86 protein-coding genes and 2 tRNA genes are annotated in these 115,343 nt (G+C 49.0%); 51 read left to right on the top strand and 37 right to left on the bottom strand.

Annotated features, from left to right (window positions below):
• Positions 1-64: 64 nt before the first annotated feature.
• A complete protein-coding gene (locus DUW71_RS02100; RefSeq protein WP_119393584.1) occupies positions 65-742 on the bottom strand; it encodes an outer membrane beta-barrel protein in 678 nt (225 codons plus the stop codon).
• Between the two features lie 171 nt (positions 743-913).
• Between DUW71_RS02100 and DUW71_RS02095 the strand changes: the two genes are divergently transcribed.
• Both DUW71_RS02095 and DUW71_RS02090 read left to right on the top strand, forming a co-directional pair.
• Positions 914-1,696, top strand: a complete 783-nt coding sequence (locus DUW71_RS02095; RefSeq protein ID WP_119393583.1) for a hypothetical protein — start codon at positions 914-916, stop codon at positions 1,694-1,696.
• Positions 1,697-1,769: 73 nt separating this feature from the next.
• Positions 1,770-2,168, top strand: a complete 399-nt coding sequence (locus DUW71_RS02090; protein ID WP_119393582.1) for an META domain-containing protein — start codon at positions 1,770-1,772, stop codon at positions 2,166-2,168.
• A gap of 4 nt (positions 2,169-2,172) precedes the next feature.
• Here DUW71_RS02090 and DUW71_RS17660 read toward each other — a convergent pair whose 3' ends face one another.
• Complete coding sequence (locus tag DUW71_RS17660; protein ID WP_199671129.1) at positions 2,173-4,131, bottom strand: chitinase; 1,959 nt, start codon at positions 4,129-4,131, stop codon at positions 2,173-2,175.
• Positions 4,132-4,637: 506 nt separating this feature from the next.
• Positions 4,638-5,450 carry an inositol monophosphatase family protein gene (locus DUW71_RS02080; RefSeq protein WP_119393581.1) on the bottom strand — a complete coding sequence of 271 codons (813 nt, stop codon included), beginning with the start codon at positions 5,448-5,450 and terminating at the stop codon, positions 4,638-4,640.
• Positions 5,451-5,713: 263 nt separating this feature from the next.
• Between DUW71_RS02080 and carA the strand changes: the two genes are divergently transcribed.
• From carA to DUW71_RS02055, 5 genes are all read left to right on the top strand, one after another.
• A complete protein-coding gene (gene carA, locus DUW71_RS02075) occupies positions 5,714-6,847 on the top strand; it encodes a glutamine-hydrolyzing carbamoyl-phosphate synthase small subunit (protein ID WP_119393580.1) in 1,134 nt (377 codons plus the stop codon).
• Positions 6,848-6,850: 3 nt separating this feature from the next.
• Positions 6,851-10,075 carry a carbamoyl-phosphate synthase large subunit gene (gene carB / locus DUW71_RS02070; RefSeq protein ID WP_119393579.1) on the top strand — a complete coding sequence of 1,075 codons (3,225 nt, stop codon included), beginning with the start codon at positions 6,851-6,853 and terminating at the stop codon, positions 10,073-10,075.
• Positions 10,072-10,551, top strand: coding sequence for a transcription elongation factor GreA (greA, locus tag DUW71_RS02065; RefSeq protein ID WP_119393578.1), 480 nt, complete (start codon positions 10,072-10,074; stop codon positions 10,549-10,551). The genes carB and greA overlap by 4 nt, the downstream gene beginning before the upstream one ends.
• A 146-nt stretch (positions 10,552-10,697) precedes the next feature.
• On the top strand, positions 10,698-11,564 hold the full coding sequence (locus DUW71_RS02060; RefSeq protein ID WP_119393577.1) for a DMT family transporter: 867 nt from the start codon (positions 10,698-10,700) through the stop codon (positions 11,562-11,564).
• Positions 11,554-11,925, top strand: a complete 372-nt coding sequence (locus DUW71_RS02055; protein ID WP_119393576.1) for a hypothetical protein — start codon at positions 11,554-11,556, stop codon at positions 11,923-11,925. Before DUW71_RS02060 ends, DUW71_RS02055 begins: the two co-directional genes overlap by 11 nt.
• On the opposite strand, the gene DUW71_RS02050 is transcribed toward DUW71_RS02055, so the two are convergent.
• Positions 11,922-12,419, bottom strand: a complete 498-nt coding sequence (locus tag DUW71_RS02050; RefSeq protein WP_119393575.1) for a hypothetical protein — start codon at positions 12,417-12,419, stop codon at positions 11,922-11,924. The two genes, DUW71_RS02055 and DUW71_RS02050, sit on opposite strands and share 4 nt — an antisense overlap.
• Positions 12,420-12,439: 20 nt before the next feature.
• The gene (locus DUW71_RS02045) at positions 12,440-13,756 is read right to left on the bottom strand and encodes a deoxyguanosinetriphosphate triphosphohydrolase (protein WP_407690483.1); all 1,317 of its coding nucleotides are present in this window, start codon (positions 13,754-13,756) and stop codon (positions 12,440-12,442) included.
• A gap of 119 nt (positions 13,757-13,875) precedes the next feature.
• Between DUW71_RS02045 and parC the strand changes: the two genes are divergently transcribed.
• Positions 13,876-16,104 (top strand): DNA topoisomerase IV subunit A, encoded by a 2,229-nt coding sequence (gene parC / locus DUW71_RS02040; protein WP_119393573.1) that lies wholly within the window; start codon positions 13,876-13,878, stop codon positions 16,102-16,104.
• Here parC and glgX read toward each other — a convergent pair.
• The 5 genes from glgX to ettA all read right to left on the bottom strand — a co-directional run bounded on the left by glgX (position 16,087) and on the right by ettA (position 24,236).
• Positions 16,087-18,240 carry a glycogen debranching protein GlgX gene (gene glgX, locus DUW71_RS02035; RefSeq protein ID WP_119393572.1) on the bottom strand — a complete coding sequence of 718 codons (2,154 nt, stop codon included), beginning with the start codon at positions 18,238-18,240 and terminating at the stop codon, positions 16,087-16,089. The genes parC and glgX overlap by 18 nt on opposite strands.
• Complete coding sequence (glgB, locus tag DUW71_RS02030; RefSeq protein ID WP_119393571.1) at positions 18,240-20,393, bottom strand: 1,4-alpha-glucan branching protein GlgB; 2,154 nt, start codon at positions 20,391-20,393, stop codon at positions 18,240-18,242. Before glgB ends, glgX begins: the two co-directional genes overlap by 1 nt.
• 289 nt (positions 20,394-20,682) lie before the next feature.
• Positions 20,683-21,546: a protease HtpX gene (gene htpX, locus DUW71_RS02025; protein ID WP_119393570.1), complete on the bottom strand. Its 864-nt coding sequence runs from the start codon at positions 21,544-21,546 to the stop codon at positions 20,683-20,685.
• Positions 21,547-21,628: 82 nt separating this feature from the next.
• Entirely contained in the window at positions 21,629-22,567 is a 939-nt protein-coding gene (locus DUW71_RS02020; RefSeq protein ID WP_158583834.1) for a Ppx/GppA phosphatase family protein, read from the bottom strand.
• A 10-nt stretch (positions 22,568-22,577) separates the two neighbouring features.
• Positions 22,578-24,236, bottom strand: a complete 1,659-nt coding sequence (gene ettA, locus DUW71_RS02015) for an energy-dependent translational throttle protein EttA (protein WP_119393568.1) — start codon at positions 24,234-24,236, stop codon at positions 22,578-22,580.
• 335 nt (positions 24,237-24,571) lie between these two features.
• Here ettA and glyA point away from each other — a divergent pair, with 335 nt between their 5' ends.
• Positions 24,572-25,840: a serine hydroxymethyltransferase gene (gene glyA, locus DUW71_RS02010; protein ID WP_119393567.1), complete on the top strand. Its 1,269-nt coding sequence runs from the start codon at positions 24,572-24,574 to the stop codon at positions 25,838-25,840.
• A 153-nt stretch (positions 25,841-25,993) separates the two neighbouring features.
• Entirely contained in the window at positions 25,994-26,320 is a 327-nt protein-coding gene (locus tag DUW71_RS02005; RefSeq protein ID WP_119393566.1) for a c-type cytochrome, read from the top strand.
• Between the two features lie 3 nt (positions 26,321-26,323).
• Here DUW71_RS02005 and DUW71_RS02000 read toward each other — a convergent pair whose 3' ends face one another.
• From DUW71_RS02000 to yhbY, 4 genes are all read right to left on the bottom strand, one after another.
• Positions 26,324-26,878: a chemotaxis protein CheB gene (locus tag DUW71_RS02000; RefSeq protein WP_119393565.1), complete on the bottom strand. Its 555-nt coding sequence runs from the start codon at positions 26,876-26,878 to the stop codon at positions 26,324-26,326.
• Positions 26,875-27,696: a CheR family methyltransferase gene (locus DUW71_RS01995; RefSeq protein WP_119393564.1), complete on the bottom strand. Its 822-nt coding sequence runs from the start codon at positions 27,694-27,696 to the stop codon at positions 26,875-26,877. The genes DUW71_RS02000 and DUW71_RS01995 overlap by 4 nt, the downstream gene beginning before the upstream one ends.
• The gene (locus DUW71_RS01990; RefSeq protein ID WP_119393563.1) at positions 27,690-31,151 is read right to left on the bottom strand and encodes a response regulator; all 3,462 of its coding nucleotides are present in this window, start codon (positions 31,149-31,151) and stop codon (positions 27,690-27,692) included. Before DUW71_RS01990 ends, DUW71_RS01995 begins: the two co-directional genes overlap by 7 nt.
• 131 nt (positions 31,152-31,282) lie before the next feature.
• On the bottom strand, positions 31,283-31,597 hold the full coding sequence (yhbY, locus tag DUW71_RS01985; RefSeq protein WP_119393562.1) for a ribosome assembly RNA-binding protein YhbY: 315 nt from the start codon (positions 31,595-31,597) through the stop codon (positions 31,283-31,285).
• Positions 31,598-31,711: 114 nt separating this feature from the next.
• Here yhbY and rlmE point away from each other — a divergent pair, with 114 nt between their 5' ends.
• The 15 genes from rlmE (at position 31,712) to pnp (ending at position 47,600) form a co-directional block, all read left to right on the top strand.
• Positions 31,712-32,332, top strand: coding sequence for a 23S rRNA (uridine(2552)-2'-O)-methyltransferase RlmE (gene rlmE / locus DUW71_RS01980; RefSeq protein WP_119393561.1), 621 nt, complete (start codon positions 31,712-31,714; stop codon positions 32,330-32,332).
• Positions 32,333-32,357: 25 nt separating this feature from the next.
• Positions 32,358-34,319, top strand: a complete 1,962-nt coding sequence (gene ftsH, locus DUW71_RS01975; protein WP_119393560.1) for an ATP-dependent zinc metalloprotease FtsH — start codon at positions 32,358-32,360, stop codon at positions 34,317-34,319.
• 65 nt (positions 34,320-34,384) lie between these two features.
• A complete protein-coding gene (gene folP / locus DUW71_RS01970; protein WP_119393559.1) occupies positions 34,385-35,191 on the top strand; it encodes a dihydropteroate synthase in 807 nt (268 codons plus the stop codon).
• Positions 35,192-35,249: 58 nt separating this feature from the next.
• Complete coding sequence (gene glmM, locus DUW71_RS01965) at positions 35,250-36,590, top strand: phosphoglucosamine mutase (protein WP_119393558.1); 1,341 nt, start codon at positions 35,250-35,252, stop codon at positions 36,588-36,590.
• Positions 36,591-36,643: 53 nt separating this feature from the next.
• On the top strand, positions 36,644-37,390 hold the full coding sequence (gene tpiA, locus DUW71_RS01960; protein ID WP_119393557.1) for a triose-phosphate isomerase: 747 nt from the start codon (positions 36,644-36,646) through the stop codon (positions 37,388-37,390).
• Positions 37,391-37,408: 18 nt separating this feature from the next.
• On the top strand, positions 37,409-37,759 hold the full coding sequence (secG, locus tag DUW71_RS01955) for a preprotein translocase subunit SecG (protein WP_119393556.1): 351 nt from the start codon (positions 37,409-37,411) through the stop codon (positions 37,757-37,759).
• Between the two features lie 8 nt (positions 37,760-37,767).
• Positions 37,768-37,854 (top strand) — tRNA-Leu (locus tag DUW71_RS01950).
• A 9-nt stretch (positions 37,855-37,863) separates the two neighbouring features.
• Positions 37,864-37,940 (top strand) — tRNA-Met (locus DUW71_RS01945).
• Positions 37,941-38,342: 402 nt separating this feature from the next.
• Positions 38,343-38,801: a ribosome maturation factor RimP gene (rimP, locus tag DUW71_RS01940; protein ID WP_119393555.1), complete on the top strand. Its 459-nt coding sequence runs from the start codon at positions 38,343-38,345 to the stop codon at positions 38,799-38,801.
• 15 nt (positions 38,802-38,816) lie between these two features.
• Positions 38,817-40,316: a transcription termination factor NusA gene (gene nusA, locus DUW71_RS01935; RefSeq protein ID WP_119393554.1), complete on the top strand. Its 1,500-nt coding sequence runs from the start codon at positions 38,817-38,819 to the stop codon at positions 40,314-40,316.
• A gap of 19 nt (positions 40,317-40,335) precedes the next feature.
• Positions 40,336-43,077: a translation initiation factor IF-2 gene (infB, locus tag DUW71_RS01930; protein ID WP_119393553.1), complete on the top strand. Its 2,742-nt coding sequence runs from the start codon at positions 40,336-40,338 to the stop codon at positions 43,075-43,077.
• 15 nt (positions 43,078-43,092) lie between these two features.
• Positions 43,093-43,470, top strand: a complete 378-nt coding sequence (rbfA, locus tag DUW71_RS01925; RefSeq protein WP_119393552.1) for a 30S ribosome-binding factor RbfA — start codon at positions 43,093-43,095, stop codon at positions 43,468-43,470.
• Between the two features lie 322 nt (positions 43,471-43,792).
• Positions 43,793-44,650 carry a tRNA pseudouridine(55) synthase TruB gene (truB, locus tag DUW71_RS01920; protein WP_119393551.1) on the top strand — a complete coding sequence of 286 codons (858 nt, stop codon included), beginning with the start codon at positions 43,793-43,795 and terminating at the stop codon, positions 44,648-44,650.
• 93 nt (positions 44,651-44,743) lie between these two features.
• The gene (gene rpsO, locus DUW71_RS01915) at positions 44,744-45,013 is read left to right on the top strand and encodes a 30S ribosomal protein S15 (protein ID WP_119393550.1); all 270 of its coding nucleotides are present in this window, start codon (positions 44,744-44,746) and stop codon (positions 45,011-45,013) included.
• A 463-nt stretch (positions 45,014-45,476) separates the two neighbouring features.
• A complete protein-coding gene (gene pnp, locus DUW71_RS01910) occupies positions 45,477-47,600 on the top strand; it encodes a polyribonucleotide nucleotidyltransferase (RefSeq protein ID WP_119393549.1) in 2,124 nt (707 codons plus the stop codon).
• Positions 47,601-47,691: 91 nt separating this feature from the next.
• On the opposite strand, the gene DUW71_RS01905 is transcribed toward pnp, so the two are convergent.
• Complete coding sequence (locus tag DUW71_RS01905) at positions 47,692-48,477, bottom strand: replication protein P (protein WP_158583833.1); 786 nt, start codon at positions 48,475-48,477, stop codon at positions 47,692-47,694.
• Complete coding sequence (locus DUW71_RS01900) at positions 48,371-49,108, bottom strand: DnaT-like ssDNA-binding domain-containing protein (RefSeq protein ID WP_119393547.1); 738 nt, start codon at positions 49,106-49,108, stop codon at positions 48,371-48,373. Before DUW71_RS01900 ends, DUW71_RS01905 begins: the two co-directional genes overlap by 107 nt.
• 100 nt (positions 49,109-49,208) lie before the next feature.
• Between DUW71_RS01900 and DUW71_RS01895 the strand changes: the two genes are divergently transcribed.
• From DUW71_RS01895 to DUW71_RS17650, 5 genes are all read left to right on the top strand, one after another.
• A complete protein-coding gene (locus DUW71_RS01895; RefSeq protein WP_119393546.1) occupies positions 49,209-50,087 on the top strand; it encodes an ABC transporter ATP-binding protein in 879 nt (292 codons plus the stop codon).
• Entirely contained in the window at positions 50,080-51,090 is a 1,011-nt protein-coding gene (locus tag DUW71_RS01890; protein ID WP_233546004.1) for an ABC transporter permease, read from the top strand. The genes DUW71_RS01895 and DUW71_RS01890 overlap by 8 nt, the downstream gene beginning before the upstream one ends.
• Positions 51,091-51,098: 8 nt before the next feature.
• Positions 51,099-52,064 carry a M15 family metallopeptidase gene (locus DUW71_RS01885; RefSeq protein WP_158583832.1) on the top strand — a complete coding sequence of 322 codons (966 nt, stop codon included), beginning with the start codon at positions 51,099-51,101 and terminating at the stop codon, positions 52,062-52,064.
• Between the two features lie 218 nt (positions 52,065-52,282).
• Complete coding sequence (locus DUW71_RS01880) at positions 52,283-55,513, top strand: glycosyl hydrolase family 18 protein (RefSeq protein WP_119393544.1); 3,231 nt, start codon at positions 52,283-52,285, stop codon at positions 55,511-55,513.
• A gap of 1,322 nt (positions 55,514-56,835) precedes the next feature.
• Complete coding sequence (locus DUW71_RS17650; protein WP_199671126.1) at positions 56,836-57,774, top strand: hypothetical protein; 939 nt, start codon at positions 56,836-56,838, stop codon at positions 57,772-57,774.
• A gap of 10 nt (positions 57,775-57,784) precedes the next feature.
• On the opposite strand, the gene DUW71_RS01870 is transcribed toward DUW71_RS17650, so the two are convergent.
• Complete coding sequence (locus DUW71_RS01870) at positions 57,785-58,042, bottom strand: hypothetical protein (protein ID WP_158583828.1); 258 nt, start codon at positions 58,040-58,042, stop codon at positions 57,785-57,787.
• Positions 58,043-61,234: 3,192 nt separating this feature from the next.
• Between DUW71_RS01870 and DUW71_RS01850 the strand changes: the two genes are divergently transcribed.
• Positions 61,235-62,173 carry a hypothetical protein gene (locus DUW71_RS01850; protein ID WP_199671124.1) on the top strand — a complete coding sequence of 313 codons (939 nt, stop codon included), beginning with the start codon at positions 61,235-61,237 and terminating at the stop codon, positions 62,171-62,173.
• A gap of 1,515 nt (positions 62,174-63,688) precedes the next feature.
• Positions 63,689-63,832: a hypothetical protein gene (locus tag DUW71_RS17530; protein WP_158583825.1), complete on the top strand. Its 144-nt coding sequence runs from the start codon at positions 63,689-63,691 to the stop codon at positions 63,830-63,832.
• A gap of 113 nt (positions 63,833-63,945) precedes the next feature.
• On the opposite strand, the gene DUW71_RS01830 is transcribed toward DUW71_RS17530, so the two are convergent.
• Both DUW71_RS01830 and DUW71_RS01825 read right to left on the bottom strand, forming a co-directional pair.
• Complete coding sequence (locus DUW71_RS01830) at positions 63,946-65,238, bottom strand: DUF1552 domain-containing protein (RefSeq protein ID WP_119393540.1); 1,293 nt, start codon at positions 65,236-65,238, stop codon at positions 63,946-63,948.
• A 10-nt stretch (positions 65,239-65,248) separates the two neighbouring features.
• Positions 65,249-67,663 (bottom strand): DUF1592 domain-containing protein, encoded by a 2,415-nt coding sequence (locus tag DUW71_RS01825; protein WP_119393539.1) that lies wholly within the window; start codon positions 67,661-67,663, stop codon positions 65,249-65,251.
• Positions 67,664-67,871: 208 nt separating this feature from the next.
• Here DUW71_RS01825 and DUW71_RS01820 point away from each other — a divergent pair, with 208 nt between their 5' ends.
• Complete coding sequence (locus DUW71_RS01820) at positions 67,872-69,098, top strand: SUMF1/EgtB/PvdO family nonheme iron enzyme (protein ID WP_119393538.1); 1,227 nt, start codon at positions 67,872-67,874, stop codon at positions 69,096-69,098.
• Positions 69,095-70,036 carry an L-histidine N(alpha)-methyltransferase gene (locus DUW71_RS01815; RefSeq protein WP_119393537.1) on the top strand — a complete coding sequence of 314 codons (942 nt, stop codon included), beginning with the start codon at positions 69,095-69,097 and terminating at the stop codon, positions 70,034-70,036. Before DUW71_RS01820 ends, DUW71_RS01815 begins: the two co-directional genes overlap by 4 nt.
• A 57-nt stretch (positions 70,037-70,093) precedes the next feature.
• Here DUW71_RS01815 and secB read toward each other — a convergent pair whose 3' ends face one another.
• The 3 genes from secB to DUW71_RS01800 are packed head-to-tail and all read right to left on the bottom strand — an operon-like array spanning position 70,094 to position 71,264.
• Positions 70,094-70,564: a protein-export chaperone SecB gene (gene secB, locus DUW71_RS01810; RefSeq protein ID WP_119393536.1), complete on the bottom strand. Its 471-nt coding sequence runs from the start codon at positions 70,562-70,564 to the stop codon at positions 70,094-70,096.
• Positions 70,565-70,577: 13 nt separating this feature from the next.
• Positions 70,578-70,832: a glutaredoxin 3 gene (gene grxC, locus DUW71_RS01805; RefSeq protein WP_119393535.1), complete on the bottom strand. Its 255-nt coding sequence runs from the start codon at positions 70,830-70,832 to the stop codon at positions 70,578-70,580.
• 12 nt (positions 70,833-70,844) lie between these two features.
• Positions 70,845-71,264, bottom strand: a complete 420-nt coding sequence (locus DUW71_RS01800; RefSeq protein ID WP_119393534.1) for a rhodanese-like domain-containing protein — start codon at positions 71,262-71,264, stop codon at positions 70,845-70,847.
• Positions 71,265-71,454: 190 nt separating this feature from the next.
• On the opposite strand from DUW71_RS01800, the gene gpmI reads away from it, so the two are divergent.
• From gpmI to DUW71_RS01750, 10 genes are all read left to right on the top strand, one after another.
• On the top strand, positions 71,455-72,990 hold the full coding sequence (gpmI, locus tag DUW71_RS01795) for a 2,3-bisphosphoglycerate-independent phosphoglycerate mutase (RefSeq protein WP_119393533.1): 1,536 nt from the start codon (positions 71,455-71,457) through the stop codon (positions 72,988-72,990).
• Between the two features lie 366 nt (positions 72,991-73,356).
• Positions 73,357-75,027 (top strand): SulP family inorganic anion transporter, encoded by a 1,671-nt coding sequence (locus tag DUW71_RS01790; protein ID WP_199671122.1) that lies wholly within the window; start codon positions 73,357-73,359, stop codon positions 75,025-75,027.
• Between the two features lie 398 nt (positions 75,028-75,425).
• Entirely contained in the window at positions 75,426-77,096 is a 1,671-nt protein-coding gene (locus DUW71_RS01785) for a 2-isopropylmalate synthase (RefSeq protein ID WP_119393532.1), read from the top strand.
• Complete coding sequence (locus tag DUW71_RS01780; protein WP_119393531.1) at positions 77,080-77,454, top strand: hypothetical protein; 375 nt, start codon at positions 77,080-77,082, stop codon at positions 77,452-77,454. Before DUW71_RS01785 ends, DUW71_RS01780 begins: the two co-directional genes overlap by 17 nt.
• A 176-nt stretch (positions 77,455-77,630) precedes the next feature.
• Positions 77,631-80,558 (top strand): glycoside hydrolase family 18 protein, encoded by a 2,928-nt coding sequence (locus DUW71_RS01775; RefSeq protein ID WP_158583824.1) that lies wholly within the window; start codon positions 77,631-77,633, stop codon positions 80,556-80,558.
• A 327-nt stretch (positions 80,559-80,885) separates the two neighbouring features.
• Positions 80,886-83,231 (top strand): glycosyl hydrolase family 18 protein, encoded by a 2,346-nt coding sequence (locus DUW71_RS01770; protein WP_119393529.1) that lies wholly within the window; start codon positions 80,886-80,888, stop codon positions 83,229-83,231.
• A 216-nt stretch (positions 83,232-83,447) separates the two neighbouring features.
• The gene (locus DUW71_RS01765) at positions 83,448-85,805 is read left to right on the top strand and encodes a glycosyl hydrolase family 18 protein (RefSeq protein WP_119393528.1); all 2,358 of its coding nucleotides are present in this window, start codon (positions 83,448-83,450) and stop codon (positions 85,803-85,805) included.
• A 158-nt stretch (positions 85,806-85,963) separates the two neighbouring features.
• On the top strand, positions 85,964-87,415 hold the full coding sequence (locus DUW71_RS01760) for a methyl-accepting chemotaxis protein (protein ID WP_119393527.1): 1,452 nt from the start codon (positions 85,964-85,966) through the stop codon (positions 87,413-87,415).
• A gap of 150 nt (positions 87,416-87,565) precedes the next feature.
• Positions 87,566-88,459 (top strand): RHS repeat-associated core domain-containing protein, encoded by an 894-nt coding sequence (locus DUW71_RS01755; protein WP_119393526.1) that lies wholly within the window; start codon positions 87,566-87,568, stop codon positions 88,457-88,459.
• Positions 88,422-88,928, top strand: coding sequence for a hypothetical protein (locus DUW71_RS01750; RefSeq protein WP_119393525.1), 507 nt, complete (start codon positions 88,422-88,424; stop codon positions 88,926-88,928). The genes DUW71_RS01755 and DUW71_RS01750 overlap by 38 nt, the downstream gene beginning before the upstream one ends.
• Positions 88,929-89,336: 408 nt before the next feature.
• Here the strand turns inward: DUW71_RS01750 and DUW71_RS01745 are convergent, their stop codons facing one another.
• Positions 89,337-90,359, bottom strand: a complete 1,023-nt coding sequence (locus DUW71_RS01745) for a Fe(3+) ABC transporter substrate-binding protein (protein ID WP_119393524.1) — start codon at positions 90,357-90,359, stop codon at positions 89,337-89,339.
• A gap of 211 nt (positions 90,360-90,570) precedes the next feature.
• Here DUW71_RS01745 and DUW71_RS01740 point away from each other — a divergent pair, with 211 nt between their 5' ends.
• On the top strand, positions 90,571-92,202 hold the full coding sequence (locus DUW71_RS01740; protein WP_119393523.1) for an ABC transporter permease: 1,632 nt from the start codon (positions 90,571-90,573) through the stop codon (positions 92,200-92,202).
• 152 nt (positions 92,203-92,354) lie between these two features.
• On the opposite strand, the gene DUW71_RS01735 is transcribed toward DUW71_RS01740, so the two are convergent.
• The 9 genes from DUW71_RS01735 to DUW71_RS01695 form a co-directional block, all read right to left on the bottom strand.
• Positions 92,355-93,770 carry a phosphoglucomutase/phosphomannomutase family protein gene (locus DUW71_RS01735; RefSeq protein WP_119393522.1) on the bottom strand — a complete coding sequence of 472 codons (1,416 nt, stop codon included), beginning with the start codon at positions 93,768-93,770 and terminating at the stop codon, positions 92,355-92,357.
• 109 nt (positions 93,771-93,879) lie between these two features.
• A complete protein-coding gene (locus DUW71_RS01730; protein ID WP_119393521.1) occupies positions 93,880-96,279 on the bottom strand; it encodes a GH36-type glycosyl hydrolase domain-containing protein in 2,400 nt (799 codons plus the stop codon).
• Positions 96,280-96,849: 570 nt separating this feature from the next.
• On the bottom strand, positions 96,850-97,119 hold the full coding sequence (locus tag DUW71_RS01725; RefSeq protein WP_119393520.1) for a hypothetical protein: 270 nt from the start codon (positions 97,117-97,119) through the stop codon (positions 96,850-96,852).
• A gap of 239 nt (positions 97,120-97,358) precedes the next feature.
• Complete coding sequence (nadN, locus tag DUW71_RS01720; protein WP_233546003.1) at positions 97,359-99,137, bottom strand: NAD nucleotidase; 1,779 nt, start codon at positions 99,135-99,137, stop codon at positions 97,359-97,361.
• A gap of 108 nt (positions 99,138-99,245) precedes the next feature.
• Positions 99,246-100,727: a glycerol-3-phosphate dehydrogenase/oxidase gene (locus DUW71_RS01715; RefSeq protein WP_119393518.1), complete on the bottom strand. Its 1,482-nt coding sequence runs from the start codon at positions 100,725-100,727 to the stop codon at positions 99,246-99,248.
• 1 nt (position 100,728) lies between these two features.
• Positions 100,729-102,201: a glycerol kinase GlpK gene (glpK, locus tag DUW71_RS01710; RefSeq protein ID WP_119393517.1), complete on the bottom strand. Its 1,473-nt coding sequence runs from the start codon at positions 102,199-102,201 to the stop codon at positions 100,729-100,731.
• A 53-nt stretch (positions 102,202-102,254) separates the two neighbouring features.
• Positions 102,255-102,695 carry a copper chaperone PCu(A)C gene (locus tag DUW71_RS01705; RefSeq protein WP_119393516.1) on the bottom strand — a complete coding sequence of 147 codons (441 nt, stop codon included), beginning with the start codon at positions 102,693-102,695 and terminating at the stop codon, positions 102,255-102,257.
• A gap of 2 nt (positions 102,696-102,697) precedes the next feature.
• A complete protein-coding gene (locus DUW71_RS01700) occupies positions 102,698-103,261 on the bottom strand; it encodes an SCO family protein (RefSeq protein WP_119393515.1) in 564 nt (187 codons plus the stop codon).
• Positions 103,262-103,666, bottom strand: coding sequence for a hypothetical protein (locus DUW71_RS01695; protein ID WP_119393514.1), 405 nt, complete (start codon positions 103,664-103,666; stop codon positions 103,262-103,264).
• Between the two features lie 180 nt (positions 103,667-103,846).
• On the opposite strand from DUW71_RS01695, the gene DUW71_RS01690 reads away from it, so the two are divergent.
• The 3 genes from DUW71_RS01690 (at position 103,847) to DUW71_RS01680 (ending at position 106,840) form a co-directional block, all read left to right on the top strand.
• On the top strand, positions 103,847-105,388 hold the full coding sequence (locus DUW71_RS01690) for a phosphoenolpyruvate carboxykinase (RefSeq protein WP_119393513.1): 1,542 nt from the start codon (positions 103,847-103,849) through the stop codon (positions 105,386-105,388).
• 67 nt (positions 105,389-105,455) lie between these two features.
• A complete protein-coding gene (gene thiL, locus DUW71_RS01685) occupies positions 105,456-106,379 on the top strand; it encodes a thiamine-phosphate kinase (protein WP_119393512.1) in 924 nt (307 codons plus the stop codon).
• Positions 106,376-106,840 (top strand): phosphatidylglycerophosphatase A family protein, encoded by a 465-nt coding sequence (locus DUW71_RS01680; protein WP_119393511.1) that lies wholly within the window; start codon positions 106,376-106,378, stop codon positions 106,838-106,840. The genes thiL and DUW71_RS01680 overlap by 4 nt, the downstream gene beginning before the upstream one ends.
• A 4-nt stretch (positions 106,841-106,844) precedes the next feature.
• Here the strand turns inward: DUW71_RS01680 and DUW71_RS01675 are convergent, their stop codons facing one another.
• From DUW71_RS01675 to DUW71_RS01660, 4 genes are read right to left on the bottom strand one after another with little or no spacing between them, the layout of a single operon-like run.
• On the bottom strand, positions 106,845-107,519 hold the full coding sequence (locus tag DUW71_RS01675) for a zinc metallopeptidase (protein ID WP_119393510.1): 675 nt from the start codon (positions 107,517-107,519) through the stop codon (positions 106,845-106,847).
• Positions 107,516-109,288 (bottom strand): 1-deoxy-D-xylulose-5-phosphate synthase, encoded by a 1,773-nt coding sequence (locus DUW71_RS01670; RefSeq protein WP_119393509.1) that lies wholly within the window; start codon positions 109,286-109,288, stop codon positions 107,516-107,518. Before DUW71_RS01670 ends, DUW71_RS01675 begins: the two co-directional genes overlap by 4 nt.
• Positions 109,285-110,142 carry a polyprenyl synthetase family protein gene (locus DUW71_RS01665; RefSeq protein WP_119393508.1) on the bottom strand — a complete coding sequence of 286 codons (858 nt, stop codon included), beginning with the start codon at positions 110,140-110,142 and terminating at the stop codon, positions 109,285-109,287. The genes DUW71_RS01670 and DUW71_RS01665 overlap by 4 nt, the downstream gene beginning before the upstream one ends.
• Complete coding sequence (locus tag DUW71_RS01660; RefSeq protein WP_119393507.1) at positions 110,132-110,344, bottom strand: exodeoxyribonuclease VII small subunit; 213 nt, start codon at positions 110,342-110,344, stop codon at positions 110,132-110,134. Before DUW71_RS01660 ends, DUW71_RS01665 begins: the two co-directional genes overlap by 11 nt.
• Before the next feature lie 138 nt (positions 110,345-110,482).
• Between DUW71_RS01660 and pomA the strand changes: the two genes are divergently transcribed.
• Entirely contained in the window at positions 110,483-111,238 is a 756-nt protein-coding gene (pomA, locus tag DUW71_RS01655) for a flagellar motor protein PomA (protein WP_119393506.1), read from the top strand.
• A gap of 12 nt (positions 111,239-111,250) precedes the next feature.
• Positions 111,251-112,207 carry a flagellar motor protein MotB gene (locus tag DUW71_RS01650; RefSeq protein WP_119393505.1) on the top strand — a complete coding sequence of 319 codons (957 nt, stop codon included), beginning with the start codon at positions 111,251-111,253 and terminating at the stop codon, positions 112,205-112,207.
• A gap of 48 nt (positions 112,208-112,255) precedes the next feature.
• On the opposite strand, the gene DUW71_RS01645 is transcribed toward DUW71_RS01650, so the two are convergent.
• A complete protein-coding gene (locus DUW71_RS01645) occupies positions 112,256-113,545 on the bottom strand; it encodes a M23 family metallopeptidase (RefSeq protein ID WP_158583823.1) in 1,290 nt (429 codons plus the stop codon).
• Between the two features lie 254 nt (positions 113,546-113,799).
• On the opposite strand from DUW71_RS01645, the gene tyrS reads away from it, so the two are divergent.
• Entirely contained in the window at positions 113,800-114,996 is a 1,197-nt protein-coding gene (gene tyrS, locus DUW71_RS01640) for a tyrosine--tRNA ligase (RefSeq protein ID WP_119393503.1), read from the top strand.
• Positions 114,997-115,343 lie beyond the last annotated feature (347 nt).

Raw genomic sequence — 115,343 nt, 5'->3', positions numbered from 1 at the left:
AAGCGAGCCATATGGCTCGCCTAAGTGCTGCTGTTGCTCGGGTAATACCCAGCTATTGTGGGTACTAAAAATGCAGGTTACCTACCACACCCAGTGTTGTGGTGGTGAAGTCTGTATCAAACTTACCAGTGGCGGCGACTGAGAACTGGTCGCTTGGGCGGAATCCAACTTCGGCGCCAATGTTTGTTTGTGTCTTTTCTAATAAGCCTAGCTCAAAATTTGCTGCTGTGTACAAACCTGTATCAGGTAGTGTCATCAGCAAGCCTGCATTAAAGGCAGCAAAGTTGGTTGAGCTTTGATTGGTAGCCAGAATAGTGCTGCCAGCAACGCTTTGAGTCTCGTTGTTCTGCCAGTTGTAGCTGGCGCCAACATTAAAGTCGACATCCATGGCTATTGGGAAGCGAGCGCCGCCACCAATGGTAAAGGTTTGTGTGGTGCTGTCAGTGGTGATGCTGATTAAATTGTTGTCAATGCTGGCAATTGTGTTGTCAATGCTCGCTCGCTGATAGCCACCATTAACAAAAACCAGCTCATTAACGGGGTAACTAGCGCCAACAACAAGTGTTTCTGGCCCTGCTACTTCGGTTTGGCCATCATCTGCGGCGATCTGCGACCAGGTATAGCCCACTTGTGCTTTGCTATAGTAAAACTCAGTCGAGCCAGTGTCGTAGGCTGGGCGTGGTGCAGCGGTTGCGGCAATGGCGGTAGTGAGTGCTGCAGTGGTAATCAATAATTTGTTCATCAGTTCGCCTCTCGGGTTTCGATGCAGATTAGTTTATTCATTGCACTCTGAATTCACCCTGAAACCCAAGAAGCTATCGTTGTAAACAAGTGTTAATGATTAAGCTTTCATTCAACCCAGTATTTTGTTGATAGGTGCTATACTTTAGTTCCAATTGGTTGGGTGTGTCTAATGAAGTTAGCTGCTACGATTATTTTGTTCATGGCAACCAGTGTGAGTGCCGCCGAGCTTGTGTTTCCGCGCCATACCGTGGAAGGCGATGCGCGCCAGTTATACGGTGAAAACCTGCTACAAAAAATTGTTGCAGGTACAGACTTTTCAGTTCGCACTAGTGACTGGCCAATGACTCGGGCGCGCATGGAGCTGGAGCTGCAAACGGGCGAGCGTATCAACATTATGTTGCTACCAGAACGGCCAGACTACGACGCTGCCTACCTCAAAATCCCTGTGTCGGTTGACAATGGCTTGATTGGGCAACGCGTTGCCCTTGTTGCCTCCGAACGTGATCCATTTGCCAATGTTACTGACCTTGCAGAAGTGGCTGATCTAGTTGGTTGCACCAACCCGAGTTGGACCGTCACTCGCTGGTATGAACTGAGTGGCTTTAAGCTTAAACAGCTGCCTGTTTACGACAATTTGTTTGTTTATACCGAGCGTGGCGCTTGTGACTATTTTTCCCGCAGTGTGCTGGAGGTTGAGCAAGAGCTTAAGCAGCAACAAGAGAAGGGGCGACAATTGCGTATTGATTCTCACGTTTTACTGCAGGTACCCATTTCTCAATACTACTACATTAGCCCAAACGCTGAGGCTTTGGTTGCCCCACTTACGCAGGTTGTCTCGCAAGCTAAAGCAAGTGGGGTAGTTGATCGCTTTTTAACTCGCTACACCGAATCAATTTTTGATCAAATTAGCCTAGAAAACCGACGCATCATTGAACTGAATAGCCTCGATTAAGGTGCTAGTCATGCCATCGTAATAGCATATTTGTTAATGCCATAAGGCTCAGCTTAATCATTGGAGTACACAGATGACAAAACACCTCGTTTGGCCGCTTGCGGCTGTGCTTGCAGGCTGTGCTGTATGGCCATCGGCGCCGACAGACACACCGCTCAACTCGCTTGTGGGTTCATGGCAAGTGGTTAGTATTGATGATACAGAACCCATGCGTGCAGTTGAGCTGACCTTTGAGGCAGATGGTTACACAGGGACCGATGGCTGTAATCGGCTATTTGGTGACTATCAGCTGATTGATGGTGAGTTAACTTCGATTGGCGCAAGCACTCGTATGGCTTGTGAGCCCGAGGTAATGAAACAGGCTAGTGCGGTGAATAAAGTGATGCTCGCTGCCCGCGCAATTGAGCGCGAACAGCAAGTGTTGTTGCTAACGGATGAGCACCAGTTGGTGCTCGAACCGATACAAGACTAGCGGCCTATTTTCGACGGCGAGTCACGGTTAGCAACGGTAGCAGCAGCAAGCCAAACAAACCAAAGTTACCGACATTAATGGTGTCTGGAATCGTAATGGTTGTTGTGACCGGCGTTGGTTGACCACTTGGTGCTGCTGTTGCACTAGGGATTGCCGTTGGCGCTGTAGTTGGCGTTACTGTAGCAGTCGGCGTGGCTGTAGCCGTCGGGGTTGCCGTTGCCGTCGGAGTCGCCGTTGCCGTCGGAGTTGCCGTAGCAGTCGGAGTTGCCGTAGCAGTCGGAGTTGCCGTAGCCGTCGGAGTTGCTGTAGCCGTCGGAGTTGCTGTAGCCGTCGGGGTTGCCGTAGCGGTCGGGGTTGCCGTAGCGGTCGGCGTTGCAGTCGGTTGCGTGCCGCAATCAACTGGACCCACTAGTACCCAAGAGCCTGTAGCCGCCGGTGTACCCGGTTCGTATGCGCCCGTTGCTGGCACGCCCGCTAAACGGTAAATCTGGCCTTTATGTGAGCGCAAGTCGCCCGTGGCATAATGGTTCCACGGGAAGGTAGCAGTCCATGCGTCAGGTTGGCCCGCACAGATGCTATCTGTTGGGGTTGGCGCTTGGGTGGGTGTAGTCGTTGGTGTGGCTGTTGGCAAAATACCATCGGTTGGTGTTACCACCTTAGTAGGCGTTACCACTTTAGTAGGGGTAACAACGCCCGTTGGTGTTGTGCCATTCACATCATCAATGATTCGAATTGGCGTACCAACGCCTTCACCGAAATAGAGCTGCACACATTGCTCATAGTCGCCATCGTTCAACGCATTATAAGCGAACTGGTAACCCACAACTTTACAAGCAAACTTGCCGTTGCCTGGGGTATTGGCGTCGTAGCCCCAATCTTTATCCCAGTAGAATTGTAAGGCTCCAGCGCCTTCAGCTGGGAACTTGTTGGCTTGGTTAGCACAGTCTAGCTGCTCACCTGTGATGTCTAGACCCATGTGGTCAGTGAACAGTTTGTAGTACTTGATGCGGTTGGCAGCTTGTGGGGTGGTGCTGCCTTTGGCGCACTCAAATGCACCGTTAATAATGTTAATCGTGGTGCCTAAACCGTTATCCAAACCAGCGGCTTTGTCGGCTGCATTCGGCTGCCAAGTACCATCGATCACATGCAGCATAGATGGCTTCGGCGGCTGAGGATATACGTAGAAGAAGATGGCTGAAGCAAAGTTCAGCCAAGTATCGGCAACTTGCGCAGGGTCGTTTAGTAGCACAGTTGCATCGCCAAACATTGCTTCCGAAAACGCACCATAGTTGTAGTTCCAGCTTAGCTGCTTAGCACCACGGCCAAAGTATGATTTGTACTCGCCGTTTGGCTGCAAGCCGCATGGGTAACGCCATGTTGCCCAGTGACCACCTTCACATTTATTGTAGGCACCATTGAACTTGTCTTCGGTTTGGTACATTTCACGTACCCAATACAAACCTTGACGCCATGGTGGATGCTCAAACTGATTAACATCTGGTGTGTGGGCGCCAGTTTCTTGCACGAAGTGGGCAAAGGTTGTGGCTAGTGTTTTTTTACAAATCGCCAGCGAGTCACGGCCATCAGTATAGTCACCGCAATAAGCCGGGAACTTTGCCACTGCTTGCAAAAAGCCTTGATAGGTATAGGCAGGGTTGCGATGTGGGAATAAATAATCAAACTCTGCTTCTGGCAGAATGGCTTCAACGCGTTTCACGTTAGATGGGTTGTCTGCGCGCCCAGGCGTAACTTTTAACACTTCATCATTGGGCAGCATACGCAAATCATGACGCACTAAATCAATCATAGGGCCCGCATTCGCCGCCGCCGCTGTTTCGGCAGCATCCAACTCCGACTGGTACATAATGAAGCCATTAGGGTTTTCTGGATCGACTTCCACGGTAATCGCTGACGCCGCCCCAGCTAGCAAAATCCCACTAGCAATCAGACTCAACTGTTTCATGTTGTTCTCTCTGAATTATTGGTTTTGTACTGCGATTATGATTACTAGGCTGGCTTTGAACTGAATGCTTGTTCACAGAATGTATTTGGGGGTTAGCTAAGTGGTGGTTGTGCTGATTTGGATCAAGTTGTATTTAATGGTGGGAGGGGTGTTTTTTTATTTTAATTTTAGTTATTTTTTTAATTTTATATTTAATTTAATAAAAAATATGATAATTTTTATATTATTCCGAAAAGTTGGCTGGCAACGCTCAAAATTTATTGTCAGCAGTTGCCATGAACCTAGCGCATTAATAATTGAATACTCGCATCGCTTCAGCGCCCATCCTTGCCATTCAGAATATGCAGAAGATGGTTTTAAAGGGGGACTCTAAAAACCTCAGAGGCGAAATTTTGACGAGGCGAAGATCGGCGAGAAGGCGGAGTTTACAGTAGTAAATGAGTACTTCGAGCCGATATTCAACAAAGTCAAAATGAGAAAAAGGGGTTTTTAGAGGTTCCCTAAACTCACTCACTTTCTAGCAACAAAGCCTTAAACGGCGAATACAGCTCTGTATTCGCTACAATGATGTCGTCACACCAATAAGCCTCGGGCACATTTGGGTCGCCTTCATTAAGATGTCCGAACATGCAGCCTGCTTCTTTAGCGATCACCTGTGCGGCGGCGTGATCCCACAGTGATAGGCTTTCCCAGTAGGCATCTAGGCGCCCACATGCAACGTTGCATATGTCTAAGCTGGCAGCACCCATCCGGCGAATATCGGCGCAGTGCTCTAATATCATTGCAACTTTTGGCATCAGTTGCGCACGTGCTGTTCGGTCGTACGGAAAGCCCGTGGCAACTAGAGCGCGCTGCAGGTTGTCTTGGCGAGAGGGTGCGATTTTTTCATTGTTTAACAATGCGCCCTGGCCACTGACGGCATGAAAGGTTTCGCCATTAAACGGGTTGTGAACCACGCCAACTAAGGGCTTGCTGCCCTCGCAGTAAGCAATTGAAATAGCGCTCTGGGCAAAACCGTGGGCATAGTTTACCGTGCCATCAATCGGGTCGAGCACCCAAAACGGCGTGTCAGCGTGCTTAATGCTACTCCAGTCGGGGTTGGATTCTTCCGCTAGGATCTGATGCTCGGGATACTCAGCTATAATGCCACTGGTTAGTAGCTTATCAATGGCTAAATCGGCATTAGTTACCAGTTCACTGCCGCGTTTGTATTCCTTGCTCAGGGATTGCTCACGCATTTTTACTGCTGTTTCACCCGCGCGTTGGGCGAGGGTCATGGCGAGCTGGTGAACTTGATTGAGATGGCTTTGGTGACTCATGCAGGCCTCCACTTAATCCGTATGTATTCTTAGTGTAACGGTTCTGTTGCTGTACGCTCAATTAGATGTGTGAGGAAAATAGAAACGGTAATCTAGCGGTGGATAAATATTCACATGGACAAACACGTAAACTGCCGTTAACATACCCGCAATTTGGCCACTTGTACGGCCAACGCAACTACAATAAGAAGGGGTGAGGAGTTCGCCCCTTTGTTGTATTTGACGATCAGAGTTTTAGCCCCGCACATCCAGAGGACATAGCATTGAGCACGCAAGCCATTCTCGCCCTTGAGGACGGTAGTATCTTCACAGGTACGGCCATTGGAGCAACAGGGGAAACGGTTGGTGAGGTAGTGTTTAACACTGCCATGACTGGTTACCAGGAAATCCTAACCGATCCTTCTTATGCACGCCAAATCGTTACGCTTACTTACCCGCACATCGGTAATACGGGTGTGAACAGCGAAGACGTTGAATCAGATCGCGTTCACGCTGCCGGTTTAGTAATTCGTGACTTGCCACTGCTAGCGAGTAACTTCCGCTCTCAGCAGTCGCTGTCTGACTACTTAACAGATAGCAACATCGTAGCGATTGCCGACATTGATACTCGCCGCCTAACGCGCATTTTGCGTGAAAAAGGCGCTCAGAACGGCTGCATCATTGCTGGTGACATCGATGAAGCACGCGCACTTGAGCTAGCAAAGCAGTTCCCAGGCCTAAAAGGCATGGACCTAGCTAAAGAAGTGACTGTTAAAGAAAGCTTCGAATGGCGTGAAGGTTCTTGGCAGCTTGGCGAAGGCTTCAAAACTTTTGCCGACGACGAATTGCCACACCATGTTGTTGCCTACGACTTCGGTGTTAAGCAAAACATCTTGCGTATGCTAACTGACCGCGGCTGTAAGCTAACGGTTGTGCCTGCACAAACGCCTGCTAGCGAAGTGTTGGCAATGAACCCAGATGGCGTATTCCTATCTAACGGCCCTGGCGATCCAGAACCGTGTGACTACGCGATTGCGGCAATCAAAGAAATTCTTGAAACCGACATTCCTGTTTTCGGTATCTGCCTAGGTCACCAGCTACTAGCTTTGGCGTCTGGTGCCAAGACTGAAAAAATGAAATTCGGTCACCACGGTGCCAACCACCCGGTAGAAGTCATGGCAACCAAAACGGTTATGATTACTTCACAGAACCACGGTTTTGCTGTGAAAGAAGACGGCCTACCAGCGAACTTGGTAGCGACGCACAAATCACTATTCGACGGCTCGCTGCAGGGTATTCACCGCACCGACAAGCCAGCGTTTAGCTTCCAAGGTCACCCAGAAGCGAGCCCAGGTCCTCACGACTGTGCACCGCTATTCGACCACTTCATTGAACTGATTGAAAAGAAGAAGGGCTAAGCAATGCCAAAACGTTCGGATATTAAAAGTATTCTGATTTTAGGCGCTGGCCCAATCGTGATTGGTCAGGCCTGTGAGTTCGACTACTCAGGCGCGCAAGCATGTAAAGCACTGCGTGAAGAGGGTTACCGCGTTATCTTGGTAAACTCGAACCCTGCAACCATTATGACTGACCCGGTGATGGCTGACGCCACTTACATCGAGCCAATCGTATGGTCAGAAGTTGAAAAGATCATCGAAAAAGAGCGCCCAGATGCGATCCTACCAACACTTGGTGGTCAAACAGCGCTTAACTGCGCACTAGATCTAGACAAGCACGGCGTACTAGAAAAGTACGGTGTAGAAATGATCGGTGCTGATGCCGACACCATCGACAAAGCGGAAAACCGCGAGCGCTTCGACAAAGCGATGAAGAAGATTGGTCTAGAGTGTCCTAAGGCTGATGTTGTTCACGATATGGAAGGTGCTTGGAAAGTTGTAGAACGCTTTGGTTTTCCGGTGATCATTCGTCCGTCATTCACCATGGGTGGCTCAGGCGGTGGTATCGCCTACAACAAAGAAGAATTCGAAGAAATCTGCCGCCGTGGTTTTGACCTGTCGCCAACTAATGAGTTGTTGATCGATGAGTCGCTGATTGGCTGGAAAGAATACGAAATGGAAGTTGTGCGTGACAAAAACGACAACTGCATCATCGTATGCTCGATCGAAAACTTCGATCCAATGGGCGTTCACACGGGTGACTCGATCACGGTTGCACCGGCACAGACGCTGACCGATAAAGAATATCAAATCATGCGTAATGCCTCGATGGCAGTACTGCGTGAAATCGGCGTAGAAACTGGTGGTTCTAACGTTCAGTTCGGCATCTGCCCAGACACTGGCCGTATGGTGATCATCGAGATGAACCCGCGTGTATCGCGCTCATCTGCACTAGCGTCGAAAGCAACTGGTTTCCCAATTGCAAAAATCGCTGCCAAGCTAGCGGTTGGTTACACCCTAGACGAGCTACAGAACGACATCACTGGTGGCGCAACACCAGCATCGTTCGAGCCAGCGATCGACTACGTAGTCACTAAGATTCCTCGTTTCACATTCGAGAAGTTCCCACAAGCGAACGATCGCCTAACGACTCAGATGAAGTCGGTGGGTGAAGTGATGGCAATTGGCCGTAACTTCCAAGAGTCGGTACAAAAAGCACTGCGCGGCCTAGAAACTGGCAGCGTTGGCTTCGACCCGAAACTAACTGATGTAGCCGAAGAAGAAGCGAAAGAAATACTGGTTCGCGAGCTGACTGAGCCGGGCGCTGACCGCATCTATTACGTGGCCGATGCCTTCCGTGCTGGCTGGACCATGCAAGAAGTGTTTAATCACACTAAGATCGACCCATGGTATCTAGTTCAAATCGAAGACATCATCAAAGACGAAAAAGCTTTGGCTGAATCTGGCTTTGCTTCACTGGATGATGCTTTGTTGCGCAAGCTTAAGCGCAAAGGCTTCTCGGATGCACGTTTAGCTCAGGTGCTAGGCGTAGCAGAAAGCGAAGTTCGCCGCCTGCGTCACAAGTTCGACATCCGCCCAGTTTACAAGCGTGTAGACACCTGTGCGGCAGAATTTAAGTCAGACACAGCTTACATGTACTCAAGCTACGACGAAGAGTGTGAAGCGGAACCAACTGACAAAGAAAAAATCATGATCATTGGTGGTGGTCCAAACCGTATCGGTCAAGGTATCGAGTTTGACTACTGCTGTGTCCATGCAGCGTTCTCTGCCCGTGAAGACGGTTACGAAACTATCATGGTGAACTGTAACCCAGAGACCGTATCGACTGACTACGATACCTCTGACCGTCTGTACTTCGAGCCAATCACGCTTGAAGACGTGCTAGAAATTGCTGACAAAGAAAAGCCTAAGGGTGTGATCGTGCACTACGGTGGTCAAACACCACTTAAACTTGCACGTGCGCTAGAAGCAGCTGGTGTGCCAATCATTGGTACCTCGCCAGATGCCATTGACCGCGCTGAAGACCGTGAGCGTTTCCAGCAAATGGTTGAGCGCTTGGGCATCAAACAGCCGGAAAACGCGACCGTTCGTTCACACGAAGAAGCAATCAAAAAAGCTGCGGAAATTGGCTATCCACTAGTGGTACGTCCGTCGTACGTGCTAGGTGGCCGGGCGATGGAAATCGTATTCAGCGAAGAAGAACTGAAGCGCTACATGCGTGAAGCGGTATCAGTATCTAACGATGCACCAGTATTGCTAGATAGTTTCTTGAACAACGCCATCGAAGTCGACATCGACGCGGTGTCTGATGGTAAGCAAGTGGTGATTGGTGCGATTATGCAGCACATCGAACAAGCTGGTGTTCACTCTGGTGACTCAGCTTGCTCATTGCCGCCGTACAGCCTAGCGCAAGACATTCAAGATCAGATCCGTGAGCAAGTTAAAGCCATGGCGCTTGAACTTGGTGTAGTGGGTTTGATGAACGTACAGATGGCCTACCAAGACGGTGAGCTATACGTGATCGAAGTGAACCCTCGTGCATCACGTACGGTGCCATTCGTTTCGAAAGCGATTGGTACGTCACTAGCAAACGTTGCGGCGAAGGTAATGACTGGCAAATCACTAGAGGAAGTTGGCTTCACGAAAGAAGTGATCCCAAGTTTCTACTCAGTGAAAGAAGCCGTATTCCCGTTTAACAAGTTTCCATCTGTTGACCCAATTCTAACGCCAGAGATGAAGTCGACTGGTGAAGTAATGGGCACGGGTGACACCTTCGGTGAAGCCTTCGGTAAAGCAGCACTAGGTGGCGGCTCGCCGGTTGTTAAAGCTGGTGGCAAAGTGATCTTGTCGGTCAAAGAGCGTGATAAAGCAGCCTTGATCCCGGCAGCGAAAGATCTAGTACAACTAGGTTGTGAGCTGTTGGCAACAACTGGTACGGCAAGAGCGCTGCAAGACGCAGGCGTGCCTGTGACTGTGGTGAACAAAGTATCTGAAGGTCGTCCACACCTTGTAGACATGATTAAGAACGATGAAATATCATTCATTGTTAATACATCAGAAGGTCGCAAGGCAATCGCCGACTCAGCGAGCATTCGCCAGAGTGCAATGCAGCACAAGGTGCCTTACACTACTACGTTAACTGGTGCGGTTGCGACAGTAGCGTCATTGAAGGCTACCGGCGAGAAGCCAGTGCGCCGCCTACAGGATTTGCACGAGAGCATTAAATGACAACTAGATACCCAATGACTGTCCAAGGCCATGCGGCCTTGGAAGCTGAGCTAAAAGAACTGAAAACAGTTAAGCGCCCGGAAGTAATTCAACAAATTGCTACGGCACGTGAACATGGCGACCTGAAAGAAAACGCTGAATACCATGCTGCACGTGAGCAGCAGGGCTTTATTGAGGGTCGTATTCAGGATATTGAAGCCAAGCTAAGCAACAGTCAGGTTATCGATGTGGCGGCCATGGAAAACACCGGCAAGGTCATCTTCGGCACCACGGTTCAGTTGTTTAATGTCGACACTGAAGAGTCGGTTACCTACAAAATTGTTGGTGAAGATGAAGCGGACGTGAAAAAAGGGTTGTTAAACTGCACCTCGCCATTTGCCCGCGCCATCATTGGCAAGGATGAAGGAGACGAAGTAGTGGTTCGCACCCCAAATGGCGACGTTGTTTATGAAATTGAACAGGTAGAATATAAGTAAGTCATATTTTTTTATATCTTCTACCCAAAAGGCGAGCTAAATTAGCTCGCCTTTTTAGTTTCAGATTTAACGGTTATAGGTTTTACAAACCTCGGGTTTGGGAAACAAAAATTACGCTCCACATCACCTTTATATAGAGACCCCCCATGGCTTGGTTTTACCTTATTAGTGCAATGGTTTTTTGGGCAAGTTCTTTTGTTGCCTTTAAATGGTTACTTGGTAGTGAAGACGGTTTTGTCATTGTTTTTTGGCGGTTATTGATTGCTGGGCTAGTCACTTTGCCAATTGTGATGCGCGCCTGGCGCAAGCGCCCTCTCAGTTGGTCTGAGGTGGGCTGGTTCGCCTTGTTATCACTCTTTGAGCCATGCTTGTACTTTGTATTTGAAGCGCAAGCGCTCAAATACACCACTTCTGGTCAAGCTGCCTTGATTATTGGCCTGCTACCTGTCGCCATTGCCATCACTTCATGGGTGCTATTTAAAGAGCGTTTAGCGGCAAAAACCTGGGCAGGGTTGCTACTGGCGGTGGTTGGGGTGTGTTTAGTCACGCTGTTTGCCCAAACTAGTGAGTTGGCAAGCAATCCTGTGCTTGGTAACTTACTGCAACTTGGCGCCGTTGCCGTGGCAGTAGGGTATACCTTGTTGCTTAAACGCCTAGTGCTGATTTGGAATGCTTGTGCGGTGGTTGGCTTTCAGTCACTCTTTGGCGCCGCTTTTTTCCTGCCGGTGCTATTGATTAGTGATAAGCCAATGCCATCAGCGGATAGTTGGTTGGGCATCGTGTATTTAGGGTTGTTGGTGTCGGTACTTGCCTATTCGCTTTATGGTTTGGCGCTAAAATACTTGTCGGCAGCTGTGGTTGGTGCCTTTGTCAATTTAATCCCTGTGTTAACACTAATCATGGGATGGTTACTACTTGCTGAGGCGCTAACACTGGGGCAAGTAGCTGGTGTAGTGTTAGTATTGCTTGGGCTTATCCTAACCACGAATCAGGAGTCGGCACATGCCAGCTAAAAACCTCGGGGTAAACTTATTGCAGTACTTCGCCATCGGCGGGTTATGGAGTATTGGCTATTTAGCATATCCAATGCTTGTTGATGCCGGCAGTGTTGATACTGCCATACAAATGCGCCAGCTAATGTTGCTGCTGGCCGTGCCAGCAATGTTATTTGTTGCCATCATTCGGCTAAAAACAGTGGCTTGGCAGATAACCGATGTATTAGCTCAGCTTGGGGTGGCTATTGCGGCGTTTGGCGCTGTTGCTTTTGTAGCCAATATTCAAGGCAATCAGCAGATGATGGGGTTCTTCTATGGCTTGGCAAGCTTAGCTGCTGTTGGTTGGGTGGCTTGGCAGAAGCCACCCGCGCAGGATTAGAAGCGCCAGCCAACGCTCCACTCGCCTAAACCATACACCGGTAGTGGACTGCCACTGCCGGTATACCAGCTGTCGTACTCGCCTTCAGGGTCGATGATGGCAAATGCGCCTAAGCCGAGGGTGGTGTTAAAACCACTGCTCCATTGCCAGCGATATTGCTGCATAGCACGCAACTCGCCAGCTACTTTGGTTGGTGTTTCGTTAGTCGCTTCGACCCATTCGCCTTCGTAGACGATGGCGTTGGCATCAATCACCATCAACCAGTTGTTGCTGCTCTCTAACTGCCAATGCTTGGTGTAGCGCAGACCTAGCTTGCCACGGTCAGACGTTGAAAATAGGTTAACACCAATGGCATTGTGCTCATCGAGGTAAAAATCGGCGCCACCAGATAGCGAGCCAAAAACAGTAAAGTGTGGTTCAAGGCGTAAGTTGGTATCGGCGACTGCTAACCCCGTCAAACTAGCAAGGGTGCAAGCAATAAGTAGTTTTTTCATAACAGACTCCTATCAACGGTTTATCCATAACCGCGCAGAACACTAGCCAAGTGCTTGGCGTAGTGATCTGACATACTCGAGACAAAATCGAGTATGCGCATGTATATGGCGTAATGCGTCCAACCTGCTTCAGGTGCTTCGTGGCGCATATACTTTAAAATTCTATGGTTGCGAAAACTCAACCCAGCGTCGCCTTTTTCGGCTAGCTCAAAACCAGCGCCGATAAAGGCCGACAATATGGTGGCAATGGTATCGTGCGCGCCAATCTCTGATTCCATTTTATGAGTATCAAGGAATACACGCTCGTAGGCCAGTTGCTTTGCTTCGGCAATGCCATTTTTCACATTGTCTGAGCAGTAATGTAGCAGGTCGTTGCTGAACGCTCCCCGCATAATTAACTCATGGTTGCGCACAAAGGCTCGTACCACTTCGGTAATAATCACCTCAATGGTTTTGCCCCTGAGTGCCGCGAGTTTGCGACTTGGCGACGCTTCGCGGTCGATTTCTTCCATATCTATGTTGAAGCTGGCGCAAATTCTTAGCATTACTTGTGACACTTCTTCATAGGTAAGCAAATCGAGTGCGACGGCATCTTCCAAATCAATTAACGCATAACAGGTATCATCGGCAGCTTCCATTAGGTAGCTGAGTGGGTGGCGTGCCCATTGGTATTCGCTAACTTGTACCAAACCAAGCCGCTTACCGACTCGCGTAAGAATATCTTTCTCTTGCTGGTAGCAGCCAAACTTGCCCTTGTCGTTGGCATGCTCAACAGTCCACGGGTATTTCATTAAGGCGCCTAGGGTTGGCCAGGTTAGGCGCAAGCCGCCATCGAATAGGTGGTACTCAATATTGGTCGCTAAGCGAAACCCTTGCGCATTGCCTTCAAAGGTTTGCAAATCTAGGCGCTCTGGCTCGGTTAACGCATGTAGCCAGGGTTGCACGCTAGGTTGTTGAAAAAAGGCTCGAATAGCGTACTCGCCAGCGTGACCAAAGGGTGGGTTGCCAATGTCATGTGCTAAACACGCAGATTGCACAATGACACCTAGGTCATCCGGTTTGATGCCCTTAGGCAGTTGCTCGCGTAACTGTTCGCCAATACGAATGCCAAGGCTGCGGCCAACCGAACCCACCTCAACCGAGTGAATAAGTCGATTATGAGTGTGGTCGTCAAACGCTAGCGGGTGAACCTGGGTTTTGCCAGCTAAGCGGCGAAAGGCGGGTGAAAAAACAATGCGGTCATAGTCTTTGTGAAAAAAACTGCGCCCCATCTCTTTTAACGGCAAAGCAGAATGGCCATAGCGTTCGGTATTAAGTAGCTGATCCCAATGCATCATTGTCATCCTATCTTTGGCAAGTACCCTTAGCTTAGCTGATGCGCGAGGCGTCTGTCAGCACTTGGCGCGCTGGCAGTAGTATGACAAACTGCTGCCAGTTTAATTAGTTGGAATCTAGGATGTCTGAGCAGTTTGAAACGCTTCCGCTAGGTCAGTTCACCGAAAAGGCCTACCTTGATTATTCGATGTACGTTATTTTGGATCGCGCTTTGCCGCATATTGGCGATGGTCTAAAGCCAGTGCAGCGGCGCATCATTTACGCCATGAGTGAGCTTGGCTTAAAAGCGACATCGAAGTATAAAAAATCTGCTCGCACCGTTGGTGATGTACTTGGTAAGTTCCACCCGCATGGTGATTCCGCCTGTTATGAAGCCATGGTGTTAATGGCGCAAGAATTCAGCTATCGCTATCCACTCATTGATGGCCAAGGTAACTGGGGTAGCCCTGACGACCCTAAATCTTTTGCGGCCATGCGCTACACCGAGTCTCGGTTAAGTAAGTTTGCCGATGTACTACTGGGTGAAGTAGGGCAAGGCACAGTGGATTGGGTGCCAAACTTTGATGGCACCATGAGCGAACCGGCGCTGTTGCCTGCTCGTGTGCCTCATATTTTACTCAACGGTACTACAGGCATTGCTGTGGGTATGGCCACCGATGTGCCACCACATAACTTAAATGAGTTGGTGTCGGCCTGTATTCTATTGCTCGACCAACCTGACGCTAGTTTGGATGACGTGCTAAGCCATGTATCTGGCCCAGACTTTCCAACCGGTGGTGAGCTGACCACTAGCAAAGATGATCTACGCAAGCTGTATCAAACTGGCCGGGGATCTTTGCGCGTGCGCGCTAAGTACCGCAAGGAAGATGGCTGCATTGTTATTGATGAGCTGCCGTATCAAGTCAGTGGTGCTAAATTGCTTGAGCAAATCGCAGCGCAGATGCAGGCTAAAAAGTTGCCTATGGTATCGGACTTGCGTGATGAATCGGACCACGATAATGCGGTGCGCTTAGTGATTGAACCACGCTCGAATCGAGTTGATGTTGAGCAGTTAATGTCGCACTTGTTCGCCACAACCGACTTAGAAAAACAGTACCGTGTTAACCTCAATGTGATCGGTATTGATGGCAGGCCAAAGGTTTTCTCGCTGGATGAAATGCTTAAGCAGTGGCTAAGTTTCCGTCAAACAACGGTTACTCGCCGCCTTCAGCACCGACTCGATAAAGTGCTGGATCGTTTGCATGTGTTAGAAGGTTTGCTAATCGCCTTCCTAAATATTGATGAAGTCATCGATATTATTCGCACCGAAGATGATCCTAAAGCTAAGTTGATTGAGCGCTTTGGGCTGTCTGACCGACAAGCCGAGGCGGTGTTAGAGCTTAAACTTCGCCACCTTGCCAAGCTAGAAGAAATGAAAATTCGCGGCGAGCAGGATGAACTGCAAGCCGAGCGCGAAAAGCTTGAAAAGATTTTGGGTTCGCAAGCGCGACTAAAAACCTTGATCAAAAAAGAGCTGCTCGCCGATGCTAAGCAGTTTGGTGACGACCGCCGTACCGTTCATGTTATGCGTGGAGAGTCGAAAGCATTTGAAGAGGCCGACCTGCTAAGCAATGACCCAGTTACCATTGTGCTATCGGAAAAAGGCTGGGTGCGAGCGGCAAAAGGCCATGATATTGACCCGCAGGGGCTGAACTACAAATCGGGCGACAAGTTTGCCTTTGCTGCACTAGGTAAAACTAATCAACAAGTTGTGCTGCTCGATCACTCGGGGCGCAGTTATAGCTTTGCTGCTCATACCTTGCCATCTGCTAGAGGCCAAGGTGAGCCGGTCACTGGTCGCATTAACCCAGTGGGTACGCTGGCACCAGCAGCCTTGTTAGCGAACGAGAGTGATGCCCAGTATATCCTTGCCAGTGATGCCGGTTATGGCTTTGTTTGTGCGTATAGCGACCTAGTCAGCAAAACTAAAAATGGTAAAGCCGCGCTAACGGTGCCAAAGAATGCGCAAGTGCTGCCACCAGTAGTCGTCAATGACGCGCAAACCGATATGCTGGCCGTTGCAACGAACGAAGGCCGCTTATTGGTTTACCCAGTGCGAGATCTGCCGGTGCTCGCCAAAGGCAAAGGCAATAAACTAATAAATATTCCAACCGATCGCGCGGCTAAGCGTGAAGAACTAGTGGTGGCGGTAGCAGTCCTTGCTAGTGAGCAAAGCATTGTGGTGCAAGCTGGTAAGCGTAAGTTAACGCTTAAGCCAAGTGATTGGGCATTTTACCAAGGTGAGCGCGGCCGCCGCGGCAATAAGCTGCCGCGTGGCCTGCAAGCAGTGAACTCAATCACTGCAGAGTAAGCCCTCGTCGGTATCTGACAAACCAACTTCTGCCATCCAGCCACCTTTAGCCCACAATACAACACTGTGGGCGGCAAGGTGGACGGTGGCTGGGCAGCCAACCATTTGGTGTTCGGGGTCAACCAGGCCATGGTTTCTAGACGTGTCGAACACCTGCTCCCAAGGGCAATCTTGCTGCACGGGTAGGGTGATGGTATGCGGCGAGGTATGGCCGTTAATCATCAATAAAAAGTATTCGCTTAACTGTGCTAAGCCTGCCTTAGGGTTTTTGGTGCCACTGGTAAGTAGCAGGGTAATCAGCTTGCGACCACTGTCGTGCCAATCAGAGATTTCCATCGGGTTACCATGGCTATTAAACCAATGGGCCTTGTCGCTGTGCGCTGGGCCGTTTAATAGTTGATGGGCAGTAAACTGTAAGTCATGGAACAGGGTAGAGGATTGGCGAATTTCTGAAAGTTGGCGAACAAAGTTGACATGACGTTTGACTTCCGGCGTATCACGCCAGTCTAGCCAAGAAATCTCATTGTCCTGGCAGTAGGCGTTGTTATTACCTTTTTGTGTACGCATGCGCTCATCACCACCGAGCATATGCACTGAGCCTTGGCTGAGCATAAGTGTGGCGAGCATGTTGCGTTGCTGGCGCCGGCGCAGCAAGTTAATCTCTAGCTGCTCTGTGGCTCCTTCCACACCATAGTTATAGCTTAGGTTATTGCCATGACCATCCATGTTGCGTTCTAGGTTGGCTTGGTTGTGTTTGTCGTTGAAACTCACCAAGTCATTCATGGTGAAGCCATCATGATAAGTCACATAATTGAGCGTGCGAGTGAGCTGATTGAGATCGCTATAAAACAAATCACGTGAACCCATTACTCGCGTGCAAAAGTCTGCCAAGCGGCCATTGTCGCCTTTCCAAAAGCCGCGCACGGTGTCGCGAAATCTATCGTTGCACTCAAACCAGCGCTCAGGAAAGTTACCAACTTGGTAGCCGCCGGGGCCGACGTCCCAGGGCTCGGCTATTAGCTTCACCTGCGACAGCAGCGGATCTTGCTCTAGGCATCTGAAAAAGGCGGCATCGCGTCGGTAATCTAATGGCTCGCGCCCAAGGCTTGCCGCTAAGTCGAAGCGAAAACCATCAACACGGTATTCATGCACCCAGGTGCGCAAAGAATCTAGAATTTCACGCAACACATAACCATGGTGGCTGTTCACCGAGTTGCCACAGCCTGAGTGATCGATAAAGTGCCCAGGGTTATTTGGCACAACACGATAATAATCACGCCCATGTAAGCCACGGTGGCTTAAATAAGGTCCGTCAAAGCCGGCTTCGGCGGTGTGGTTGTAGACCACATCCATAATCACTTCTATGCCCGCTTCGTGATAAGCCTTAACCAGGGTTTTAAACTCGGTTACGGCATCCTTGTAGGCGTACCTTGGGTCGGGCGCAGAGAAGCATATTGGGTTGTAGCCCCAATAATTGGTGAGGTTTAAGTCTTTTAACCTGGGTTCACTCATAAAGCTTTGAATTGGCATTAGCTGAATAGCAGTAATGCCAAGTGAGCGAATATACTCAACGACCACTGGCTCGGCCATGCCCAAGTAGGTACCGCGTAGATGCTTGGGTACCTCTGGGTGCTGCATGGTCATGCCTTTTACATGGGCTTCATAGATAATCGTATCTTGCCATCTGTGATGTAGACGCTGCTGGCCTTGCCAGTCGAAGCCATGGTCTACCACTAGTGATTTAGGCATTACTTCGGCACTATCATCTGGCTGGCGCTCAATTTTGTCGCCAACTTTGTGGTGACCGTACATTTTAGGGTCAAAGGTAAACTGTTTGTCTAATGCTTGCGCGTAAGGGTCGGCGACAAGTTTGTTTGGGTTGAACCACCAGCCATGGGCAGGGTCAAATCGCCCATCGGCACGAAAGCCATAGGCCTGCCCACCATGAATGCCATAAATAAAACCATAGTAGATACCGCTTTGGCGGTTGGTTAATGGAATTTGAGTTTCGTTGCCTGCCTGATCAAACAGGCATAACAACACCTGGCTAGCGTTTGGCGCCCACACTGCAAAATTACATCCACCATCCCGCAGGTCGGCGCCCAATGGCCATGGGCGGCCGATATCATGTCTCATTAATCGCGCTCCAGTTTTAACCTGTAGTAGAGCGTCGACAACGGCGGCAAGCTTAGTTCTATTGAGTGGCTACGTGTATGATAAGGCTCCGCGCGAGCGGTAAAGCTTTTTAAAGCTGGCGCGCCACTGCCGCCATAGGTCTCTGCATCCGTGTTGAGTAACAGTGTAGCCTTTCCTGCGCCGGGTAGACTAATTCTGTACCGCTCTCTTGGTACTGGAGTGAAGTTACACACCACCAGTATGGGGTCTTTTTTATCGATACCGTAGCGGATAAAGGCAATAACACTGTGCGCTGCATCGTCACTGATAATCCACTCAAAACCCTTGTGGTCATGATCAAGCTGATGCAATGCCGGTTCTTTTTGGTGCAAACGGTTAAGTGCTTTGATCAGCGTCTGCGTGCCTTGATGTCGTTCATATTGCAACACCCACCATTCGAGTTGGTCTTGGTACTTCCATTCACTGCATTGAGCAATTTCATTGCCCATAAAGTTTAACTTTTTGCCCGGGTGGCCATACATATAACCATAATAGGCTCTCAGGTTGGCCGCTTGTTGCCATTCATCGCCTGGCATGCGACCAAGAATGGTGCCCTTTCCATGCACAACTTCATCATGTGAGAGAGGTAAGACAAAGTTTTCATCAAACGAATAAATCAGTGAGAACGTCAGTTCATTGTGGTGGTGGTTGCGATAAATTGGCTCGTTTTTGATGTACTCTAGCGAGTCATGCATCCAACCCATGTTCCACTTAAAGCCAAAGCCTAGGCCGCCCATACTGGTTGGGCGAGACACCATAGGAAATGCGGTAGACTCCTCGGCAATGGTGTAACAATTTGGGTGGCGCGCATAAACGGTCTCATTGAATCGACGGATAAAATGAATGGCTTCATAGTTCTGATTGCCACCATCGACGTTTGGAATCCATTCGCCTTCCTCGCGCGAATAATCGTGATAAAGCATTGAGGCCACAGCATCCACTCGCAGGCCGTCAATGTGATACTGGTCCAACCAATAAATAGCGCTCGAAATTAGAAAGTTTTGCACCGTTTCGCGGCCAAAATCGTAAATATAAGACTGCCAATCTGGGTGCCAGCCACGCTGTGGGTCTTCATATTCAAACAGTGGCGTGCCATCGAAGCGAGCTAAGCCATGGGCATCAGACGGGAAGTGAGCTGGCACCCAGTCAACGATTACGGCTAGGTTCTCACGGTGGCAGGCATCAACGAATGCTTTAAATTCATCAGGCGTGCCAAAGCGACTCGTTGGGGCAAACAAACCTAGTGGCTGGTAACCCCATGACCCATCGTAGGGGTGCTCCATTGGCGGTAGCAATTCTAAGTGGGTGTAGCCCATTTCCTTAGCATAGGGAATCAAGTGGTCGATTAAGTCTAGCCAGCTATAAACACTGCCATCTGGATGGCGTTTCCACGAACCAATATGCACTTCATAAATGCTCATTGGGCTCTGGCGTGGGTTGTGTTTCGCCCGGTTCATCCAGGCATCGTCTTGCCACTGGTATTGGCTAGGGTCGTAAACAATGGATGCAAACGACGGGAACTGCTCATGTTGGAAGCCGTAAGGGTCGGCTTTATGAGGTAATAAATTGCCATGCTGGTCTTTGATTTCGAACTTATAGCGCTCTCCGGCTTGCACGTCCGGTACGAACAAACGCCAAATACCGTCGTCGTTACTGGCCATTGGGTGGCGACGGCCGTCCCAATGGTTAAAGTCGCCGACTAGGGCTACTGAGCGAGCATTGGGTGCATAAACACAAAAGCGCGTACCATGCACAATGGTGCCATCATCTGCTTGATGTTCAGTTAAATGTGCACCCATGTTGTTGTACAGATCAACTGGCTCGCACCATTTATCGGTGAAGGTCGCTTGCGGCAGTGACCATGGATCACGGCTGATCCAGGTACTGACATCATTACTGAATTCTACTTGGTAGCAAGATGGGTCATCTAATGCTAATTCAAATACTCCTGCCTCAGCTTTTTCCATTGCATGGCGTTTACCTGCGATAATCAATGTTGCCCGCTCGGCATCTGGTTGCCAGCAGCGAATAACAGGTTGGCCATTAATAGTTTGTCGACCAAGTTTTTCGAACGGACGCGCTTCACACGCGTTAGCCAAATCGGCGTAATGCATTGCCTCAAGCCCTCGAGGTAAGAATGTAAACTGTGTGGCGCAATATTCACTCGGTAAAAAAGACGCTACCTAAGCTAGCAACTTTGTTTTGGCTATCACTTGTACGGAGCGCTCGTGGCATTTTGGTTACGGCGAGGTGAATACTGAGTCCTTTTTATGTCAGATAGACTGTAATTTTTTGTATAACAAGGACTAATGTAGCAGTGATTTGCAGGTTTCGCCCGAAACCTGCAAATCTTTTTAGTGGAAAGCTTGTCGTTGCTCAGTAGGTAGAGCAACTTAATGTGGCTTAGCTATTTTGTAAGCGGCTAATGCGATCAGTTAGTGGTGGGTGGCTAGCAAACAGCTCCTTGGTGTTGCCAAGAATACCAAAGGCTACCAGCTCACCGTGTAGCTGTGATGGCTGGCTATTTTGCAGGCGCTGTAAGGCGGCAATCATTTTCTCTTTGCCTACTAAGGCAGCAGAGCCTGCATCGGCTGCGTATTCGCGTCGACGTGAATACCACTTAACGATTATTGAAGCGAGCAAGCCAAAAACGATTTCCAGCACAATAATCACTGCTAGGTAGCCGAAGAAACCTAGGCCACCTTCCTCGTCATCACCGGCTAGGAAGTTGTCGATGATATTCGCCACGATGCGAGCAGCGAAAATAACGAAGGTATTCAACACGCCTTGCAGCAGCGTAAGTGTAATCATATCGCCGTTGGCGATGTGCGCCACCTCATGCGCTAGAACAGCTTCCGCCTCATCAATTTCCATGTTGTTTAACAAGCCAGTTGAAACCGCCACCAAGGCATTATTGCGGTTGGCACCAGTGGCGAAGGCATTGATGTCGTTCGACTCATATACAGCAACTTCTGGCATGCCAATATTGGCTTGTTTGGCTAAGCGAGCGACGGTTTCGAGCAACCAGGCCTCGGTATTGGAGCGGGGGCTGTCGATCACAGTGGCTTTGGTTGACCACTTCGCCATTTTTTTCGACATGAGAAGGCTAATTACCGAGCCGCCCATACCAAATACTAGGGCAATAACAAAAATTCCTGCGGTGCTTCTGAACTCAATGCCTAATACCGCCATAACAATGTTCAGCACGATGCTGAGCATCACAACGATTGCGATGTTGGTAGCAATCCACAGACCTATGCGTTTCATACTAATTTACTCTCTATGTAACTTCCGAAATCGGAATAATCGGGATAAAGATATGCACAAATCGCTTAACTTCAATGGCTTCTTATATTGCGATTCCGTTATGTTGGCGCAAGTGTTCAGCCACTAGCCCTTCGCGCAGCGCCGATGTTGATATTTCCATGCGCTCAAGTTGTAGGTGTTGAAAGATTTGCTGCAAAATAATTAAGCCAGCGGGGAAAACCCGGGTGCGTTGATCACTTAGGTCAATTAGATGCGCTAGATGGTAGATGTGATCGGTTTGGTGCAGTAGAGGTAACAAGCGGTCAATGGCTTGGCGGTCAATATACTCTTTGCCCAGCCCAAGGTTGCGCAACGCCCACCATACCGACTTAATGGTGCCGCTCGCACCCAGTACTTCGATACCTTTCGGTGGTTGCCAAGTGCCCAGTTGCTGCTGAATTTGTTGGCCAACAATCTGACTGACTGCCAACACTTCTTCTTTGCTCAACTTGTTTTTGTTTAGGTGCTGGTTAGACAAGCTAATGCAACCCAAGTCTAAGCTGAAGCAGGTTTCGATGTGGTCGCCATACCCTAGCGCAATCTCTGTAGAGCCGCCACCAATGTCAATCACTAAGCGAGCTTGCTTAGGGCGCCCAAAACTTGCGCCGTAATAAATAAACTCGGCTTCTTCATTACCACTCAGTACCTTAATTGGATGGCCTAGGGCGGTTTGTGCTTCGATCAAAAAAGATTCGTCTGCCAAACGGCGAAAGGCACTTGTTCCTGCAGCCAGTACAGCAGTTGGTTGGCGCTCATTTATGAAGTCACCAAATCGGGATAGGGTTTCTAGTACGCGTCTTTTAGTGCGCCCATCGAGATGAGCGCCATGCGAGTTGTGATAAACCCCCGCGACCATGCGCACTAGTGCTTTTCGAACATCTACCGTTACTAGATTGTTGTCTTCAGCACTTATGAGCGCTAGGTGAAAGCTGTTAGCACCTAGATCCATTGCGGCAAAGAGCGGTCTTGGGGATTTTGTCACAAATGATTGCCTATGTTTTTATGCGCTTGTACTTCACACGTTTAGGGCCAGTGTCGCCGGTGCGCTTCTTATAGTCTTCAGCATATTCAGTATAGTTACCCTCGAAGAATACCGCGTTACTGTCGCCTTCAAAAGCCAAAATGTGCGTCGCAATACGATCCAGGAACCAGCGGTCGTGCGATACAACGATGGCGGCACCAGGGAAAGCTAACAAGGCTTCTTCAAGTGCGCGTAAGGTTTCCACGTCGAGATCGTTGGTTGGTTCGTCGAGTAGCAATACGTTGCCACCTTCTTTCAGTAGTTTGGCAAGGTGCAAACGGTTGCGCTCACCACCTGAAAGTTGGCCGATGAACTTTTGCTGGTCTGAGCCTTTGAAGTTAAAACGACCAATATAAGCCCGGCTTGGCACTTCGTAGCCACCAACTTGAATCATGTCGCGACCATCAGAAATTTCTTCCCAAACAGTCTTCTTGTCGTCTAATTCACGCATCTGGCCAATGCTGGCGATTTTAACTGTTTCGCCAACTTCGATGCTGCCTGTATCAGGCTGCTCAACACCGGTGATCATTTTAAACAGCGTCGACTTACCCGCACCGTTACCACCAATTACCCCAACAATTGCCCCTGGTGGCACGTTGAACGACAAGTCTTCATACAAAACGCGACCATCGAATGCTTTGCTTACGCCTTCTACATTGATCACTTTGTCACCTAGTCGCGGGCCTGGTGGAATGTAGATTTCGTTGGTTTCGTTGCGCGTTTGGAACTCACGCGATTGCATTTCTTCAAATTGGCGTAGGCGAGCTTTTGACTTCGATTGGCGACCTTTAGCACCCTGGCGTACCCACTCAAGCTCAGACTTAATGGCCTTGTCGTGTGCGGCTTGTTGCTTTTGCTCGGTGGCTAAGCGTTTTTCTTTGGTAATCAGCCAGTCGCTGTAGTTGCCTTCGTATGGAATACCATGGCCGCGGTCAAGCTCAAGAATCCAGCCAGCGACGTTATCAAGGAAGTAGCGGTCGTGCGTAATGGCTACAATTGTGCCGGTGAACTCGTGTAAGAAGCGCTCAAGCCAAGCAACCGATTCGGCATCTAAGTGGTTCGTTGGTTCGTCTAGCAGCAGCATGTCTGGTGCCGACAATAATAAACGACACAGTGCAACACGGCGGCGCTCACCGCCAGATAGGTGTTCTACCTTGGCGTCCCACTCAGGTAGACGCAGCGCGTCGGCAGCAATCTCGAGTTTGTGCTCAAGGTTGTGCGCATCCGAAGCGGCAATAATGTTTTCAAGTTCCTGCTGCTTTTTTGCTAACGCATCAAAGTCGGCATCCGGCTCTGCATAAGCCGCATAAACTTGCTCAAGTTCCGCTTGTGCCTCGTGAATATGGCTAAGGGCCTCTTCAACGACTTCTCGAACTGTCTTGCCATCATCGAGGTGCGGCTCCTGAGGAAGGTAGCCAACACGTAGGTCTGATGCTGGGTGTGCATCACCGTTAAACTCTTTGTCAACGCCCGCCATAATGCGCAAAAGCGTAGACTTACCGGCGCCGTTTAAACCCAGAACACCAATTTTAGCGCCGTGGAAAAACGACAACGAGATGTCCTTTAAAATTTCACGCTTTGGCGGAACCACCTTGCCAACGCGATGCATGGTATATGCATATTGAGCCATTGAATTACTCCAGTGTTTTTTTGTGCCAGTAGCAGTCATGAAAAAGTGAGCGCTGCTGTTAGTTGTCCCGTAGGTTAGATAAAAACAGGTCGTTCAGAAAGAGCTAAGGCAAATAAAAACGGACATATTGATGAAAAAAGCGCAGATAGTAATGTAAATATTTCATCGTTTAATGTGCCGTTTGTGACGAGATTGTTGTAGAATGCGCGCCCAACAGAGTTAGCCTTGAAGAGACGCCTAGTAGGCAGGGGCGGCAGCAACACATTGGGAATCACCCAAGGCAATAATAGCGTCGCTACTTCTTCTTCCGTCTTATTAGTACCTAGGAGCACACCATGTTCAAAAAAGATATGACGATTGCAAGCTACGATGCCGAGTTGTGGCAAGCAATGCAGGCGGAAGACCGCCGCCAAGAAGAGCACATCGAGCTGATTGCCTCTGAAAACTACACCAGCCCACGCGTCATGGAAGCCCAAGGCTCTGGCCTAACCAATAAGTATGCTGAGGGTTACCCTGGTAAGCGTTATTACGGCGGCTGTGAATATGTAGATGTGGTTGAAAACCTAGCTATTGAACGCGCTAAAGAATTGTTTGGCGCTAACTATGCCAACGTTCAGCCGCACTCAGGTTCACAGGCTAACACGGCAGTTTATGCCGCACTGTGTAAGCCTGGTGACACCATTTTAGGCATGAGCCTTGCGCACGGTGGCCACTTAACACACGGTGCTAACGTCTCATTCTCTGGTCGCGTTTACAAGGCGGTTCAATATGGCCTAAACCCAGAGACGGGCGAAATTGATTACGACGAAGTAGAGCGTTTAGCAAAAGAGCACAAGCCAAAAGTAGTGGTCGCTGGTTTCTCAGCTTATTCGCGTATTATTGACTGGCAGCGCTTCCGCGACATCGCTGATAGCGTTGGTGCTTATCTGTTTGTTGATATGGCACACATTGCCGGTTTGGTTGCTGCGGGTGTTTATCCAAGCCCAGTTGGCATCGCCGATGTGGTAACCACCACGACTCACAAAACCCTGCGTGGACCACGTGGTGGTTTGATTTTGTCGAAATCAACTGATGAAGACTTCCACAAGAAGTTCAACTTTGGTGTATTCCCAGAAAACCAAGGTGGCCCGTTGATGCACGCCATCGCTGGTAAAGCGGTTTGCTTCAAAGAGTGCATGGAAGACGACTTCAAAGTTTACCAGCAGCAAGTGGTTAAAAACGCTCAAGCGATGACCAAGGTATTCCTAGAGCGTGGTATCAACATTGTTTCAGGTGGCACAGACGATCACTTGTTCCTCGTTGACCTAATCGGCAAAGAATACTCAGGTAAAGATGCCGATGCAGCACTTGGCCAAGCCAACATTACGGTAAACAAAAACTCTGTACCGAATGACCCTCGTTCGCCGTTCGTAACATCTGGTATCCGTATTGGTACGCCTTCTATCACCACTCGTGGTTTTGGCGAAAAAGAAGCTGCGGATTTGGCGGGCTGGATTGCTGACGTACTTGACTCACTAGAAAATGGTGATTCGGAAGCTGTGATCTCGCGTGTTAAGCAGCAAGTGCTAGAAGTATGTGCTAAGTTCCCTGTATACCAAGCCTAATCGCTTGTTGTTGAAAAAAGGCTCCCATGCGGAGCCTTTTTTTTGCCCGTTCATTGGCGAGTGCTGCAATAGATGCGAGTAATAATCGAGATCATGGTTTTCACCCGTACCTATTACTATGCTTAGTAGTACTAATTATCGTAGGAGTGAAAAATGAAACAAGTATTGATTTCTCTAATGACTGTTTTACTGAGCTTGCCGGCCCTGGCGGCTGGAGATGCACAAGCCGGACAGGAAAAAGCAGCAACCTGTAATGCTTGTCATGGAGCAAATGGGATCGCTACGAATCCTATGTATCCAAACATTGCAGGGCAGAATGAAGCTTACTTAGTGAGCTCATTAAAAGCTTATCGTGAGAAGCAGCGTTCAGGCGGCTTGTCTGCAGTTATGTACCCAATGTCAGCAGGCCTGAGTGACCAGGATATTGCTGACCTAGCAGCATGGTTTGCGTCGTTACCGGCTGATGGTGGTGACGAATGAGCGTTATCGCGTGAGCCAGTCTACCAGCTTGTTTGCTAGCTGGTCGGCAGTGCCTACTATGTCTGGAGTTGAAAGGGCTAAAGACGCTTCGGGCATAGTCGCAAACTTTGCGCTACTTGGATCTTGTACCATGGTAAGCCCACCGTGGTCTTGGATATATTTTAACCCCTTGCTACCGTCGTGGTTCGCACCAGAGAGGATGAGGCCAACAAGATGACCGTCTGTTGCATCTGTTGCGGTTTCGAACAGGACATCAACGCTAGGCCTCACATAGCATTCAGGCATATCAAGCGATATAGATAATTGCTCACTGGTTTCCATCAGCAAATGATAGCCACTAGGTGCTACATATATATTGCCATGAGCTAGCTTTTGTTTGTCATAAGCGTCAAGTACGGGCAGGGCTACTTCTCTTCTGATGACGCTAGAGATGGCGGAGTTGCAAGGTTGGTGGCAAACTAAAATGACGGGTGGCATGCCTGTAGGCACTTGTTTGAGTATTGTGATAGCTGGTTGCAAACCGCCGGCAGAATGTCCAATGACAATAGCCTGTATCATCTTGAACGTACTGGTTTACTGAAGACTCGAAGTGTTTCGTCTTCAGCGGTTAGTTCATATTTGTCGTACTCAATCGACTCCGTATTACCTAGTACTAGGTAGCCGCCTCGGGCTAAACTCTGATTAAACAGCTGAACAACACGATCTTGTAGGCTGCTATCAAAATAGATCAGCACGTTTCGGCACACGATTAGGTTTGCCTCAATAAAGCTTTGATCAGCTGCCAAGTTGTGTGCGAAAAACTCCAAATGCTGCCTGAGTGGTTCAACAACAATGTACTCTCCATCTGCTTTGTTGAAGTAACTATAAAAGTCTTCCTTGCCACCTGCTAAAGCATAGTTGTGGGCGCCTTCTTCAATAGTCGGTTTGGAGAATGCACCTGTTTTCGCTTTCGCAATCAAAGCTGGATTGATATCACTCACAATGAGTCGAACTTTATTCATTAAACCTGACTCGTGCAGCAAAATTTGCAAAGAGTAAGTTTCTTCACCATTAGAGCAGCCGCTTTGCCAAATATTGATAAAAGGATAGCTGGCGAGCTTTGGAATAACTTTTTCTCTAAGTGTTTGCCAAACTTCAGGGTCGCGAAAAAAGTTAGATGCAGGCACAGTAATCAGACTAACGACGTGCTCAGCAACATTGCGGTCATTTACTAGCAGTGTGATGAGATCGGTTAAGTAATTAACCTTGTAATGTTTTTTTAGCGCTTGCAAACGTCGATTTAGCGATGCTTTGGCGTAGTGCTCAAAATCATAGCCATAAGCCATTTTGAGACTACCGAGAAATATTTCAGCGTCTAGTCTCTTGTTAGCTAGCATGACTGAATTGCCTCTGTAAGTAGATCAATGTCTACAGGTTTAGTTAGGTACTCATTAGCACCTGCTTCAATACACAGTTGTTTGTCGCCCTGCATCGCTTTGGCGGTTAATGCGATGATAGGAATTTGCGCGCCATATATCGCTCGTATATTGCGCGTTAGCTCATAGCCATCCACTTGCGGCATCATAATGTCTGTAATCACCACATCAAAGGTGTTGCTTGCTAGAAGGTTCATTGCTTTGTCTGCGCTATCGGCGAGTGTTACCTCATAACCTCTTTTTCTTAGCACTTTAGACAATGCAAATAGGTTTCTGACGTCATCGTCTACAAGTAAAAGCCTGTTGCGAATTACTGGAATGTTAGCTTCAGTATCAATGGGCTCGGGTTGCTCAAGTAGCCTTAAGAGTTCATCGCGAAGTCGGCTAAGCCCTTCTGGTGTTTTGAGTACGAACGTATCGCTAAATTCACGCAATCGTAAATATTGCTCTTTGGGAATGTCGTCGGCTGAAAAAATAATCGTTGGCGGTAAGTGCAATGCTTGCTCTTCTACCTGATTAACAAAACTTAGGCCGTCCATGTCTTCCAAATTAAGATCTAGTATGACAGCAGAAAATGGTTGGTTTTTAAGCGCCTCTAATCCATCTGAGCCTTTAGCAAAGGTTTGGTAGGTTAACGCTTCATTTTGCATGATGGCCTCAACCGTCATGGCAATCTGTGGGTTGTCCTCGAGTAGTAGAATGTGTTGCTGTTCTAGGTTGTTGATTGTTTGTCGTGCCGCTGATGGTTCACTTTTTGGTGCTGGAATGTGAGTTGGCTGATTAGCAAAATGCGCATTAAAAGTGGAGCCTTGGCCAACTTTGCTGCGCACAGTAATATCGCCACCGAGCATTTGTGCTAGGTGTTTGCTAATTGAAAGTCCCAAGCCAGTGCCGCCAAAACGCCTGCTGGTTGATCCGTCCTCTTGCTGGAACGCACCAAAAATATGGTCCAGTTTATCAGTTGCTATCCCCACGCCTGTGTCACTGACCGTTACGCGAAGCTGTTCCTCGTTTTGTTCAATGGTTAGTTCAACTTTTCCATGTTCGGTGAACTTAATTGCGTTCGACAGTAAGTTCGTGATCACTTGTTGCACGCGCTGTTCGTCACTAAAAAATGGCTCATTCGTTGACGGTGAGTGAATTATGAGCTGATTGCTTCGTTGGTCGGCTAGCGGCTGAAAAACTCGCTGTAAGTAATGACAGGTTTTTTGCACACTGAATCCTTCGATATGAGTAGCGAGTTTGCCTGACTCAATTTTTGACAGATCAAGGATGTCATTAATCAATTGCAACAGGCTGCTACCGCTTTGATGGATGACCTGAGCTGCTTCTAGCTGGTCGGGTGCTAACGAGGATTGAGCGGCTAGATCCTCGGCAAGGATCAATATGCTATTGAGTGGTGTGCGCAGTTCATGTGACATGTTAGCCAAAAACTCGGATTTATATCGACTCGCTTGCTCTAACGCTTGTGCTTTGCTTTCGGCATCTTTATTAGCAGCTTCAAGAGCCGTGCGCTGCTGTTTGAGTGATTGATTCTTCTTGTTAAGCTCATCTTCTTTGGCGCGTAATTCTTCAGTTTGGGCCTTCAGCTCTTCGGTATGGGACGTTAGTTCGGCATTTGCGTCATTAAGAGCATCTTGCTGGCTCTGTAAGTGCTTCGCGAGGGCTTGTGATTCAGCAAGTAAAGAGCGGTTTTCTTGGTTGGTTTTTAGGTTGCTAAGAAGCAGCCCTAGGTATTGAGCGAGTTCGGCTTGATCCGAGATAGACTGGTCATCAACACGTTCACAGAAACCAAGCTCTAGAACGGCCACGTCATGATCTAAATGCCGGATAGGATGAAAACTTATCTGTTGCAGCTTGCCAGACGCCATGCCTGCAGATAATTCAACATGGTTGTCGGGTACAGGAGATATGTGAAGGCCTCTTTGTTCTAATAGGCTTTGCCCTGCAAGAGAGTCAGCAAGCGCCAGTTCAGTGGCCGTTGCTGATTGCCTATTGATGCCGATACTCGCTACGAGTTTAAGTTGATTATCGACCTTGAGATAAAAAGCGGCGAGTGGCGCACCAAACTCTTGGCAGAAGTAGCGGGTAATTTGGCGTGGAGCTTCGTCAAAGTCATCAATACCAGCAAGCATCTGCGTTATGCCAGTAATTCGAGCTTGTTGGTTTTGTCTAAGCCGTATTTCTTCACTTTGCAGGCGAAACTCTTCAGCCGCTTTGGCCATTTTACCAATTTCATCACGCCGATTGTGCCCCGGTATCATGGTTTGTTTGCCTTTGGATAAATCGGTCAAAGCAAGCTGCATCTGTTTAATTGGCTTACTTATCGCGCGTGCCTCCCAGATACCCAACAAGGAGGCACCCACTAAAATTACGGCACCCAACAGGGTCATCCGACTGATAAGCAAGTTGGTTGGCTGGTTAACTTCAGAAAGATTAATCTCTGCTATTAATGCCCAGTTACCAAAGTGATTACTGGCGCTTGGGAATGGTTTGAACGGTTGGAAACTGGATAAGACTGCTTGATCTAGGTAGTTGTTGCCTTGGCGTATACCTGACTCTCCGGCAATTGCTAAGCGAACACTGTCGCTGTCTACACGCTGGCGTAATATAGTAGAGGACTCGCTAAATCTTGAGTTGCTGAGCATTTTTCCATTTGCACCAACAAGGTATACTTCGCCCGTTTCACCTAGGCCATCATACTGGCTTAAGATGGATTCAATTGAGTTTATCGGAAGCTGAATCGCCAATGCACCCGCGTACTTGCCCTCTTTGAAAACCGGCATAGCAGCGAAGCTTGCAGGGTCGTTATTACTAGGTCCGTAGGCTTCAAAGTCAGATATTGCAAGAGCGTTTGGTATTCGGCTCTGCGCAGTTTGCCTAGCAACATCGGCCAGGCCACTATTTTTCCATGGCCCATCGAATAAATTCGTTGCGTAATCGCGCTCTTTTACAACTGAGTATATTAGGTTGCCGTCTGGGTCGATTAAAAAAACATCGTATAGCTCACCTAACTCTAACCAAAGCCGGAAGTAGCCATGATAATTTTCATGAACAAGATGATAATCATCACTGCCCTCGCCACGAAATAGGTTTTGCAGCTGCCCTGCCTGGTGCGGGTTGTTGTCTATGTAGGCAAACTGAAGTTGCTCTTGCGGTGAGGATAACTTGGCGTATGCCGATTGTAGGTCTTGTAGCGCATTTTTAGTCATAGGACTGTTGGAATACAGGCGCAGCTCACTTTCCAATAATCCAAGGTAGCGACTCAGCTCTGCAGCCCGGCTGCTGGAGATCGCCGTTAAGCGCAAGTTCGCTTGCTCCGACAATGCTTGCTGGGATAACGCGGTAGACTGTATATAAAGCACACTCAGTGCAACAAATACTGTGCTTAAAATGGTTAAAAGCACCCGGCTCATTAAAGTCAAGGTGATCACCCCGATAAGTAGGACTAATGCAAGTGTAGGCCTAGCGCTTTAATTGTGCAGATGATTTATTTGGGGAAAGGAGAGAGTGGGCCCAGCTAGGTGTTACTGGGCCTTATGCTGGCTTAGCTTAGGCCGTGGCGAACCAAATTAGACAAGTTCGGTTTAGCATTGCTGTTACGGCGAAGGAGTAGAATGACTTTGCCAATTACTTGCACCAATTCAGCCCTAACTTCTCCGGCAACCACGCGAGCGACTTCGGCACGCGCATCGCGATCAGCAATTGCGAGTTTAACTTTGATTAATTCGTGATCAGACAAGGCGCGATTCAGCTCATTGATAACACCTTCGCTGATACCATTCTCAGAAATCGTTACAATAGGGTCCAACTGATGCCCAATTGTGCGATACTTTTTCTTGTCTGCAGTAGATAATTTCATTCAGACGTCTCAATTTGGGTTGATTTGATTCTATTCTAACCTAGTCCGGTGCAAGAGTTTAGCTACATAAGGTAAATAAACGAAAGCAGGCAGGTTATTTAATTTGAGGAAAACATGGCGCGATCTAAAAGCAGTGGTGGCTGGCTGAAAGAACATTTTGACGACCAGTATGTGCAGCAATCGCAAAAAGATGGCTACCGTTCGCGAGCGAGTTATAAATTAAAAGAGCTCAATGAGAAAGATAAATTAATCAAACCAGGTCAACTTGTCGTAGATTTAGGAGCGGCCCCAGGAGGGTGGTCGCAGGTTGCTGCGGAGATTGTTGGTGATCATGGACGCGTTGTTGCATCCGATATCCTTGAGATGGATAGCTTGGCTGGCGTAGAGTTTGTTGTAGGGGACTTCACCGATGACGAGGTGTTCGAGCGATTGTTAAGTGTTATTAATGATCAGCCGGTAGACGTTGTAATTTCGGATATGGCCCCCAATATGAGTGGACAGGCATCTGTTGATCAGCCCAAGGCAATGTACCTTGTGGAGTTAGCGCTCGACATGGCAACTCGCGTGTTGAAACCTAATGGTGACTTTGTCGCCAAGGTGTTTCAAGGAGAAGGGTTCGACCAATATATTGAAGACGTTAAGAGTCACTTTGCTAAAGTAGTGATTAGAAAGCCAAAATCTTCTCGTGATCGCTCGCGTGAGGTGTATGTGGTTGGGCGAAATTTTAAGGCATAAGCCAAAAGGGGTGGAATAGTTAAATATGGCGAGAAATTTATTGCTTTGGGCAGTAATTGCCGCAGTTGTGCTGGCACTGTTGAGCAGCCTGCCGGATACAGCTGGTGGTAGTTCAGACCTGCCTTATTCAGATTTTATTACCGAGGTTGAACGCGGCCAGGTGAAAAGCGTTCAAATTGACGGCCGTGAAGTGCGCGGTGAGCTTAACAGCGGCGACCGTTTTACAACTGTTTCGCCCGCCAACCAAGACTCTTTGGTAGAAATGCTAGAGTCCAATAACGTGCGCTTCTCGATTGTGAAACCAGAAGGCCCTAGCTTCTGGTCGCAGCTGTTGTTCGCATTACTGCCAATCATCATTATTTTGGCAATCTTTATGTTCTTCATGCGCCAAATGCAAGGCGGTGGCGGCGGCAAGGGCGGCCCAATGAGCTTTGGCAAGTCGAAAGCGCGCCTGCTCTCAGAAGATCAGATAAAAACTACGTTTAAAGATGTTGCCGGCGTTGAAGAAGCCAAAGAAGACGTGCAAGAGCTTGTCGACTTTCTACGTGACCCAGGTAAGTACCAGCGCTTGGGCGGTAAAATTCCGCGTGGCGTATTGATGGTAGGCCCTCCGGGTACAGGTAAAACCCTGATCGCTAAAGCGATTGCCGGTGAAGCAAAGGTGCCGTTCTTTAGTATCTCGGGTTCTGACTTCGTTGAAATGTTTGTCGGTGTTGGTGCTTCGCGCGTGCGTGACATGTTCGAGACGGCAAAAAAACAAGCACCTTGTATCATCTTTATCGACGAAATCGATGCCGTAGGTCGCTCTCGTGGTGCTGGCATTGGCGGTGGTAATGATGAGCGCGAGCAAACCTTGAACCAGTTGTTGGTTGAAATGGATGGTTTTGAGGTAAACGATGGCGTCATCGTAATTGCCGCAACGAACCGACCAGACGTGTTAGACCCAGCGCTTTTGCGCCCAGGTCGCTTTGACCGCCAAGTTACCGTGTCATTGCCTGATATTCGTGGTCGCGAGCAAATCTTAAAAGTGCACATGGGCAAGGTGCCTATTGCTGATGACGTGGATCCATTCATCATCGCTCGTGGTACTCCTGGTTTCTCGGGTGCTGACTTAGCCAACTTGGTGAATGAAGCAGCATTGTTCGCAGCGCGCTCTAATCGTCGTGTGGTGACGATGAATGAGTTTGATCGTGCCAAAGACAAGATTATGATGGGGGCCGAGCGTCGCTCGATGGCAATGAGCGAAAAAGACAAAGAAATGACCGCATATCACGAAGCAGGTCACGCCATTGTTGGTCGCCTGATGCCAGAGCATGATCCGGTTTATAAGGTCACTATTATTCCTCGTGGACGTGCGCTGGGTGTGACCATGTACCTGCCTGAGGAAGATAAGGTCAGTTACTCAAAACGCTATATCGTCGGCCGAATTGCTTCTGCTTTTGGTGGCCGCTTGGCAGAAGAAATCATTTATGGCGAAGATTCAGTGTCGACCGGTGCGCAAAACGACATTCAGCAAGCGACCGGTATGGCGCGTTCAATGGTGACCAAGTGGGGCCTTAGTAAAATGGGTCCTATTCAGTACGAAGAAGAGCAGCAAGGCTACCTTGGTAACCAGAGCCAGATGGCACATATTTCACAGCAAACGGCGCGTGAAATCGATGAAACGGTTCGCGAGATTATTGACCAAGCCTATGATGTAGCGAAAAAGATCCTTGAGGATCATCGCCTGCAGCTCGATTTGATGAAAGATGCGCTAATGGAATATGAAACCATTGGTGGTGATCAGATTGATGACATCATGGAAGGCAAACAAGCGCGCCCGCCTAAAGATTGGGAAGAAACAAAAGCGAAAAAAGAGCAAGCTGAAGCTGATGCGAAGGCGAAAGCCGAGCAGGCAAAGGCTGATAAAGCGAGCGCCAAAGCTCACGAAGAAAAGCATGCTGAGCGCGACCAAGCTGACGAAGCACCAACTGATAAACAAGAGTAAAAGCTGTTGCAGCTGCAAAAAAGGCGAGGACACCTCGCCTTTTTTTATGACTTGCAGGAATGTATATGAAAATTGGTCCAATTGAACTGAGTCAACAGCGCACTACCATCATGGGTGTGCTCAATGTAACGCCCGACTCGTTTTCAGATGGCGGTCAACACAACACCGCGCAAGCGGCTATTGCCAAAGCTGAAGAGATGATCGCCAATGGCGCCGGCATTATTGATGTCGGCGGTGAGTCAACTCGCCCTGGCGCTAAACCAGTTAGCGAAGCCGAAGAGCTACAGCGAGTGGTGCCAGTTATCGAAGCCATTAGTAAGCTAGGAATAGCAATTTCGGTTGATACCAGTACACCAGAGGTCATGCGCCAAGCGGTGTCTGCTGGCGCGCACCTTATCAACGATGTGCGAGCGCTTTCGCGGCCAGGCGCGCTAGAAATGGCTGCCTCATTAAACGTACCGGTTTGTTTGATGCACATGCAAGGTGAACCGCAAACCATGCAGCAGGCGCCCAGTTACGATGATGTTGTTGTGCAAGTAAAGCAGTATCTATATCAGCAAGTGCAGCGCTGTCGTGAGGCTGGGATCGCTGATAACCAGATTATGCTCGACCCAGGGTTTGGCTTTGGCAAAACACTCGACCACAACATAGCCTTGTTTAAGGCCTTGCCTGAGCTAACACAAGCGTTTCCTGTGTTAGTTGGTGTATCGCGTAAAAGAATGATTGGTGAGTTGACCGGCCGTGATGTTGCGCAGCGCATTGCTGGCAGTGTTGGTGCAGCGCTTAAAGCAGCGCAATACGGTGCACACATTGTTCGAGTGCATGATGTACAAGAAACCAACGATGCACTACAAGTTTGGTATTCACTTTAGTTACCAGTTGCGTAAACTCGCCTCCTTTCAATGAATACTTGTGAAAGGGGTCACAAAAATGGCTAAGTATTTTGGCACGGACGGTATTCGTGGTCGTGTAGGTGAGCAGGTTATGACACCCATGTTCGCTATGCAGTTTGGCTGGGCGGTGGGTAAATCTTTGGTTGGGAGGGCACCAGCGAGGGTGTTAATCGGCAAGGATACCAGGCGATCCGGCTATATGTTAGAAAGTGCAATCGAGGCAGGCCTGTCTGCTGCTGGCGTGGAGGTCCTGCTTGTAGGCCCACTGCCAACGCCAGCCATTGCGCAGTTAAGCAAAGCTTTTAATTGTGGTGCGGGAATTGTGATTAGTGCCTCTCACAACCCACATTATGACAATGGATTAAAAGTATTTTCCGCCCAAGGCGGCAAGCTGACAGACGAGCATGTGCACCTAATAGAATCGCTAATCGATAGTGAGATGAGTGTGGTGCCTTCTGATCAGCTAGGTAAAGCGACGCGGCTAAATGACGCGCCCGGCCGGTATATAGAATACTGCAAAGCTACTTGCGGATATTTAGATCTTTCTGGCTTCTCAATTGTTGTGGATGGCGCTAACGGCGCAGCTTATCAGGTTGCCGCGCGAGTATTTGAAGAACTCGGAGCTCGCGTTGAAACCATTCATTGCCAGCCAAATGGCGTCAATATCAATGATGATTGTGGCGCGACCAATCCTAGAAGCCTGCAGTCGCAGGTATTGGCTAGAGGTGCCGACCTGGGGGTGGCACTAGATGGTGATGCCGACCGACTAATACTGGTTGATGCGAACGGCCAGGTGGTGGATGGGGATCAAATCGTTTATTTACTGGCTAAATCTATGCGCCAGCAAAAAGGTCTCGTCGGTGGTGTTGTCGGCACAAAAATGAGCAATATGGCGCTAGAGCTTGCCGTTGAGCAGCTGGGGCTACAATTTGCTCGCTCAGACGTCGGTGATCGCTATGTTGCGGCGCTGCTAGCTGAAAAAGATTGGCTATTGGGTGGTGAATCTTCAGGTCACGTGATTTGCCGCAACGTTACAGAAACTGGAGACGGTATTGTAACGGCATTGCAAGTGCTAGCAGTGCTGCAGCAATCAGGCTTGGGGTTACATCAGTATCTTGATGGGTTTCAGTTATTTCCTCAGGTGCTGATTAATGTGCCGGTAACATCTGCTGAGCACATTATGCAAAACGAGCAACTGCAAAAAGACATCGCGGATTGCCAGAAAGTGCTGGATGGCCATGGTCGACTACTTATTCGTCCATCTGGTACCGAGCCGCTCATAAGAGTAATGGTTGAAGCAGATCAGCACGAACTCGCGAAGAGTTTAGCGGTTCGCATTGCTAGAACCATTGCCGAGCTAAAAGAAAACATCTTGTAACTAGTTGGCGCAACCTATAACATTTTGCGCCGAATTGAATATGGGGAAATATTATGCGCCGTACAATCGTAGCCGCAAACTGGAAGATGAATGGTGACAAAGCAGAAGTTGCTGAGTTGCTAAACGGATTTAAAGCACAGCTAGATACCAACAAAGCTGATGTTGTTGTATTTGCGCCGGCTGTATTCTTGCCGAAGCTAGAAACTGAATTGGCGGATAGCGCTATTCAATTTGGCGGTCAGAACGCATGGACAGAGCCTAAAGGTGCTTTCACTGGTGAGCTATCACTAGGCATGTTGAAAGAGTTTGGTTGCACTTATGTGCTAGTGGGCCACTCTGAGCGTCGCACAATTTTTGGCGAAAGCGATGAGCTAGTGGCTGCTAAAACTAAAGCAGCACTAGACGCAGGTGTAACGCCAATGCTTTGTATCGGCGAAACTTTAGAAGAGCGCGAAGAAGGCGTGACTGAAAAAGTTGTAACCGAGCAAGTGCAAGCTGTGATTGATGTGATTGGCGTTGAAGCGCTAGCAGATACAGTAATCGCTTACGAACCAGTGTGGGCAATTGGTACGGGTAAAACAGCAACGGCAGAACAAGCGCAAGAAGTTCACGCTGCAATTCGTGCATTTATTGCTAAGCAAAGTGCCGAAGTGGCAGAAAAAGTACAAATTTTGTACGGCGGTTCAGTAAAAGCAGCGTCTGCTGCTGAGTTGTTCGCAAAACCAGACGTTGATGGTGGCCTAGTTGGTGGTGCATCATTGCTTGTTGAAGAATTCGCTGGTATTGTTGCCGCTGCTTAATAACAGGTGGTTTGAAAGATGGAAGAAGCACTCTTATTCGTACACGTAATTCTGGCGGTTGCGATCGTTGTTTTCGTTCTGCTGCAGCGCGGAAAAGGTGCAGAAGCAGGCGCGTCGTTCGGTGGCGGTGCTTCTCAGTCTGTGTTCGGCTCGGCAGGTAGTGGTAACTTTCTAAGCCGTACAACACAAATTCTTGCTTTTGCTTTCTTTTTAACAAGCTTTGGGTTAGCATACGTCGCCTCTGAAAAAGCTAAAGAAAACAGTGGCTTAGGAATCGATCCAACACTGTTGCAAGAGCAAGTTGAAGAATCTGCTCAGGGTGCTGAGCAAACTACTGAAGAAGATGCTGCCGTTCCTTCAGTAGAGTAAGGGATGTTGCCTACGTGGTGGAATTGGTAGACACGCCATCTTGAGGGGGTGGTGGCCGCAAGGCCGTGCTAGTTCGAGTCTAGTCGTAGGCACCATTTATTTGGCGCGGGGTGGAGCAGTCTGGTAGCTCGTCGGGCTCATAACCCGAAGGTCGTTGGTTCAAATCCAGCCCCCGCAACCAAAATTGGAAAGATTTGGTTGGTTTGTTAACAAGGTAAGGCGGTCGTTGCCATTGCATGGCGCGTCAATCCAGCCCCCGCAACCAAAATTGGAAAGATTTGGTTGGTTTGTTAACAAGGTAAGGCGGTCGTTGCCATTGCATGGCGCGTCAATCCAGCCCCCGCAACCAAAATTGTACTAAAATAAAGCAAGCTTCAGCTTGCTTTATTTGTAAGCTGCGGCTTGCATTAGGTAGCATGAAAATCCAAGTGCTACGCTTGGAGGGGCTCTGAGTTACTTCATATGGCATCTGCCTGTTGTAACGAAGTGAGCCAAGGAACCCCTCTAATGGGGTTTTTTTCTACCTGAAAAAAACACTTGTAGGCCTAAAGGGCCTTTTTTTATTTGTCTCGGAGGAAAACGCTTGGCCAAGCGAGACGATTTAACAGAGCTGATACAGCCCGTAGTGGAAAGCCTAGGATACGAATTCTGGGGGCTTGAGTACCACACGTCTAGCAAAAATACTTTGTTGCGCATTTATATTGATAGTGAAAATGGCATTAATGTTGATGACTGCGCAGCAGTAAGTCACCAAGTAAGCGGCGTGATGGACGTTGAAGATCCAATCACGCAAGAATATACCCTAGAAGTGTCGTCACCAGGTGTTGACCGGTTGCTGTTTACAGGCAAGCAAGTTGATCAATACCGTGGTTATGAAGCGGAAGTGCGTTTGCAGTTCCCGTTTGAAGGGCGAAGAAAATTTGTAGGCATTCTTAACGGCATGGTCGAAGGGGATGTTGCACTCGTGGTAGGTGAAGAGGAATACCTACTTCCTTTTGAGCAGATTGATCGTGCGCGATTGATTGCAAAATTTGAAGATTAGCATTGAGGCGTTTTGATGAGCAAAGAAATCCTGCTGGTCGTTGAGGCCGTGTCGAACGAAAAAGGTGTCTCGAAAGAGGTTATCTTTGAAGCGATTGAAGCTGCGTTGGCGACAGCTGCCAAAAAGCGCTTAGATGACGACGATGGTGAACCCGACGTTCGTGTAAGCATTGATCGCAAGACTGGCGAGTACACAACCGTTCGTCACTGGCGCATTGTGGATAATCAGTCTGTACCTGAGCTTGGTACCGAGCTGACGCTGCAAGAAGCCGAAGAGATTGATAAGTCACTACAGCCAGGTGATACCTACGACGAGCCAATGCCAAATGCAGAGTTTGGCCGTATTGCTGCGCAAGCGGCAAAACAAATTATTGTGCAAAAAGTACGAGATGCTGAACGTCGCAAGGTAGTAGAAATGTACCGTGAACGCGTTGGTGAGTTAATCAGCGGCACGGTTAAAAAAGTTACACGTGACAATATTATCATCGACCTGGGCAACAACGCTGAAGCCGTGTTGCCGCGTGACCAAGTGGTCGGTCGTGAAACCTTCCGCATAGGTGACCGAGTGCGGGCGGTGCTGCAAGAAATTCGCGCCGAAGGCCGAGGTCCACAGTTGCAGCTAAGCCGCTCAAGTAACGAGATGTTGGTTGAATTGTTCAGCATCGAAGTGCCTGAGATCCAAGAAGAAGTCATTGAAATTCGCGCTTGTGCACGGGATGCCGGCTCACGTGCCAAAATTGCTGTGCACACCAATGATGGTCGCATCGACCCAATTGGTGCTTGTGTTGGTATGCGCGGTGCGCGTGTACAAGCCGTTTCTGGTGAACTAGGCGGTGAAAAAGTAGACATCGTACTTTGGGATGACAACCCTGCACAGCTAGTGATCAACGCCATGTCACCTGCTGAAGTGGTGTCGATCGTTATGGATGAAGACACTAACACCATGGATATCGCGGTTAAGCAAGACAACCTTGCTATGGCGATTGGTCGTTCAGGTCAAAACGTTCGCCTAGCTTCAGAGTTGACTGGCTGGCTGATCAACGTGATGACTGAAGAAGAATTTGCATCTCGCCAACAGGAAGAGGCCGGTGCGTTAATCAGCATGTTTGTGGATAAGCTTGACGTAGATGAAGAGCTTGCCGAAGTGCTGGTTGAAGAGGGCTTTACCTCTTTAGAAGAAGTGGCTTATGTGCCGCTTGACGAAATGCTAGCGATTGAAGGATTTGAAGAAGACCTAGTAACGGAAATTCGCAAACGCGCGAAAGACGTTTTGCTAACTCAAGAATTAGCTGACGAAGAAACGCTGGAACTGAGCGAACCGTCTGAAGAACTTCTTGAATTGCTGAATATGGATCGCCATATGGCAGCTGAGCTAGCGAAACTAGGCATTATTACTGTTGATGACTTAGCCGAGCAGTCTATCGACGACTTGATGCCTATTGATGATATGGATGAAGAGCGTGCTGGCGAGATGATTATGGCCGCGCGCGCCTCATGGTTTGAAAACGAAGAGTAATACAGGGGATATTTAATTTATGGCACAAGTGAGCGTTAAAGAACTTGCTGCATCAATAGGCACCCCTGTTGATCGCTTGCTGACGCAAATGTCGGATGCAGGTCTTCCACAGAAGGCTGAGTCGGATGCGGTAAGTGATGAGCAGAAAGAGACACTGCTGGCACATCTTAAAAAAGCACACGGCGATGAGGCGGGTGCTGCACCTAAGAAGATTACGCTGAAGCGCAAGAAAAGCACTCAGCTGTCTACCGGTAAGTCAAAGGTTAACGTTGAGGTGCGTAAAAAGCGCACTTACGTTAAGCGTGAAACTCCAGCAGTTGAAGCCGCAGAAACGGAAGCGCCTGTTGATACACCAAATACGTCTGAACAGCCGGTTGAACAGCCGGTAGCAGAAGCGAAAGCAGAGGCTAAGCCGGCAGCGAAAGCAGCAGAAAAAGCCCCAGCTAAGCCTGCTTTGGATAAGCCGTCTATCGACAAGCCTGCGATGCCTAAAGCGAAAGCCGCTAAAAAGCCTGTTGTCAGCGCTGGTGGTTCAGCAGTAGCTGGTGTGAAGGTTGCTAAGAAGAAGTCGAAAGAAGAGGAGCTGCCAACAGCACGCGCTGCCAATGCATCGCCTATTGCTAGCGTGAAGGCTACGAAGAAAGTAGCAGATGAACCTGTTGCAGAGAAGCCAGCACCGGCAGAGAAGAAAAAAGAAAATCGTCGCCCTAAGCCAGCTGCCACGGCACCTGTGCAAAATGCCCCAGCTGATGGCCCAGCACCGGAAAAAGCCAATACCAAGAAGCGCTCGCAGTCTCGTAACGATGAGAACCGTGGTCGTGATGATGAACGTGGTAAGAAGGCGGCCGGTAAAACCAAGCTAAAAGGCGCAGGCAAACATGGTACCCGTAAGCAACAAGTAATGGGTTACATGGACGAGGACGGCGGCATGCGCGGTCGTCGCAAGAAAAAAGGTGCTGATAAGAGCCGTGATCACCAGTTTGAAAAGCCGACGGCACCGGTTATCCGTGAAGTTGAGTTAGGTGAGTCGATTACCGTACAAGACCTTGCTAGCCAAATGTCTATCAAGGGTGCAGAGGTAATTAAATCGTTGTTCAAGATGGGTGTGATGGCCACCATCAACCAGATTCTTGATCAAGATACAGCGATTTTGGTCATTGAAGAACTTGGTCACAAGTACAAAATTATCGACGAAAACGAAACTGAAACGGCTTTGACCGATCAGTTAGTGTACGAGGGCGAAGCCAAACCTCGTGCGCCTGTTGTGACGGTAATGGGTCACGTAGACCATGGTAAAACGTCATTGCTTGATCACATTCGTGAAACACGTGTGACCTCAGGTGAGCATGGTGGTATTACCCAGCACATCGGTGCATACCACGTTGAAACACCGCGCGGCATGGTGTCTTTCTTAGATACCCCAGGCCACGCAGCATTTACTGAAATGCGTGCGCGTGGTGCTCAGTGTACAGACGTTGTGATTCTGGTTGTGGCAGCCGACGATGGTGTGATGCCGCAAACCGAAGAAGCCATTCAGCATGCTAAAGCCGCAGGCGTTCCGATTGTTGTGGCAATCAACAAAATGGATAAGCCATCAGCGGATCCAGATCGTGTGATCAATGAGTTGGCACAGCGCGATGTGGTGCCTGAAGATTGGGGTGGCGACACTCAGATGATCAAGGTGTCTGCGCACTCTGGCTTGGGTATCGACGAACTTCTAGAAGCAGTATTGCTGCAAGCTGAGCTACTAGACTTACAAGCACACGATGAAGGCCCAGCGCGCGGTGTGGTGGTTGAAGCCTCGCTAGACAAGGGCCGTGGTTCGGTTGCAACGGTACTGGTACAAGAAGGTCAGCTAAAACAAGGCGACGTTGTACTAGCTGGTACCAGCTATGGCCGCGTTCGTGCGTTGCTAGACGAAAACCGCAAGCCAGTTAAATCAGCTGGTCCATCTATCCCTGTAGAAATCTTGGGTCTTGATGGTTCGCCAAACGCTGGTGACGACTTCATGGTTGTTGAAAACGACCGTCAGGCGCGTGAAGCGGCTGAAGAACGTCGTCAGAAAGCGAAAGAGACCGAGGTTGCTCGCCAGCAAGCTGCCAAGCTTGAAAATATGATGGCAAACATGGGCTCTGCCGAAGCGGCTAACTTGAACGTGGTACTGAAAACCGACGTACGTGGTTCGTTGGAAGCGATCTCAGCAGCGCTATTGAAGCTATCTACCGACGAAGTGAAGGTAAATATCGTTGGTGCCGGTGTTGGCGCAATTTCTGAATCGGATGCGAACCTGGCGATCACAGCCAATGCGGTAATCTTCGGCTTTAATACGCGTGCATCAGGTAAATCACGTGAGGTAATTGAGCAGAACGGCATCGATCTGCGTTACTACAACGTCATCTACAACCTGATCGACGATGTGAAAGCGGCAATGTCGGGCATGCTATCGCCTGAACTGCGCGAAGAGATTGTTGGTCTAGCCGAGGTTCGTGATGTGTTCAACTCGCCTAAGTTTGGCCAAGTAGCCGGCTGTATGGTGATTGAAGGCACCATGTACCGTAACAAGAAGATTCGTGTACTACGCGACGACGTTGTTATCTACGAAGGTGAGCTAGAGTCTCTACGTCGCTTTAAAGATGACGTACAAGAAGTTCGCCAAGGTATGGAGTGTGGTATCGGCGTTAAGAACTACAATGACGTGAAAGCGGGCGATAAGATCGAAGTATTCGATGTCAAAGAAATCGCACGCTCGATCGACGACTAATAGTGGTTAACATCTATGCCTAACGGTTATAAACGTACCGACCGAGTTGCCGACCAGATCCGTAAGGATCTGGCTGGCATTATCCAGCGCGAGGTGAAAGATCCTCGCCTAGGTTTGGTCACTATCAATGATGTTCGCATCAGCAAAGACCTGGCTTACGCTGACGTGTATTTCACTTGTTTCGCTATTAATGGCGACGACGAGTCAGAAAAACACATCGCAGAGGTTGAGCAAGTGTTGCAGAAAGCGGCGAGCTTCCTGCGCCACCAGCTAGGTCAAGGGCTAAAAATTCGTGTCACACCAGAATTGCGTTTCCAGTACGATCGAGTGATCGAAACTGGTTCGCAAATGGATTCTTTGATTCGCCAAGCGCGGGCAAAGGACAGCGAATAATTAGCCTAGCTAATATCAAATATCTTTCAAACGGGCGTCATGCCCGTTTGTTGTTTTTGAACTGCTGTCGGCGTTCAAGTATTTGAAACAGGGCTGGGCACGGTGCACTTGTTTTTCGGCACGGCCGCAAGTACATCCCTGTAGCCTCGGCACCTGCGTCCTGCAGGTGACGGCCTCAAACAAATACACCGAACCCAGCTATGCTGTTTCAAATACTTGAACGCCTAGCGGGACAGCGCATCTATAGGTAGAGGTTGCCTTGAGTAAAAAATCTACAAGACAGCATATTCATGGGGTTATCTTGTTGGATAAGCCGCATGGTATGAGTTCAAATGCAGCACTGCGTAAAGTTCAGTGGCTGATTAATGCTAAGAAGGGGGGGCATAGTGGTGCGCTTGATCCCATTGCAACGGGCATATTGCCGTTGAGCTTCGGTGATGCCAGTAAGTTTTCTCAGGCTTGGTTAGAGTCAGATAAAACCTATGTTACCGATATGCAGCTTGGTGTGGTGACTGACAGCTACGATATCGAAGGTGAAATTGTCGCCCGCAATAATGTGCCCAGTATTACCTTAGAGCAAGTTCAGGCGTTGCTCGATGCGCACTTCACTGGTGCTATAGAGCAAACGCCACCGGCGTTTAGCGCGCTAAAAGTGGATGGCAAGCCATTATATGAACTGGCTCGTGCTGGAGATCCGAGAGCGTTAGAAGAAATGGCTAAAAAGCGCCGTACCATTACCGTTTTTCATGCCAAGGCCCTATCACTCGATGGTGATATGCTAAAGCTCGAATACAAGGTGTCAAAAGGTACTTATATTCGCTCACTGGTACACGACCTTGGCCAATTACTCGGCTGTGGCGGGCATATTCAAACCCTGCGCCGCATTCAGCATGGCCCGTTTACCATTGACCAGTGTGTTGATTGGGACGCAGCGCTTGCGCATGCCAAGGATTATTTGCAACCAATCGGCACTGGTATTAACGCGCCAAAGTTTGTTGTTGGTGAGCAATTTATTACGCCTATCATGAATGGCAATCCAATCAAGGATGAGCGCTTCGCTGGCGAGGCGGGTACCTACCAATTGCGCGATGTAAATGATCGCTTCCTTGGTTTGGCGGAAGTTTCATCAACGGGGGAGGTAAAACCCCGTCGATTAGTTCAGAAAGATGCGTTATCATAGCGGATCTTAGAAATACTTCTAAGTTTGTGGTCGCTGTTAATGTGCACGGCGAACCATGGATTATTCGCACATTAATGATATTGAGGTTTTACAATGGCTCTATCAGCTGAACAGAAAAACGCGATTGTTGCTGAGTTTGCACGTGGTGAAGGTGACACTGGTTCTCCAGAAGTTCAAGTAGCTCTGCTAACACACAACATCAACGGTCTTCAGTCTCACTTTAAAGATCATAAAAAAGATCACCACTCACGTCGTGGTCTGATCCGCATGGTAAACCAGCGCCGTAAACTGCTGGACTACCTAAAAGGCAAAGACGCAGCTCGTTACGCTGATCTGATCAAAAAGCTGGGTCTACGTCGTTAATCCAGTTTTCGCAAAAGGCTCCTCTTCGGAGCCTTTTGTTTATTACCAGCCTCAACGCTTGATTCAATGACACTGGTTTAATTTCAGCTAATCCCAGCTATACTGGTATGTCGTTGTATTCGTCTGTTTATTTGTGTGAATTAGATTGGCTGAGTTCACTCAAATAAGTAGATGTAAACTATCTACTTTAGGCCTCACACAATTTAAAACCGCTCGAGGCGAAAACAAGGCGGTTTGAGAAAAGTTGATTCGAATAGTTAAAGCGCCATTAACTTAAAGTACACGCTTGTTGCTCCTTGGACTGCAAGAGCACTTTAGTAAATGGCGCATTGTACGAATAAACTTTTCAACCTAAGCCAAGTGCGAGTGCTTCTAACCATTGGCCCCTTTGGGTTAATGCTTAGAAGCGCTCGGTTTAGGACACAATAGTAAGAACTAATCCGAAAAAAGATTAAGGAAATATATGATCCCTAAGGCTTCAACTAAAACTTTTAAGTTTGGTCAACATGACGTTACGCTAGAAACTGGCCGCGTTGCGCGCCAATCTGATGGTGCCGTGATTTGTACCATGGGTGAAAGTGTTGTGATGGCAAACGTAGTATTCGCCAAAGCAGCCAACCCTGATGCGGGTTTCTTCCCGTTAACCGTGAACTACCAAGAAAAATACTATGCTACCGGTAAAATCCCAGGTGGCTACAATAAGCGCGAAGGCCGCCCGTCAGAAAACGAAACCTTGGTGTCTCGTTTGATCGATCGCCCAATTCGCCCACTATTTCCTAAAGGTTTCATGAACGAAGTTCAGGTAACCTGTACGGTTATCTCAGCTGGCACCACTGAAAACCCAGATATCTGCGCAATGATTGCTGCCTCTGCTGCACTAGCCATCTCAGGCGTACCATTTGCTGGACCTATTGGCGCGGCGCGTGTTGGTTTTGATGAAGATCACGGCTATTTGCTAAACCCTAGCATCGAAGTAACTGAGTCTGGCTTGTTAGACATGGTTGTGGCAGGCACGAAAGACGCTGTGCTAATGGTTGAGTCAGAAGCAGATGAGCTAACCGAAGACGAGATGTTGGGTGCTGTGCTATTCGCTCACCAAGAGATGCAAACTGCGATTGCTGCAATTAAAGATTTTGCTGCAGAAAACGGTAAGCCAGCGTTTGAGTTCGTTCCACCAGCAGAAAACGCTGAGCTAATCGCTCAAGTTGAAGCTGCATACGGTGCTCGTATTGCTGAGGCGTATAAAATCAGCGAGAAAATGGCGCGTTACGATGCATTAGGTGAATTACGTGATGCAGCAGTTGAGCAATTAGCCAATGAAGAAGCGGGTGTTTCTTCTGATGATGTGAAGAAAGTATTTGCTTCACTAGAGAAGAAAACCGTGCGCCGTGCAGTGGTAGCCGGTGAGCCGCGTATTGATGGCCGAGACACCAAAACAGTGCGCCCAATTACCGTTGAAGTCGACGTATTGCCAGGTGCTCATGGTTCTGCATTGTTTACCCGTGGTGAAACACAGGCACTGGTTGCCGCGACGCTTGGCTCTACTCGTGATGCCAAAATGGAAGACTACCTACACGGCTTAAAGCACGAGCACTTTATGTTGCACTACAACTTCCCACCTTATTCAGTAGGTGAGTGTGGTCGTATCGGTTTTACTAGCCGTCGTGAAATTGGTCATGGCCGACTGGCAAAACGTGGTGTGGCAGCAATGATGCCATCAACTGACGACTTCCCGTACGCGATCCGTGTGGTGTCAGAGATTACTGAATCGAACGGCTCATCTTCTATGGCATCAGTATGTGGCTCGTCTCTTGCACTTATGGCGGCTGGTGTACCAATGCGCGCTCCGGTTGCTGGCATTGCAATGGGCTTGGTAAAAGAAGAAGACGGCTTTGCTGTACTGACAGACATTCTAGGTGATGAAGACCACCTAGGTGACATGGACTTCAAAGTAGCCGGTTCTCGTGAAGGTATTACTGCCCTGCAAATGGATATCAAGATCGAAGGTATCAATGAGCAGATTATGGAAACCGCACTAGAGCAAGCGCTTGCTGCCCGTTTACACATTCTTGATGAGATGGACAAGGTGATCACTGGTTCGCGCGAAGAGTTGCCAGAAAATGCCCCAACGACCAAAACCATCCAAATCGACTCTGACAAGATTCGTGACGTAATCGGTAAAGGTGGTGCAACCATTCGTGCGCTGACCGAAGAAACTAAAACGGATATCGATATCAGTGATGATGGCACCATCCGTGTGTATGGTCCTTCTGCAGTGGAAGTGAATGCAGCACTTGAGCGCATCAAAGGCATCACAGCTGAGCCAGAAATTGGCACAGTATACGCTGGTAAAGTGGTTAAGCTTGCAGACTTCGGTGCATTTGTTGCATTCCTTGGTGGCAAAGAAGGTTTGGTACACATTAGCCAAATTGCCGATCGTCGTATCGAGAAAGTTGCTGACGAATTGAAAGAAGGCCAAGAAGTGGTTGTCAAATGTTTAGACATCGACAACCGTGGTCGTATTAAACTATCAATTCGCGAAGTATCGGATGATGAGAAAGCAGCACTGGAAGTTGTTGCTGAATAAGTTTATTAGAGACTAAATATGCAAAAGCGCGGCGAAGTCCGCGCTTTTTTTTGCCTGTAGAGTTTTGTAGCAATCTAGAGAAGCGTAAAAGCTAAGCAGGTAACTGAAACTCAAACCCCGCCTGTTTAAAGGCCTGCTGCGCTTTATCGCGCAGCAAACTACGGTAGTTACCAGTGCTTTGCAGTAAATAACCAAGGTACTGGTAACCCAAACCCTCTGGAATGCCAAACTGCTCAATGATTTGCTCTATTTGCTCATAAGCCGTCAGTGAACGATTGTCAGGCAGGGCCGGCGCTGGCTTGGGTAAGTCGAAATGTTCGCCACTGCGGTATCGCGACATTAGCCGTTGCCATGCATTTTCAAAATCTGGCCAGGTTCGTTGCTCCGCTTCCGTTTGCAGGCGCCAAAAGCCAACGGCTGTCGCTGCATGGTATATCACTGGATGTGACCAGTTGAAATCTACCGGTGCAGTACGACAGCGGCAGGCCTCTTCGTAGGCCGAGCGCGCAGACGGCAAACCACTGGCAACTTCTAGCAACTTAAGAAACTCAGCAATCGACGGCGGCCAAGCCATATTTCGCTTGCAGTGCTCAAGTGCGTTTTCGACAGCAGGTGCGCTAAACGGAGCAAGTGCTAAGGCCCACTCACGCTTAGTGCGGATCATGGCTTCTTCACTATTGCCAAACGCCTGCTCAAATTTGTTGCCATAAATCGCCCGCAAACGCGCGAACACCATATTGGTTAGAATTTTGGCGTTATGAGTGAGTCGGCTACCAGTCTGTGTCGAAGATGTCGTCGAGTCTTGCTCTAACGCGCTCTCGTTCGCTTCGGTGATTTGGTTCAGTGGCGGTATTCCGTTGTTGCTGTTGTTGCTCATCCACCCAGCCTCGTTTAACCCAAGAAATAAATCGGCTTTCAAAACCGCCCAATGTGCCTTTTTCTAAATGCCACATAACAAATGCATCCCGCTGTGCTAGGGCAAATGCCTGTGGGATTTGTTGATGCGATAGCATAGTAAGCGTGGTTGCACTTGGTTGCCAGTCTTCGGCAATGGTTTCATTGCGCTTTGCATGAGCGCTATCTTCTGGCGTGTCGGTGCTACCCTCGTCATTCGACTCGGAACTAGACTGTTGCCAAGTTGCCCAGTCTTGGCGATTTCGCGAGCGCGCTGCATTGCGAATTTGTTGTGCAGAGTTGGCAACCGCTTGTTGCAGCCGCTCATTTGCCGACAAGCTTGCTTTAGCTTGGCGTGCCTCAAAACTAAAATAATAATAAGACTGATGCTGCGAGCATTGCAGCAGTCCTGCGTCCTCGAGTGCTTCAATTAAATCCGCAAGCGTTTCTAGGTCGAACGGTAAGCGATGCGCGAGTTCGCTTTCACTGAGGCGTAGCTGATTCTGCTGAGGTGAAAGTGCATGCCACTGCTGCAATTGATGTAATAAAAGTGCCGCCTCCACACCAAGTTGGCGTGCCAGCGATAATGGCAAGGTTAACCACTGTTCTGTCATATGCCCTCCTAGGCGGACACTATACCACTCATTCATCTTGATTGATGCCATTCACAAGTAAAACCAGTTAGACTTGCTGGCGATAAACAAAAGGGTTTCTATGACTTTTGCGATTGAAGTAAACAACCTAGTGAAGCGCTTTGCTAAGGTCACGGCTGTGGATGGCGTCGATCTTCGCATTCCGCATGGTATTTGTTTTGGGTTGCTGGGGCCTAACGGGGCAGGCAAAACGACTACCATCGAAATAATTGAAGGCATTAACGCACCCTGTAGTGGCAGCGTTAGCATATTGGGTGAGCCTGCAAGCCCAAAATTGTATGAACGCTTGGGTATTCAATTTCAGCAGACTGCCTTGCCCGACCATTTAACGGTGCAAGAAACCCTAAATATGTTCGCTGCCTTGTACCAACATACTATGCCTATGGCAGAGTTGATTGCTATATGTGAGTTGCAACCACTGCTAACCAATGATGCACGCCGGTTATCTGGTGGTCAGCGTCAACGCTTATTATTAGCCCTAGCGCTGATTAACGACCCTGATATTGTGTTTTTAGATGAACCAACGACTGGCTTAGACCCCAATGCTCGACGTTTGTTTTGGTCATTGATTGAGCGAGTAAAAGCGAAAGGCAGAACCATAGTGCTGACCACGCATTATATGGAAGAAGCTCAGTCTTTGTGCGATGAGATCGCCATTATGCAAACGGGTAAAATCATTGCTCAGGGCGCGCCGTTTGACTTGCTTAAACAGCATTTCGACGGTGTGTTAGTGCGTATTCCGTTAACTGAGCTGCCAGCAGAACTGCCACTCGATTATCAACGCCATGCCGATTACATTGAAATCGCGACCACTGATGTAAGCCAAGTACTAAGTACATTGATGGCGCAGAAGGTTAATCTGGCTGGCCTGCAAGTGGTAACGCCAACACTTGAAGATTTGTTTATTAAGTTAACCGGGGCGGGGCTTAACGATGATTAAAAGCTTCTATGCCGTGTTTGCTGCGCGCAACCGTGAGTTTCTTCGTGATCGTGGCTCATTAATGTGGAACATCGTTTTCCCGGTGATGCTCATTGCCGGCTTTGCCGTTGCTTTTGGTCGCGATGTGCCATCATTTCAAATTGGTGTGTTAAGCCAGTTAGATGCCTATGCAAACCCTCCGGCCGTGATGTCGATGTCGAATGTTGCTAAGGTTTATTACAATACTGAGCTGGAAGCGGTTGAGCTGCTTCGCCGTCACCAACTAGACCTGGTTGTGGATTTAGACCAGCGCAAATATTGGGTAAATGAGGAATCCTACGATAGCGAGATGTTGGAAACCTTGTTGGTGCTGCAAGATCCAACCTATCGCCGCTCGCCGGTTGTCGGCGAGCCCATTCGCTATGTTGATTGGGTCATTCCTGGCGTGTTATCGATGAACATAATGTTTGCTAGCCTCTTTGGTGTTGGTTATGCGCTGGTACGGTATCGTAAAAATGGCGTACTAAAGCGCTTGCGCGCAACGCCGATAAAACCCTTGGCCTTTATTGCCGCCCATATGGCATCCCGCTTGTTGATTGTGATTTGCGTGTGCAGTGTTTTGTTGGTCGGTGCTAAACTTACGATTGATGTGCAAATTTTAGGCTCATTGTGGTTGCTGTTATTAATCGCAATTTTAGGTGGGCTTAGCTTAATTTCGCTAAGTATCGCTATGATTGCTCGCGTGCGCAGCGAAGAGTTTGCTAGTGGTTTAATTAACCTAACGAGCTGGCCAATGATGCTACTGTCTGGCGTATGGTTCCCGTTGAGCAGTGCACCAGACTGGCTAACCAATTTGTCATATTTGCTACCCTTGTCGCATATGGTTGAAGCAGCCAGAGCTGTTATGACTGAAGGGGCGAGCATTGAGCGCATCTATTGGCACTTGGTAATATTAGCAATCATGACTGTATGTTTTATGCTTTACTCCGCCAAGTTTTTCACTTGGGATAGTGATCATCGTTGAGGCGAGCTGTGGATAGAAGAAGATTTATTAAAGGCATTTTGAGTGGTGCCATGATTTCGCTAAGTGGTACTGTGCTATATCGCCACTTTGGTCGACAAACGCCCGAGTGGATAGAGCGCAACATCACGCTAGGGTTGCCGCATAGTCATCCGCACGACCATGACCCCTTGCCCTTTGCTGATGAACAACCCATTTTGGAAGATGGTGCAAGTCAGCCGGTAATTGGCAATGAACTTGAGCTGGACCCAATCTCGGATGAGCAACCCAGTTATCTTGCTAAGATTCAAAACTTTGATGCATCGTTCAACGATGACGTATGGCTAACCGAAAGCGAAAAAGCCATGCTTAATCAAACGCTCAAGCGTATTAACTCGGTAAAGAACACCATAGGATTTGGCAATTTTAACGTGGTGAGTTTTGATGAAGCTTTACGGTATGGCCGCAGCTTCTCATCGATCGGTGAGTTTACTGCTGCCGAAATCGAATTTATGGAACAGCTGTTCTACGACGATGTCAGTCGCTTAGGTTTTTTTGGTAGTCGCGTGACCGAAAACCTCACCGACCGAATTAAACTCAGTGATGTTGATAAAATACCGCGCACCGGCCATTACTTGTATAAAGGTGATCCACTAAATTTATATAACAAGCTGCGCGAGGATGTGGGCGATACCATCATCCTAACCTCAGGTGTGCGCTCGGTGATGAAGCAGTTCCAGCTGTTTATGAACAAAGTTGTTAGTTCCGATTACAATATCTCTCGTGCCTCTCGCTCACTTGCGCCACCTGCTCATACATTTCACAGCGTTGGTGACTTTGATGTAGGCAAAGTTGGTTTTGGTTTAGACAACTTCACTAACCGGTTTGCTGAGACGGAAGAATATCGGCGCATGATTGAGTTGGGCTATATCGAGATTCGCTATACCACCACCAACCGAGATGGCGTGCGCTACGAGCCTTGGCACGTGCGAGTATGACCCTAAGGTTTAGTTCTCAATTTTCTGTATTTTTTCTGTATGAAAATGGTTCCGTGAACGGATTAACAAAACGTAATAATTACCAGTGGGTAAGTGTTAATTCCTTCGCATAGTAGTTTTTCTACGCTCAATTTCACACAATCGTTGTGCCTATGATACCGGTTGTAAAGAGGCCGCTAAGGGTCCTCGGAGAGCAACACTACTATAGGAACAACAACATGAGTGCATATCGCTTAAAAGGCCTTGCATTCGCCGTGACAACCGCCGCAGCATTATCGGCGTGTAATGTTACGGTGGATGACGGTGGCAATGCGATTGGTTCGACACCAACGCCCACTGGGTCAGTAGACCCAACAACACCGGTTGACCCAACGACACCGGTTGACCCAACAACACCGGTAGATCCAACAACACCGGTAGACCCAACAACACCGGTTGACCCAACAACACCGGTAGATCCAACAACACCGGTTGACCCAACAACACCGGTTGACCCAACAACACCGGTAGATCCAACAACACCGGTAGATCCAACCACACCGGTTGACCCAACAACACCAGTTGATCCAACAGTCACACCAACCGTCACGCCAACTGATGTGCCAGTTACCTGTGAGGCGCCTGAGTTTGATGCCGCGGCTTGGGGTAGCTACAAAATTGGAGACCAAGTGACCTACGAAGGCGTTGTATATGAACTATACGCGCTTGGTCAGCAGTATCAGCCGCCATCCAGCAGCGCTGGTCAGAACTCATGGCGTGTTGCGACAGACTGCAGCACGGGCGTAGATCCAACGCAGCCAGTAGATCCAACCCAGCCAGTAGATCCAACGCAGCCAGTAGATCCAACCCAGCCAGTAGATCCAACCCAGCCAGTAGATCCAACGCAGCCAGTAGATCCAACCCAGCCAGTGGATCCAACACAGCCAGTGGATCCAACCCAGCCAGTAGATCCAACCAAGCCAGTCACGCCAACTGCTACGCCATTGCCAGGTACTGATGCAGCGCATCTTGAATGTAAGCCAGAAGGCTTGTGGTACACGCCAGAAGTGGTGCCACCATACTGTGATGTCTATGACCAAGACGGCCGTGAAAAAATGGGTGCCGACCACCCTCGCCGTGTAATCGGCTACTTCACTTCTTGGCGCAACGGCTACAAGTCAAATGTTGTAGGTGATCAAAACGTCACAACATTTAACCGTGATGTTTCATTCCTAGCACCGGATGCACCATGGAACAGCTTGACCCACATTAACTATGCGTTTGCGCATGTTGATGCCAACTGGGAAGTGTCTATTGGTAATCCACAAGACCCAGGCAACCCTGCTACGGGCATGACTTGGGATCAGCTAGGTCCAGAATTTGAAATGGATCCAAGCAAGCCATACAAAGGCCATTTCAACCTGTTGAACCAGTACGCTCAGCAAAATGATGTGAAGCTACTGCTATCTGTTGGTGGTTGGGCTGAAACAGGCGGTTTCTGGGGCGAAGACCCGACCGGTGCGCTACCAGAGTTCCCTGGTACGCGTAAGTTCAACGGTGGTTTCTACGAGCTTACGATCGATACTGCAACGGGCAATATAGCCTACGACCGAATTCAGAAATTTGCCGAATCGGCAGCACGATTTGTCAAAGAGTACGAGTTTGATGGTATAGACATCGACTATGAATACCCATCGTCTATGTCTGACTCAGGCAACCCGTACGACTGGGAAATATCTAATGCTCACCGCGGCAAGTTGTGGGAAGGCTACATGGTGCTTATGGAAGCATTACGTGTAGAACTCGACAAACAAGCACGCAAAGACAACAAGTACTACATGCTAACGATCGCCTCGCCGTCGTCTGGCTATCTGTTACGTGGTTTTGAGGGCTTCCAAGCACTGAAGTACTTAGACTATGTAAACATCATGTCTTATGACTTACACGGCGCGTGGAACGGCCATGTTGGTCATAACTCAGCGTTATACGATACCGGTAAAGACAGCGAAATTGCTGGTGCAGGTATTTACGACCTGTCGGGTGATGGCAAGTGGTTCAATGGCGAAGGTTATTTGAACATTGACTGGGCTTATAACTACTTCCGTACCATGCTAGCGGGCGGCCGTATCAACATTGGTTTGGCGCACTATACCCGTGGTTGGCAAGGTGTACAGGGTGGTGAAAATGGTCTTTGGGGTAAAGCTGACTTCCCAGATCCGAAGAACTGTCCACTAGGTACCGGCGATAACATGGGGCCTAACTCGATTTCAGCCGCGCCAACAGGCGGACGCCCTGCCTGTGGCTGGGGTGCTGAAGGCATTGACAATCTATGGTTCGACCGTGATGACGCTGGCAACGAATTGCCTGCTGGTGCCGGTCCACTATGGCACGCGTTTAACCTGCGCGATAACCTCACAATCGATTACCTTGCTGAAAACGGCCACGACACCACAGCTGACAAAACTAAATACGTAGGCAACTATGTGGAGTTTTATGATGACGTGGCACAGTCACCATGGTTGTGGAATGCTGAGAAGAGCGTGTTCCTCTCTACTGAGAACGAAAAGTCTTATGCTGCAAAAGTTCAGTACGCAATCGACCAAGGTGCCGGTGGTGTGATGTTCTGGGAGATGGCAGGTGACTTTGCTAAGCCAGGTACAGTGAATGCGCATGGCACAGTAAAAGACAACTACTGGTACGGCAGCACGCTTACAGATCTTGCTTACAACATGTTCAAAAACGCGTCGCCATATGGCATCAAGCCAGGCAACCCTGAGCATGTATTGCCAGAAAATGCAGTGGATGTTGACATTGACCTGGTTGGCTTTATGCCAAAGGGCGAAGACAACTACCCAATTCAGCCTGCGCTCGAGATTGTCAACAACTCTCAAGTTGATCTGACTGGTGGTAAGGTTCGCTTGCATTTGAGTAGTGCTGTGCCAATCAACCCTATTATGACTGATGCGAATGCCATGACCGGGCTGCTACGTCCATGGCGCGCGCCAACCGTGCCATCGGCAAATGTCGACTCAATTGCCTATAGCGTGCTTGAGTATGCCAATACAGGTACCGGTAACGTAGGCGGCTACAACGGTAAGTTCTCGGTAATCGAGTTAGACTTTGGTGCCAAGACAACACCGGTAAGCCTCAAGCCAGGTGAGACTGCTCGTCTTCCATTCAAGTACTTTATGCCAATGCCAGTACCACACAGTGTTGAGCTGGTTACGGCCGAAGGACTAGTGCTAGGGGTGGCAAACCGCTATAAAGATGGCGCGCCAATTGTTAGCGAAATTACCTGTGGCATGATGGATTACACCACCAGCACTTATACTGCGTTTGACCCAACGCTTTGGTATCACGGTGCCGGTGAACGTGTGACGTATAACAATCAAGTTTGGGAAGCAACCACTGCGACCAACAAGATTGATGCACCATCTGCACCAGCATGGCGAGTAGTGTGTGACTTTTAATTAAGTACAAACTGCATGCAACCAAGGCCCGTTCTTTCGAGCGGGCCTTTATTTGTTAATACCTGCTGTGCAGTTACACCACCTAAAGCGTTATTGCTCATGAATGTCGAATACATGCATTGCTTGCAATAACTAATGGGCTAGGTTCCGTGACACGATTAACAGATTGATAACAATACTAGTCAGCAAACGTTAAGCCCTCCGCAATTCGAGATATGGAGGCTCTTAAGTTGATAAAAACCTGCCTATGATTCTAGTTGTTAGGGGCACACGCCTCGGAGAACAACACAATTATAGGTATAACAAGATGAATGCATATCGCCTAAAAAGCCTCGCGTTCGCAGTAACCGCAGCGGCTGCTCTGTCAGCATGTAACTACACTTTTACGACAGATGGTCAGATAATACCAGGTACGCCAACGCCTTCTGCTGAGCCATCGTCTGTGCCAACAGCTGGTCCAACAGCAACGGCTGCGCCAACCGCTACGCCGACGACAGTAGTAACGCAAGCACCAACGGCTACGCCAACTGCGACGCCAACGTCTGTTGTAACGCAAGCGCCAACACCAACTGAAGCTCCGACTGCAACGCCAACGGCAACACCAACGGCAACACCAACGGCAACACCAACGGCAACACCAACGGCAACACCTGCAGTATGTTCTGAGCCTGTTTTTGTGAAAGGTGAAACCCAGCCTCAAAACGGCGAAGTTTACCAGTTCAATGGTCAGCTATTTAAAGCTAAAAACAACCCTGGTAAGTGGGAAGACCCTAAAGAAGGCTGGTTCTGGGAGTTAGTAGGTGACTGTGGCTCAACTCAGCCAACCGAAGCACCGACAGCAGCACCAACCGCTACGCCAACTGCTGGTGTAACAGCAACACCAACGGCTACCCCAACTTCAGTGGTAACGCCAACATCAGCGGTAACGCCAACAAAAGTGGTAACCCCAACAAAAGTGGTAACCCCAACATTGCCGCCAATTATGCCGGGTGAGCTATGCAAAGATCTGACGGTTTGGACAGATGGCACGCGAGCTAAACAAGGTGAGATATATGTTGTTGGCAACAGTGCGTATAAAGCAAAATTCGAAACGACCAAGGTACCAGGCAGTGAAGATTGGACATGGCACCTGAACTGTGATGGCACAGGTCAAGGCGAGCCGGCTATTCTATCTATGCCAAATCCAAAAGACCCAGTATTGCTAAAAGTAGCAGGTTGGCCGAACTATGTTGTGGCTGCTACACCTCAAGATTCAGCGCCGACTGTTAAGCCTGTAAGCATTGCTAATGTTGCAGACCTAAGTAGCATCGCTGGCNCAGTCAATGAAAGAAACCATCCGTTACAACGCTTGTGACGAAAACAACTGGTCAATCGGTACTGGTGACCCAGTAGACTACCCACTGAGCTCATCTTGTGGTCAGCTACAGCAAGACTACGCCAGCTATGGTGAAAACCCAGTAACCGGTGTTGATCACCCATACTCGTGCCCACGTGCACCGAAGATGGAAGTGACAGCGACCACGCACGCTGGTTGGTACGGTGCCCCGGCACCATTGTTCGCAGCCCCTGACGCAGTACTTGAAGAAGCTGGCATTCTAGTGAATGGCTCAGTCGGTTACTGGAACTTCGGCGGTGGCTGGTGTGGTGACATCCCAACCTCAATCGATGACACCAAGCAAGCTTGGGAGCGTGATACTTGTAAAGTATACGTTGGTCAGAAAGCGGGTGAATTCGTTCACAACGGCGCAGCTGGTAAATCAGTTGAAGGCTGTGGCTGGTGGGGCCGTGGTGTGATCCAGACAACGGGTCGCCAGAACTTCGGTACACTGAACCACTTCCTAGGCCGTTCACACGTAGACCCAGCAACCGTTGGTACTAACGTTGAAGGCATCAACGTTCGCCCAGCGCCAGCTGATCCGCTATACGCGAACCTGGATTTCTGTTCTAACCCGCAGTTGATCTGTACTTCAGAAGAGCATCCAGAGCTTAAGTGGATTGCTGGTCTGTTCTACTGGATGAACGATGTACAAGGTTACGTAGGTAATGGTGCCTATGCTGGCTGGGATTACAAAACTGAGATCCGCAACTATGTTGCCAATGGTCTAACCGGTACTGGTTTGATCGACGACATCTCAGGCATTGTAAACCGTGGTTGCCCAGACTCGACTTGCCCAATCAGCGGTAAAGTTGATGGCATTGAAGATCGTCAAGACAACTTCTTCCTAGTACTAGACAAACTAGGTGTGTCTTACACTCGCTAAGCCCTAAGGTTTAGATCATCAAAACCCGCTCATCGAGCGGGTTTTTTGTTTTATACATGTTGCCCGGTGCACAAAAACGCACCGTACAACCTACGATCTGGTTTTTATGATTGGCGTAGGTTTTACCAACCGGAGGTTTGGGAAACACATTGCGCACCACATCTTTTGCAATCAGTTTCAAAGCAAAAAAATAGTTAAATCTGATAATGATGTCACATGTTTGCAAAATGTTTGCCTTTTGTATCTGCTCAGAATTTATACTCGCCAAGTTAAATTCATTTAGAGATACAACACTATGCTCGGTGATAACAAATACAAATTACGAGCCCCTGCGCTTGCGATAGCCGTAGCGGCAATCGTAGCAGGATGCTCAGATAGCACGACGACAGATATGCCAGGTGGTCAAACGCTTCCAGGCAACGATGACCAAACTGTTGTAAGCGCGACACCTATTGTCACGTCGCCAACCATAACGGCTACACCAACAGAGTCTCCGAACACAACACCTACTGCAACGCCAACAACGCAGCCAACACAAATGGCTACGCCTACGACGGCGCCAACTAATGTTGTTAGTCCTACTCCGGTAGACCCTACTTCGGCACCTACAGAAACACCAACGCAAGCGCCAACGGCGACGCCAACAGCTAAGCCGACAGAAGCACCGACGCAAGCGCCAACAGCTACGCCAACAGAAACACCAACGGCAACAGCTACGCCAACGCAAGCGCCAACAGCTACGCCAACAGAAGCACCGACGCAAGCCCCAACCGCTACGCCGACAGAAACACCGACGCAAGCGCCAACGGCCACGCCAACAGAAGCACCGACGGAAGCCCCAACGGCTACGCCAACTCAAGTATTGGTGCCAACCACTACACTAATCCCAACGCCTACCACAACGCTAGTGCCATCGGTGACGTTAGTGCCAACATCTGTACCTGCATGTAGTGTTCCGGACTGGCAGAAAGGTACTTATAGTGGCGGAGATCAAGTTCAATTTGATGGTAATGTTTACGAGTGCAAACCACACCCTTATTCAGGTTGGTGTGGCATAGAAGCTTACAAACCCGGAGATAGCGCAAACTGGACGGATGCATGGGATGAAGTTGGACAGTGTGCTAGTGAGCCGGTAGTGACCACCGCCCCATCAACAACTATGGTGGTAACGCCAACAACAACTGGTGTGCCTTCTGCAACGCTAGTGCCTTCACAATCGCCTACGCCAACTCAGATTGCAACGCCAACCGCTACGCCAACATCAGTGGTAACACCAACGAAAGTGGTAACCCCAACATTGCCGCCAATTATGCCGGGTGAGCTATGTAAAGATCTGACGGTTTGGACAGATGGCACGCGAGCTAAACAAGGTGAGATATATGTTGTTGGCAACAGTGCGTACAAAGCAAAATTCGAAACAACCAAGGTACCGGGCAGTGAAGATTGGACATGGCACCTGAACTGTGATGGCACAGGTCAAGGCGAGCCGGCTATCCTGTCGATGCCAAATCCAAAAGACCCAGTATTGCTAAAAGTAGCAGGCTGGCCAAACTATGTTGTGGCTGCTACACCTCAAGATTCAACTCCGACTGTTAAGCCAGTAAGCATTGCTAATGTTGCAGACCTAAGCAGCATCGCTGGTCTACAAGCTGGTTTTGAAGCGGCAATCATCGAAGCGAAAAACGCGGGTTCAGCGACGGTATTGCTACGTTCAGACGTGCTAGACAGCATCGTATTCGACAAGGGTGCATCGCTTGGTGCCATCTCTGTTAAAGAAGCGTTGGATGCTGCTGCCGGTGCGACTGGAGTCACGCTATCTGGTGTTGATGCACTAGAAAACAATGCACGTGGTTGGGCGCAAGCACACAACCTAATCATGACGCAGCTAGCACCAAACGCAGTATTCGGTTGGGAACTAGAAATTGGTGAGTTCTCACAGAACTACCACACTGGTTACCGTTCAGTATGGGATTCAGCGTCGAAGTACGCATCTGACCTACTGTACAACTTCGGTCTATACGCCGGTGCCAATGCCGCTGACATCGTTGCGNGAGTTCTCACAGAACTACCACACTGGTTACCGTTCAGTATGGGATTCAGCGTCGAAGTACGCATCTGACCTACTGTACAACTTCGGTCTATACGCCGGCGCCAATGCCGCCGACATTGTTGCGTTCACTAAGCCAGCGAACACGCCAGCACTAGATGCTGACAAGTGGGACAACGCGCTACGCTTTGTTAAGCAAGTGTCTGACTTCGTTAAGACGCCTGCGATGCTAAGCTCAGTGCCTGCAGACCAAGCTGGTACTTACTTCCTAGGTGCGACCTCAGCTGAGCGTAAACTACGCCATGCGGCTTACCACAACGTATTTGCGGTATTGTTCGACGCTGACAACGCAAGCCTAGATGCGAAGATCAATGACTACATGTCTGCAACCATCCCGCTTTACAAAGAAGGTGATGGCAGCGCGATCGACACTAGCCTTGCGCTCACGTCAATCCAGTCGTTGAACAGCACGTTATTGTCGGTTGAGCAAACCATGAATAACGAAGCGTTCTTGTATGAAGTCACAGAGAACAACTACGCACCATCGACTGTTTACAAGTGGGCTGACTTCCTACAAGCATTGAGCTCAATGCACAACGTAGGTATCGCTGGTGAGCAACTATGGTTGTACGATGAAGGCCAAGACGAAGCCACCAACTCGCTGTATGCGAAAGTTGCGATTGCTGCGTTCCTTGCTNGACAACGCGCTACGCTTTGTTAAGCAAGTGTCTGACTTCGTTAAGACGCCTGCGATGCTAAGCTCAGTGCCTGCAGACCAAGCTGGTACTTACTTCCTAGGTGCGACCTCAGCTGAGCGTAAGCTTCGCCACGCGGCTTACCACAACGTATTTGCGGTATTGTTTGATGCTGACAACGCAAGCCTAGACAGCAAGATCAATGACTACATGTCTGCAACCATCCCTCTATACAAAGAAGGTGATGGCAGCGCGATCGACACTAGCCTTGCGCTCACGTCAATCCAGTCGTTGAACAACACGCTGTTGTCTATTGAACAAACAATGAACAACGAAGCGTTCTTGTACGAAGTATCGCAAGGCAAATACGCGCCATCGACTGTTTACAAGTGGGCGGACTTCCTACAAGCATTGAGCTCAATGCACAACGTCGGTATCGCTGGTGAGCAACTATGGTTGTACGATGAAGGTCAAGACGAAGCGACCAACTCGCTGTATGCGAAAGTGGCGATTGCTGCGTTCCTTGCTCAGTCAATGAAAGAAACCATCCGTTACAACGCTTGTGACGAAAACAACTGGTCAATCGGTACTGGTGACCCAGTAGACTACCCACTGAGCTCATCGTGTGGTCAGCTACAGCAAGACTACGCAAGCTACGGTGTGAACCCAGTAACTGGTAACGACCACCCATACTCGTGCCCACGTGCACCTNCAGTCAATGAAAGAAACCATCCGTTACAACGCTTGTGACGAAAACAACTGGTCAATCGGTACTGGTGACCCAGTAGACTACCCACTGAGCTCATCTTGTGGTCAGCTACAGCAAGACTACGCAAGCTATGGTGTGAACCCAGTAACTGGTAACGACCACCCATACTCGTGCCCACGTGCACCGAAGATGGAAGTAACAGCGACAACACACGCTGGTTGGTACGGTGCGCCTGCGCCATTGTTCGCAGCACCAGATGCGGTACTTGAAGAAGCTGGTTTGCTAGTGAATGGTTCAGTTGGTTACTGGAACTTCGGCGGTGGCTGGTGTGCAAACCCACCAACGTCAATCGACACCTCAAAGCAAGCTTGGGAGCGTGACGAGTGTCAAGTGTACGTGAACCAGAAAGCTGGTCAGTTCGTTCACAATGGTGCAGCTGGTAAATCAGTTGAAGGCTGTGGCTGGTGGGGCCGTGGTGTGATCCAAACAACGGGTCGCCAGAACTTCGGTACACTGAACCACTTCCTAGGTCGTTCACACGTAGACCCAGCAACCGTTGGTACGAATGTTGAAGGTATTGATGTTCGCCCAGCACCAGCAGATCCGCTATACGCGAACCTGGACTTCTGTTCTAACCCGCAGTTGATCTGTACGTCAGAAGAGCACCCAGAGCTTAAGTGGATTGCTGGTCTGTTCTACTGGATGAACGATGTACAAGGTTACGTAGGTAACGGTCAGTACGCTGGCTGGGATTACAAAACTGAGATCCGCAACTATGTTGCGGGTGGTCTAAACGGTACAGGTTTGATCGACGACATCTCAGGTATTGTAAACCGTGGCTGCCCAGACTCTACTTGCCCAATCAGCGGCCCAGTAGATGGCATTGAAGATCGTCAAGACAACTTCTTCCTAGTACTAGATAAACTAGGTGTGTCTTACACTCGCTAAGCCCTAAGGTTTAGATCATCAAAACCCGCTCATCGAGCGGGTTTTTTTTGTTTTATACATGTTGCCCGGTGAAAAAAAACGCACCGTACAACCTACGGGTGTTTTGTTCAAAAAAACCGCAAAAACTGACTAAAAGTGTTGAAAGCTATCCAAATGGATATCTAACTGAGAAGTAGGTCACGGTTTTGTTACAGCGAGGTAATTTTTTACATTCATAGAGACTAAAGTTGTATGGCTACCTTTAGGTACACCTAACAACAATAACAAGAGGCAGTCTTATGAAGTCTTCTTCAATGAGGTTGATCAGTGCAGGGGTATTCTTTGCAACTGTTTCAGCGATTTCTCACGCGGCGCCAGCATGGCAGCAAGGTACCGCCTACAAAGGTGGCGATCAGGTCACTAGCAACAACGGAATTTACGAATGTAAGCCTTTCCCTTATGAAGGCTGGTGTGGTCTGTCTGCCTATGAGCCTGGCATTGGCTTCGCTTGGACTGACGCTTGGTTATCAGTAGATGGCGTGGTTGACCCAACGCCGACGCCGGTAATTACTGCTACGCCAACTGCAACTGTAACGGTTGCCCCAACGGCAACTCCGACAGCAACTGCAACTCCTACAGCAACTGCAACTCCTACAGCAACTGCTACGCCGGTAGTAGGTACTTACCCAACGTTCGTGCCGGGTTCTACTAAGGCCAACAATGGCGAAGTATTTGAGTATGGTGGCTCTTGCTGGGAAGCTAAGAACAACCCAGGTGTGTGGGAAACGCCACGCGAAGGTTGGTTCTGGACTGAAGTAAGCTGTGGCACCTCTGTGACAGCAACGCCAACTGCTACGCCGACAGCAACTGCTACGCCAACAGCGACTGCTACGCCGACAGCGACTGCTACGCCGACAGCGACTGCTACGCCGACAGCAACTGCTACGCCAACAGCAACTGCTACGCCGACAGCGACTGCTACGCCAACAGCGACTGCTACACCTACAGCAACTCCTACGGCGACAGCAACTGCTACGCCAACAGCGACTGCTACACCTACAGCAACTCCTACGGCGACAGTTACGCCTACATTGCCGCCTATTTTACCAGGTGAGCTATGTAAGGACTTCTCTGTATGGTCGGCAGGTACAACTGCAAATGCTGGTGACGTGTACATCGACCCAGACAACACTAACACCGCTTATAAAGCTAAGTTCTACACGACTAAGAAAGCGGGCGACCCAGCTGATTGGGATTGGCACTTGAACTGTGATGGCACTGCTAAAGGCGAGCCACCAATTCTGTCTATGCCAAATCCAAAAGACCCAGTATTGCTAAAAGTAGCAGGCTGGCCGAACCATGTTGTGGCCGCTACACCGCAAGATTCAACTCCGACGGTTAAGCCAGTAAGCATCGCTAATGTTGCAGACCTAAGCAGCATCGCTGGTNGGTTACGTAGGTAACGGTCAGTACGCTGGCTGGGATTACAAAACTGAGATCCGCAACTATGTTGCGGGTGGTCTAAACGGTACAGGTTTGATCGACGACATCTCAGGTATTGTAAACCGTGGTTGCCCAGACTCTACTTGCCCAATCAGCGGTAAAGTGGACGGCATCAAAGATCGTCAAGACAACTTCTTCCTAGTACTAGATAAACTAGGTGTGTCTTACACTCGCTAAGCCTTAAAGCTTAGAAAATTAAAACCCGCTCATTGAGCGGGTTTTTTGTTTTATACATGTTGCCCGGTGCAAAAAACGCACCGTACAACCTACGACTTTGGAAACAATTCCTACTAATTAATCAATCCTGGAAGATCGCCGGTGCCGGCACCTGTGTAACCAAATGATTGCATTGGTACATCCATAAGGTTGGCTATAGAGGTCAGCAGTTTGGTGTGGGTTTCGCCATTAAAGCTAAGGGCACGGCCACCGGTTAGCACGTTTCTGCCACCTGCTAAGAAGAATGGCATGTCTTTGGCGTCATGGTCCATGCCATCACCAAGTTCTGAATAGCAAACGACTAGGGTGTCATCTAACAAACCAGTTTGCTCAAGCTTTTGCACAAAATAGGTAACTTGCTGGGTAAACCATTGGCGGCCTTTTACATAGTTTATGTAGTTGCTACCTGTTGCGGTTTTGCCATGGTGACTATACGAGTGCCAAGCGCTATCTAAACCGGCCAGTTCGCTGTCTGGTGATTGGCTAAGTGGAATTTCACATACTGGGTGAGAGATCTGAATGTGGCCAACCTTGGTTCGGCCCGACTGCAGCCCTGCAACCATTACATCCATTTGTTGGCGGGTAACATCGGCAAAGTTTGGTTCATACTGCTCGGCTGGTGGCCAGGCGTTAGCAGGGCGCTGCCAGTTTGCTTCCCATGTCGAAACAGGCAGGGCGCTAAAATCGCCGGTGCTGGCATTTAACTGGGTTTCTAACTGGCGCAACGCTTCCATATGCGCATCTAGAACGGCACGGTCTTCCATGCCAAGCATGCTGCGCAAGGTATCAACCTGTGCTTTATGGGCATCAACGGCGTTTAGCCGAAGTTGTTTTACATCGCCACCAGTCTGTTTGCCGAACATGGCTTCATATGCTTTTACCGGGCTATCAATCGGCGATTGAGGTAGGCCATTGCGGTAGGTTGCATACTTAGATTGGTTGTTTTTGTAGTTTGCACCAACGCCTAGGCTTAGCGAGCGGAACGCAGACTGCTGGCCAATGGCATCGGCAATAACCAAATCCAATGAATTGCCATTTGGGTTGTGATTTAAGCCGCCAGTTAACACGCCTTCCATGCCTGCAACATGGCCAGAGCCCGTGTACATATGAATGCCTTTTAGCATTACCACATGTTGGCGAATGGCTTCTAGCGGTTGGCTCATAGGGGCAAAATTGAAGTTATAACCACTGCCTTGGGCGTGCCACTCATTCGGCACCACACCATCGGGCACGTAAATAAATACAACTTTCTTTTGACTACCACTAGCCGCCGAAGTGTTGGCCAGTGCTTGAATTGGCAAGGGCAAAATGGCGGCACTGGCGGCGGCAGCTTGTAGGAAACGACGACGAGATAAAACTGGCTTCATGGTGGTCTCCTTAGCGGCGCTCAATAAATGAATCAAGGGCAGTGATTTCGATTAGCATGTCACGCAGACTGCCACCGTTACGCAGAATGCTCGCTAGCTGTTCGGTAGCAACTGGGTCGGCATCACTTACGCCATGGGCAAAACGATAGTACTGAGTTGCCATGCACGTATTAACGCTGTCTTCATTGGCAATAAGTGCTGCCATTTCGGTACCACCACTAAACAAGGCTTGAGTTGTGCTATTTGGGTTCATGCCGCTTAGGTCAGTAAAGTTGCCTTGGCTGTTTACTGCATTACCAGTTGCCTTTTCTATGGTTTGAATGAGACCAACTGCATCATATTTCTCTAAACCAAAGCCAACACCGTTAATGTCTTCATGGCAGGTTTGGCATACGGGTGCCGATGTCATTTGCCCATACTTATCACGCGATGTGGTGTAATCCTCAGGCGGCAGTGGGCGTGTGTCTAAATCGCTTGGTGGCGTAGCAAACTGTTGGCAAAGTAGCTGTTGGCGAACATAAACACCGCGCAAAATAGGGGCGGTTTCGTTGTTGTGGGCATAGGCCGCCATAAAGCCAGGGTGTGCCACAATGCCACCATAATCTTGGCCACTTGGTACAACTACCTGCTGCATATCTGGCGAGGAGACATTACCAAAGCCGATAAAGTTACTCAGTGTGTTGTTCAAATAAATAACTGGGTCGGTAAGCAGTGATGTGAGCGTTTCGCCATCGCGCACAGCTTGTGCAAAGTGGGTAGCAATCGACTCAGCCATGGCTTCGCCAACCGCTGGCGAGAAGGTGTCATAGAGCTCAACGTCGCGGTTGATACCTGGCAATACGCTGGTGCCTAACCACATATTGGCAAAGCGGCCCAAATGCGCATCGGCGCGCGGATCGTTTAACAAGCGGCTGGCTTGTTGGCGGCGCACAGAGGCACTTTGCAGTTGATCACTTTCTGCCAAGGCAATCAGGTCGCTGTCTGGCGCAGTGCCCCAGAACAGGTAACTTAATTGTGAAGCAATTTCCCAGCTGGTTAAGCGTTGCGTTGAACCCGATGCTTCACCGATTTCTGATTTATATAAGAAGCTCGGCGAGGCCAGCATGGCGCGCAAGGTTTCATTGGCGGCAACATCGAAGTTATTGTTCGCTGTTGCGGCGTCTAGCAGTTTGGTTTTATACAGCGACGTTTCATCGGCGGTAAGTGGGCGGCGCATAACTTTCGTACCCCAATCGCTAAGGAAACGATCGCTGCACTGGTCCCAAGATTCGCCTTCGATAGGTGCCCATACGTTCGCTGAACCAGGTGTTTCATCTTTTGTCCACCACTTGGCTTGGTACAATGCGCCCTGATAGGAAACAATGTCATCTTTTACATATTCTATGCCGGTCTGCCACTCTGCCGCATCGGCAGCATTGCATTGGGTTAGTGGGCCATTGGCTGTTTTAGCTTCAATGACCCGTTCGGCATTGCCTAGCAGAACTTGCAAATGGCGAGCGCTAATAGATGCTTTTTCAGCATTATTATCGAAGTTATTCACCACAACGGCGGCAGGCATATCTGAGTCGTTTAGTGCATGAATGGTTTTATCAATGTTCGGGAATAGGTCACGCATGGTATTGCCGTATTCATAAGGCGATAACAAGCGGAACTTTTTATTGAGTGGTTGAGCTGACCCTAACGACCCTCCCAGGTAATGGTCTGTCACACCAGGCAAGCCCCAAATATATTGTGCGACCAGTGTTGCACATTCACCGTTGCAGCTTGTGCTGTTGCCTGGTGGCATATTGATGCTGATGTAGCTGGCTAGGTCAGTAAAGCTATTAATCTGGTCTTTAAGCTGCGTATTCCAATCGTTTGAAGGCGTGAAACCTGCTTTTGCGCCACCATGGCATGCTGTGCATTGCTGCTCATATAGTGTTGCAGCGTTGACTGGTGCGCTGGTTGGTGTAGGGGTGATTGTTGCCGTCGGCTGAGTCGTTGGTGTCGCAGTCGGGGTCGGCGTGCTAGTGACTGTCGCGCTCACAATTGGCGTTGTGCTGTTTGTTGGTGTAGGCGTCGGCTGGCCTGTTGGTAAGCTAGTTGGCGTTGCAGTGGGTGTGCTGGTTGGCACATTATATAAATCCCACAGGTACTGAGCTTGCCGACTGGCACACGATGAATCACAACTGGCAGGGGTTGCTGGCGGCATAGCGTTCTCAATGTAACTTGCCAGCAAAGCTTCGCTTGCAAACGTTCGGTTGACGACCAACTGATTCTTATCGCCATGGCAGCCTATGCACGATTGCGCGTATTCCTCTGCCGCATTAGTGGTAGAGCCATTATTGCTGCTGCCAGACGTATAGTTTTGCGTTGGCTCAACCGTGCAGGCAGCTAGTGTAAGAACTAGGCCAAGCCCAAAAAAATGTTTTAGAAAGCGCGCCATGAAAAATCCAATTGATACAGCTCATATGGTTACGCGATTGTAAGGGTTGGCTGAGATGCCTGATTTGAAGTGGTTCACACAAAATAGCCCAATCTTGCTTTTATTTTGTACAAGAGTGTCATGAAAAAGTCATATAGAAACGCTGGAAAACACCAATTTGCGGGCTAACCTAAACAGCAGTAGGAGTTTTTTATTTCAAGGATTAATCATGCCAGACGCCGATACCCTCACGCATAGCCTCGCTGTTCGTTATCAACAAGTTCGCCAGCTTACCGAGATGCTTTGTGACCCTCTAGAAGTAGAGGACTATTGTGCTAGTGGAGAAAATACTCAGTCTGTTAAGTGGTATTTGGGGCATGTTTGCTGGGTGATTGAGCAGACTTTGTTGCTACCCTTTATTCCTCAATATCAACCTTATCGTCAGCAGTTCGATCAAATTTTTAACTTCACCCCGGCCAAAGCGGTCATGCAGTGGAGTCGTCCAACTCTTATTGATGTATTGGATTACCGCCAGCATGTTGATGAACAAGTCACTGGCTTACTTCACAGTGATTATGACGAGGCCTTTGCACAAGCGCTAGAGCTTTGTTTGCAGTATGAGCAAATGCAGCAAGAGAACATACTAGTCACCATCAAAAGCATGTTTGCTGCCAACCCATTGATGCCAAGTTATCAAGCCAAACCACCAAAGCGCCAGACAGACGTTAAGCCGATCAGTTTTTGTCGCTATGCTCAGCAAATTGCGCCCATTGGACACTCTGGCAAAGGAGTTTGTTTCGCCACAGAGCTGCCGCGCCATGAAGTGCTCATTGGCGCTTTTGAGCTGGCTGATCGGCCTGTTTGTAACCAAGATGTACTAGATTTTATTGCTGATGGGGGGTACCAAAACGCCGCCCTTTGGACGGTAAGTGGTTGGCAGTGGCGAACCGAGCACAATGTAACCAAGCCTAATTACTGGCGCCAACAGAATAGCTGGAAAGAGTACACATTAAACGGTTGGCAATCACTGAATCCTGCTGCCACTACTTGCCATTTGAGTTTTTTTGAAGCGCAAGCGATTGCCCGCTGGTTTGGTGCGCGCCTGCCTTCAGAGTTTGAATGGGAGTGGGCCTCGGCCGAGTTAAGCGTGCAGGGAAACTTCCTAGATCATGGATATATGCATCCTAGTCCCGGTTTGGCAGGCACGGGGATGCGCCAGATGTTTGGTGATGTGTGGCAATGGACAACCAGTCAGGCGGCCATGTACCCCACTGCGCAAGACAACTCGCTGCTAATCAATCAGTTTCTTAGTAGCGATTTACACAGCAAACAAGTATTACGTGGTGGGTCATGTTTTACCGGCGCAAGTTTAGTTCGACATAGCTCAAGGAAGTTTTTAACAGCTGATGAACGCGGCTATATGACGGGGCTGCGGTTAGCAAGGAGCATTGCATGACACAAGCTTACCAGTACCCGCAAAGCAACATGCGAGCAGAACAGTTTAAGCTAGATGTATGGCATGGCCTGGCTCAGCAAAAAAAGGTACTTTCGCATGACTGGGCACTCGACCAACATGGAATGAATCTGTTGGCGCGGTTATATCAACAACCCGAATACTATGCCGCCAGAGTAGAAGCAGCAATTTTGGCGGACTATGCCCAGGATATCGCTGTGGAAGTTGGTCATCATGCGCTGGTTGTTGAGTATGGCTGTGAGCACTGGTTGCGCACGACCGCCTTGCTCGATCAGCTGCTCAAACCACAAGCTTATGTTGGTGTGTGCGCTTCAATAGAAACGCGCAATAGCTACCAGATAGAGCTGCAATATAGGTATCGCAAACTGCCCGTTGAATTATTAGATGGGTCGCTACAAGAACCCTTGCCCAGAAACTGGCATGGGCATGGCAATTGTGTGATTTATATTCCAGGTTCAATGCTTGGCAGAATCACTCATCAGCAAGCGCTTAACGTGATGCGGCAAGTGCGCAGCTTTGGTGCAAAATTGTTAGTTGGCATCGACTTGGTTAAAGATGCCGAGGTACTCGAAGCGGCCTATAACGATCGTAGTCACCTGCAGCAGGCACTTAATCTCAATATCCTCAAGCGGGCAAATCGTGAGTTGGCGGCCGATTTTGATGTAAATGGCTACTACCATAAAGCATCTTATAATCGAATCACGCACAGTGTTGAAAGTTACTTGGTGTCTTTGGCCACTCAGAAGGTAAGCGTTGCTGGGCAACAATTTAAGCTCAGTATCGCCGAGCCAATTTTTACTGGCGCGCATAGAAAATTTAGTTTGCCGGATATGGAAAGCATGGCCGATGCTGCTGATTGGCAACTACAGCGAACCTGGATGGACGATAAACGCTGGTTTGCGCTGCAACTTTTTCACTAACGCCTTTAACGAAAAAAGGGAAGCCGTGGCTTCCCTTTAATTGAGCATCAGTAGCGCTTAGTGCTGAGCTTCTTCGCTTGCTGCAGGCGCAGCTTGCTGTTGATTCTGCTGCGCTTGACGATACATCGCTTCGAAGTTGATTGGCGCAAGCATTGCTGGTGGGAAGCTGCCTTTTACCAACAAATTGTCGATGGTCTCACGCGCATATGGGAATAATGTCGTTGGGCAGTATGAACCAAGCATGTTTTTCAACTGGTCTTCTTCAAAGCCTTTGGCCAAGAAGATGCCAGCTTGTTGTACTTCAATCAAGAATGCAGTCTTTTCACCCACTTTTGCCGTTAGGGTAATGGTTAGTACCACTTCCCAGTTGTCGTCGTCTAACTTAGTCGTTTTGTTATCTAAGTCTAACTTAAGCTGTGGTTTCCACTCTTCACGGAAGATTTCTGGTGAGTTTGGCGTCTCGAAAGACATGTCTTTCAAGTAAATGCGCTGGATAGAAAACTGTGGGCCTTGTTGTTGTTCAGACATGAGGAATTCCTATTTATTCGTTAAGTAAGGCGTCGAGCTGACCAGAACGATCCAGTTGGTAGAGTTCATCGCAACCACCAACATGGGTATCTCCAATCCAAATTTGGGGAACCGACGTGCGGCCCGCTTTTTGAGCCATGTCGGCTCTAAGGCTTGGATTGCCGTCCACTGCAATTTGCTCGTAGTCAACCTCTTTGCTGTCTAGCAGCATAAGAGCGCGAATACAGAATGGGCAAGTTGCAGTAGTGTAGATCGTGACCTGCTTCATGTGTGCACCAATTTATTTTTTCACTAACGGCAGGTTCTGTGCTTGCCATTCCAAAATGCCGCCTTTTAGTCGACGAACATCTTCAAAACCGGCTTTACGTAACATGCCACCAGCACCACCAGCAGTTGTGCCGGTTTTACATACAACAATAATTGGGGACGATTTATGCTTTTCCAACTCGCTTAATCGATTTTGCAACGCATCCATTGGAATGTTTAGCGCATCTGGCAAGTGGCCCTTACGGAACTCATCTTTTTTGCGAATGTCTAATACCAAGGCGTTGTCGTTATTGATCGCTCGGGTCGCCTCGGTCGTGGTGAGGCTTTTACCGCCGCGTTTTGATTCGGTAACAATTAAGCCAACCAAGAAAAACAGCCAAACCGCCGATAAAACTGGGTTGTTAATGATTAGCGTAAATATTTGCTCAAGCATGTGTTTGTCCAACAATGGTTAACTAGGGGCGAAGTATAACGAATGCGCAGCGCCTGAACACCCTCGCATTGGATGTAATTTTGCAACAATCGAAGGGAGTATTGCGCTAGCTCAGTGGTCAAATACTCGTAAATTACTTACAAAATGGCTACAATCTGTCCGAAATCCTGTTCTCACAATGGTACGCATTATGGCTAACAAACCTGTTGCACTGATTATTCTTGATGGTTTTGGTTTTAGTGAAGAGTCGCAATCGAACGCGATTAAAGAAGCGAACACCCCGTTCTGGGACAACCTATGGGCGAATTACCCAAAATCTTTGGTTGCTACCTCTGGCTTGGCGGTAGGTCTACCAGAAGGCCAAATGGGTAACTCTGAAGTTGGCCACATGAACATTGGTGCTGGTCGCATCGTTTACCAAAACTACACGCGCATCAACAAAGCAATTGAAGAAGGCACTATTTTAGAAAATGCTGCCCTGACTAAAGCGATTGATACCGCAGTGAGCGCTGACAAAGCGGTACACGTTTTTGGCTTGGCATCACCTGGTGGTGTACACAGCCACGACATGCACATTGCTGGCCTAGTTGAAATGGCGGCCAAGCGCGGTGCCAAAAAAGTTTACGTACATGCCTTCCTAGATGGTCGTGATACACCGCCACGCTCGGCTGAAAGCACGCTGAAAATGCTAGATGAAAAACTAGCTGAGCTTGGTGTTGGCCACGTGGCAAGCATGATCGGTCGTTACTACGCAATGGACCGCGACAACCGTTGGGATCGTGTACAGCTAGCATTCGACCTAATCACGCAAGGTAAAGCGGAGCACACTGCTGCGTCGGCACTTGAAGGTCTTGAAAAAGCTTACGCGGCTGACAAAGACGACGAGTTCTGCCCTGCAACCATCATCGAAAAAGACGGCAAAGTAGCAACCGTTGAAGATGGCGACGTGATTCTTTTCGCTAACTTCCGCCCAGACCGTGCGCGTGAAATTACTAAAGCATTTGTTGATGCCGATATTGCGGATATGGATCTGAGCAAACGCCCAGCAATTGCTGACTTCGTAATGATGACCGAATACGCAGCCGACATTGACGCAAGCTGTGCTTTCCCGCCGGAAGACTTAGTTAATACATTGGGTGAAGTGGTCGCCAACGCTGGTGGTAAGCAGTTACGCATTGCTGAAACAGAGAAGTACGCGCACGTAACCTTCTTCTTTAATGGTGGTCGTGAGTCTGAGTTTGCTGGCGAACGTCGTGAGCTTGTGCCTTCTCCTAAGGTCGCTACTTACGACCTACAACCAGAAATGAACGCGCCAATCGTAACTGAAAAGCTGATTGCACAGGTTGAAACGGGCGAACTAGATCTGATTGTTTGTAACTATGCAAACCCAGATATGGTTGGTCACACTGGCAATATGGAAGCGGCAGTGAAAGCCGTTGAAGCGGTTGATGAAGCACTAAGCAAAATCATCCCGGCAATTCTTAAAGCCGGCGGTGAAGCGCTAATTACTGCCGACCACGGCAACGTTGAGCTGATGGTAGACCCTGAAACAGGCGGCGCGGTAACGTCGCACACTACCTTCCCAGTGCCATTAGTATATGCGTGCCAAGACGCCAACAAGGCCACTAACCTTAAAGATGGTCGCCTATGTGACCTAGCACCAACTATCTTGAAGTTGCTAAGCATTGAGCAACCAAAAGAAATGACTGGTGAAGCGTTAGTTTAAACGCCAAGCATTAAAAACCCTGCCACGGCAGGGTTTTTTTTGGCTTAAAAGCGTGGGGTGTGGTGCCCGTAAACAGGATTGGCAACCTTTGTAGGTCGCACGAACCAGAGGTTCGGGCGACATGTATTACCCGATTAATTGTTTCCCAAAGCTACGCTTTGTAAAACCTACAAACTAGATTCCCGCTAAAAGACTGCGGGAATGACGCAGAGTCACGCCCGCGAAGGCGGGTGTCTAGTTTTTGCACTCGAATGATTCAAGCGTAAACGCTGTATTGCCCACCGGGCAACGTTGGTCGGATAAAATTGCGGTACACTGCTAAAATTCAGGTTTTTCTGCTGGTTGAGCAGTTGTTAAGGAGATGGCATGAGGTTGATGGCGCAAAGGTTTGAAGAGTTTAATCTAAAAGGCGATCTCTTTGGTGGGGTAACAACTGCCATTGTTTCTCTTCCGATGGCGCTGGCGTTTGGCGTTGCATCCGGGGCCGGCGCACAGGCAGGCTTGTGGGGCGCCATTTTGGTTGGCTTGTTTGCTGCCGTATTCGGTGGTTCGAGAACACTGATCTCAGAACCAACTGGGCCAATGACAGTTGTGATGGCTGCTGTACTCACCACTATGATGGCCGACTACCCAGAGCAGGGGTTGGCTATGGCCTTTACCGTCGTAATGATGGCGGGGCTATTTCAAGTTGCGCTGGGCGCACTAAAGCTTGGGAAATATATCACCCTGATGCCATATAGCGTGATCTCGGGATTTATGTCCGGCGTTGGTGTTATTTTGGTGATATTGCAGCTTGGTCCATTTTTAGGCCAGCCTTCTCCGGCCGGTGGTGCTATGGGCACCATCATGGCGTTGCCAGATCTTATTCGCAATATGCACTTCGGCGAGCTGCTACTGGGCTTGATGACGCTTGCCATCCTATTTTTTATGCCTAAAAAGTACAAACGTTTGGTGCCGCCACAGCTGATCGCCCTTGTGGCCGTCACGCTCATTTCCATGGTGATTTTTAGCGGTGCTGACATTCGCCGAATTGGCGAAATTCCAAGTGGGTTACCAAGTATTGTATTGCCTACTTTTACGCTGGATATGTTATCCAACATGCTGGTCGATGCACTGGTATTGGGCACCCTAGGTTGTATCGATACATTATTGACCGCAGTCATTGCCGATAGTTTAACGCGCAAAGAGCATGACTCGAATCGAGAGTTGATGGGGCAGGGTGTTGGCAACATGGTGTCGGGTTTCTTTGGTGCACTCCCTGGCGCTGGGGCGACTATGGGGACAGTTGTGAATGTGCAAGTAGGGGCTCGTTCACCGGCGTCGGGCATTATTCGTGGCTTGATTCTGTTGCTAGTGGTGATTTGGTTTGCCCCGCTTACGCAGCCGATTCCAATGGCGGTGCTCGCCGGTATCGCGCTTTATGTGGGGCTCAATATCCTCGACTGGAGCTTTATTAAGCGTGCTCACAATGTGTCGATGGTGCCAACGGTGATCATGTATGGCGTTTTGCTGCTTACCGTGTTTGTCGACCTCATTTATGCCGTAGGTATTGGGGTGTTTTTGGCCAATATCATAACCATCGAAAAATTAAGCCGCGTGCAAGAGCGCAATGTGAAAGCAATATCGGATGCCGATGATGGTGTGCCATTGGAAAAAGAAGAGCGCGCCATGCTGGATAAAGCCGGTGGCCAGTTGCTGTTCTTTTATCTAAGTGGGCCAATGATTTTTGGCGTGTCGAAAGCCATTGCCCGCCAGCATGCTGCGGTGGATCAGTACCGAGCCATGGTATTAGATTTAAGTGCCGTACCCATGATAGACGTGACCGTGGCGCTCGCACTAGAAAACGCCATGCGTGATGCGCTGGATGCCGGTTGCCAAGTATTTCTATACAGCCCGAATGAGCAAACCATGGAACAGCTAGAACGTTTGGAGATTCGCAGCTGGTTGGGCGACGAACACATTGTAAGTTCACGCATGGAAGCGCTAGAAAAAGGGTTGCAGATTATCGATGCCCCGGCTGAGGTGTTGCCTGCCTAGCTATACTCGTTTGGTTTAAGGTGCAACGTAGAAATCGCGAGGCGAGGAGCGGTTGGGAATCACATTCCGCCGCTTTGCGCAAATACTTTACTTGATTCACCTGCTGATACTTGGTAACTTTTAGTGTATGAAAAACATGACATTACGACTTACCCGCCTAAACCTTTTACGACTGCTGGGCCTCTAAGCGCCTATAAACAGTTTACGGTTTTCATGTGTTTTTCATCCAAGAGTTCAAAAATGTTTTATCAAGTCAACGCACTACAGCTCAACCTTCTATTCGTACTGCGACTAATAAGCGGTCGTTGAACCACGAATGGGTGGTGTTCAGCGGCCCAAAAACTGGCAAGCCGCCTGCCAAGCGTTTAATCAATCAAAAAATTTAGAGAAGAACAGTTATGGCTTTTAATCACCAGAAGTACAAAGCGTGGCACCCAATTGATAAAGCAGATCGCCAGTGGCCAACCAAGCGCATTGAAAAAGCGCCAATTTGGGCGTCGGTAGATTTACGCGATGGCAACCAAGCCTTGGTTAAACCGATGAACCTTGAGCAAAAAATGGAAATGTTTGAGCTTTTGGTCGATATGGGCTTTAAAGAGATCGAAATTGGTTTTCCATCGGCGGCACAAATTGAGTTCGACTTCACTCGCAAGCTCATTGAAGAGAACCGTATTCCTGAAGATGTCACCATCCAGGTATTGGTGCAAGCGCGTGAACACCTAATTGAACGCACCTACGAAGCACTTGAAGGTGTGCACCAAGCCATCGTACACGTCTACAACTCAACGTCGATTGTTCAACGTGAGCGAGTATTCGAAAAGTCGCAAGAAGAGATCAAAGATATTGCGGTGAATGGCGCTAAGTTAGTGCAAGAGTATGCTAAAAAGTATCCACAAACTAAGTGGCGCTTTGAATACTCGCCAGAAAGCTTTACTGGCACCGAACCAGAGTACGCCCTAGACGTGTGTAATGCAGTATTAGATGTATGGCAGCCAACGGCTGAGGCGCCAGCAATTATTAACTTGCCAGCCACCATTGAAATGACTATGCCAAACGTCTTTGCCGACATGGTTGAGTTTGTTCATGAGCGTTTGCACTTCCGTGATGGTGTGCATTTGTCGGTTCACACTCACAACGACCGCGGCTGTGCTGTGGCAGCAGGCGAGTTGGCGGTATTAGCTGGCGCCGACCGTGTTGAAGGTACCTTGTTCGGTAACGGCGAACGTACTGGTAACATGGACATTCTTACCATGGCGATGAACTTGTATATGCAAGGCATCGACCCAGAAATTGATTGCTCACAGCGCAAGCGCATGGAGCGTGTGTACAAGTACTGCACCGACTTACCGATTCACCCACGTCACCCTTGGTTCGGTGAGTTGGTTTACACGGCGTTCTCTGGCTCACACCAGGATGCGATTCGTAAATCAATGTCGAAGCAAGGCGAAGACGAGCACTGGCAAGTGGCTTATTTGCCAATCGACCCAGCGGATGTTGAGCGTGAATACGAAGCTGTGATTCGCGTGAACTCTCAGTCTGGTAAAGGTGGGATTGCTTGGACGTTAGAAGAACAAGCAGAAGTATACCTACCAACTGCTTACCACCCACACTTGGCAAAAGTGGTTCAGCCAGTTGCCGAAGCTCAAGGTGGTGTGTTGTCTGTGCAAGAAATTTTACAAGTACTAGAAGACCACTTCGTCAATCAAACTCAGCATTTGTGTTTAACTGGCTATAGTGTAAGTGCCGACGGCGACCGTGATGTATTAATGCTTAAGCTTAATGATGGCAAGCACATTGAAGGCATTGGTTCTGGCCCTATCGCTGCTGCAAGTAATGCCCTAAGCCAATGGTTGGGTACAACCATTAGCGTTGAAGACTACCGTGAGCACGCGCTAACTCAGGGTTCTGAGTCTGAAGCCATGGCGCACATGGTCGTCAAATTTGGTGACCGCATTGTGGTAGGTAGTGGCAAGCATCGTGACATTCTACGTTCGGCACTAAATGCATTAATGAGTGCGGTTAACCGAGCCATTGCTGAAGGAGTGGTAGACGATGTTCGACAGGCCTGATTTTGAAGACCAAGGGGTCGCCCAAGGTGCCGTTGCCATTGGTGACATTGTCCCCGTTGCGGGCGGCGTAAAAGTGTACGGCAGTGTTCATGGCAATATGTTTAGTGAAGCGGTTCAGGGCCCATGTGAGCGCGCAACAACCGCGTTGCTGGCGAAAAAGCTTGGTGCGCCACTGGAGTTAATAAACTTCGCCGCTCGCGAAGTGAAAGATCAAACCGAAATCGCTATAAAACTGCAATTGGGCTATCAGGCAATTATTGCCACCGGCAAGCATAACTGCCGTTATCGTGCGACGGCCACTGCCATGGCTCGCGCAGTGAATGCGCTGATTGGCCCAGTCAATCATGGTTGGCGGTAAGCAACCATAGCTTACATAACTAAGCAATAAAATTACGCTGGTTACGTGAAATAACAGAACCCGAATAGTGTGAATGATGTCACATGTTTGGGTTTTGTTTTATAAATGTATGTAATGTGAACCTAACAATTGAGTAAGATTTGAGCATGTAAATATCATTGCGGATGGATAAAGGCATGTTACAAAACAAGTACTCAAGAGCGTTGTTAGCATCGGCAATTGCCGCTGTAACACTCGCAGGCTGTGCTGATAGCAGCACGACAGACTCACCCGGCAGCACCATAGGTGGTAATAATAACGATCAGACCGCAACACCCGTTACTAGTGTTACACCGGTTGCAACAGTTTTGCCATCTGCAGATCCAACGGTTACGCCAACCACAACAGCTGAGCCAACTCCGGTGGAAGTGACGGCTACCCCAACCACAACAGCTGAGCCAACTCCGGTGGATGTGACGGCTACCCCAACCACAACAGCTGAGCCAACTCCGGTGGGTGTGACGGCTACGCCAACCACAACAGCTGAGCCAACTCCGGTAGATGTAACGGTTACGCCAACCACAACTGCTGAGCCGACTCCGGTGGATGTAACGGTTACGCCAACCACAACTGCTGAGCCGACTCCAGTGGATGTAACGGTTACGCCAACCACACCCGCAGAGCCGACTCCGGTGGATGTAACGGCTACGCCAACCACAACAGCAGAGCCAACGCCGGTAGATGTAACGGCTACGCCAACCACAACAGCAGAGCCAACGCCGGTAGATGTAACGGTTACGCCAACCACAACAGCAGAGCCAACCCCAGTGGATACAACGGCTACGCCAACCACAACAGCTGAGCCAACCCCGGTGGATGTAACGGTTACGCCAACCACAACAGCAGAGCCAACTCCGGTAGATGTAACGGTTACGCCAACCACAACTGCTGAGCCAACTCCGGTAGATGTAACGGTTACGCCAACCACAACTACTGAGCCGACTCCGGTAGACCCAACAGTTACGCCGACAAGCGATTTAGTGCCGACCACTACGCTAGTACCAACGGCAACGACGACCTTGTTGCCATCACTCACGCCGGTAGTAACTCAGGTGCCTGCATGTAATGCACCAGTTTGGGAGGCAGGCGTCACATATTCAGGAGGAGATCAGGTTCAGAGTGCTGGTGATATATACCAATGCAAATCGGGCTCGGAATCTGGGTGGTGTGGATTGTCTGGCTATCAGCCTGGTGTCGACCTCTACTGGACCGATGCTTGGGAAAAAGTAGGTCAATGCTCTACAGAGCCAGTCACTACGACTGTGCCTTCTACTACTTTGGTTGTGACGCCAACCACAACAGGTGTTCCATCGACCACATTGGTACCATCTCAAGCACCAACTATTACGCCATCTATTACCCTTGTTCCATCACCTACGCCAAGTGGTTTGCCTATCGCAACATGTCCAGATAGCAACTGGAGTGCAGGGCGTGCGTATCAGGAAAACTCGGAAGTAACGTATCAAGGTACTTTGTTTAAAGCCTCTGCATACATGAATGCTGGCATTAAGCCAGTGAAAGACTTTGAGCCTGATAACACGTGGACGCCATATTGGATAACGATTGGAGAGTTGGATCCAAATTGGTGTGCAGGTAAAGCAATTGATACCTCGGGCCGTGAGCTAGATATGTCTCAGTGGCCGCATCCACTGAAGCGTATGTGGAAAGACTATGACACCGCTTCGGGTAAACAGGTGGGTGCATACTTCGTTGAGTGGGGCGTATATGGTCGTGACTTTATGCTAGAAGATGCGCCTCTCGCCTCTATGACTCATATGTACTACGCGTTCCTTACAATTCGGGGCGATAATAAAACAGCTCTCAATCAAGGCGCCGCAAATGATGGGTGGGCGCAGCAAGATTTTGAAGTTAACACATACGATGAACCGCCTCTTTTTGTAAATTCCTACGGCCCAGGTGAGCGTAGTGCTGACACTGTAACTCAGGCAATGAAGCCAGGTTACTTTAATGGTCTGATGGCCGAAATGACTCGCGCTAAAGTAGCGCACCCGCAGTTGAAGATTATCCCGTCAGTGGGTGGTTGGACGCTATCGCGCCCATTCTTTGAAATGGCGGATTCAGCAGCGACTCGTAAGATCTTCGTTGATTCGGTTGAGCGCTTCCTGCGTGACTACGCCACTACTTTCGATGGTATCGACCTAGATTGGGAATTCCCGGGTGCTGGCGGTAACGACCCAGATATGGGGTGCTACGTTGAAGGCTTAGCTGCTTGTCAGGAGGCTGATCGCCAGCGTGACTACCGCAACTTTACGCTGCTTTCGAAAGAGCTGCGTGAAATGCTTGATCGACTATCTGCTGAGTTAGGTAAGCCGCTCGAGTTACATGCTGCAGTATCACCAGACCCTCGTCGTCTCGAAGGTATTGAGTGGGCTGAGATTGGTAACTACTACGATGGCATTAACTTTATGACCTACGACTACGCAGGTGCATGGAGCAACCTAATTGGTCACCAGACCTCGCTGTCATTCCCTCAAGGCCCTGAACTTAAATACACAGATGGCACGACTGAGAAGAAGAACGATTGGAATGCAATCGGTACGGTTTCTGTTGCTATTAACGGTGGCTTCCCGGCAGACAAAGTAAGCATTGGCGTAGGTTCTTACGGCCGTGGCTGGGTAGGAGTACCAGATGACGGCAACGGCGGTCGTGCTTCTGTTGGTACAGAAGTTGAAGGTGCCGTAGGTTGGGCTGGTGCTGAAGGCAAGGCCATTCCCTATACAGGTGGTGGTGTTGCAGTAGGTAAAGTGGCGCCATGGGAAGACGGCATTGTAGATTACGCTTATGCTCGTCAAGAATGGATGACTGGCCCAACAACTGGTAAAGGTGATTGGGAGTACCACTACGAGCCAGAATACGGCGCGGCATGGTTATACAACCCAACTAATGGTCAGTTCGTATCATTCGACTCTGTCGAGTCAGTAAAAGCCAAAGGCGATTATGTTCGCGAGAATGGCCTAGGTGGTTTGTTTATGTGGGAGATCGACGCCGACAATGGTGAGCTATTGAACATGATGAATGAGTCGTTAGGTAATAACCTCGAGTAATCGGCGAGTACAAATAAGTTCGTCAGCTTCAAAATGTTGACGCCAAACCCCGCCCAGTGCGGGGTTTTTTGTGCAAACTCGTTTTTTCATGATTACCTAAAAAGGTGCATTGCTAACCATAAGTATAAGTAAGATAACCAGTTGAACACAAAAATCGTGATAGGATTCTCATATTTTTAAAATTTTGGTACCAGTTTCATATTGTTTGTTTTATAGTTTGTTTCGATTGTGTGTGAATCCGTCCGCAATCTTAGTCATTCATGGTTGTTTGTTTAGCAGGCCTAACGCAAGATCTGCGCACTTTTCGTGCAACATGGTTTTTCGAACATGGCTTATAAACGCTCATCACTTACATTAATTGCAGCTGCTGTTGTACTGGCCGGCTGTACTGATCAAGGCTCAATTACGGTCACATTGCCAGATGGCAATGGCCTAATCCCAACTAGTCAGCCAACTGCGGTACCAACTGCAGCGCCAACCACTAGCGTTACGACGCAACCAACTGCAGCACCAACTGCGGACGTTACGGCGCAACCAACTGCAGCGCCAACTACTGGCATTACGGCGCAACCAACTACAGCACCAACCACTAGCGTTACAGCGCAGCCAACAGCAATACCTACTGATGCGCCATTAGCTTGCGATGCGCCTGAGTTCGATGCGGCACAGTGGACTACCTATCAGCTAGGTGACTTGGTTACTCATGAAGGTGTGGTGTACGAGCTATACCAGATGGGTCAGCAGTATCAGGCTCCGAATAGTCCGTATGGTCAAATTTCATGGCGCGTAGCGACTGATTGTGGCTCTGCTCAGCCAACTGCAGAACCAACTACCACTCCAACAGCGGTTGCAACCACGTCGCCGACAGCGGCGCCAACGGTAACGGCTAACCCAACCGCTGCGCCTTCAACGGTTCCGACTGCAAGCCCAACGGCTACAACAGTTGTTACCGCTACTCCAACTGCAATGCCAACGACTACGCCAACTTCTGCGCCGACCGATGTGCCTGCTGGTAGTTGCCCAATGAGTAATTGGAAGTCTGGCGAGGCTTATCAAGCTGGATCTGAAGTGTATTATCAAGGTACTGTGTTTACTGCTTCAGCATATATGAGCGCTGGTATTGAGCCGAAAAAAGACTTTGTTCCAGAAGGCCAATACAGCAAACCACCATACTGGATTACAGAAGGCCCAGTAGACCCGAACTGGTGTGATGGTTTAGCGATAGATACGTCTGGCCGAGTATTAGATATGACGGGCTGGCCGCACCCGATGAAACGCTTGTGGAACGACTACGACAATGCGTCGGGTAAGCACATCGGTGCCTACTTCGTAGAGTGGGGTGTATATGGTCGTGACTTCTTGATGGAAGACGCACCGCTGGCTTCTATTACCCACTTATACTACGCCTTCTTAACAATTAAAGGTGATAACTCAACAGCGATTAGCGAAGGCCCTGCCAATGACGGTTTCGCCAATATTGAGTTTGAAATTAATACTTACGATGAGTTCCCGCTGGCACAAAAAGGCTTCCACCCATCAGACAAGTACCCAAGTGGTGATGGCCTAGCACCAGGCGAGTTTTCTGGTTTGCTAGCAGAGATGACCCGTGCTAAAGCCGCACACCCACACTTGAAAATCATTCCGTCGGTAGGTGGCTGGACACTGTCGCGCCCATTCTACGAAATGGCTTCTACAGCGGCGAATCGTAAAATCTTTGTTGATTCAGTAGAGCGTTTCCTACGCACCTATGCCACTACATTTGATGGCGTAGATTTAGACTGGGAATTCCCAGGGGTTGCTGGTAACGACCCAGACCTAGGGTGTTATGTTGAAGGTCATGCGAACTGTGCCAATGAAACGCGCAAGGCTGACTATCGTAACTTTACCCTATTAGCACAAGAGCTGCGCGTAATGCTAGATGACCTAGCTGCAGAATATGGTAAGCCGTTTGAGCTACACGCTGCGGTGGCGCCAAGCCCTCGTGCACTAGAAGGCCTTGAATGGGCTGAGCTAGGCAAATACTTCGACGGCATTAACTTCATGACTTACGACTACGCGGGTGGTTGGAGCAATGTAGTTGGTCACCAAACGTCATTGTCCTACCCAATTCTTTCGGAAGTAAAAATGAAAGATGGCTCAACGGTTGTATACGATGACTGGAACGTAAAAGGCGGTGTGGGTATTGCACTGCGTGGTGGCTTCCCAGCAAACAAAGTAAGCGTTGGTGTGGGTTCGTATGGCCGTGGCTGGGATGGTGTGCCAAACGATGGCAATGGCGGTGTGTCGTATGTTAACAAAGCTGTATCGACTGCGAAAGCTTGGTTGCCAGAATCAGAAGTAGCCTACTCGCTAGGTGGTATTCGCGAAGGCAATGTTGCCGCATGGGAGCCGGGTATTGTTGACTACGCCTACGCTCGTCAAGAGTGGATGAGTGGCCCAACAACCGGCAAAAACGGCTACCAGTACTACTACGACGCTGAGCATGGTGCTGCCTGGTTGTATAATGCTTCTTTAGGCCGCTTCGTATCATTCGACTCAGTTGAATCGGTTCGCGCCAAAGGCGAATGGGTAAAAGAAGCAGGCCTTGGTGGTTTGTTTATGTGGGAAGTAGATGCGGACTCAGGCGAGTTGCTCAACGCGATGAACGAATCGCTAGGCAACAACCTAGAGTAAACATGACCTTGATCACATTGCGCAGGGGGCTTGGCCCCCTGCATTTTGCCGAGTAGTTCTCAATATTTTGCCTAACCGGCTAGTTAGTGTTAACCCTTCCTCAAAACGAAATCTGAACACTCACTTTACGTTGCTTTCCTCATTACTATTAATAGCGTTAATGTGCTGAAAATAAAAAGCACCCAACGTAAGTTGGTTACTTAGAGGAAGAACAACATGAACGCATATCGCTTAAAAAGCTTAGCTTTTGGTGTGTCGGCTGCGGTTGCACTGTCTGCATGTAATGTAGCAGTAACGCAAAACCCAGACGGCTCAACCAGCATTGGTGTTACCACTCCTGTGGCATCGGTTACACCAGTTGTAGACCCAACTGTTGCACCTACTGAAGTACCAGTAGACCCAACTGCAGCACCTACTGAAGTACCAGCAGACCCAACTGCAGCACCTACTGAAGTACCAGTAGATCCAACTGCAGCCCCTACTGAAGTGCCAGTTGACCCAACTGCGGCACCAACTACTGCTCCAACAGCGGCTCCTACTGCAGCACCAACTCAAGCGCCTATCGTATGTGATGCGCCTGAATTTGATGCTGCTGTATGGAGTACATACGCAATTGGTGATTTGGTTACATACCAAGGCGTAGTTTATGAGCTGTACGCACTAGGTCAGCAGTATCAAGTGCCAACAAGTAGTGCTGGTGCTAACTCATGGCGTGTAGCAACAGATTGTGGTTCTACTAACCCTGTAGATCCAACTGCGGCACCAACTACTGCTCCAACAGCGGCACCAACTGCAGCACCAACTGCAGCACCAACTGCAGCACCAACTGCAGCACCAACTGCAGCACCAACTGCAGCACCAACTGCAGCACCAACTGCGGCACCGACTACAGTTCCAACTAACCTGCCAGTACCTAACTGCCCAGATAGTAACTGGAAGTCTAACGAAACGTATGCTCAGGGTACTGAAGTATACTTCGAAGGTACGATCTTCAAAGCGTCAACATACATGAATGCAGGTGTTAAACCTGTTAAAGATTTCGAACCTGCGAACTCTTACGATCCTCATTGGATAACTGTTGGTCCACTAGATCCTAACTGGTGTGCTGGTCGTGCTATCGATACTTCTGGTCGTGAGCTCAGCACTGCTGGTTGGCCGCATCCGCTGAAGCGTATGTGGAAAGACTACGACACGGCTTCAGGTAAGCAAGTAGGTGCTTACTTCGTAGAGTGGGGTGTATACGGCCGTGACTTCTTATTAGAAGACGCACCACTAGCGTCAATCACTCACATGTACTACGCGTTCTTGACAATTCGTGGTGATAACTCCACTGCATTGAACCAAGGAGCAGCGAACAACGGCTGGGCACAGCAGGACTTCGAAGTAAATACTTACGATGAGTTCCCATTAGCACAAAAAGGCTTCCACCCTTCAGATAAATACCCAAGTGGTGATGGCCTAAAACCAGGTGAGTTTGCTGGTTTACTAGCTGAAATGACGCGTGCTAAAGCTGTGCACCCACAATTGAAGATTATCCCTTCAGTTGGCGGCTGGACACTATCTCGTCCATTCTATGAAATGGCAGATTCAGCCGCGACTCGTAAGATCTTTGTTGATTCGGTTGAGCGCTTCCTACGTGACTACGCAACAACATTCGACGGTATCGATCTTGACTGGGAATTCCCAGGTGCAGGCGGTAACGACCCAGATAAAGGTTGCTACGTTGAAGGTTTGGCTGCATGTCAAGAGCCAGCACGTCAGCGTGACTACCGCAACTTTACACTGCTTTCGAAAGAGCTGCGTGTAATGCTTGACCAGCTTGCTGCTGAATTCGGTAAACCATTCGAGCTTCATGCTGCAGTATCTCCAGACCCTCGCCGTCTTGAAGGCATCGAGTGGGCTGAGATTGGTAATTACTACGATGGCATCAACTTCATGACCTACGACTATGCAGGCGCATGGAGCAACCTAATTGGTCACCAGACTTCACTGTCATTCCCTCAAGGCCCTGAACTTAAATACACAGATGGCACGACTGAGAAGAAGAACGATTGGAACGCAATCGGTACAGTTTCTGTTGCTATTAACGGTGGCTTCCCTGCAGACAAAGTAAGCCTAGGTGTAGGTTCTTACGGTCGTGGCTGGGTAGGTGTACCGGATGACGGCAATGGCGGTCGCGCTTCTGTTGGTACAGAAGTAGAAGGCGCTAAAGGCTGGAAAGGTGCTGAAGGTCTTCGTGTTCCTTACTCTGGCGGCGGTGTTGCAGTAGGTAACGTTGCACCATGGGAAGATGGCATTGTTGACTATGCTTACGCTCGTCAAGAGTGGATGACTGGCCCTACAACTGGTAAAGGTGATTGGGAATACCACTACGAGCCAGAATACGGCGCGGCATGGTTGTTCAACCCAACTAACGGTCAGTTCGTATCGTTCGACTCAGTCGAATCGGTTAAAGCCAAAGGCGATTACGTTCGCCAGAATGGTCTAGGCGGTCTGTTCATGTGGGAAATCGACGCCGATAACGGTGAGCTATTGAACGCAATGAACGAATCTCTAGGTAATAACCTAGAATAATCAGAGATCTGATTAAGCTCTAAGAAAGCCCCGCACATGCGGGGCTTTTTGCGTTCTGTGCCACCCTCGATGACCAACGCAGGCGATCAGCAGGCTAAATTTCTCTGCAGCGACTACACTTGCAAAATTGTTATGCTTCGGCTGTGAATGGAGACATTATGATCAACCCTCTGTCTTGGTACTTCACCTTGTTTAAGCCTGCGAAGCGCCCATCTAGTGATTTGGCTAGCGAAAATACCAACATCGTGTTGCTGTACACGTTTTTTGGCTACCTTGTTTGGTTGTATAGCTGGATGAAATGGCAAAGCTTTGATGTGCCAGCGTTGGTGCTCACATCCTGGTTGGTACTGGCTGCTTCCTTGGCAACCAGTTTGCTCATTAAGTTTGGTGCCAATATTGCGCTTGCCATGCATGTGATGTTTTTGGGGGTAACGGCTCACTCGCTTAATATGGTTTATCAAACCGGCGGCCTGGATTCGCAGCATATTCTTTGGGTAGTAGTAAACATTGTCTTGGTGTTTTTGGTTGCCGGGCGCTTATCTAGTTTGTTGTGGGCGGCGGTGAATGGCTTGGCACTGATTTTTTTTATGGTTTTGGCCTTTTCCGATTCGCACCAAGCGCCTAACGTGACGCTAACCGCCGACGAGCTTCGTACCGACACCATATCTGGCTATTTATTGCCTCTGATACTTGTCACCATTGTGCAGTTATTCGGTCATAGATTGCGAACGAACAGTACGAACAAGGCAAGTATGGCCCTTGCGCAAGCAGAAACGACGGCAAAATCGCTCGCCGTCAGCATGGAACAGTCACAAACCATGCTGCACGTTGCTAAATCAAATATTGACGTGTTGGTACAAGCAACAAACGACCTGCAAGCCGTGCAGCATCGCGTTCGCGAAAATATACAACACATGACTCAGCAGTCGGCAGAGCTGGCCTCATCTTCTAGTTTTTTTAATAAACGTTTACAAGAAATTGAACAGTCTTTGCAGTTAGGGCAAACAATGGTTAGTGAGCTGTCGGCGCAATCGACACAAGCTCAAGACCTTACCGTACTAAGCGCTTCGGCAATGGGCGAAGTGGTTGCTGCCATGCAATCTATAAAAGACAACAACGATGCAATAGGTGAGGCCATTGGCGTGATCAATAGTCTTGCCCAGCAAACCAATCTGCTGGCGCTAAACGCCGCGATCGAAGCTGCTCGTGCCGGAGAAAGTGGCCGCGGATTTGCCGTAGTTGCCGATGAAGTCAGAACCTTGTCTGGTAGGTCTAACGCCTCGGCCGATGAAATACGAGAGATACTCTCAAGATCTATTGCTGGCGTGGAGCAGGGTGTGCACGTCGTCGATTCCGCTAAGCAGCGTTTGGCAGAGGTTGAAGAAACGGTAGAAAGTATTAACCAAAAAATGCAAGGGATATCGACACAGATTTCGGCGCAAAACCAAGATGTGTTAGAAATCACCAAGTACTCAGCAACCCTTGCCAGCATTTCGACCGACCAAAATGCTGCCGCCGAATCGTTGCGCGAAAGCCAAAACCAACTAGAAAACATACTCAATCAAATTCGTGAGCTATCGCAAAATATGGTGGACGTTGTACAAGCGTAAAATTGTACAAGCGTGAAATTGTGCAAGCGCTGAGCAGTCCGGTGTTATCCTTTAATAACGAAAGATGTTATTCAAGGTGAGTCGAAGGGTTATCCTTATGGTGGCTTCCCTGATGGTCATACGGATGCGCGTTGGAACACAACCTTTGCTATGCCATACTTGTTTACCGGTCGTTATTCAGACCCAATGAGCAACCTAACGCATATGGATGCCCGTTGGTACAGCGCCGATATTCAGCGCTTCTTGCAGCCGGATTACTACAACATTGCGCAACTGCAAACACCAATGGCTGCCCGCCATTTGTTGCTGGCTAAATCAGGCTTGACTCGTCAAGACTTAATGATGGACCCAAGTCAACAGATACGTTACGGCTATGTTGGTGGCAACCAGTTAGGTAAGCTGGATTGGAATGGGTTGTTCCAAGGTGTTGATGTTACACAAGACTTGCAGGATCTCGGTGTTGAGATGGAAAGCCCGTACAACTCTTTCGCTGATTTTAATGAAGCAACAAAATTTACAGTAAGAGTAGGCGGGGCTTTGGAAGCAGGGTCAGGAGTGGGATTGGGATTGACAGTAATCCCACAAGGAGGAGCGTGCCCAGCTACATTCGGAGCCTCGTGTTTGAGTGCAGGTCAAACAGCAACTCTTGCGGGGGCATTGTTTGTGAATGGTATGAATAAGGTATTTACTGGGCAAGGAGCTGCAGCGAATGTTGCCGAAGCGCTTGGGGCGTCAGACGAGACTATTGCCACCATTACAGCTGTTGATGATACGGTTGGGCTTGTTGTCTCTGGAGGCATTGCCGCTCCTGCTGCTGCAGTGTCCATTGCAAACACATCAATGAAGTTGAGTGTTAATTCTACGCGAAACATGCAGAGGTTGGTTGTAAGAGCACCTAATGGTCGTGCTGCTAACTCTCTTAGTACCATGGATGCGGTTTCGACATCAATTGACCTCTTTAACTCACCCTACAATTTACTTGCGCCACCCGAAGGGGCCTTTGTGAATGATGCCGAAAATCAGACTTGCCGAGTGGTTAACTAAAAAAATCTTTAGGCCAATTAACGGAGAGAAGGGCGTGAGCCCTTCATCTTTATATATCGTAAGGGCTATTCTATTTAGTTTGTTAGCAATCATTGTGTTTTTTCTTTCATCTTTTGTTATACCAACGGATTTAAAAAAGGTTACATTGCACGAGTCGGTTGTAATATGTAAGGAAAAACACGTTAAACTAGACGGAATTATTAAGGTTCAAGGAAAACTAAATGGCGAATATGTTGAGTACTATAATCTAGAAGCGCTAGATTGTGATTTCTCTTATCGTAATTATGGTTTGATAGACTTGGTTTTGTATGGTAATAAAATATACTCAATAGAATGGCGGGGTGACTATATATACAGAAAGTCAAGAATGGAGATGAATTATGAGATTTATTCTATGCGTTTTATGTTTGCATTAATTCCATTAGTTGCCGCTGGGTTTAATGTGATGTTCTTTGTTTATCGGAGGTGAATTTAGGTAGTTCCAAGGTGCCCGCGTGCTTTCTATCGCTATTTAGCCATAGCCAATATTAAAAAATAATAATATTAAGCTGGGCACCCAGCTCAAGAATAACTACCGGGACACCCATCGATTTTTGAATGAATGCGGGCACCCTCCTCAAAACAACATGGTATCGGTATCGAGTGCGCAGGGCCAGGGTGTGCAGAACTGGCATTACACCATTCAAGGTGAGTCGAAGGGTAAAGTAGGTAGGTGATAACGGGCTTTATTTTATGTGTTTATAAAAAGTTGTATAAGGTTGTAAAAATCAAGTAAAAAATATCAAAAAATTTATTTTTACAAATAAAAATAGCGCCCTAAATAGAGCGCTATTCTATCCAATCCCTTCAAGAGATTCGGCTTCCTAGCCAGTAATGCTTACTTCCAGCCAGACTCGTTCAACAGTTTTTGTGCTGCTGGTACGTTGTCGGCAATAGTAGCTGCGTCTAGGTCGTCTGGCTTAAATAGGCCAAGCTGTGCAACAGATGGGCTTAAGCCAACGCCTGGTACTGCTGGGTACTCGTCGTTACCAGCAGAGAAGTACTCTTGCGCAGATTCAGATGCTAGGTACTCAAGGAACTTGATGGCGTTTTCTTTGTTCGGTGCGTGTGCTGCTACGCCACCACCAGATAGGTTCATGTGTGAACCGTATGAGTTCTGGTTCGGGAATACCCAGCCAATCATGTCTACGCTGTCTGAAACGCCGCTTACGTCTTTACGTAGTGCACGACCAAAGTAGTAAGTGTTGCTCATGGCAATATCACACTCGCCAGAAACAATGCCACGTAGCTGGTCAGTATCGCCACCTTGTGGATCGCGAGCAAAGTTTGCTACTACGCCTTTTGCCCAGTCAGATACTGCTTCTTCGCCTAGGTGACCGATTAACGCGGCAGTGATGGTTTGCGTGTAAACGTTAGATGAAGAACGGATACAAATCTGACCTTTGTATTTAGGGTCGGCTAGTTCTTCGTAAGACTGAGGTGGGTCTTGCACGTCGTTTTTGTCATAGAACAAAATACGCGCACGTTGTGAGAAGCCGAACCACTGGTTTTCATCGTCTTGTAGGTAGGCAGGAATTTTGCTTTCTAGCACGTCAGAGTCGATTGCCTGAAGTACGCCAGCGTCTTTCGCGCGCTCTAAACGAGAGGTGTCAACGGTTAGAAGAATATCAGCCGGGCTGTTGTCGCCTTCCGATACCATACGAGTGATCAGCTCGTCGGCATTGCCTTCAATACGGTTGATCTTGATGCCGGTCTTTTCTTCAAAGTCGGTGTACAAACGCTCGTCTGTGTCGTAGTGGCGCGAAGAGTAAATGTTCAATTCGCTGTCGGCGTATACAGATGTTGAAGCTGCTACGACTAAACCGGCAATCAGCTTAGTTTTGAAAGAAGCGCGTTTCATGCTTGTCTCCAAGGTTATGTACTTAATGTTATGTACTGTTAAAACTGTTTAAATTAGATGCTTAACAAGAATTGTTTGTATTTATACCTGAAACGAAATGAAAATGCGATAGAGTCTCAGTTAAAAAGTTGTAAGTTTTATTTAATGCGAATCATTGTTAGTTGACCCTCGGGCAAGTAAACTAGCGCAGTTGTCGTTGTACAGGTTCGTTATGAAGCGTGGTATTGCAGATCATATAATTAAGTGGGCCGCCATTGCCGTGGCGGCGTTTTGTTTATTGCCTATGGTTGCTGTGTTGATTGCTGCTATTACGGGTAACACAGAGACCCTTTCTCACCTAGCCGACACTGTACTGCTGCGCTACACGCTTACCACGCTTACATTGCTTGTAACTGTGTGCATTGGTGCTGCCATAATAGGGACTGGCGCGGCATGGTTAGTAACCATGACTCAGTTTCGCGGGCGTGGCATTTTAGAAGTGATGCTGGCGCTGCCATTTGCCTTTCCTGCTTATGTAATGGGCTATGCCTACACCGATTTTCTCGACCACGCTGGGCCTGTACAAACTTTGCTGCGCGATCTCTTCGAATGGGGGCCTCGCGACTACTGGTTCCCAGAAATACGCAGCACCGGTGGTGCGGCGATGATGTTTATTTTGGTGCTTTACCCTTATGTGTACCTGCTGGCACGCACGGCTTTTTTACGTGAATCAGTGAGTGCGAACAATGCGGCGCGCTCGTTGGGGGCAGGGCCTTGGTCGGCGTTTTTCCGCATTTCAATTCCGATTGCCCGCCCAGCCATTGCCGGTGGTGTGTTGCTAGCTGCTATGGAAACCATTGCCGATTATGGCACGGTGAGCTATTTCGGCATTCAAACCTTTGCCACCGGCATTTATACCAGCTGGTTTTCGTTAGGTGACCGCGCCGGTGCCTCGCAGTTGGCGCTGGCTTTGCTGATATTTGCTTTGTTTCTGGCAATTCTTGAGCAGGTGCAGCGCGGCTCGGCGCAAAGCCACAATGCTGGGCGTCAAGATGTGCGGCCAAACCGAGCTCAATTACGTGGCGCTAAAGCAGTAGGCGCTTGGTTATTTTGTGCGTTGCCGGTGTTATTGGGGTTTGTATTGCCGCTAGTTCTGTTGTTTGAAATGAGTTTTGAATCCGAGCAGGTGTTATTTAGCGATCGTTATTTAGGCTTTATTAAAAATTCACTTATTTTGGCGTCCACAGCGGCAGCTGTTACCGTGTCGCTAGCTATTGTATTAGCCAGCTTTCGCCGTTTTCAGCCAGGGCGCTTGGCTAATGCGGCAGCGAATATCTCGCGTATTGGTTATGCCGTACCTGGTGGGGTGATTGCCGTTGGTTTGTTAGTGCCGTTTGCTGCCCTGGATAACCGCATTGATGACTTCTTTGAAGCCACCTTTGGTATCGACACTGGCTTGTTGTTTACTGGCTCCATTGCGGTACTGGTTATGGCTTATATGGTGCGATTTGTCTCGGCAGCCTTGTTTACTTACGAGGGTGGCTTGAGCACAATGCATCGCAATGTGGATGACGCCACCCGCACGCTAGGGTTTGGCTCTGTGAGTATTTTAGGCCGCATTCACCTACCTGTGTTGCGCACCAGTGTGTTTACCGCCTTCTTGCTGGTGTTTGTTGATGTCATGAAAGAACTGCCCGCCACGCTGATTATGCGGCCGTTTAACTTCGATACCCTGGCAGTACAAGCGTTTCGCTTGGCGTCAGATGAGCGTTTAGAAGGCGCTGCAGTGCCGTCGCTGATCATTGTCGCAATTGGTTTGATTCCGGTGATATTGCTGTGTAAGCGCATAGCGCAGCGGCGGTGATGGGTTAGGTATTACGAAACCTAGGTTCGGGAAACATAGATCGTTGCTGATACTTGTTGCCCGACAAGTCGTGCAACCTACGGTAGGTTTTACGAACCGGAGGTTCGGGAAACAATGTATGAGGCGGCCCAGTAACAGAGCCGCCAAATGATTTAAATCGCCAAGAAGTCCTTGAACGTTTTAACCAGTACTTCTGCTTTTTCCATGTCGCTGTCTTCTGCGAAGATACGCAGCAGTGGTTCTGTGCCAGAGAAGCGGGCAACCACCCAGCTGTTATCGGTGAAGTAAACTTTTGCACCATCGGCGTAGCTTACTTTTTCGATTTCTTTGCCAGCAAACTCAGGCAGCGCTTTGTCTTCGTAGATGGTTTTCCACAACTCGTCTTTGCGTGAAGCTTTAAAGGCACAGTTACCTTCAGCGGTTGCAAATGTGCCGTACTTACCGAAGATTTCGTCCAATAGCTCAGACAATTTCTTACCGGTTACACAGATCATTTCAACTAGCACAGCCGAGGCGAATACGCCATCTTTTCCTTTAATATGGCCACGTAGCGTTAAACCACCAGAGCTTTCACCACCCAGTAGCGAGTTGTCTGCTTCCATGCCAGATGAAATGTGCTTAAAGCCAACTGGTACTTCGAAGCATTTTTCACCAAAGTCTTCCGCAATTTTATCTAGTAGGTGTGTTGTACATAGGTTGCGTACAACGCTGCCTTTTTGGCCTTTATACTGCAGCAAGTAGTAGTACAAGAGTGCCAATACTTCATTCGGGTGAATGTAGCGGCCATGCTCGTCAATGATACCTAGGCGGTCACCGTCACCGTCAGAGCCAATACCAATGTCGTACTTGCGCTCAACAACCAAGCTGCTTAGCTCAGTTAGGGTGTGCGCGTATGGTGAAGGCAGGCGGCCACCAAAGCTGGTGTCGTGATTGTCGTTAATCACATCCACTTGGCAACGAGCCGTAGACAATACCGTTTGCAGTGCGTTTTTCGCTACACCATGCATTGGGTCAACCAGTACACGTAGGTTGGCGTTGCGGATAGCCGGTACGTCTAGGTAGTTCAAGATCGAGTCAACGAAGTCATTCATTGGGCGAATGATTTCGATCTTGCCCGCTTCAACTGCTGCTTCGAAGTCGATCTCTTTAACATCGGCAATCGTCAGCTTGGCAATGCCAGCTTCTAAGTCTTCTGTTACTTCTTCGGTTGCATCGCGACCGCCTTCAGTAAACAGTTTAATACCGTTGTAGTCGTATGGGTTGTGTGAAGCAGTAATGCATGCGCCGTATGGCATGTTTTGCTCTTTTACCACAAACATAACGGTTGGGGTTGGGACCGCATGGTCGATTAGCTTCACGGTAATGCCATTTGCTGCTAGTACCGAGCTTAGCCATTTGCTTGCTTTGTCTGATAAAAATCGACGGTCGTAACCCACACAGAATTCTTTATCGCCGTGGCCTTGCTCAATCATTAGGTTGGCAATGGCTTGCGATACGATGCGAACGTTGTCGGCGGTAAACTCTTCACCAATGAATGAGCGCCAGCCGCCGGTTCCAAATTTGATCATTTCTAACTCCTCTTAAGGAAAAAAGGCGCATTCAAGTGAACGCGCCTTTTGCAGAAGTCTCAGCTAATAACTGAAAAAGAGACAGGTTGTGAGACTTCCGCAGTAGGCATTAGCCCATTACCACAACAACTTCGTTCACTGAACCTTCTGCTTGCGCAGGAATTTCGCCAGTCACTTCAGTGCCGTTCAACGTGATTGACTTAACGCCTTTGCTCACGTGGTTCGGGTTCTGAACTGTGATGTTGTACTGCGCGCCGCGCCACTTACGTTTCACTTCGAAGCCGTCCCAAGCTGTTGGGATACATGGATCGATGATCATGCCGTTGAAGTTGAAGCGCACACCATAGATGTAGCTTGTTGTGGCAACGTATGCCCAACCAGCTGAACCAGTCAACCAAGGGTGGTTGGCACGGCCATGGTCTTTATGGTCGCGACCCATTACGAACTGGCAGTAAGAGTACGGCTCGGAAATGCGCGTCTCAACCTGGTCGTTGAAGTTAGCCGGCAGTAGGCTGTCTACAAACTTCATTGCACGGTCACCGCGGCCAAGTACTGCTTCAGCAGCCCATGCCCATGGGTTAGGGTGCGAGAATACCGCGCCGTTTTCTTTCACACCTTGGTATACGCGAGTCACGAAACCGATGTCGTCGTTAGGTGTTGCGAAAGACGGAGCATTTAGGTGTAGGCCGTAGTCTGAGTAGAGGTACTCATCAACTGAGTCCATCGCTTTCTCAGCGCGCTCGCCTTGTGCACAACCAGATAGTACCGCCCAAGTGTTCGACTCTAGGTGTACCTTACCTTCAGTTTGCTCGCTAGTACCAACAGGCTCACCATGCTTAGTGATACCACGGATGTACCAGTCGCCGTCCCATAGGTGCTCTTCGCACGCTGCACGTACAGTTTCAGCCATCTCGGCATACTTCTTAGCATCGTCGTCTTTGCCAAGGAACTTAGCAATTTCAACAAACTCTTCACAAGCCCAGAAGTGTAGGAAAGACACCATCGCAGACTCACCACCACCTAGGTTTAGGCAGTCGTTCCAGTCAGCGCGCAGACCCTTACAGATACCAGTTTGACCAACGTACTTAGCAGAGAACTCAAGCATACGAATCATGTGCTCGTATACTGTCTCTTCACCGCCGTCTGCGTAAGTGACTACTTCGTTGAAGAAGTCAGTATCGCCAGTTTCCTGAACGTAACGCGCGATGGTTGGCACCATCCATAGGTGGTCGTCCGAACATGTGTCGTCGATACCGTGGATCTTGTCTTCGTCGCTTGGCGTTGGCACAACGGTCGGAGACTTCGAAGGCTTAACGTCTTTACGATCTGGATCGAACCAGTCTGGATCGAATAGGTGTAGGCCATAACCAGCTTTTACCTGACCGCGTAGTAGGTCAACCAAACGCTTCTTAGTCATGCCTGGGTTAGTGTGCGGAACCGCCATGGCGTCTTGCGCCGTGTCGCGGTAACCCAAACCAGTACGGCCACCTACTTCAATGAATGAAGCAAAACGCGACCAAACCACACAGGTTTCCGCTTGGTATAGCGTCCAGATGTTGGTCATGGTGTCTAGGTTTTCGTGTGGAGATTTCACTTGGAACATCTCACAACGCTCATCCCAGTGTGCCTTGATGTCAGCGAATGCTTTATCAACGTTCGCCATATCTTGGTACTTAGCACGTTTTTCTTTGCCTAGGCCTTTACCAATACCTAGTACAACAGAGAAGCGAACTTCTTCACCTGGCTGTAGCGTGAATGCTTTGTGCAGCGCACCACAGTGGTTGTAACAAGTTTGTGCTGAGTTAGAGCACTTGCCGTTTTCAACGGCAATTGGGTTGGCTTCGTCACGGTACATGCCTAGGAAGGTGTCACGCTGACCGTCGTAGCTGTCTGGATCGAAGCTAGAAGCGATGTAGTACCAACCTTCGTACTCGTTGGTGTTGTAGTACAGGTCGTACTCCAAAACGCCTTCTTCATAAGAAGTACCAGCAGAGTACAAGCTCATCTGGTGGTTTTGGTTGTCGCTCTTAATGTGGCTGAATGAGAATTCAACATAAGTGAAAGCGCTAATGGTACGCGGCTTGTCGCTAGTGTTCTTAATGCGAACATCCCATAGCTCTAAGTCTTCACCTTTAGGTACCAACAGAGTTTTTTCTGCAACAATACCGTTGTATTCGCACTTGAACTTAGAATATGACAGACCGTGGCGAACTTCATATTTCGCTTCTTCTAAGTTCTTTGCAACTGGCTGCCAAGAAATAGACCAGAAATCACCAGTTTCGTCATCACGTAGGTATACGTAGTGACCAGGACGGTCTTGCGTGAAGTTCGGGCGGAACTTGGTCACACGGTTGTACTCTGGCGAGTTGTAGAACGAGTAACCGCCAGCATTGTGAGAGATAACAGTCGCGAACTTCTCAGTACCTAGGTAGTTGGTCCAAGGAGCTGGTACGTCCGGTTGAGTAATCACGTATTCGCGATTCTCGTTATCAAAATAGCCGTATTGCATGTTTGACTATCCTATTGTTGCAGTGATTTAAAATTGGTCTCTATATTCTGGTGATATGTAATAATACCAATTGGAATATAGCGATCGGTTATTGTGAGCGACAAATAAAATACCTATTTGCGGCGCTTTTCTAACGAAATTATTGCCTACTTATTGCTCAGTTTTGCCAGTCTACGGAGCACTTTTTGAGCGCAAGGTGAGTGCAAAACTAATTAAGATCGTGAGCAGAGAGTACCGTAGAATCTAAGATCTAGCAATTCTTACTCGCTAACAGGTTAACAGCCTGAACTTAGTCTGTGACTTTTTTTGCAAGAATGATGATCTAGCGCAACGGCCAGAGGCGGTGTCATAAATTTGGCAATTGGTATGCAATAGATTTTCATCGGCTCTAAGCCGTTGAATTGCCTAGAGAATACCATTTTGGCGTGAGGGTGTAATACCAATTGTGTGGGGAGTTTTATCTAAGGGGGCATGTGTCGCCAATCCAAAAAAAGGCCACCCAAGGGGTGGCCAAACAACAATCAAGAGCAGAGAGGACGAAACGGGTACTGCTTTATCCCTAATGATTCGTCACTTCAAGGTAGTGAGTTGGCGAGTCAGAAGCCATCCTACTACCAGCATTAAGCTGACAAACAGGGCAAGTGAGCCAGCAGGGCCAAGAACAACCGCCATCAAGATCGCCACTGCAGTCGCCGCAATGCTTGCAAGTTGAGCAAGGGCAAGTGAGGGGTTCATTGTGCTAAATCCGGGCCGGTTTACGCACTTTAAGCCAGGGCAGGCCATAAGGGCGATTGACACAACAAACATGAGTCCTGCAAGCAATGCAAAAGCGATTAACATGTTGCGCTCCAGATGATAATTATTCTCGACAAGGGTTATGCTAGACAACTTGTTTTCTGGTGTCAATGAAAATAGTTATCAATTAGATTAAATAAAAAAGGCCATACCCCAAAAGGAGTATGGCCAAGGTCCTAGCAATGAGGACTTCCGAAACTAACCTACTCCATTGTAGGTTAGTTTCCTGTCTCGTTGCTTAAGGGCGCACCTTTAGCAACCAATGGTAACTAGTCTGCTTGCGATTATTTAATAATTCGCTGGGTTGAGTATTCGCCTGCTGGTAAGCGGTCTAATGTGCGTTGGCGCTTAACGTAGTCAACGAACGACTGGGCGTAGTCTAGGTAGGTATTTACATAACCGCGTGACTCGGCAATTTCGCCAAAGGTTACGTAGCCGTCTTTACCGCCAGCAATGTAGTCGTTGGTCACCACAGTAAAGGTTTCGTTCGCCGGTAGTGGGCGCCACTGGTTTTCATTTAATGCACGTACTTCTAAGTTGATAAAGCGCTGCCCTTGTGGCGCTGTTGTGTCGAGCGTCCAGCGCAGGCCCGAGGCGTATGGGAATGCGCCAGTAGAGCCATTTTCAGACGTGGCATAAGCGTAGGCATCTTCAAGCACCTGAGCAATTTCTGCACCGGTCATTTCTAGCTCTACAATGGTATTGCTAAATGGTAGTAAACGGTAAGCGTCGCCAATGGTGATTGGGCCTTGTGGAATGTCGATGCGCACACCACCACCGTTTTGGATGGCAATATCGGCCGTACGTGCTTGTTCACGGAAGGCTTTGGCAACAATGTTAGAAATGTCGCTGCCACGCGATACGGTTTCACCGGCAGCACACAGCTTGCTGTAGCCTTGGCCTGGAATGCGCTCTAGGCATAAGTTTTTCTGCGCCACGCCAATTTGCTCTTGCGACATAACGTCTACTTGCGCTTTGTATTCTTCTAGCAATGCTTGTGCTTGGGCATCTGGGCCAACTTGCAACAAGTTAGCATTGTCTTGCACTGCCGCGAGGGCTTGTAGGCGCGCACTACCTGTAAGTTCTTTGCGATCACCGTTGTCATCACGACGTAAGAAGCTATTGCCCATCAATAAGTGCGGGGTGCCATCACAGCTTTCCACAACACCACGGTCATCAAAACGCACCGACAACTCACCAACAACGGTTGAATATTGCCAAGCTTGTGCCACACATACCGGTTGGCCGCTGGCATTGGTCAAGCGTGTTGGGTAAGGGCCGGCACTGTCTAAACCAATATCGCTGAAGTCGCCAAGTAAGGTGTGCGAGTCACCACCAATAATCACGTCTACGTTGCGCAGGCTTTGTGCGAGTTTAAGATCGTTTTGATACTGGTAGTGCGTGAGCAACACTATTTTGTCGACGCCTTCAGCCGTTAGCTGGTCGATATAGCGCTGAGCGGTGCGGGTCTCATCTAAGAACTCTGTGCTCTCTAGTGGGCTTGAACTGTTCTGAGTTTTGTTTTTGATGTCGATGCCAACTATGCCTATGCGCTCGCCGCTGCGCTCAACAATATGGTATGGCTGAATGAGGCTGTTTGACGCGGTAGGGCGCAATGGTGTGCCGACTGCTGGCACAACGTTTGCGGCCAATACTGGTGTTTGGCAAGCGCCGCCATTTAGGTCGTTAAGGAAGTCTGCCAAGCCAGCGTCGCCGTCATCAAACTCGTGGTTGCCTAAGGCAAATGCGTCAAAGCATACGGTATTCATTAATGCCGCGTCTGCTTCGCCGCGGAATAGAGTGTAATAAAGGTCACCGGTAATGGCATCACCAGCATGTAAGGCAACTGGGTTTGGTCGAGTTTCACGCAGTTGGGCGATGGCGTTGGTGATGCGAGGGAAACCACCCACTTCTACGCGTGTGGCTTCACCATCTAATTGAATGTCTAATGTGCTCGGTTCTAGGTTCGAGTGGTGGTCGTTAATGTGAATAAGGGTTAAATCGAACGCTTGTGACTGGGCAGCAAGGGTTAAAATGGCTGCACTCAATAGTTTGGTTTTCATCTGCATCTCCATGCCTAGGGTGAAAATGGAATAGCTCCACTTGAACCCTGTACACTAGAAGTGGCAGATGACAACCGAAGGTCAGAATGGTGACAGGTCGATGACTGCTTATGACAAGATGTTAAGGGCCTCCATGTAGGCTTTGCTGTCTACCGTATTCATCCGCAAGCGGCGCTCTAAAATATCTTCGGGTGTGACGGCTGCTTCTTTTTCCATCGCCCAAGCAAACTCCGCTTCAATCCAAGGGTAGTGCTCAAACAAACGCTTGTGGCTGCCTGCTTGCAGCACGAGTTCGGCTTCACTGCCGTAGCGCTGGCGCAAATGGTTACTGATGTCGGTGTCGATATCGGGTATTGGTGCGGTGTTGGGGTCGGTAGCGCCTACCAGCTTTAGGGTATCGGTAATGCAAGGCATGGCCGGTAGGTCCACCATTTTGGCAGCTTGGTTGAGAGCGTCTTCTGCCATGCTGCGCCAGGTTGTCCACTTGCCCCCAGTGAGCGTTAGCATGCGGTCTTCAACCAGTATTTGGTGGTCGCGACTAATTTTCGCAGTGCTACTGGATAAATCGTCTAGTAAAGGTCTTAGGCCTTTAAAGGTTGCGAGCACATCTTTTTCATTGATGGGCTGTTGTAGCCACTTATTAGCTTCACTGATCAAGTACTTAATGTCGTCGTCACTCGCCTGAGGGTTGTCCGACAAAGGGTCGAGTGTGTCTGTGGTGCCAATCAATATTTGTTGATACCAAGGAATCATAAACAGCACCCGGCCATCCTCGGTTTTGGGGATTAATACCGCATGCTGAAGGGGAACTCTCTTGGGTGACACCACAATGTGTGCGCCACCTGAAGTTTTCATAATGCCATGGCGGTCTGGGCGCACTTGTTCGCGAATTTCGTCAGTCCAAGGCCCGGTGCAGTTGATAATGCCTTTGCATTGCAACGCAAACTTTTTCTCGCTGAAGCGCTCTTGCAACGACACGCGATAGCCATGTTGGTTGCGTTTTATGCTTAGTATATTGCAGTGGTTAAGGGCCAAACCTCCTTTGTTGACCGCAGTTCTTAGCATGGCAATACCAAACCTAGCATCATCAAATTGACCATCCCAGTATTTTACTGCGATGGGAAAATTCTGTTTTAGTGCTGGGCAGCTTGCCTGTAGCTGTGCCTCGCTAATGGTCGTGGTTTTACCAATTGAACGCTTGCCTGCTAGGGCATCATACATGCCAAGACCAGTGCGCAAATATGGCCACTGCCAACGAGATTTGAGTGGTGTAACCATGCTGATAGGTTGCGCAAGATGAGGCGCCATATTGATCATGGTTTGCCGCTCGCGCAGCGCTTCGTGCACTAATTGCAACATCGACCAATCTAAAGTTTTAACTGCTTGTTCTAGGTAGCGCACGCCGCCATGCACGAGTTTGGTAGAGCGCGACGAAGTGCCACTCATAAAGTCTTGCCGGTCAACCAAACCAACTTTGTAGCCTCGGGTTGCCGCATCAAGTAGTGCACCCGCACCACTCGCGCCGCCGCCAATAATTAAAAAGTCGAGCTCGGCATCAGTTAACCGTTGCAGCTGTTGTGTGCGATCCATTTTATTTCACCCATTCTTTGGCGCGTGAGACGGCGCGTTGCCACTGTCGCATTCGCTCACCGGCTTCATCGCGGCTTATCTGTGGTTCAAAGGTTTGTTTCGCTTGCCAATATTGGTTGATGTCATCGATCTTGATTAATCCTTTACCTAGTGCAGCCATCCAAGCAGCCCCTAGGGCAGTGCTTTCAGTTTGTTTTGGTCGCAGAATTGGAATGCCAAGTAAATCGGCTTGTTGCTGCAATAAAAAGCCGTTCGCCGAGGCGCCGCCATCAACCCTTAGTTCGTTAACTTGGGCACCATCGGTGCGCATAGCATCCACCACTTCTGTACATTGGTACGCAATCGCTTCTAGCGCGGCTCGCACAATATGCGCTTTGCTGGTAGAGCGGGTTAAGCCAATCATCATGCCTCGCGCCTGGCTATCCCAATAAGGGGTGCCCAAGCCAGCAAAGGCTGGCACGAACATAACGCCGTTGCTATCTGGTACCGATTCCGCCATTGCTTGTGATTCACTGGCGTGTTGAATAATACCTAGGCCATCACGCAGCCATTGCAGTACAGCACCGCCAATAAATACCGAGCCTTCAACGGCGGATACCGGTGGCTGTTGATCTATTTGCCAGCCAATGGTGGTGAGTAAGCCTCGGCTGCTGGCCACAGTTTGCTCGGTTGGGCTTAATAAAAAACAACCCGTGCCATAGGTCAGCTTGCTCTGCCCAGGGGTTAAGCACGCTTGCCCGAACGTGGCTGCTTGTTGGTCGCCAATCACTGAATGAATAGGAATAGATGTGCCGTCTAGCTGGTAGTCGCCAAAATGGCTATTGCTGGCCTTAACGGAAGGCAGCATGGCGGTTGGAATATTAAATAGTGTGAGTAGGTAGTCATCCCACTGGTGGTTGTGGATATTCCACAACATGGTGCGACTGGCATTGCTAACATCGGTAGCATGTACATCGCCATTGGTTAGGTTAAAGAGCAGCCAGCTATCAATGGTGCCAAAGCAAAGTTCACCCTGCTCGGCGCGGGCTTGCAGGTTATGGTGGTCTAACAACCAACGTATCTTACTGGCCGAGAAGTAAGCATCGGCGACTAAGCCAGTTTTTTGGTGGATAATCTTTCTCTGGTCATCAGAAAGTGCCGCGATAGCCGGCGCAGTGCGCTTGTCTTGCCAAACGATGGCATTGGCAACGGCCTTGCCTGACTGGCGCTCCCAAATGACCGTGGTTTCGCGTTGGTTGCATATGCCTATGCAGGCTATGTCGCTGGCGCCTACCTTGGCTTGCTTTAGCGCTTTTTTGAAGGTATCGAGTTGGCTGTCGAGAATATTTTGAGGGCTATGCTCTACCCAGTCTGGTTGCGGATAGATCTGTGGGTAGTCTTGCTGCGCCATCGCCACAATGTCGCCGCTGGGCGTGAAAATGATGGTGCGTGAGCTGGTTGTGCCTTGGTCGAGTGCTGCAATTAAATTTGCCATAAGGCTTTCCTTCGTCTGATACCAATCAAAGGAAAGCCTAGTAGATTTAGCGCTTAATGTCCGCTGTGATCCATCTTCTGCATCACAGATTTCACCGGTGCGGTAATGGTTTGTTGCTCACCATTGTCAAATTCAAGCGTGAACGTTACTTCTTCGCCTTCTGCTACTGGTGTTTGCACACCAATAAACATTACGTGCAAGCCACCCGGCTCTAGCTTAACCGTTTCGCCGGCTGGCAGTTCGATGCCGTTTTCAAGCTGGCGCATACGCATTACACCATCTTCAACATAGCCAGTGTGCAACTCTACTGAGTTAGCGATGTTGCTATAAGCGGCAACGACGCGGCGGTCGGTTTCCGCAGTTAGGTGCATAAACGCGGCGGTCATTTTTTGGCTTGGTGCCATGGCTCGTACATAAGCGTCCATTACATCTACTTCTGCCATTGCCGATAGGCTAACACTCAGCGCTAGCGCTGCAGTGATGAGTTTTTTCATGTTTATGCTCCGTTTTGTTTGGTTATTTCTCGTTCAATTCGTTCTGCTAAGGCTTTCGGGTTATAGCCTTCTAATAGCGTGGCGAGGTGATCACCCTCGCCATTGCTTAAATACAGTGCGGCGCTGTGATCCATGGTGTATCCCATGGCTGAGTCTTCAAGTGGCACCTTGCGGTAAAAGGCGCCAAAGTGACTCACGAGTTGATCTAGGGTTTCTGTTTCCGGTACCGAGGCCATGAATGCAGGGTTAAAGTACTGCACATAATCATTCACGGCTGCCAACTCATCACGTTCGGTGTCGACGCTCACTAGCAGTACCTGCACCTTATCGGCCATGTCTTGTGGCAGCATGCGCATGGCTGAAGAGAGCGTGGCCATTGTGGTTGGGCAAACATCTGGGCAAGAGGTAAAGCCAAAGTAAATAAGCCAATACCCATCTTCTTGGTCGGCTAGTTGAATTGGTGCGCCCATGGTGGGCAGGTCAACCTCAGCAATGCTGCTGCTCTGACACCCAGTGAGCGCCAGTGCGGCCGCGAGGGCGAGACTAGAAAGCCAAATCTTTTTCATTTATTGCTCCACAACAAACTGACGGTTAATTTTGTATTCCTGTCCGTTGATAACGAACTGATACTGAGCCTGCCAAGTCATGCTTGGTTCAGTACAGCTTGCTACTCGGCCAATGCCCTCGGCGCCGAAGTCAGTTTGGGTTAAATCGTACGGTAAGATGCCCATATTCATGTCTACGCCGGTAAACACAACTCTGCTTTGGTAAATTGGTGAGCTGCTACTCACTTTTAAGGTTAATGGTTGCATAGCGATTAATTCACCCTTCAGGTTGAGGGTGACGCTTTCACCTGAAGGCAGTGCAAGCGTACACGCGCCGGTTTCAGGGCAGTCGCTGTCAATGATAATGGCGCTATCTTGGCAGGCCGCGAGCAGCGTGCACGTAAGTGCTATCAACCATACTCTCATAATACTTCCTTTAATTGTTCTAAATAATTGACAAGAAAAGCTTAACGACAAGTTTATTGTACGGATTGGTCAAGAAATAAGTCGTTGTATTGTTTGATGTAGATCAAAATTAATACAACTATGTGCTTTGGTGCTAACTACTATTACCAATAACTACACAGGGACTTTTTGGAGGTCGCCATGAACGTTTACTCCCAGCTTACCAAAGCACAACTTGTTGAACATGCCATCCAGAGACGCGAGGGCGTGCTGGCTGCTAATGGTGCGCTAAGTTGCAATACGGGTGTGCGAACGGGTCGATCGCCAAAAGACCGCTTTATCGTCGACGATTCTACCACGCATAACACAGTTGATTGGGGGCAAATTAACCTACCTATCGAGGAAAAGGTGTTCGCTGCGTTGTGGGATAAAGCACAGACCTATTTAACCGATAAAGATCGTTATGTCAGTCGCTATCATGTTGGTGCGAGTCATCAGCATTATTTGCCGGTTGAAGTTACAACCGAGCTGGCTTGGCATCAAGCCTTTGCCCAAAATATGTTTATTAACCCTGAGCAATATAACCCGCTAAATAAAGACGTTTGGCAAGTACTCAACGTGCCAAAGCTTACCTGTGACCCAGAGGTGGATGGCACCAACAGTGACGCAACGGTGATGGTTAACTTCACTGAACGCAAGGTATTGTTAGTGGGCATGCACTACGGTGGAGAGATGAAAAAGGCGATGTTCGCGGTGCAAAACTATTTGTTGCCCGAGGTGGACGTTTTGCCTATGCATTGCTCTGCTAATGTGGGGGGCGATGGTGATACGGTACTATTTTTTGGCTTGTCTGGTACCGGTAAAACCACCTTGTCTGCTGACCCTGAACGCTTTTTAATTGGCGATGATGAGCATGGTTGGAGTGATCATGACGTGTTTAACTTTGAAGGTGGCTGTTATGCCAAAACCATTGATCTAACGCGCGATAACGAGCCGGTTATTTTTGATGCGATTCGCTTTGATGCCGTGTTAGAGAACGTGATGATTGGTGAAGACCGTGTGCCAGACTACTTCGATACTAGTTTGTCGCAAAATGGTCGGGTGGCCTATCCATTAGCGCATGTGCCAGGGCAGATGCCAGCTAATAAAGCCGATGTGCCCAAGCATGTCATCTTTTTAACTTGTGACTTAAATGGTGTGCTACCGCCGGTTGCCGTGCTAGATCCGAACGCGGCGGCGTACCACTTTTTAAGTGGATATACGGCGTTGGTAGGGTCAACTGAAGTCGGGGCTGGCACAGGGGTGAAAGAAACCTTTTCTACTTGTTTTGGTGCGCCATTCTTCCCGCGCAACCCATCGGTGTATGCTGAACTGCTCAAAACGCGTATGCAAGAAACGGGTGCGAGAGTATGGCTAGTTAATACTGGCTGGACAAAAGGCCCATTTGGCGAAGGGCGGCGCTTTAAGATTCCAGAAACGCGTGCCGTGATTCGTGCCATTGTGAATGATCAGCTCAATGATGTGCCAACCGAGCATATTGATGTGTTAAACCTCAATGCACCGGTGAGCATTCCAGGTGTTGCCGATGAGCTAGTCATTCCGCGCGCTGCATGGGCTGATCCTCATGCTTATGACGACCGCGCCGCTTTGTTGGCGGAACGTTTCCAAGCCAACTTCGATAAGTTTGATGTGGCAGAAGAAATCGTGGCTGCTGGACCACAAGGTGTGGGCGCGCACTCATAGCTAGAGATCGGTTAGCGTTGTGCAGTGTTTGCTGCACAACCTAATCCGATTGAGCTATGATGCGCCGATGGAATTTTCAATCATTAAACAATACTTCACTGGCATAGGCGCGCCGGTGCCTTCTGAAGTCACGCTTGCGATCGGCGATGATGCTGCCTGCTGGCAGGCGCCTGATGGGCAGCAGCATGTAATGTCGATCGACACCGCAGTCGCTGGTGTGCATTTCCCTGTTACCAGTGATTGGTTTGATGTGGCCTATCGGGCGGTTGGCTGTGCTGCGAGTGACCTAGCAGCTATGGGCGCCAGTCCAGCATTTGCAACATTGGCCATTACCTTACCTAAGGCATCCAACGACCAGCTTGCGCACTTGTCGCAAGGGTTGGATTCAGCACTAAAGCAGGCGGGCTTAGCTCTCATTGGTGGTGACACCACATCAGGCCAGCAGCTAGTACTGACCTTGAGTGTTCATGGTTGGGCGCCTAAGCCAATTCGCCGCTCTGGTGCGCAACAAGGCGACGCGGTAATGATCTCCGGGCCAACTGGACTAGCTGGCGCTGCACTTGCTTATTTAGATAACTGGGAAGATTGCCCACAGCCTTGGTGGTTGGCTTATTTTCGCCCCCACGGACGGTTTGATATGGTGGCGAGCTTGCGCCAGTTCGCTAGTGCTGCCATTGATGTATCGGATGGACTGTTGGCAGATTTACAGCATATTTGCCAAGCCTCGAACGTTGGTGCTGTGGTCGAAGCTGATCAGTTAGATTTGTCGTGGCGAGCTCATTTAACTGAAACGGCAGCAATCGAGTTAGCGCTAACCGCTGGCGATGATTATCAAGTGCTTTGCACGGTGGCAAAAGCCAATGTAGCTGCCATGGAGAAGTTGGGCTTTAGGAGTATTGGCCGCATAGATGGCGCTGTCGAAGGCGTGCAAGCCATGTACAATGGCCAGCTATTGTCATTTAATCAATTAGGATATCTACACCAATCATGACCAAGTTAACCCATCCAGTACATTGGCTCGCTTTTGGTTTGGGCTCAGGTTTGGCCCCTAAAGCGCCTGGCACCTTCGGTACTTTGGCAGCACTGCCATTAGGCATTGCTTTTATGTACTTGCTGCCAAGTGCTTGGTTTCTTGCACTGATTATTGTGGCCACCTGGCTAGGCGTTTGGTTTTGTGACAAAACCAGTAAAGACATGGGCGTTCATGACCACCCTGGCATTGTTTGGGATGAATGGGTGGGTATATGGATGACCTTGTGGCTAGTACCCCTAACATGGTGGACACCCATAGTAGCGTTTATTCTGTTCCGATTTTTCGACATCATTAAACCTTGGCCAATTAAATGGCTAGACCAGCGTGTACACGGTGGCCTGGGGATTATGATTGACGATATGGTGGCGGCCATTCCTGCTTGGTTGATTTTGCAAGGTTTGGTGTGGTGGCTGTTGTAAACGCCTAGCGGCGCAATAGGCGCAGCCAAATGCCAATATTGACAAAGTCAGCCATGGCCTGTGCCACATAGGTATAGGCAGCAGCTTGCAATACTTTTCGAGCTTGACCAAGTTTCTCTTGTGGGATGTACTCGGCTAACAACGGCAAAGCTAGTTTGTAGCTGGCGTGTATCTCAACAGGTAGTGTGAGTAGGTGAAATAACAACCTTGTCACGCCTGCGATAATCAACGCAATAATCATCAAACGCCAAAGAATGGCCATGCCTGGCAGCCAAATCAGCAAGGTGCCGACCGATGTCACCATCGCCGTTATGCTTTGAATCATTGCGATGACAGGTGCCCACTGCTGGCGCAATACAAAGGGTGTCCAGCCTTTTTGGTCTTGCATGGCGTGCGATACTTCATGGGCTGCCACTGCAATGGCGGTAATGGATCGGTTTTTATAATTCTCTTGTGATAAAGCAACCAGCTTGGCTTGTGGGTCGTAGTAGTCGGCTGGCGCACCTGGTTTGATTTTTACCGGTAATTGAAACCTGTCGATTAGGTGGCGGGCAAGCTCGCCACCCGTACCTTCTAAACTGTCATCTATTTGATGATATTTTTTCATCCGCCGTTTTACTAACCACTGTGGCAGCATCATAAGCAAGACAAAAACACCAATAAATAACAAGAAGATCATTTGGCCACCCAGCTTTTAATTCGAGCGACCATGCTGTCGCCATCAAGCTCCATACTTGCTTTTACGTCGCTGGCACTGCCTTGGCTGACAAAACGATCATTAATGCCTAGTAATAAGCATTTTTGCGACAACGCCTGTTGATGTATCCACTCAAGTATGGCGCTACCGGCACCACCCTTACAGCTGCCTTCTTCAATGGTTACCCAGTATGGGTGATCGATTAACCGCGCAAGCATCGCTTCGTCGAGTGGTTTGACAAACCGCATATCAACGAGAGACCAGTTATGAGCTTCGGCAGCGGCGACTATTTTTTCGTCTATTACGCCAAACACTAAAACAGCAAGATTTTCGCCTTGGCGAATCCATTGCGCTTTGCCTAGTTGCCAAGCTGATTCTTCAGTGATTGGCGCTGGTGCATCGCCTTTTGGATAACGCACACACACCGGGCTGTCTTGTTGCCAGCCAAACTCTAGGGCATGGGTGAGGGCCGCTTTATTGCTAGGTGTTATAATGGTTAGGTTGGGAATGCAGCGTAAGTAACTTATATCAAAACTACCAGCGTGCGTGGCGCCATCGCCACCAACAAAGCCCGCACGGTCGATGGCAAACATGACTGGTAATTTTTGAATGGCTACGTCGTGAATCAGCTGGTCGTAAGCGCGCTGCAAAAAGGTTGAGTAGATGGCCACCACGGGTTTGCTACCCTGGCAAGCCATGCCAGCGGCTAGTGTGACGGCATGCTGCTCGGCAATGCCAACATCAAAAAAGCGCTGTGGATATTGCTCGCTAAAGGTTTGCATGCCCGAGCCAATGCACATGGCTGGGGTAATGGCGGTTAATCTTTGGTCTTCGTTCGCTTTTTTGCATAACCAGTTGCCAAACACTTGGCTGAATGTTTCGCCATAGCTTACTTCATATTTATGGGGCAGCTTGGTGATGGCGTGATACTGGATAGGTTGGCGCTCTGCTGGTAAATAGCCCCGTCCTTTAGTGGTGAGTACATGGATTACCTGCGGTCCTTGGTACGCTTGGGCTTCTTTGAGCGTAGCTAGGAGCGTGGGCAAATCATGGCCGTCAATTGGGCCGCGATATAAAAAACCCAATTGGCGGAACAAAGCACGAGGGTGCATTTCGGCATTGCTGCTGTCTTTGCTAATCGCCGAGAAGGTTTTTTGCAACTGCCCAACATTGTGCGATATCGACATATCATTGTCGTTTAAAATAACAGTGATATTGCTTTGTTCGTGACCAGCGTGATTAAGTGCTTCGAACGCCATGCCAGCCGTTAGGGCGCCATCACCAATGACCGCTAGGCTTGGTAGGGTTTTGCCCTGTAGTTTGTTGGCGATCGCCATGCCAAGCGCTGCTGAGATGCTGGTGCTCGAATGGCCAGTGCCAAAAGCGTCATACTGACTTTCTTGGCGGTCTGGGAAAGCAGCTAGCCCACCAAAGTGGCGGATGCTTGGCAGTTGCTCGCGGCGCTCAGTCAGGATTTTATGCGGGTATGCTTGGTGGCCAACGTCCCACACTAAAGGTACGTCCGGTGTGTTGTAGCGATAGTGCAGCGCAATCGTCAACTCAATCACCCCTAGTCCTGCACCAAAGTGCCCACCACTGCTACCAACCGACCACAGTAAGTACTCACGAAGCTCATCGGCTAATTGACGCAGGTCTGCTTCAGGCAGTGAGCGCACCGCACGCGGAGTGTTGCATCCATCTAAAAGTGGCGTAACTGGGCGCTCGGTTGGCAGTTGTTCGAAGACTTTCATTGCTTACGCTCTACTATATATTTCGCTAGTGATCGCAGCGGGTCAGCCGTTTCACCAAAACACTGCAACGCGGCAATGGCTTCATTGCATAGCTGTTGTGCTTGCTCTTTGGCGCCCGCGATACCAAGCAAGCTGACATAGGTCGTTTTGCCGTTTTCGATATCTGACCCTTGTGGCTTGCCAATGGTGGTTGAGTCGCCTTCTACATCTAATAAATCGTCCGCTACTTGGAAGGCTAGGCCAACGGCTCGGCCATATCGAGCTAGTGCATCAACTTGCTCAGGGCTTGCATTAGCAATAATGGCGCCACATGCTAATGCCGCCTCTATTAAGGCGCCGGTTTTTAACTGGTGTACGGTTTTTAGGCCTGCTAGATCTGTGCCTTCGTTCTCGGCAACCATATCCATAGACTGACCCAGCACCATACCACTTAGGCCAGATGCTTTGCTCAAAGCAAGTATGCAGGCAAGTTTTTGTTCGGCGCTATAGGGAGCCTGTGCAAGGTGCTGGAACGCTAATGTTTGTAACCCGTCACCCACCAATATTGCCGTTGCTTCATCGTACTTTACATGAACTGTGGCATGGCCGCGGCGTAAGTCATCGTCATCCATTGCTGGTAGATCGTCATGCACCAGTGAGTAGGTATGTACAAGCTCAATGGCAGCAGCGGCAGGCAACCAATTAGCATCACCGCCACAAGCTTTCATTGCTTCAAATACCAGCATTGGCCGCACCCGCTTACCGCCTACTTTTAAGCTGTAAGCGGCAGCGCGATTAACAATATCGTCTGGTAAGGTAGCAACAAGTGCCTCTAAGTAGGTGTCTACCTGCGACTTTATTTCTTCATTCGTCATCCGATTTGGCCTTGCTACCTTTGCTTAGCAATTCGATTTTTTGCTCTGCTTCATTGAGTTGCTTTTGGCATGCGCGGGTAATATTCACACCTTCCTCATATGCTGAAAGTGCATCGGCAAGAGGCAAGTCGCCTTGTTCAAGCTTCACGACTAAACTTTCTAAACGTTGCAGGCGTGACTCAAAATCAGTTGGGTCTGGCATGGGGGCTCCCTATTACCGTCCGTTAAATTTATAGAAATAACACTGTTCGATGGACGTTGGCGTCTAAAGTTAATTGTAAACAAGCCGATCCATTTTGTAATCGACTAGCGGTTGTATGCAAGTTAAGTGAGGTAAGTTGTGGATTTAGCCACCATTGTGGGGCTGCTTGTAGGTATCGCCATGATCGTCATGTCGATGCTACTCGGCGGTGACCTGACCATCTTTTATAACCTACCATCAGTATTGATTGTATTTGTAGGCTCCATTTTTGTTGCAATGCAACGCTATACGTTGGAAGGCTTTTTGGGCGCGGCTAAAGTAGCTGGGTTTGCCTACTCTTTTAAGTTAATTAAGCCAGAAGAGCTGATCACTGAAATTGTTGAAGTCGCTGATGCAGCACGCAAAGGTGGCTTACTGTCACTTGAGGGTCGTGAATATAGCATCGATTTCTTGGGCAAAGGCGTGCAGCTGCTAGTTGACGGTCATGACGCAGACGTTGTGCGCTCCATTATGAGCCGAGATTCCAAACTTGCTAAAGAACGTCATGAGGCTGGCGCAGAAATGTTTGGTGGCATTGCCGATGTGGCGCCAGCAATGGGCATGATTGGTACCCTAATCGGTTTGGTGGGCATGCTGGCAAATATGGATGACCCAAAAACGATTGGCCCGGCAATGGCGGTTGCATTGTTAACCACCTTATATGGTTCTTTGTTGGCTACTGTTGTGGCTGGGCCGATTAAAGAAAAATGTATGCTGCGCGCTGCTGAAGAAGAGCTGGTGCAGCGCATTTGCATCGATGGGTTGCTGGCAATTCAGGCTGGTCAAAACCCGCGTATCATCGAAGAAATGCTGAAAACCTACTTGCCGCAAGGCAAGCGCGGTGCAGCTGAGTAGTAGGGGGCGCTTATGGCTGCTGAAGAAGAAGATGAATGCCCCAAATGCCCACCTGGGCTGCCAGCATGGATGGCTACCTTTTCTGACTTGATGGCACTGCTAATGTGCTTCTTTGTATTGCTGCTGTCATTTTCTGAAATGGACGCGTTGAAGTTTAAGCGCATGGCTGGCTCGTTGCGCAATGCGTTTGGTGTACAGCGAATGATTGAAGCCAATGCCATTCCAAAAGGCACGTCTATCATTGCGCGCGAGTTTTCTCCTGGCAAGCCTCAGCCAACGGTGATCAATGAGATTCGCCAGCAAACGGTGGACGAGTTAAAGGACAGCTTGGAAGTGCTGTGCCAAGATCCACTTGCGCAAGAAGATCAGCCAGGTGATGAAGAAACGGCATCGGCGCCAACCATCACGATTGATGAAGCAGCAATTGATGAGCAGGTAAGAGAAGAGGCTGCAAAAATTGCTGAGGCGCTGGCTGAAGAGGTAAGTGAAGGCTTACTTGAGATTGAAAGCATTAACCAAATTATCATCGTGCGGGTCAAAGAGCAGTCATTCACGGGTGGCTCAGATTTTCTTGCGGATGATTTTTTGCCGGTGTTGGATCGCATCCGCACGGTGTTGATGCAAACTCAGGGTGAGATTTATGTTGAAGGGCATACGGATGCGCTGCCTATTCGTACGGCAAGGTTTCGCAATAACTGGGTGCTTTCAACGGCTCGTGCTTTAGCCGTGGCGGAATACTTGTTCGCCGACCCTGAAATGGATCAAAACCGCTTCGTTGTGGTAGGGCATTCAGATACCCGCCCAATAGCGACGAACTCAACAGCCGAGGGGCGCTCGCAAAATCGCCGGGTCGAAATTATTATTCGCAAGGATAATCCAGACTTCTTAGGACCAGAACCACCAGACCCTGATGAGCTCAATCCGGGTGCGCCAGAACTGTTTGGCTTGGACCCAGACGAAATCTTCTAACAAAAGCCTGCGCTACAGTTAATTGGTAACGCAGGCTTTTTTCTGCATTTAATCGTTGGATGCGAACAAGTTTAAGTCGTTAAGCTGTGCGAGCAATGGTGATGCCAAACGTTGGAAGTCGGCACGGTACTTATTTGCAATCGGCTCAGCTTCTGGCAAGTCAACCGTTTGAGGGTTGCGATGCACACCGTTTACCAAAAACTCATAATGTAAATGTGGACCGGTAACCATGCCAGTAGCACCAACGTAGCCGATAATTTGCCCCTGGCGCACCCGATCATTATTACCAATGCCTCGGGCAAAGCCATTCATATGTGCGTAGAGCGTGCGAATATTATGACCATGCTGGATGATGATCGTATTGCCGTAACCACCTTTCACGCCTCTAAAAACCACTCGTCCATCGCCAGATGCTTTAATTGGCGTGCCTGTTGGTGCGGCATAGTCAGTGCCTTTATGCGCTCTAATGGTATTTAACACTGGGTGGCGGCGATTAGGGTTAAATGGTGAGCTGATGCGGGCAAACTCAACAGGCGTGCGAATAAATGCTTTGCGCATGCTTAGGCCTTCAGGTGTATAAAAGCTTGAGCGCCCGTCACTGTCGGTGAAAGAAATTGCATTAAAGGTATCACCGTCGTTGGTAAACTGCGCGGCGATGATTTTTGTGTCGATGATTGTGTCGTCGATTTCGTACTCATCCCAAATAACCTTGAACTCATCGCCTTGGCGAATATCAAGGATGAAATCAATGTCCCAGCCAAAGATGGCGGCAAGATCCATCGTCATATTTTCGCTAATGCCGGCATCACGGCCAGCTAAAAACAGCGAGCTATTAATCACCGCATGTGCCGATCGGCGATTGACATTGGGTTCTCTCTCAACCATTTGGTAGCGAATGTCATCGTCAAAAATGAATTCGTGCTTCGTTAGTAAGTCTGGCCAGTACTCAAAGCTATGTAGCTCGCCATTGCTGTGCTTTTTAAATACCAGTTTCTGGTCTGGGTATAGGTTCCTAAGCACGGCTTTATAATCGTTGTTGGCGAGTACGGCATAAATATTGGCAAGACCAGCGCGGTTGCGTTCAAATATTTCAGATAAGGTGTCACCAGTACGAACCTTGTCTTCCGTCACGCTGTATTGAGGGGCAGGTACCGGGGTAGCAGTCGGTAATTGCGCTGGCAGTATGTCGCTCTCCTCGACACTCTCTGGCTCGGTTTTACCGGGCTCAGGTACAGTCGTCGGAACAGAAACTGAATCTGCAGGTGTGCGTGCCGAATTGGAAGCCGGGCCGGTTTCTACGGTAATAGGTATCCTAATCGTACCTGCTTGTTCTGCCATATTGGTACGGCTATCAACCTCGACGGCGGAATCGCTGTTCCCTGGTATAACTAAGGCAATTAACAGAACTGCTGCCGCACAAGTTAGAGCGATTCGATGTTTAAAAGGGATAACTTGCCATATAGAAAGCATACTACTAACCAATTTTCCTACTCATTGTCACATTAGCACGATGTCGCCCTTTGTGGCAGACCCTAACTTTGTTGTATTCTTTGCTACCAAGCATATACAACGAATTGTAAGGTAAATACCCCATGAGCGATGTGCAAGCAGCGTTGGAAATTATTAAGCGTGGCGCGGATGAAATTTTGCCGGAAGCAGAGTTGATTGAAAAACTTGAGCTTGGGCGCCCGCTAGTGGTTAAGGCTGGCTTCGACCCAACTGCGCCCGACCTACACCTTGGGCATACGGTAGTGATTAATAAATTGCGCCAGTTGCAAGACTTGGGGCACGAGGTTCACTTTCTGATTGGTGACTTCACCGGCATGATTGGCGACCCAACAGGCAAGAGCGCAACCCGGCCACCATTAACCGAAGCGCAAGTCGCTGAGAATGCCAAAACCTACCAAAACCAAGTGTTCAAAATTTTAGATCCGGCGAAAACCAAGGTCCGCTTTAACTCTGAGTGGATGTCTAAGTTATCGGCCGCGGACATGATTGCTTTGGCGGGCAAACAAAGTGTGGCGCGCATGCTAGAGCGTGACGACTTTAAAAAGCGCTTTAAAGGTAATCAATCCATCTCTATTCATGAGTTTTTATATCCATTAGTTCAGGGTTACGACTCAGTTGCTATGGAAGCCGACATTGAACTTGGTGGCACGGACCAGCGTTTTAACTTGCTAATGGGGCGCGAACTCCAGAAGGCCTATGGCAAAGCACAGCAAGTGACAATCATGATGCCGCTGCTTGAAGGGTTAGACGGCGTGCAAAAAATGTCCAAGTCGTTAGGTAATTATGTGGGTATTGATGAAGCACCTGGTGTCATGTTCCAGAAGCTAGTGTCTATGCCTGATGATCTAATTTGGCGTTACTTTGAACTGCTGAGCTTTAGGTCTTTGGATGAGATTGCGCGATTAAAAGCAGATGTTGAAAACGGCGCTAACCCTCGTGATGTGAAAATGATGCTTGCACGAGAGCTTATTGAGCGATTCCATGATGCAGAAGCAGCTGCCAACGCGCACAAAGGATCTGGTAATGTAATTAAAGATGGCGAGATACCTGATGACATTGATGAGGTAGAGGTGTCGCTAGAAGGTTCAGACGAAATGCCATTAACAGCCATCCTCAATAAAGCAGGCCTTACCGCTAATGCCGCTGCAGCGCGAGATGTTGTTAAAAACAAGCGCGCAAAAATTGATCAACAGCCGATCGAAGGGCCAGTTGCGCTAAGCGCAGGGCGCTACTTGATTCAAGCCGGTAAAAAGAAAATCGCTTGGGTGGTGCTTAAATAGAGTAGGCAGCCTCAGCCAAATGAAAAACAAGCGCCACTTTTGGCGCTTGTTTTGTTTTAGATAAACGAAAAGCCGACGCATCAGACATATATGTAGCAAAAGTGAAAAACCTGTTTCTAAGATCAGGTTTGCCACCTACATTTTTAAGACGGCAGGCGAAGTCATCGATGAAGTCCTTAGAAGTTGGCTAGTTTTTGAACGTTTTATAGTGGTTTTGTATGTTTGTTGATCAAAAACCTAAGTCTTTGATCTTTAAAGCAAAAAAGTCATAAAAACTTCAAAAAAAGTGTTGACGCATTTGGCTTTGTCTCTATAATGCGCCTCCACACCAGCGGGGCACAGCCAAA

The organism is Salinibius halmophilus (genome assembly GCF_003577475.1).
GTDB classification, from domain to species: Bacteria; Pseudomonadota; Gammaproteobacteria; order Pseudomonadales; family Natronospirillaceae; genus Salinibius; species Salinibius halmophilus.
Note: the sequence above shows the minus strand (reverse complement) of the source record. Positions and strands in the feature narration are given on the sequence as shown.

What these genes read in the sequence shown, in the direction of transcription:
- DUW71_RS02080 (WP_119393581.1), bottom strand. Translation starts at nt 5,450, where the DNA reads ATGAGTCACCAAAGCCATCTCAATCAAGTTCACCAGCTCGCCATGACC.
- DUW71_RS01695 (WP_119393514.1), bottom strand. Translation starts at nt 103,666, where the DNA reads ATGAGAGTATGGTTGATAGCACTTACGTGCACGCTGCTCGCGGCCTGC.
- DUW71_RS17650 (WP_199671126.1), top strand. Translation starts at nt 56,836, where the DNA reads ATGAAAGAAACCATCCGTTACAACGCTTGTGACGAAAACAACTGGTCA.
- DUW71_RS01665 (WP_119393508.1), bottom strand. Translation starts at nt 110,142, where the DNA reads ATGACGAATGAAGAAATAAAGTCGCAGGTAGACACCTACTTAGAGGCA.
- pnp (WP_119393549.1), top strand. Translation starts at nt 45,477, where the DNA reads ATGATCCCTAAGGCTTCAACTAAAACTTTTAAGTTTGGTCAACATGAC.
- DUW71_RS01740 (WP_119393523.1), top strand. Translation starts at nt 90,571, where the DNA reads ATGAAGCGTGGTATTGCAGATCATATAATTAAGTGGGCCGCCATTGCC.
- DUW71_RS01675 (WP_119393510.1), bottom strand. Translation starts at nt 107,519, where the DNA reads ATGATCTTCTTGTTATTTATTGGTGTTTTTGTCTTGCTTATGATGCTG.
- DUW71_RS01770 (WP_119393529.1), top strand. Translation starts at nt 80,886, where the DNA reads ATGGCTTATAAACGCTCATCACTTACATTAATTGCAGCTGCTGTTGTA.
- DUW71_RS02060 (WP_119393577.1), top strand. Translation starts at nt 10,698, where the DNA reads ATGGCTTGGTTTTACCTTATTAGTGCAATGGTTTTTTGGGCAAGTTCT.
- DUW71_RS01645 (WP_158583823.1), bottom strand. Translation starts at nt 113,545, where the DNA reads ATGGCAGAACAAGCAGGTACGATTAGGATACCTATTACCGTAGAAACC.
- DUW71_RS01825 (WP_119393539.1), bottom strand. Translation starts at nt 67,663, where the DNA reads ATGGCGCGCTTTCTAAAACATTTTTTTGGGCTTGGCCTAGTTCTTACA.
- DUW71_RS02100 (WP_119393584.1), bottom strand. Translation starts at nt 742, where the DNA reads ATGAACAAATTATTGATTACCACTGCAGCACTCACTACCGCCATTGCC.
- DUW71_RS01765 (WP_119393528.1), top strand. Translation starts at nt 83,448, where the DNA reads ATGAACGCATATCGCTTAAAAAGCTTAGCTTTTGGTGTGTCGGCTGCG.
- DUW71_RS01880 (WP_119393544.1), top strand. Translation starts at nt 52,283, where the DNA reads ATGAGTGCATATCGCTTAAAAGGCCTTGCATTCGCCGTGACAACCGCC.
- DUW71_RS01830 (WP_119393540.1), bottom strand. Translation starts at nt 65,238, where the DNA reads ATGAAGCCAGTTTTATCTCGTCGTCGTTTCCTACAAGCTGCCGCCGCC.
- DUW71_RS01815 (WP_119393537.1), top strand. Translation starts at nt 69,095, where the DNA reads ATGACACAAGCTTACCAGTACCCGCAAAGCAACATGCGAGCAGAACAG.
- DUW71_RS01745 (WP_119393524.1), bottom strand. Translation starts at nt 90,359, where the DNA reads ATGAAACGCGCTTCTTTCAAAACTAAGCTGATTGCCGGTTTAGTCGTA.
- grxC (WP_119393535.1), bottom strand. Translation starts at nt 70,832, where the DNA reads ATGAAGCAGGTCACGATCTACACTACTGCAACTTGCCCATTCTGTATT.
- ettA (WP_119393568.1), bottom strand. Translation starts at nt 24,236, where the DNA reads ATGGCTCAATATGCATATACCATGCATCGCGTTGGCAAGGTGGTTCCG.
- tyrS (WP_119393503.1), top strand. Translation starts at nt 113,800, where the DNA reads ATGAGCGATGTGCAAGCAGCGTTGGAAATTATTAAGCGTGGCGCGGAT.
- DUW71_RS02005 (WP_119393566.1), top strand. Translation starts at nt 25,994, where the DNA reads ATGAAACAAGTATTGATTTCTCTAATGACTGTTTTACTGAGCTTGCCG.
- rlmE (WP_119393561.1), top strand. Translation starts at nt 31,712, where the DNA reads ATGGCGCGATCTAAAAGCAGTGGTGGCTGGCTGAAAGAACATTTTGAC.
- DUW71_RS01670 (WP_119393509.1), bottom strand. Translation starts at nt 109,288, where the DNA reads ATGAAAGTCTTCGAACAACTGCCAACCGAGCGCCCAGTTACGCCACTT.
- nadN (WP_233546003.1), bottom strand. Translation starts at nt 99,137, where the DNA reads ATGAAAACCAAACTATTGAGTGCAGCCATTTTAACCCTTGCTGCCCAG.
- greA (WP_119393578.1), top strand. Translation starts at nt 10,072, where the DNA reads ATGACAACTAGATACCCAATGACTGTCCAAGGCCATGCGGCCTTGGAA.
- glgX (WP_119393572.1), bottom strand. Translation starts at nt 18,240, where the DNA reads ATGAGACATGATATCGGCCGCCCATGGCCATTGGGCGCCGACCTGCGG.
- DUW71_RS01990 (WP_119393563.1), bottom strand. Translation starts at nt 31,151, where the DNA reads ATGAGCCGGGTGCTTTTAACCATTTTAAGCACAGTATTTGTTGCACTG.
- DUW71_RS02000 (WP_119393565.1), bottom strand. Translation starts at nt 26,878, where the DNA reads ATGATACAGGCTATTGTCATTGGACATTCTGCCGGCGGTTTGCAACCA.
- htpX (WP_119393570.1), bottom strand. Translation starts at nt 21,546, where the DNA reads ATGAAACGCATAGGTCTGTGGATTGCTACCAACATCGCAATCGTTGTG.
- DUW71_RS02090 (WP_119393582.1), top strand. Translation starts at nt 1,770, where the DNA reads ATGACAAAACACCTCGTTTGGCCGCTTGCGGCTGTGCTTGCAGGCTGT.
- DUW71_RS01650 (WP_119393505.1), top strand. Translation starts at nt 111,251, where the DNA reads ATGGCTGCTGAAGAAGAAGATGAATGCCCCAAATGCCCACCTGGGCTG.
- secG (WP_119393556.1), top strand. Translation starts at nt 37,409, where the DNA reads ATGGAAGAAGCACTCTTATTCGTACACGTAATTCTGGCGGTTGCGATC.
- infB (WP_119393553.1), top strand. Translation starts at nt 40,336, where the DNA reads ATGGCACAAGTGAGCGTTAAAGAACTTGCTGCATCAATAGGCACCCCT.
- rpsO (WP_119393550.1), top strand. Translation starts at nt 44,744, where the DNA reads ATGGCTCTATCAGCTGAACAGAAAAACGCGATTGTTGCTGAGTTTGCA.
- truB (WP_119393551.1), top strand. Translation starts at nt 43,793, where the DNA reads ATGAGTTCAAATGCAGCACTGCGTAAAGTTCAGTGGCTGATTAATGCT.
- parC (WP_119393573.1), top strand. Translation starts at nt 13,876, where the DNA reads ATGTCTGAGCAGTTTGAAACGCTTCCGCTAGGTCAGTTCACCGAAAAG.
- DUW71_RS01715 (WP_119393518.1), bottom strand. Translation starts at nt 100,727, where the DNA reads ATGGATCGCACACAACAGCTGCAACGGTTAACTGATGCCGAGCTCGAC.
- DUW71_RS01785 (WP_119393532.1), top strand. Translation starts at nt 75,426, where the DNA reads ATGGCTTTTAATCACCAGAAGTACAAAGCGTGGCACCCAATTGATAAA.
- glmM (WP_119393558.1), top strand. Translation starts at nt 35,250, where the DNA reads ATGGCTAAGTATTTTGGCACGGACGGTATTCGTGGTCGTGTAGGTGAG.
- rbfA (WP_119393552.1), top strand. Translation starts at nt 43,093, where the DNA reads ATGCCTAACGGTTATAAACGTACCGACCGAGTTGCCGACCAGATCCGT.
- folP (WP_119393559.1), top strand. Translation starts at nt 34,385, where the DNA reads ATGAAAATTGGTCCAATTGAACTGAGTCAACAGCGCACTACCATCATG.
- DUW71_RS01775 (WP_158583824.1), top strand. Translation starts at nt 77,631, where the DNA reads ATGTTACAAAACAAGTACTCAAGAGCGTTGTTAGCATCGGCAATTGCC.
- DUW71_RS01780 (WP_119393531.1), top strand. Translation starts at nt 77,080, where the DNA reads ATGTTCGACAGGCCTGATTTTGAAGACCAAGGGGTCGCCCAAGGTGCC.
- DUW71_RS01905 (WP_158583833.1), bottom strand. Translation starts at nt 48,477, where the DNA reads ATGAGCAACAACAGCAACAACGGAATACCGCCACTGAACCAAATCACC.
- gpmI (WP_119393533.1), top strand. Translation starts at nt 71,455, where the DNA reads ATGGCTAACAAACCTGTTGCACTGATTATTCTTGATGGTTTTGGTTTT.
- thiL (WP_119393512.1), top strand. Translation starts at nt 105,456, where the DNA reads ATGGAATTTTCAATCATTAAACAATACTTCACTGGCATAGGCGCGCCG.
- DUW71_RS01850 (WP_199671124.1), top strand. Translation starts at nt 61,235, where the DNA reads ATGAAAGAAACCATCCGTTACAACGCTTGTGACGAAAACAACTGGTCA.
- DUW71_RS17660 (WP_199671129.1), bottom strand. Translation starts at nt 4,131, where the DNA reads ATGAAACAGTTGAGTCTGATTGCTAGTGGGATTTTGCTAGCTGGGGCG.
- DUW71_RS01700 (WP_119393515.1), bottom strand. Translation starts at nt 103,261, where the DNA reads ATGAAAAAGATTTGGCTTTCTAGTCTCGCCCTCGCGGCCGCACTGGCG.
- DUW71_RS01750 (WP_119393525.1), top strand. Translation starts at nt 88,422, where the DNA reads ATGATGCCGAAAATCAGACTTGCCGAGTGGTTAACTAAAAAAATCTTT.
- DUW71_RS01680 (WP_119393511.1), top strand. Translation starts at nt 106,376, where the DNA reads ATGACCAAGTTAACCCATCCAGTACATTGGCTCGCTTTTGGTTTGGGC.
- glgB (WP_119393571.1), bottom strand. Translation starts at nt 20,393, where the DNA reads ATGCATTACGCCGATTTGGCTAACGCGTGTGAAGCGCGTCCGTTCGAA.
- DUW71_RS01800 (WP_119393534.1), bottom strand. Translation starts at nt 71,264, where the DNA reads ATGCTTGAGCAAATATTTACGCTAATCATTAACAACCCAGTTTTATCG.
- DUW71_RS02045 (WP_407690483.1), bottom strand. Translation starts at nt 13,756, where the DNA reads ATGATGCATTGGGATCAGCTACTTAATACCGAACGCTATGGCCATTCT.
- DUW71_RS01705 (WP_119393516.1), bottom strand. Translation starts at nt 102,695, where the DNA reads ATGAAAAAACTCATCACTGCAGCGCTAGCGCTGAGTGTTAGCCTATCG.
- DUW71_RS01895 (WP_119393546.1), top strand. Translation starts at nt 49,209, where the DNA reads ATGACTTTTGCGATTGAAGTAAACAACCTAGTGAAGCGCTTTGCTAAG.
- DUW71_RS01660 (WP_119393507.1), bottom strand. Translation starts at nt 110,344, where the DNA reads ATGCCAGACCCAACTGATTTTGAGTCACGCCTGCAACGTTTAGAAAGT.
- DUW71_RS02050 (WP_119393575.1), bottom strand. Translation starts at nt 12,419, where the DNA reads ATGAAAAAACTACTTATTGCTTGCACCCTTGCTAGTTTGACGGGGTTA.
- DUW71_RS02095 (WP_119393583.1), top strand. Translation starts at nt 914, where the DNA reads ATGAAGTTAGCTGCTACGATTATTTTGTTCATGGCAACCAGTGTGAGT.
- DUW71_RS01820 (WP_119393538.1), top strand. Translation starts at nt 67,872, where the DNA reads ATGCCAGACGCCGATACCCTCACGCATAGCCTCGCTGTTCGTTATCAA.
- DUW71_RS01735 (WP_119393522.1), bottom strand. Translation starts at nt 93,770, where the DNA reads ATGATCAAATTTGGAACCGGCGGCTGGCGCTCATTCATTGGTGAAGAG.
- DUW71_RS01995 (WP_119393564.1), bottom strand. Translation starts at nt 27,696, where the DNA reads ATGCTAGCTAACAAGAGACTAGACGCTGAAATATTTCTCGGTAGTCTC.
- DUW71_RS01730 (WP_119393521.1), bottom strand. Translation starts at nt 96,279, where the DNA reads ATGCAATACGGCTATTTTGATAACGAGAATCGCGAATACGTGATTACT.
- DUW71_RS01755 (WP_119393526.1), top strand. Translation starts at nt 87,566, where the DNA reads ATGCCATACTTGTTTACCGGTCGTTATTCAGACCCAATGAGCAACCTA.
- ftsH (WP_119393560.1), top strand. Translation starts at nt 32,358, where the DNA reads ATGGCGAGAAATTTATTGCTTTGGGCAGTAATTGCCGCAGTTGTGCTG.
- DUW71_RS01890 (WP_233546004.1), top strand. Translation starts at nt 50,080, where the DNA reads ATGATTAAAAGCTTCTATGCCGTGTTTGCTGCGCGCAACCGTGAGTTT.
- carB (WP_119393579.1), top strand. Translation starts at nt 6,851, where the DNA reads ATGCCAAAACGTTCGGATATTAAAAGTATTCTGATTTTAGGCGCTGGC.
- tpiA (WP_119393557.1), top strand. Translation starts at nt 36,644, where the DNA reads ATGCGCCGTACAATCGTAGCCGCAAACTGGAAGATGAATGGTGACAAA.
- DUW71_RS01790 (WP_199671122.1), top strand. Translation starts at nt 73,357, where the DNA reads ATGAGGTTGATGGCGCAAAGGTTTGAAGAGTTTAATCTAAAAGGCGAT.
- DUW71_RS01725 (WP_119393520.1), bottom strand. Translation starts at nt 97,119, where the DNA reads ATGTTAATCGCTTTTGCATTGCTTGCAGGACTCATGTTTGTTGTGTCA.
- nusA (WP_119393554.1), top strand. Translation starts at nt 38,817, where the DNA reads ATGAGCAAAGAAATCCTGCTGGTCGTTGAGGCCGTGTCGAACGAAAAA.
- DUW71_RS02055 (WP_119393576.1), top strand. Translation starts at nt 11,554, where the DNA reads ATGCCAGCTAAAAACCTCGGGGTAAACTTATTGCAGTACTTCGCCATC.
- DUW71_RS01900 (WP_119393547.1), bottom strand. Translation starts at nt 49,108, where the DNA reads ATGACAGAACAGTGGTTAACCTTGCCATTATCGCTGGCACGCCAACTT.
- glpK (WP_119393517.1), bottom strand. Translation starts at nt 102,201, where the DNA reads ATGGCAAATTTAATTGCAGCACTCGACCAAGGCACAACCAGCTCACGC.
- DUW71_RS01760 (WP_119393527.1), top strand. Translation starts at nt 85,964, where the DNA reads ATGATCAACCCTCTGTCTTGGTACTTCACCTTGTTTAAGCCTGCGAAG.
- yhbY (WP_119393562.1), bottom strand. Translation starts at nt 31,597, where the DNA reads ATGAAATTATCTACTGCAGACAAGAAAAAGTATCGCACAATTGGGCAT.
- secB (WP_119393536.1), bottom strand. Translation starts at nt 70,564, where the DNA reads ATGTCTGAACAACAACAAGGCCCACAGTTTTCTATCCAGCGCATTTAC.
- glyA (WP_119393567.1), top strand. Translation starts at nt 24,572, where the DNA reads ATGTTCAAAAAAGATATGACGATTGCAAGCTACGATGCCGAGTTGTGG.
- DUW71_RS01690 (WP_119393513.1), top strand. Translation starts at nt 103,847, where the DNA reads ATGAACGTTTACTCCCAGCTTACCAAAGCACAACTTGTTGAACATGCC.